General features: G+C 39.2%; 109 protein-coding genes, 4 tRNA genes, 2 other RNA genes and 1 pseudogene (2 of these 116 only partly in view). 37 read left to right on the top strand and 79 right to left on the bottom strand.

Translation table 11 applies throughout. From position 1 onward, the window contains the following. Together purL and EMK97_RS17920 are read left to right on the top strand one after the other, a co-directional pair. On the top strand, positions 1-1,526 hold the 3' end of the coding sequence (purL, locus tag EMK97_RS17925) for a phosphoribosylformylglycinamidine synthase (RefSeq protein WP_425462176.1). Its footprint begins 2,407 nt before the window's first position; the window shows 1,526 of its 3,933 coding nt (coding positions 2,408-3,933); its start codon lies off the left edge, out of view; the stop codon is at positions 1,524-1,526. Between the two features lie 140 nt (positions 1,527-1,666). Beyond that, positions 1,667-2,341, top strand: a complete 675-nt coding sequence (locus EMK97_RS17920) for a nitroreductase family protein (RefSeq protein WP_130604141.1) — start codon at positions 1,667-1,669, stop codon at positions 2,339-2,341. Between the two features lie 54 nt (positions 2,342-2,395). Here EMK97_RS17920 and EMK97_RS17915 read toward each other — a convergent pair whose 3' ends face one another. Beyond that, positions 2,396-2,611 carry a hypothetical protein gene (locus EMK97_RS17915; protein WP_130604140.1) on the bottom strand — a complete coding sequence of 72 codons (216 nt, stop codon included), beginning with the start codon at positions 2,609-2,611 and terminating at the stop codon, positions 2,396-2,398. Positions 2,612-2,622: 11 nt separating this feature from the next. After that, positions 2,623-2,961, bottom strand: a complete 339-nt coding sequence (locus EMK97_RS17910; protein ID WP_130604139.1) for a ribonuclease E inhibitor RraB — start codon at positions 2,959-2,961, stop codon at positions 2,623-2,625. Positions 2,962-3,062: 101 nt separating this feature from the next. Between EMK97_RS17910 and EMK97_RS17905 the strand changes: the two genes are divergently transcribed. Continuing rightward, entirely contained in the window at positions 3,063-3,959 is an 897-nt protein-coding gene (locus EMK97_RS17905; RefSeq protein ID WP_130604138.1) for an RluA family pseudouridine synthase, read from the top strand. 16 nt (positions 3,960-3,975) lie between these two features. On the opposite strand, the gene dapA is transcribed toward EMK97_RS17905, so the two are convergent. The 3 genes from dapA to EMK97_RS17890 form a co-directional block, all read right to left on the bottom strand. Beyond that, positions 3,976-4,884 carry a 4-hydroxy-tetrahydrodipicolinate synthase gene (dapA, locus tag EMK97_RS17900; protein ID WP_130604137.1) on the bottom strand — a complete coding sequence of 303 codons (909 nt, stop codon included), beginning with the start codon at positions 4,882-4,884 and terminating at the stop codon, positions 3,976-3,978. A gap of 85 nt (positions 4,885-4,969) precedes the next feature. Continuing rightward, a complete protein-coding gene (locus tag EMK97_RS17895) occupies positions 4,970-5,350 on the bottom strand; it encodes a hypothetical protein (protein WP_130604136.1) in 381 nt (126 codons plus the stop codon). Between the two features lie 146 nt (positions 5,351-5,496). Beyond that, positions 5,497-6,261 carry a DUF4097 family beta strand repeat-containing protein gene (locus EMK97_RS17890; RefSeq protein WP_130604135.1) on the bottom strand — a complete coding sequence of 255 codons (765 nt, stop codon included), beginning with the start codon at positions 6,259-6,261 and terminating at the stop codon, positions 5,497-5,499. A gap of 160 nt (positions 6,262-6,421) precedes the next feature. On the opposite strand from EMK97_RS17890, the gene EMK97_RS17885 reads away from it, so the two are divergent. The 4 genes from EMK97_RS17885 (at position 6,422) to EMK97_RS17870 (ending at position 10,820) form a co-directional block, all read left to right on the top strand. Continuing rightward, positions 6,422-7,729, top strand: a complete 1,308-nt coding sequence (locus tag EMK97_RS17885; RefSeq protein ID WP_130604134.1) for a CinA family nicotinamide mononucleotide deamidase-related protein — start codon at positions 6,422-6,424, stop codon at positions 7,727-7,729. Positions 7,730-7,881: 152 nt separating this feature from the next. Beyond that, the gene (locus EMK97_RS17880) at positions 7,882-8,208 is read left to right on the top strand and encodes a hypothetical protein (protein WP_130604133.1); all 327 of its coding nucleotides are present in this window, start codon (positions 7,882-7,884) and stop codon (positions 8,206-8,208) included. Between the two features lie 108 nt (positions 8,209-8,316). Further along, the gene (locus EMK97_RS17875) at positions 8,317-10,005 is read left to right on the top strand and encodes a flagellar assembly protein A (RefSeq protein ID WP_130604132.1); all 1,689 of its coding nucleotides are present in this window, start codon (positions 8,317-8,319) and stop codon (positions 10,003-10,005) included. Between the two features lie 8 nt (positions 10,006-10,013). Continuing rightward, a complete protein-coding gene (locus EMK97_RS17870) occupies positions 10,014-10,820 on the top strand; it encodes a YggN family protein (RefSeq protein WP_130604131.1) in 807 nt (268 codons plus the stop codon). Positions 10,821-10,913: 93 nt separating this feature from the next. Here EMK97_RS17870 and EMK97_RS17865 read toward each other — a convergent pair whose 3' ends face one another. Next, the gene (locus EMK97_RS17865; protein WP_130604130.1) at positions 10,914-12,575 is read right to left on the bottom strand and encodes an electron transfer flavoprotein-ubiquinone oxidoreductase; all 1,662 of its coding nucleotides are present in this window, start codon (positions 12,573-12,575) and stop codon (positions 10,914-10,916) included. A 270-nt stretch (positions 12,576-12,845) separates the two neighbouring features. On the opposite strand from EMK97_RS17865, the gene EMK97_RS17860 reads away from it, so the two are divergent. From EMK97_RS17860 to EMK97_RS17850, 3 genes are all read left to right on the top strand, one after another. Continuing rightward, entirely contained in the window at positions 12,846-13,598 is a 753-nt protein-coding gene (locus EMK97_RS17860) for an electron transfer flavoprotein subunit beta/FixA family protein (protein WP_130604129.1), read from the top strand. Continuing rightward, positions 13,595-14,521, top strand: a complete 927-nt coding sequence (locus EMK97_RS17855; RefSeq protein ID WP_130604128.1) for an electron transfer flavoprotein subunit alpha/FixB family protein — start codon at positions 13,595-13,597, stop codon at positions 14,519-14,521. The genes EMK97_RS17860 and EMK97_RS17855 overlap by 4 nt, the downstream gene beginning before the upstream one ends. Before the next feature lie 202 nt (positions 14,522-14,723). After that, the gene (locus EMK97_RS17850) at positions 14,724-15,041 is read left to right on the top strand and encodes a translation initiation factor (RefSeq protein WP_246028957.1); all 318 of its coding nucleotides are present in this window, start codon (positions 14,724-14,726) and stop codon (positions 15,039-15,041) included. A 32-nt stretch (positions 15,042-15,073) separates the two neighbouring features. Here EMK97_RS17850 and recR read toward each other — a convergent pair whose 3' ends face one another. From recR to EMK97_RS17820, 6 genes are all read right to left on the bottom strand, one after another. Beyond that, a complete protein-coding gene (gene recR, locus EMK97_RS17845; RefSeq protein ID WP_130604126.1) occupies positions 15,074-15,679 on the bottom strand; it encodes a recombination mediator RecR in 606 nt (201 codons plus the stop codon). 29 nt (positions 15,680-15,708) lie between these two features. Next, positions 15,709-16,038, bottom strand: a complete 330-nt coding sequence (locus EMK97_RS17840) for a YbaB/EbfC family nucleoid-associated protein (RefSeq protein WP_130604534.1) — start codon at positions 16,036-16,038, stop codon at positions 15,709-15,711. Positions 16,039-16,200: 162 nt separating this feature from the next. Continuing rightward, the gene (gene dnaX / locus EMK97_RS17835; protein WP_130604125.1) at positions 16,201-18,423 is read right to left on the bottom strand and encodes a DNA polymerase III subunit gamma/tau; all 2,223 of its coding nucleotides are present in this window, start codon (positions 18,421-18,423) and stop codon (positions 16,201-16,203) included. A gap of 137 nt (positions 18,424-18,560) precedes the next feature. After that, on the bottom strand, positions 18,561-18,956 hold the full coding sequence (locus EMK97_RS17830) for a response regulator (RefSeq protein ID WP_130604124.1): 396 nt from the start codon (positions 18,954-18,956) through the stop codon (positions 18,561-18,563). A 141-nt stretch (positions 18,957-19,097) separates the two neighbouring features. Beyond that, entirely contained in the window at positions 19,098-19,733 is a 636-nt protein-coding gene (locus tag EMK97_RS17825; RefSeq protein WP_130604123.1) for a YehS family protein, read from the bottom strand. Positions 19,734-19,807: 74 nt separating this feature from the next. Then, entirely contained in the window at positions 19,808-20,287 is a 480-nt protein-coding gene (locus EMK97_RS17820) for an aminoacyl-tRNA deacylase (protein WP_130604122.1), read from the bottom strand. A gap of 164 nt (positions 20,288-20,451) precedes the next feature. Between EMK97_RS17820 and EMK97_RS17815 the strand changes: the two genes are divergently transcribed. Continuing rightward, the gene (locus tag EMK97_RS17815; protein WP_130604121.1) at positions 20,452-20,970 is read left to right on the top strand and encodes a hypothetical protein; all 519 of its coding nucleotides are present in this window, start codon (positions 20,452-20,454) and stop codon (positions 20,968-20,970) included. 87 nt (positions 20,971-21,057) lie between these two features. On the opposite strand, the gene EMK97_RS17810 is transcribed toward EMK97_RS17815, so the two are convergent. The 9 genes from EMK97_RS17810 to EMK97_RS19395 all read right to left on the bottom strand — a co-directional run bounded on the left by EMK97_RS17810 (position 21,058) and on the right by EMK97_RS19395 (position 32,313). After that, positions 21,058-21,597, bottom strand: coding sequence for an HvfA family oxazolone/thioamide-modified RiPP metallophore (locus EMK97_RS17810; protein WP_130604120.1), 540 nt, complete (start codon positions 21,595-21,597; stop codon positions 21,058-21,060). 202 nt (positions 21,598-21,799) lie between these two features. Continuing rightward, a complete protein-coding gene (locus tag EMK97_RS17805) occupies positions 21,800-23,062 on the bottom strand; it encodes a tetratricopeptide repeat protein (protein ID WP_130604119.1) in 1,263 nt (420 codons plus the stop codon). Then, positions 23,062-23,676: an energy transducer TonB gene (locus tag EMK97_RS17800; RefSeq protein ID WP_130604118.1), complete on the bottom strand. Its 615-nt coding sequence runs from the start codon at positions 23,674-23,676 to the stop codon at positions 23,062-23,064. Before EMK97_RS17800 ends, EMK97_RS17805 begins: the two co-directional genes overlap by 1 nt. A gap of 4 nt (positions 23,677-23,680) precedes the next feature. Next, entirely contained in the window at positions 23,681-24,082 is a 402-nt protein-coding gene (locus EMK97_RS17795) for an ExbD/TolR family protein (protein ID WP_118960549.1), read from the bottom strand. A gap of 12 nt (positions 24,083-24,094) precedes the next feature. Then, complete coding sequence (locus EMK97_RS17790; protein WP_130604117.1) at positions 24,095-24,619, bottom strand: MotA/TolQ/ExbB proton channel family protein; 525 nt, start codon at positions 24,617-24,619, stop codon at positions 24,095-24,097. Continuing rightward, positions 24,619-25,968, bottom strand: coding sequence for a MotA/TolQ/ExbB proton channel family protein (locus EMK97_RS17785; protein ID WP_130604116.1), 1,350 nt, complete (start codon positions 25,966-25,968; stop codon positions 24,619-24,621). The genes EMK97_RS17790 and EMK97_RS17785 overlap by 1 nt, the downstream gene beginning before the upstream one ends. Continuing rightward, positions 25,968-26,747: a DUF3450 domain-containing protein gene (locus tag EMK97_RS17780; protein ID WP_130604115.1), complete on the bottom strand. Its 780-nt coding sequence runs from the start codon at positions 26,745-26,747 to the stop codon at positions 25,968-25,970. The genes EMK97_RS17785 and EMK97_RS17780 overlap by 1 nt, the downstream gene beginning before the upstream one ends. A gap of 488 nt (positions 26,748-27,235) precedes the next feature. Then, a complete protein-coding gene (locus EMK97_RS17775) occupies positions 27,236-29,617 on the bottom strand; it encodes a sulfotransferase (RefSeq protein ID WP_130604114.1) in 2,382 nt (793 codons plus the stop codon). 74 nt (positions 29,618-29,691) lie between these two features. After that, on the bottom strand, positions 29,692-32,313 hold the full coding sequence (locus EMK97_RS19395) for a TonB-dependent receptor plug domain-containing protein (protein ID WP_130604113.1): 2,622 nt from the start codon (positions 32,311-32,313) through the stop codon (positions 29,692-29,694). A 646-nt stretch (positions 32,314-32,959) separates the two neighbouring features. Here EMK97_RS19395 and priC point away from each other — a divergent pair. Continuing rightward, positions 32,960-33,631, top strand: coding sequence for a primosomal replication protein PriC (gene priC, locus EMK97_RS17765; protein ID WP_130604112.1), 672 nt, complete (start codon positions 32,960-32,962; stop codon positions 33,629-33,631). 88 nt (positions 33,632-33,719) lie between these two features. Next, on the top strand, positions 33,720-33,992 hold the full coding sequence (locus tag EMK97_RS17760; protein ID WP_130604111.1) for a late competence development ComFB family protein: 273 nt from the start codon (positions 33,720-33,722) through the stop codon (positions 33,990-33,992). Between the two features lie 172 nt (positions 33,993-34,164). Here the strand turns inward: EMK97_RS17760 and ffs are convergent. From ffs to pspA, 12 genes and pseudogenes are all read right to left on the bottom strand, one after another. Beyond that, an RNA gene (gene ffs, locus EMK97_RS17755) (signal recognition particle sRNA small type) lies at positions 34,165-34,261 on the bottom strand. A 127-nt stretch (positions 34,262-34,388) separates the two neighbouring features. Next, a complete protein-coding gene (locus tag EMK97_RS17750; RefSeq protein WP_130604110.1) occupies positions 34,389-35,327 on the bottom strand; it encodes a DUF3014 domain-containing protein in 939 nt (312 codons plus the stop codon). A gap of 202 nt (positions 35,328-35,529) precedes the next feature. Then, entirely contained in the window at positions 35,530-36,171 is a 642-nt protein-coding gene (maiA, locus tag EMK97_RS17745) for a maleylacetoacetate isomerase (RefSeq protein ID WP_130604109.1), read from the bottom strand. Between the two features lie 62 nt (positions 36,172-36,233). Beyond that, on the bottom strand, positions 36,234-37,217 hold the full coding sequence (locus tag EMK97_RS17740; RefSeq protein ID WP_130604108.1) for a fumarylacetoacetate hydrolase family protein: 984 nt from the start codon (positions 37,215-37,217) through the stop codon (positions 36,234-36,236). 179 nt (positions 37,218-37,396) lie between these two features. Beyond that, positions 37,397-38,947: a transcriptional regulator TyrR gene (tyrR, locus tag EMK97_RS17735; protein WP_130604107.1), complete on the bottom strand. Its 1,551-nt coding sequence runs from the start codon at positions 38,945-38,947 to the stop codon at positions 37,397-37,399. A gap of 127 nt (positions 38,948-39,074) precedes the next feature. Next, entirely contained in the window at positions 39,075-39,428 is a 354-nt protein-coding gene (locus EMK97_RS17730; RefSeq protein WP_170176806.1) for a 4a-hydroxytetrahydrobiopterin dehydratase, read from the bottom strand. Between the two features lie 57 nt (positions 39,429-39,485). Continuing rightward, positions 39,486-40,298: pseudogene (gene phhA / locus EMK97_RS17725) on the bottom strand (phenylalanine 4-monooxygenase); the annotation flags it as partial. A gap of 237 nt (positions 40,299-40,535) precedes the next feature. Beyond that, entirely contained in the window at positions 40,536-41,597 is a 1,062-nt protein-coding gene (locus EMK97_RS17720) for a YcjF family protein (protein WP_130604105.1), read from the bottom strand. Beyond that, the gene (locus tag EMK97_RS17715; protein WP_246028828.1) at positions 41,594-43,003 is read right to left on the bottom strand and encodes a YcjX family GTP-binding protein; all 1,410 of its coding nucleotides are present in this window, start codon (positions 43,001-43,003) and stop codon (positions 41,594-41,596) included. Before EMK97_RS17715 ends, EMK97_RS17720 begins: the two co-directional genes overlap by 4 nt. Positions 43,004-43,198: 195 nt before the next feature. Then, on the bottom strand, positions 43,199-43,648 hold the full coding sequence (pspC, locus tag EMK97_RS17710; RefSeq protein ID WP_130604103.1) for an envelope stress response membrane protein PspC: 450 nt from the start codon (positions 43,646-43,648) through the stop codon (positions 43,199-43,201). Then, complete coding sequence (gene pspB / locus EMK97_RS17705) at positions 43,645-43,857, bottom strand: envelope stress response membrane protein PspB (RefSeq protein ID WP_130604532.1); 213 nt, start codon at positions 43,855-43,857, stop codon at positions 43,645-43,647. The genes pspC and pspB overlap by 4 nt, the downstream gene beginning before the upstream one ends. Positions 43,858-43,940: 83 nt before the next feature. Further along, on the bottom strand, positions 43,941-44,603 hold the full coding sequence (pspA, locus tag EMK97_RS17700; RefSeq protein WP_130604102.1) for a phage shock protein PspA: 663 nt from the start codon (positions 44,601-44,603) through the stop codon (positions 43,941-43,943). Between the two features lie 238 nt (positions 44,604-44,841). Here pspA and pspF point away from each other — a divergent pair, with 238 nt between their 5' ends. Genes pspF through EMK97_RS17670 form a run of 6 tightly spaced genes read left to right on the top strand, consistent with a single transcriptional unit; the run spans position 44,842 to position 51,319 of the window. After that, positions 44,842-45,957, top strand: coding sequence for a phage shock protein operon transcriptional activator (gene pspF, locus EMK97_RS17695; protein WP_130604101.1), 1,116 nt, complete (start codon positions 44,842-44,844; stop codon positions 45,955-45,957). Beyond that, complete coding sequence (locus EMK97_RS17690) at positions 45,947-47,629, top strand: ABC transporter substrate-binding protein (RefSeq protein ID WP_130604100.1); 1,683 nt, start codon at positions 45,947-45,949, stop codon at positions 47,627-47,629. Before pspF ends, EMK97_RS17690 begins: the two co-directional genes overlap by 11 nt. Before the next feature lies 1 nt (position 47,630). Then, on the top strand, positions 47,631-48,659 hold the full coding sequence (locus EMK97_RS17685) for an ABC transporter permease (RefSeq protein ID WP_130604099.1): 1,029 nt from the start codon (positions 47,631-47,633) through the stop codon (positions 48,657-48,659). Then, positions 48,649-49,542 (top strand): ABC transporter permease subunit, encoded by an 894-nt coding sequence (locus EMK97_RS17680; protein WP_130604098.1) that lies wholly within the window; start codon positions 48,649-48,651, stop codon positions 49,540-49,542. Before EMK97_RS17685 ends, EMK97_RS17680 begins: the two co-directional genes overlap by 11 nt. Beyond that, entirely contained in the window at positions 49,542-50,534 is a 993-nt protein-coding gene (locus tag EMK97_RS17675) for a peptide ABC transporter ATP-binding protein (protein ID WP_130604097.1), read from the top strand. Before EMK97_RS17680 ends, EMK97_RS17675 begins: the two co-directional genes overlap by 1 nt. Next, positions 50,531-51,319, top strand: coding sequence for a peptide ABC transporter ATP-binding protein (locus EMK97_RS17670; RefSeq protein ID WP_130604096.1), 789 nt, complete (start codon positions 50,531-50,533; stop codon positions 51,317-51,319). Before EMK97_RS17675 ends, EMK97_RS17670 begins: the two co-directional genes overlap by 4 nt. A 99-nt stretch (positions 51,320-51,418) precedes the next feature. Here the strand turns inward: EMK97_RS17670 and EMK97_RS17665 are convergent, their stop codons facing one another. The 11 genes from EMK97_RS17665 to EMK97_RS17615 form a co-directional block, all read right to left on the bottom strand. Continuing rightward, positions 51,419-52,744, bottom strand: coding sequence for an IS4 family transposase (locus tag EMK97_RS17665; RefSeq protein ID WP_130600978.1), 1,326 nt, complete (start codon positions 52,742-52,744; stop codon positions 51,419-51,421). A 143-nt stretch (positions 52,745-52,887) separates the two neighbouring features. Further along, the gene (locus tag EMK97_RS17660) at positions 52,888-54,795 is read right to left on the bottom strand and encodes a SurA N-terminal domain-containing protein (RefSeq protein ID WP_130604095.1); all 1,908 of its coding nucleotides are present in this window, start codon (positions 54,793-54,795) and stop codon (positions 52,888-52,890) included. A gap of 205 nt (positions 54,796-55,000) precedes the next feature. Beyond that, positions 55,001-55,273 (bottom strand): nucleoid-associated protein HU-beta, encoded by a 273-nt coding sequence (gene hupB / locus EMK97_RS17655; RefSeq protein WP_130604094.1) that lies wholly within the window; start codon positions 55,271-55,273, stop codon positions 55,001-55,003. Between the two features lie 301 nt (positions 55,274-55,574). After that, positions 55,575-57,926, bottom strand: coding sequence for an endopeptidase La (lon, locus tag EMK97_RS17650; RefSeq protein ID WP_130604093.1), 2,352 nt, complete (start codon positions 57,924-57,926; stop codon positions 55,575-55,577). A gap of 210 nt (positions 57,927-58,136) precedes the next feature. After that, positions 58,137-59,411 carry an ATP-dependent protease ATP-binding subunit ClpX gene (gene clpX, locus EMK97_RS17645; RefSeq protein ID WP_130604092.1) on the bottom strand — a complete coding sequence of 425 codons (1,275 nt, stop codon included), beginning with the start codon at positions 59,409-59,411 and terminating at the stop codon, positions 58,137-58,139. A gap of 62 nt (positions 59,412-59,473) precedes the next feature. Beyond that, positions 59,474-60,046 carry an ATP-dependent Clp endopeptidase proteolytic subunit ClpP gene (clpP, locus tag EMK97_RS17640; RefSeq protein ID WP_246028955.1) on the bottom strand — a complete coding sequence of 191 codons (573 nt, stop codon included), beginning with the start codon at positions 60,044-60,046 and terminating at the stop codon, positions 59,474-59,476. A 239-nt stretch (positions 60,047-60,285) separates the two neighbouring features. Continuing rightward, positions 60,286-61,593 carry a trigger factor gene (tig, locus tag EMK97_RS17635; protein WP_130604090.1) on the bottom strand — a complete coding sequence of 436 codons (1,308 nt, stop codon included), beginning with the start codon at positions 61,591-61,593 and terminating at the stop codon, positions 60,286-60,288. A 280-nt stretch (positions 61,594-61,873) separates the two neighbouring features. Continuing rightward, positions 61,874-61,950, bottom strand: a tRNA-Pro gene (locus EMK97_RS17630). 49 nt (positions 61,951-61,999) lie between these two features. Continuing rightward, positions 62,000-62,075: transfer RNA gene (locus tag EMK97_RS17625), tRNA-His, on the bottom strand. A gap of 22 nt (positions 62,076-62,097) precedes the next feature. Further along, positions 62,098-62,174, bottom strand: a tRNA-Arg gene (locus tag EMK97_RS17620). 50 nt (positions 62,175-62,224) lie between these two features. Beyond that, a tRNA-Pro gene (locus tag EMK97_RS17615) sits at positions 62,225-62,301 on the bottom strand. A gap of 288 nt (positions 62,302-62,589) precedes the next feature. Here EMK97_RS17615 and folD point away from each other — a divergent pair. Beyond that, positions 62,590-63,447, top strand: coding sequence for a bifunctional methylenetetrahydrofolate dehydrogenase/methenyltetrahydrofolate cyclohydrolase FolD (gene folD / locus EMK97_RS17610; protein WP_130604089.1), 858 nt, complete (start codon positions 62,590-62,592; stop codon positions 63,445-63,447). A gap of 87 nt (positions 63,448-63,534) precedes the next feature. Here the strand turns inward: folD and cysS are convergent, their stop codons facing one another. Continuing rightward, complete coding sequence (gene cysS, locus EMK97_RS17605; protein WP_130604088.1) at positions 63,535-64,920, bottom strand: cysteine--tRNA ligase; 1,386 nt, start codon at positions 64,918-64,920, stop codon at positions 63,535-63,537. A 168-nt stretch (positions 64,921-65,088) separates the two neighbouring features. On the opposite strand from cysS, the gene EMK97_RS17600 reads away from it, so the two are divergent. Then, a complete protein-coding gene (locus EMK97_RS17600; protein WP_130604087.1) occupies positions 65,089-65,580 on the top strand; it encodes a peptidylprolyl isomerase in 492 nt (163 codons plus the stop codon). An 8-nt stretch (positions 65,581-65,588) separates the two neighbouring features. After that, a complete protein-coding gene (locus EMK97_RS17595) occupies positions 65,589-66,338 on the top strand; it encodes a UDP-2,3-diacylglucosamine diphosphatase (RefSeq protein ID WP_130604086.1) in 750 nt (249 codons plus the stop codon). An 84-nt stretch (positions 66,339-66,422) separates the two neighbouring features. Here the strand turns inward: EMK97_RS17595 and miaE are convergent, their stop codons facing one another. Then, positions 66,423-67,190, bottom strand: a complete 768-nt coding sequence (gene miaE, locus EMK97_RS17590; RefSeq protein WP_130604085.1) for a tRNA isopentenyl-2-thiomethyl-A-37 hydroxylase MiaE — start codon at positions 67,188-67,190, stop codon at positions 66,423-66,425. A 97-nt stretch (positions 67,191-67,287) separates the two neighbouring features. On the opposite strand from miaE, the gene EMK97_RS17585 reads away from it, so the two are divergent. Beyond that, positions 67,288-67,593, top strand: coding sequence for a hypothetical protein (locus EMK97_RS17585; RefSeq protein WP_130604084.1), 306 nt, complete (start codon positions 67,288-67,290; stop codon positions 67,591-67,593). A 197-nt stretch (positions 67,594-67,790) separates the two neighbouring features. Next, on the top strand, positions 67,791-68,390 hold the full coding sequence (locus EMK97_RS17580; protein WP_130604083.1) for a Yip1 family protein: 600 nt from the start codon (positions 67,791-67,793) through the stop codon (positions 68,388-68,390). 94 nt (positions 68,391-68,484) lie between these two features. On the opposite strand, the gene purF is transcribed toward EMK97_RS17580, so the two are convergent. The 11 genes from purF to fabB form a co-directional block, all read right to left on the bottom strand. Beyond that, positions 68,485-70,002, bottom strand: coding sequence for an amidophosphoribosyltransferase (gene purF, locus EMK97_RS17575; protein WP_130604082.1), 1,518 nt, complete (start codon positions 70,000-70,002; stop codon positions 68,485-68,487). A 138-nt stretch (positions 70,003-70,140) separates the two neighbouring features. After that, positions 70,141-70,626 (bottom strand): CvpA family protein, encoded by a 486-nt coding sequence (locus EMK97_RS17570; RefSeq protein WP_130604081.1) that lies wholly within the window; start codon positions 70,624-70,626, stop codon positions 70,141-70,143. A 79-nt stretch (positions 70,627-70,705) separates the two neighbouring features. Then, complete coding sequence (locus EMK97_RS17565) at positions 70,706-71,344, bottom strand: SPOR domain-containing protein (protein WP_130604080.1); 639 nt, start codon at positions 71,342-71,344, stop codon at positions 70,706-70,708. A gap of 33 nt (positions 71,345-71,377) precedes the next feature. After that, on the bottom strand, positions 71,378-72,754 hold the full coding sequence (folC, locus tag EMK97_RS17560; protein ID WP_246028827.1) for a bifunctional tetrahydrofolate synthase/dihydrofolate synthase: 1,377 nt from the start codon (positions 72,752-72,754) through the stop codon (positions 71,378-71,380). An 8-nt stretch (positions 72,755-72,762) separates the two neighbouring features. Beyond that, positions 72,763-73,620 carry an acetyl-CoA carboxylase, carboxyltransferase subunit beta gene (accD, locus tag EMK97_RS17555; protein WP_130604079.1) on the bottom strand — a complete coding sequence of 286 codons (858 nt, stop codon included), beginning with the start codon at positions 73,618-73,620 and terminating at the stop codon, positions 72,763-72,765. A gap of 217 nt (positions 73,621-73,837) precedes the next feature. Continuing rightward, positions 73,838-74,617 (bottom strand): tRNA pseudouridine(38-40) synthase TruA, encoded by a 780-nt coding sequence (gene truA, locus EMK97_RS17550; protein ID WP_130604078.1) that lies wholly within the window; start codon positions 74,615-74,617, stop codon positions 73,838-73,840. A 351-nt stretch (positions 74,618-74,968) separates the two neighbouring features. Then, positions 74,969-78,694, bottom strand: a complete 3,726-nt coding sequence (locus tag EMK97_RS17545; protein WP_130604077.1) for a FimV/HubP family polar landmark protein — start codon at positions 78,692-78,694, stop codon at positions 74,969-74,971. A 326-nt stretch (positions 78,695-79,020) separates the two neighbouring features. Next, positions 79,021-80,040 (bottom strand): aspartate-semialdehyde dehydrogenase, encoded by a 1,020-nt coding sequence (locus EMK97_RS17540; RefSeq protein ID WP_130604076.1) that lies wholly within the window; start codon positions 80,038-80,040, stop codon positions 79,021-79,023. A 13-nt stretch (positions 80,041-80,053) separates the two neighbouring features. Further along, on the bottom strand, positions 80,054-81,196 hold the full coding sequence (locus EMK97_RS17535) for a 4-phosphoerythronate dehydrogenase (protein WP_130604075.1): 1,143 nt from the start codon (positions 81,194-81,196) through the stop codon (positions 80,054-80,056). Positions 81,197-81,280: 84 nt separating this feature from the next. Next, complete coding sequence (locus EMK97_RS17530) at positions 81,281-82,612, bottom strand: IS4 family transposase (protein WP_130599454.1); 1,332 nt, start codon at positions 82,610-82,612, stop codon at positions 81,281-81,283. A gap of 139 nt (positions 82,613-82,751) precedes the next feature. Beyond that, positions 82,752-83,963, bottom strand: coding sequence for a beta-ketoacyl-ACP synthase I (gene fabB, locus EMK97_RS17525; RefSeq protein ID WP_130604074.1), 1,212 nt, complete (start codon positions 83,961-83,963; stop codon positions 82,752-82,754). A 239-nt stretch (positions 83,964-84,202) separates the two neighbouring features. Here fabB and mnmC point away from each other — a divergent pair, with 239 nt between their 5' ends. The 4 genes from mnmC (at position 84,203) to EMK97_RS17505 (ending at position 88,370) form a co-directional block, all read left to right on the top strand. Beyond that, complete coding sequence (gene mnmC / locus EMK97_RS17520) at positions 84,203-86,278, top strand: bifunctional tRNA (5-methylaminomethyl-2-thiouridine)(34)-methyltransferase MnmC2/FAD-dependent 5-carboxymethylaminomethyl-2-thiouridine(34) oxidoreductase MnmC1 (RefSeq protein WP_130604073.1); 2,076 nt, start codon at positions 84,203-84,205, stop codon at positions 86,276-86,278. Between the two features lie 65 nt (positions 86,279-86,343). Then, positions 86,344-86,832, top strand: a complete 489-nt coding sequence (locus EMK97_RS17515; RefSeq protein ID WP_130604072.1) for a type 1 periplasmic-binding domain-containing protein — start codon at positions 86,344-86,346, stop codon at positions 86,830-86,832. Between the two features lie 18 nt (positions 86,833-86,850). Continuing rightward, entirely contained in the window at positions 86,851-87,459 is a 609-nt protein-coding gene (locus EMK97_RS17510) for a substrate-binding domain-containing protein (RefSeq protein WP_130604071.1), read from the top strand. 98 nt (positions 87,460-87,557) lie between these two features. Then, positions 87,558-88,370: a type IV pili methyl-accepting chemotaxis transducer N-terminal domain-containing protein gene (locus tag EMK97_RS17505; RefSeq protein ID WP_130604070.1), complete on the top strand. Its 813-nt coding sequence runs from the start codon at positions 87,558-87,560 to the stop codon at positions 88,368-88,370. 84 nt (positions 88,371-88,454) lie between these two features. Here EMK97_RS17505 and EMK97_RS17500 read toward each other — a convergent pair whose 3' ends face one another. The 10 genes from EMK97_RS17500 to EMK97_RS17455 all read right to left on the bottom strand — a co-directional run bounded on the left by EMK97_RS17500 (position 88,455) and on the right by EMK97_RS17455 (position 96,576). After that, a complete protein-coding gene (locus tag EMK97_RS17500) occupies positions 88,455-88,733 on the bottom strand; it encodes a YfcL family protein (RefSeq protein ID WP_130604069.1) in 279 nt (92 codons plus the stop codon). 15 nt (positions 88,734-88,748) lie between these two features. After that, complete coding sequence (locus tag EMK97_RS17495; protein ID WP_130604068.1) at positions 88,749-89,921, bottom strand: ATP-NAD kinase family protein; 1,173 nt, start codon at positions 89,919-89,921, stop codon at positions 88,749-88,751. Next, positions 89,908-90,480, bottom strand: a complete 573-nt coding sequence (locus EMK97_RS17490; protein WP_130604067.1) for an elongation factor P hydroxylase — start codon at positions 90,478-90,480, stop codon at positions 89,908-89,910. The genes EMK97_RS17495 and EMK97_RS17490 overlap by 14 nt, the downstream gene beginning before the upstream one ends. A 185-nt stretch (positions 90,481-90,665) precedes the next feature. Continuing rightward, entirely contained in the window at positions 90,666-90,998 is a 333-nt protein-coding gene (locus tag EMK97_RS17485) for a Na+/H+ antiporter subunit G (RefSeq protein WP_130604066.1), read from the bottom strand. 10 nt (positions 90,999-91,008) lie between these two features. Then, a complete protein-coding gene (locus tag EMK97_RS17480) occupies positions 91,009-91,113 on the bottom strand; it encodes a monovalent cation/H+ antiporter complex subunit F (protein ID WP_246028826.1) in 105 nt (34 codons plus the stop codon). 10 nt (positions 91,114-91,123) lie between these two features. Continuing rightward, positions 91,124-91,393: a K+/H+ antiporter subunit F gene (locus EMK97_RS17475; protein ID WP_130604064.1), complete on the bottom strand. Its 270-nt coding sequence runs from the start codon at positions 91,391-91,393 to the stop codon at positions 91,124-91,126. Then, positions 91,387-91,923: a Na+/H+ antiporter subunit E gene (locus EMK97_RS17470; protein ID WP_130604063.1), complete on the bottom strand. Its 537-nt coding sequence runs from the start codon at positions 91,921-91,923 to the stop codon at positions 91,387-91,389. Before EMK97_RS17470 ends, EMK97_RS17475 begins: the two co-directional genes overlap by 7 nt. Beyond that, the gene (locus EMK97_RS17465) at positions 91,923-93,440 is read right to left on the bottom strand and encodes a monovalent cation/H+ antiporter subunit D (RefSeq protein WP_130604062.1); all 1,518 of its coding nucleotides are present in this window, start codon (positions 93,438-93,440) and stop codon (positions 91,923-91,925) included. Before EMK97_RS17465 ends, EMK97_RS17470 begins: the two co-directional genes overlap by 1 nt. After that, positions 93,437-93,784, bottom strand: a complete 348-nt coding sequence (locus EMK97_RS17460; protein WP_130604061.1) for a Na+/H+ antiporter subunit C — start codon at positions 93,782-93,784, stop codon at positions 93,437-93,439. The genes EMK97_RS17465 and EMK97_RS17460 overlap by 4 nt, the downstream gene beginning before the upstream one ends. Further along, positions 93,784-96,576, bottom strand: coding sequence for a monovalent cation/H+ antiporter subunit A (locus EMK97_RS17455; RefSeq protein ID WP_130604060.1), 2,793 nt, complete (start codon positions 96,574-96,576; stop codon positions 93,784-93,786). The genes EMK97_RS17460 and EMK97_RS17455 overlap by 1 nt, the downstream gene beginning before the upstream one ends. A gap of 322 nt (positions 96,577-96,898) precedes the next feature. On the opposite strand from EMK97_RS17455, the gene EMK97_RS17450 reads away from it, so the two are divergent. Next, complete coding sequence (locus EMK97_RS17450) at positions 96,899-97,369, top strand: Lrp/AsnC family transcriptional regulator (RefSeq protein WP_130604059.1); 471 nt, start codon at positions 96,899-96,901, stop codon at positions 97,367-97,369. A gap of 91 nt (positions 97,370-97,460) precedes the next feature. On the opposite strand, the gene dnaJ is transcribed toward EMK97_RS17450, so the two are convergent. From dnaJ to grpE, 4 genes are all read right to left on the bottom strand, one after another. Beyond that, entirely contained in the window at positions 97,461-98,606 is a 1,146-nt protein-coding gene (dnaJ, locus tag EMK97_RS17445) for a molecular chaperone DnaJ (RefSeq protein ID WP_130604058.1), read from the bottom strand. A gap of 297 nt (positions 98,607-98,903) precedes the next feature. Then, positions 98,904-100,832 carry a molecular chaperone DnaK gene (gene dnaK / locus EMK97_RS17440; protein ID WP_130604057.1) on the bottom strand — a complete coding sequence of 643 codons (1,929 nt, stop codon included), beginning with the start codon at positions 100,830-100,832 and terminating at the stop codon, positions 98,904-98,906. A 270-nt stretch (positions 100,833-101,102) separates the two neighbouring features. Continuing rightward, entirely contained in the window at positions 101,103-101,531 is a 429-nt protein-coding gene (locus tag EMK97_RS17435; RefSeq protein ID WP_246028825.1) for a TlpA disulfide reductase family protein, read from the bottom strand. Positions 101,532-101,744: 213 nt separating this feature from the next. Further along, on the bottom strand, positions 101,745-102,377 hold the full coding sequence (gene grpE / locus EMK97_RS17430; protein ID WP_130604055.1) for a nucleotide exchange factor GrpE: 633 nt from the start codon (positions 102,375-102,377) through the stop codon (positions 101,745-101,747). A 170-nt stretch (positions 102,378-102,547) separates the two neighbouring features. On the opposite strand from grpE, the gene nadK reads away from it, so the two are divergent. The 4 genes from nadK (at position 102,548) to EMK97_RS17410 (ending at position 107,269) form a co-directional block, all read left to right on the top strand. Next, positions 102,548-103,429, top strand: coding sequence for an NAD(+) kinase (nadK, locus tag EMK97_RS17425; protein WP_130604054.1), 882 nt, complete (start codon positions 102,548-102,550; stop codon positions 103,427-103,429). Between the two features lie 140 nt (positions 103,430-103,569). Beyond that, a complete protein-coding gene (gene recN, locus EMK97_RS17420; RefSeq protein ID WP_130604053.1) occupies positions 103,570-105,255 on the top strand; it encodes a DNA repair protein RecN in 1,686 nt (561 codons plus the stop codon). Positions 105,256-105,357: 102 nt separating this feature from the next. Continuing rightward, on the top strand, positions 105,358-105,744 hold the full coding sequence (locus tag EMK97_RS17415) for an outer membrane protein assembly factor BamE (RefSeq protein ID WP_130604052.1): 387 nt from the start codon (positions 105,358-105,360) through the stop codon (positions 105,742-105,744). Between the two features lie 161 nt (positions 105,745-105,905). Then, positions 105,906-107,269, top strand: a protein-coding gene (locus EMK97_RS17410) for an IS1182 family transposase (protein WP_130604051.1) whose coding sequence is annotated in 2 segments (ribosomal slippage) — positions 105,906-106,716 and positions 106,716-107,269 — 1,365 coding nt in all. Because the reading frame shifts where the segments join, the coding sequence is not laid out codon by codon here. A gap of 247 nt (positions 107,270-107,516) precedes the next feature. Here the strand turns inward: EMK97_RS17410 and EMK97_RS17405 are convergent. After that, entirely contained in the window at positions 107,517-107,870 is a 354-nt protein-coding gene (locus EMK97_RS17405; RefSeq protein ID WP_130604050.1) for an RnfH family protein, read from the bottom strand. A 12-nt stretch (positions 107,871-107,882) separates the two neighbouring features. Continuing rightward, positions 107,883-108,323, bottom strand: a complete 441-nt coding sequence (locus EMK97_RS17400; protein ID WP_130604049.1) for a type II toxin-antitoxin system RatA family toxin — start codon at positions 108,321-108,323, stop codon at positions 107,883-107,885. Between the two features lie 149 nt (positions 108,324-108,472). Between EMK97_RS17400 and smpB the strand changes: the two genes are divergently transcribed. The 3 genes from smpB (at position 108,473) to EMK97_RS17385 (ending at position 109,954) form a co-directional block, all read left to right on the top strand. Further along, entirely contained in the window at positions 108,473-108,955 is a 483-nt protein-coding gene (gene smpB / locus EMK97_RS17395; protein ID WP_130604048.1) for an SsrA-binding protein SmpB, read from the top strand. A gap of 109 nt (positions 108,956-109,064) precedes the next feature. Then, positions 109,065-109,415: a transfer-messenger RNA gene (gene ssrA / locus EMK97_RS17390) on the top strand. A gap of 182 nt (positions 109,416-109,597) precedes the next feature. Then, positions 109,598-109,954 carry a hypothetical protein gene (locus EMK97_RS17385; RefSeq protein WP_130604047.1) on the top strand — a complete coding sequence of 119 codons (357 nt, stop codon included), beginning with the start codon at positions 109,598-109,600 and terminating at the stop codon, positions 109,952-109,954. A gap of 71 nt (positions 109,955-110,025) precedes the next feature. On the opposite strand, the gene EMK97_RS19090 is transcribed toward EMK97_RS17385, so the two are convergent. From EMK97_RS19090 to EMK97_RS17370, 4 genes are all read right to left on the bottom strand, one after another. After that, entirely contained in the window at positions 110,026-110,187 is a 162-nt protein-coding gene (locus EMK97_RS19090) for a hypothetical protein (protein ID WP_170176805.1), read from the bottom strand. A gap of 123 nt (positions 110,188-110,310) precedes the next feature. After that, on the bottom strand, positions 110,311-111,444 hold the full coding sequence (locus tag EMK97_RS17380) for an SO_0444 family Cu/Zn efflux transporter (protein ID WP_211342253.1): 1,134 nt from the start codon (positions 111,442-111,444) through the stop codon (positions 110,311-110,313). Further along, complete coding sequence (gene zntR / locus EMK97_RS17375) at positions 111,428-111,844, bottom strand: Zn(2+)-responsive transcriptional regulator (protein ID WP_130604046.1); 417 nt, start codon at positions 111,842-111,844, stop codon at positions 111,428-111,430. Before zntR ends, EMK97_RS17380 begins: the two co-directional genes overlap by 17 nt. A 114-nt stretch (positions 111,845-111,958) precedes the next feature. Then, complete coding sequence (locus tag EMK97_RS17370; protein ID WP_130604045.1) at positions 111,959-112,636, bottom strand: hypothetical protein; 678 nt, start codon at positions 112,634-112,636, stop codon at positions 111,959-111,961. A 109-nt stretch (positions 112,637-112,745) separates the two neighbouring features. Between EMK97_RS17370 and EMK97_RS17365 the strand changes: the two genes are divergently transcribed. After that, positions 112,746-113,639: a LysR family transcriptional regulator gene (locus EMK97_RS17365; RefSeq protein ID WP_130604044.1), complete on the top strand. Its 894-nt coding sequence runs from the start codon at positions 112,746-112,748 to the stop codon at positions 113,637-113,639. A gap of 106 nt (positions 113,640-113,745) precedes the next feature. Here the strand turns inward: EMK97_RS17365 and EMK97_RS17360 are convergent, their stop codons facing one another. Then, positions 113,746-114,708, bottom strand: a complete 963-nt coding sequence (locus EMK97_RS17360; protein ID WP_130604043.1) for a hypothetical protein — start codon at positions 114,706-114,708, stop codon at positions 113,746-113,748. Positions 114,709-114,757: 49 nt separating this feature from the next. Further along, a protein-coding gene (locus tag EMK97_RS17355) for a hypothetical protein (RefSeq protein ID WP_211342252.1) crosses the window boundary here: on the bottom strand, positions 114,758-115,343 show its 3' portion. Its footprint extends 143 nt past the window's final position; 586 of the gene's 729 nt are visible here — the last part of the coding sequence; the start codon falls outside the window, past its right edge; the stop codon is at positions 114,758-114,760.

The raw sequence follows: 115,343 nt of genomic DNA, 5'->3' as shown, positions 1-115,343 counted from the left end.
CATTGTCATTAGTGATCACTGCCTTTGGCGCTGTTGATGATATTCGTAAAACAGTAACGCCACAATTAAGAACTGACAAAGGTGCTTCACGCCTTGTTGCCATTGACTTATCAGGCGGTAAAAATCGTTTAGGTGGCTCATGTTTAGCGCAAGTATACAAGCAACTAGGCAGTGAAACACCTGATGTTGATAACAGCGAAACATTAAAAGGCTTCTTTAATGCCATTCAAGAGCTTGTTGATAAGAAGAAGTTAGTTGCTTATCACGATATTTCAGATGGTGGTCTATTCACGACAATCACTGAAATGGCCTTTGCTGGTCACACAGGTGTTGATGTTGATCTTACTAAGCTTAACTCAACCTTAGGTAATGACTTAGATGTATTATTTAATGAAGAGCTAGGTGCTGTTATTCAAGTGCTTGAAGATGACGTAAAAGCAGTACATGAAGTATTTGCTGAGCACGGCGTACTTGATTTATGTACTGATATCGGTCGAATCAATAACGATGATATGATTCGCTTTAGTCGTGATGGTAAAGAAGTATTAGCAAATACTCGTACTTACTACCGTACGCTTTGGGCACAAACTACTTACCAAATGCAATCGCTACGTGATAACCCAGAATGTGCTCAACAAGAGCACGATGTTAAGTTTGACACAGAAGATCCTGGTCTAAATGCTGAGCTAACATTTGATATCAACGAAGATATCGTGGCTGACTTAATTGCCAAAGATGCTGATAACAATTCACACCCTAAAGTAGCAATTTTACGTGAACAAGGTGTTAACTCTCACGTAGAAATGGCGGCAGCTTTTGATAGAGCGGGTTTTGTTGCCATTGACGTACATATGTCTGACATTCTCGCAGGTCGTACTGACTTAGCTGACTTTAACGGTTTAGTCGCTTGTGGTGGTTTCTCATACGGTGACGTTTTAGGTGCTGGTGAAGGCTGGGCAAAATCAATTTTATTCAATGCCAATGCGCGTGAAATGTTTAAAACCTTCTTCGAACGTGAAGATACCTTCAGCTTAGGTGTTTGTAATGGTTGTCAGATGCTATCTAACTTAAAAGATATCATTCCTGGCTCAGAAGCATGGCCACGTTTTGTCCAAAATAAATCTGAACGTTTTGAAGCACGCTTCTCTTTAGTTGAGATTCAAGACAGTCCGTCTGTTTTATTTGATGGTATGGCTGGCTCTCGTATGCCAATTGCAGTATCTCACGGTGAAGGTCGTACCGAGTTTAGCTCTGAAGATGCCATTGCAGCAGCGAATGATTCAGGCACAGTATCAATGCGTTATGTTGATAACTATGGTCAAGTAACTGAAACTTACCCGGCTAACCCGAATGGCTCACCTGATGGTATCACAGCACTGACGACAACAGATGGTCGCGTTACTATTATGATGCCTCACCCAGAGCGTGTTTTTAGAACGGTTGCTAACTCATGGCACCCTGATAACTGGGGTGAAGATTCTCCTTGGGTTCGCATGTTCCGCAATGCGCGTAAATTTATCGGTTAATTAACGACCGTTAAACTTTACAGATTGAATAAAAAGCCGACATTTATGTCGGTTTTTTTATTGCTTAAAAATTGTTAAGCTCTCAGTGTCAACAACCTGAGTTCGGCTTAGTAAAACAATAACAAGGGAGCTTACTTGCTATGCAACCACATGATTCCAGCCCGTTAACTGATTTTATCGAATATCCCCCAGAAGAAATGCAACAACGTTCTGCTGACTTCTATCAAGACATTAAACGTCGTCATTCAATTCGAAAATTCAGCGATAGAGCGGTTGATAAAGCCATTATAGAAAACTGCATCAAAGCCGCAGGCACAGCTCCGAGTGGTGCAAATCACCAGCCTTGGCATTTTGTTGCTATCAGCAGCCAAGAAATTAAAAAGCAAATTAGAGAGCAAGCTGAATATCATGAACGTGGCTTTTATGATGGCCGCGCTGGTGAAGAATGGTTAAATGCACTTAAAGATTTAGGCACAGATGCTAATAAACCTTATCTAGAGCATGCGCCTTGGTTAATCGCCATTTTTAGCCAAAAGAAAGGCGGTATTAAAGAAGAAGATAAAAATACCAATTACTATGTTCATGAATCGGTAGGTATAGCAACCGGCTTTTTAATTACTGCCTTGCATAATGCAGGTTTAGCGACTTTGACGCACACCCCAAAGCCAATGTCTTTTTTAAACAAGATATGTGAAAGAGGTGATAATGATCGAGCTTACATGCTACTCATTGCCGGTTACCCTAGTGATGATGCGACTATACCTGCGCATGCTCAAGTGAAAAAATCGTTATCAGATATAGCAACCTTCTTGTAACGTTTTTTCCAATATCTAACTCATCGATTGTAGCTAAGCTAAGTTTAACTTAGCTTAGCTACAATCAAGCTGAATATCAGTACAGCCCTTTGGGCAAAATATACCTGAGTGTTCAGCTTGCTCTGATGATGAAAACTTAAGAGGTTGCTGACATTCTTGGCACAACACCTTCTGCCCTGCTAGCACCTGAGTCACAAGCTTTTTTTGTTGAAAAAAAGATTGTTTGCTGGATTTTTGTAATGCCGCAAACTTGGAAAGATCTAAACTCATAAATATATCAATTACTTTACAAAATAAACGCCATCAAACTTACCATGTAATGGCGCAGAGCTTGTTTCTAATAGCTCTTGATAACCACTAATACTAAAATAGCTTGCTGGCATGTTCGGGTAAGCCGTTATTTCCCATGGAAAATCAGGGTTTGCCTCAAAAGGACAAAATGATAATTTTTGGTTATTCTCCAGTAACAGTTGACCAAATTTAAGTGCTAATTCCTGTGAGGGAAAAATAACTGAAAATTCAATTTCTCTTTCAACTGACAAATCATCACCTGCTTGTTGCATCTCCCATAGCGTATTACCTATGTCATCTTTTGGAAAAAGCGTAAAGTCACGTGTCATTATGTTCACTTACTTTTTAAGGTTCTCTTTACATTTTAGCTTATGCTATTAGCATAAACCTAGTAAAATAGTGAAATTAGCATCAAGATGACTGACTTTATATGCCTAAGAGCTGCTCCGATAAAACTGATTTAGATAAAAACCAAATCATAGAATGTCATATCAATATCAACAGTAATAATGAAAAGTCAGTAGTAAGCTTATTAATGGCTGCTTGCAATGAACAAAAACAGCAGCTTTCAAATAGCGAGATAAAACAAGCAGTTAACAAAGGTGCTTTATGGTTAACTCGCGGTAAAGGTACACAAAGGTTAAGGCGTTTGAAAAGGCCGCTAAAAGCCAATGACACCTTGCACTTTTACTATAATCAGAAAGTGCTTAGTACAACCCCTTTAGCTGCCAAGTTAATTGCTGACTTTACTGATTATAGCGTTTGGTACAAACCTTATGGCATGTTAGCAAATGGCTCTAAATGGAGCGATCACTGCACCATCACTCGTTATGTAGAGCAATCATTACTACCTCAGCGACCTAGCTTTTTAGTACACAGGTTAGATAGAGCAGCCACAGGATTAATACTAATAGCACACAGTAAAAAAGCAGCGAGTGCGTTAGCGAAAATGTTTGAAAAACGTCAGCTAGATAAACAATATCAAATTATTGTTCATGGCGATCATAGCAGCTTGCCACAACCACAAATTATTACCGCTGATGTTGATGGCAAAAGCGCGCGCAGTACTTTTACTTGCTTAAACTACAACAACGAGCTGAAGCAATCACTTATTCAAGTTAACATTGACACAGGTAGAAAACATCAAATTAGGTTACATGCCGCAAGTATTGGTATGCCCGTGGTAGGCGATAGATTACATGGCAAGTCTGATGTTGATAATATCGATTTACAGCTATGTGCTGTCAGCCTTAAATTTACTTGTCCACTAACAGGACAAGCTAGAGAAGTTGCATTGCCAACTGAGCTTAGACCTCAGTTGGCTTAAGTCGCTATGATTATGATTAGGCGCAGTAATTAAAATCATCATCAGCGAGTAATGACAAAGCATCCCCCACTAAATCAGAGGTGTTAATCGCTTTTAATAGCGCTAAACCTTGCTGACGTTGTTCAAGCGTTAAAGCTTTATAAGGTAGTCTAAAGTTTGGCTTAATTGCTTCTGTCATCATCAAGGCGGTATTAATGGCGATTGGGTTTGGCTCGCAAAATAGCCAGTTCATTAATGCTTGTAAACTATCGTTTAACTCAGCATTTTGTGAGTCCATTAACGTTCTCATTAAACCTGGTACGATATTAGAGGTCACAGAAATAACACCATGTGAGCCAAATTGATGCCTACCTAAATAACTTTCATCATCGTTACCCGACCAACAGGCAATGCCTTGCTTTTCATAATGGGCTATACGCTCGTTTCCTGCACATTCTTTAACACCGACAAAATTAGGGTGTTTAGCTAATGGCTCTATCACTTCAGGGGTTAAGTCTTGACCTGTACGTCCAGGTACGTTGTAAATAAAGGCAGGACCAATATCAAGTACGCGCTTAAGGTGCTCACTTACGCCAGCTAATGATGAACGCCCATAGTAAGGGTTTATTTGCAAAGATGCATCCATACCAACAGCAAAACCATTTTGAGTTGCTTTAATAGCCTCACGGGTATTATTGCTACCAGTATTACCGATAATAATTAACTTATCAGAAAACTTATGAACACAATGAGCAATTAAAATTAGGTGTTCTTCCCACGTAAGTAACTGCCCTTCGCCAGTTGTACCACCAACAATAATACCATCAACGCCCGCGGCTATTTGTTGTTCAATTAAGGCATCATAAGTTTGTAAACAAATATCTCCCTTACTATCGTAAGGCGTTTTAATGGCGGTTATTAGACTGGCAGCTTGTAATCTTTTCATTGGATTCTCGAGTATATCTACTTTTGGAAATTAAATAGCACTAGCTAGCGCCCTGCTACTTATAAAATTATTCGGTCAGTACTCGTTAGCAATGACCTACCTCATCAACAACTTTGTACATAGTAAACTCTTCTTTGCTAACAACATGTTGGTATTTAAATACATCGTGTGTTAACTGCAAAACTTTATATGCTTGATAGTTATCTGCATTATTTAAGTCTGCGGCAAAGACTTCTTGCTCAACCACTTCATTCTTAGTGATGGTAAAATGAATATCGCCAACTAAGCCCCAATCACCAAGTTCTATTATTTGCTCTTGATGTTTACTTGCGCTATCAGAGCAAACAAAGGTAAATTCAAAACTACCATCTGCGAGTAATTCTGCATACTCTACCGTTCGAATGCCTTGCTCATTGGTATCATTACGATACCAACGACCAATAAGTAAGTCTCTTGCATAGTTCATACAGCAAAACGCCTTGCTAGCTGGGCTAATTGTTCATATTGAAAGCATAAAAAAATAATGCGACTTTGCCAAAACAAAGTCGCATTATTCTAATAACAATTCACACTATTGCCAATGCGAATATCGAAATTCTCTTGGTTAATTCGCTAGTTTTTTAACACTTTAATACTACCATTGACGCTTTCTAAGTTAATTTTAGTGCCACCACGACCAATATTGCCGTTTAAGCTACGACCTACATAGCTATTTTTCTTCGCCTTTAAGCCAAAATCTGTGTTGATGCTGCCATGCATAGTCTCAATATCTAATGCGGCATTAACCTCTTCAGGTAGATAAAGTTTAATGCTGCCATTAACTGTTTCTATTTCAATATCATCTAAATTTTGATCAAGCGATTGATAATAGGCTTTGATACTGCCATTAACGGAGCTAATGTCACTATTATGACTTAGCCCTTTTGCCACAATAGAACCATTAACCAGCTCTGCTTCTACTTCGCCTTGTACCCCCTCTATGGTTAGGCTGCCATTAACTAATTCAATATCTGATAAATTAGTCGATGCCGGCAGCCACACTTGATAGCTCACCTGCCCCGAATTGCTATTTTTGTAATTAAATGATTTCTCATACTGAGTGGCAACATTAACTTGGTCACCCTGCTGTTTCATTTTAACTTCAATACGATCTCTGCTTTCTTGATCATCGGCTTTAATTGTCGCGATAACTTTAATTTTTGCTTGCTGCCAACTAGTAATTTCAACTTCACCATTAATGTTTGATAAAGTGAATGTGCTGTCATCATTGACTGAAAATGATTTCTCGACGACATCTTCCACATCGGCATACACAGGTAATGCCATTGTCATTGCTAAGCTCATAGTGATTAATGATTGCTTTAAAGTCGTTTTCATATTGATTCCTTGTGTTCTTCTTAATGTAATAATATTTTGCTTTTTCTAGCTAATAAAAAATTAATTTACTGCTCAACTGCACTAAATTTAAATAATTAGATGTAACTGGATTTAAAAAGGTTTAAATTAAAAATAAATATTCTAGCTTCATGATTAACTTATGAAAAAACCAAGCATCCAAGTACTATTAACGGGCAACGAACTGATGGCAGGCGATATAGTTGACTCCAACTCAGCCATGATAGCTCAGCAGTTAAATGAATATGGCCTTAGCATTGCTCGCAAAGTTACACTAGGTGACGACTTAGCGGTCTTAGTCAATGAGCTTAAGCACATGGCCTCGCAAACCGATATTTTAATCGTAAATGGTGGCTTAGGACCAACCGTAGATGATTTAACCGCATTGGCGTTATCAAAAGCGATGGCGACAGAGTTAGCAGAGCACCCAGAGGCACTTTCACAATTAAGCACTTGGTGCCAACAACGAGGAAGCGAGCTAAATCAAGCTAATTTAAAGCAGGCATTATTACCCAAAGGTAGCACCGTAATAAAAAATCATAGTGGCAGTGCTCCGGGTTTCTTATGTCAGCTGCTTGGCTGTCAAGTTTACTGCACACCTGGAGTTCCTCATGAGCTAGAAACAATGCTAGCAAAAGAAATTTTGCCACAAATAAGTCAACAATATTCATTACAAGCTGATAAACAAACCATCAAGATGCAAGTCTTTGGTCTTGGCGAAGCTAAGCTACAGCAAATGATTGACGATAACTTAAGTCATTGGCCACAGGATATTGAATTAGGCTTTCGCGCAGGCACGCCACTGTTAGAAGTCAAGCTAACTAGTAAAACTAAAATAGCCCAAAGCAGTTTAGATCATTGGCAACAACGCCTTATATCACTACTTTCAGCTCATTATGTTGCAACAATTAATGACAAACCACTTGAATTAGCTGAGCATGTTTTATCTCTACTACAACAGCAAAATTTAACAATCACAACAGCTGAATCATGCACCGGTGGCCTTATAGCAAGTAAACTAACTGAAATTAGCGGCTCATCGCAAAGCTTTGAGGCCGGCTTTGTCACTTACAGCAATAACATGAAAACAGCGATGATTTCTGTTCCTGAAGAACTACTGATAGAACATGGTGCCGTTAGTGAGCCTGTTGCGCTTGCCATGGCAGAAGGTGCATTAACAAAAGCAAAAGCTGATATGGTCATTGCCGTTACGGGTATAGCTGGCCCAAGTGGCGGTAGCGCAGAAAAGCCCAACGGCACAGTGTGGTTGGCCTGGGGAACAGCAAACAATGTACAAACTCAATGCTTGTTACTGCCTTTTAAACGTAAATATTTTCAACATTACGTAGCAAACATAGCTTTAGACTTAATACGTCGACAATTAATTCAAAGTAAAGAGACACCAAACTATGTCAAAGAACGAGCATTTAAACCCATAAAGCGTAACTAAAACAATAAGCTAAAATTTGAGCTAGAATAAAGATAATCCCCTTTAACTGTCTAATATAATACTAGGATAGTTATTGCGCAGTGTGAAAAAAATTTATATATTGAATTCAATGTAGATGAGCCTAAATACACTCATCAAATCTGGAGCATATTTTGATTGAAAAAAACTACATCACCAGTGGCCGAAACACTGTTATACATAAAATAAAAAAATTCGATCTACTTATCATTAATGGCGACAAACCCGTGGTGATTGTCAGTCACCGAGGTATAGGTATATACAAAGGAGAAATTCCGGCGAAACGCTCTATTGCCAAAAAAGCCTATCAAGATATTGTCGATATCACCTCTGCCGAGTTATTTGGTGAAGAAAAAACCCTGCTGTTTGTCCAAGCACTTGATGGGGTTGAATATAAGATTGACTACAGTAAAGAAGGTACAAATAGCTTTATTAAAATTCATCAAACGCATTACATATAGAACAATTAGCTGTTAAATCAACAAACCAAGTAATCCCCTTAAAGAGAGCACGATTTCCTAACATTTGTAGGCTCAGCAGTAACTGATGTTAGGAGGAGTAAAGCATTAATGACTAAAGCCAGTTTAATAAACAACGATAAAAATAATGTTGACTTGCTATTAGAGCCAATTAAAGGTGGAGATGCTATTTCCGCCCTGTCTATTAAAGAATTGATAGCTAATTCAGAGTATAGCCACTTGTATGTCAATGAAAGTAATCTTAAGAATGCGGTAGCAGAGCTTAATGACGTGCTAAAGCCTCTACAAGACAATCAACAAGGCAGAGAAATTCGCTACCAAATTCTCGAAAGAATTGACGCAAAAATTTCCGTGACTATCGAGTCAGATGAAATGGGGGCATCTGCTGAAATCACTACTGCTCAAGGTGGTAAACACCTTACCGCCAAAGCAATCTTACACGCAGCACAAGAAGCGGGTGTTAAAAAAGGCTTTAGCAAAGAGCATTTAGTGAAATTAGCCCAGCTAGCAGCCAAAGAAAAACCTAACAGTCATGTCGTTATGCAAATTGCCAGTGGCAAAGTGGCCATTAATGGCAAAGATGCTGTAATTAAACCTCTGGTAGAAAGCGCGCAAACACGGATTTTAAAACCGAAAAAGCGGGAAGATGGCAGTGTAGATATGCGCGATTTAGGTGACATTATTTGCGTAAAAGTAGGTGATCCTCTTGCACAAAAAATCCCTCCTACACCTGGCACCCAAGGTTATACCGTCACAGCAACACCGCTTGCACCAGAGCCTGGCAACGATGTGCCGCTAATATCCGGTGAAGGTACTTGCATTAGCCCGAAAAATGAAAATGTACTGGTGTCTGAAAAAGTAGGCCTGCCCAAACTCATTGAAAACGGCATGGAAGTCGACGAAGTTTATAAAATTAAAGACGTTACTGTGGCAACCGGTAATATCAACTTTACGGGTAGCGTTATTATCGAAGGTGACGTTACTGAAGGTATGACAGTTATTGCCAGTGGTGATGTTACTGTTGGTGGCTTTGTTGAGTCTGCAACTATTGAAGCAGGTGGAGATATTACTATTTCTGGCGGCATCATAGGTAGAAAGCACGATGTTGAAAAAACAAAAGTTACCGATGTAGTGATGAGCGTTAATATCAATGCCAAAGGCAGTATTTACGCAAAATATGCTCAGTACGCACAAATTACTTGTGGTAAAGATGTACGTATTGAAAACCAACTATTACATAGCATTTTAAATATTAAAGGCCGTTTATGGGTTGGCAAAGAAGAAAAAGCGGATGGAAAACTTATAGGTGGCTATATAAAAGCAGGCACAACAGTACAGGCCGGCATTGTTGGTGCTACTGCAGGTAGTAACACTATCGTTAATTTCGAGCATAAAATATTAAAATTCAAAGAAGAGCTGCAAGAAATTGAAGTGCGCCTTAAAGATGCATCAGAGCAAACCAATGAGCTTAAGAATGCTGCCAATAAATTAAAAAAGTTACCGAAAGATAAAGCAAAACCTGAACTACTCAGTAAAATTGTCGCGAGTTACCAAGCTCAAGCAAAGGCAATGGGCGCCATTTTACTTGAAAAGGAAGCGCTTGATAAAAACCTTCAAGATTACATGACCAGCGTATATATTGAAGCCAATGAAAAACTATATCACGGTGTTGAGCTAATTGTCGGTGACTTTAATGATAGATCGCGCAGAGAATATGGGCCAAGTAAAATGATATACCAAGAACGTAAAGTTCATATAGAGCCTATCGTTCATAGCTAAGAGTAAGCATGAAAAAATTACCAACAACACTCGCCAGTACCTTGATTATTGGCAGTACACTGCTATCAAATAACGCTTATGCCCAACAATGCTCAATACATTTAAATTACGGCGTTATCATAGACCCTAGTCACATTCGAGTCATTGACCATGGCAGAACCTTAGTGCAAATCAACGGTGATGATCAACTATTTATTCGCGGTATAGAGCAAGAAGTTACTCCTGAGCAACAAGCATTAATTGCGCAATTTTCAACTGGTATCCGTGCTCATATTCCAGAAATAGTGTCTATCGCTATCGAGGGTGTCGATATTGGCCTAAAAGCGGTAAATGAAGTGGTTGGTGGCTTAACAGGTGAAAACAGTGCTTCTCAGCAAAAAATACAAGCAAAATTTGAAGAGCTAAAATGGCGTATTCGCGCACGCTTTAACCAAAGCGCTAATAACTACTATATTGCTCCGCAAGACTTTAATGACTTTGATGAAATGTTTGCCGGTGAATTTGAGCAAGAAATTGAGGAAATTGTACAAACCTCTGTAGGAACCATCTTAAAAGCCGTTGGCCAATCTATGCTATCAGAGAATAAACATTCTGAGCAGGTTGATGGTGAGCCACGTGTCGATAGCTTTGATGAGCGTATGGATGGTATGAGTAAAGGGCTTGAACTTGAAGTCAGTGACCGTGCTAAAGCACTTGATAAAAAAGCGGCACAATTTTGCCAAAGGCTGACTGAGTTAGACCAAATCGAAGCACAATTGCAGCAAGCAATTACACCACTTAAGAAATACAATCTGATCCAATCTAATCAAAATTAAAACAACCCCTTTTAAATATAAGAATTAACAATAAAAAAGCTGCATCTAGTGCAGCTTTTACTTTAGTTTAACCCGTCCTAAATAAGGTTGACATTACATATTCGGGTAGTTAGGGCCACCAGTACCTTCTGGCGTCACCCAAGTTATATTCTGACTCGGATCTTTAATGTCACAGGTTTTACAGTGAATACAATTCTGCGCATTAATAATCAGCTTAGCGCCCTCTTCTGCTTGCTCTATCTCATAAACTCCAGCAGGACAATAACGCTGTGCAGGCTCATCATACTTAGCTAAATTGACGCTAATTGGAATATCCTTGTCTTTGAGCTTTAAGTGACACGGCTGCTCTTCTTCATGGTTTGTATTTGATAAAAATACTGAAGATAATTTATCAAAGCTCAGTTCATTATCAGGCTTAGGATACGCTATCACCGGAGCCTCACTGGCAAGTTTTAACTGCTGATGATCTAAGCTATCATCCTTGAAGTTAAACGGCAATTTACCGCCAAAAATATTTTGGTCGATAGTGTTATAGGCACCACCTAAGAAGGTGCCAAACTTATGCATTGCAGGACCAAAATTACGCGTACTATATAACTCGTCATATAACCAAGAGTTCTGATATTTTTCAGTGAAGTTAGTTAAGTCCTGTTTGCCTTCTTCAGCAACAGCACCTTCTAAAAGCAAGGCTTCAGCAATGGCTTCAGCGGCCAGCATGCCCGACTTCATTGCGGTATGATTACCTTTAATTTTGGCAAAGTTAATCGTACCTGCATCACAGCCTACCAATAAAGCACCTGGCATAGTCATTTTCGGTAATGAATTAAAACCACCTTTAGCCATAGCACGAGCTCCGTAAGAAACACGCTTACCACCTTTAAGGTACTGACTAATTTTGGGGTGATGTTTATAACGCTGGAATTCATCAAATGGACTTAAATGCGGATTCGAGTAATTTAAATCGACAATTAAACCGACAAATACTTGATTATTTTCAGCATGATAAAGGTAACCACCACCATTGGTATCTTTATCTAAAGGCCAACCCGCCGTATGAACAACTAATCCTTCTTGGTGTTTTTCAGGATCTATATCCCAAATTTCTTTAAAACCAATGCCGTAATGCTGAGGCGAGGCATCTGCTGCTAAATCAAATTTTTCGATTAACTCTTTACCTAAGTGGCCACGACAACCTTCAGCAAACACTGTGTACTTGGCTCTTAATTCCATGCCTGGCATAAATGAGTCTTTTGGTTGCCCTTCAGCATCTAAGCCCATATCACCGGTAATAATGCCTCCGACGCTACCATCATCGTTATAAATAACTTCTTGCGCTGGAAAGCCAGGAAAGATTTCCACACCTAACTGTTCAGCTTGCTCTGCTAACCAGCGACAAACATTACCCATACTTACAATATAATTGCCTTCATTATGCATCGTCTTAGGCACAGTAAAGCCCGGTAACTTGATACCTGAGTCTTCACCATTTAATAAATAAATATCATCTCCTGTTACCTTAGTTGTCAAAGGCGCATTTTTCTCTTGCCAGTCAGGAAACAGCTCATTTAGTGATCTCGGTTCAAACACGGCTCCAGACAATATATGGGCGCCAACTTCAGAGCCTTTCTCGACAACACAAACCATTAATTCTTGTTGTTTTTCTTGTGCTAATTGCATTAACCGACACGCAGTAGACAGCCCAGAAGGGCCTGCACCGACGATTACCACATCAAATTCCATCGATTCGCGTTCCATAAATTCTCCCACTATTATTTTATTTATCTATTAAATGCATCAAAATTCAAACGGGCGTTTGATATTCAAACAGGTGTTTGATAGTATCCCATAACAGATAGCCAAGCAAGCTGATATTTAGACGCTATTTAAAGCTATAAACTAGATTGTATCTCAGTTTAAAAGTTTTCACCAAGATTACGTTGACGTTTACGTAAACCAAGGGTATCTTTTAGCTATTAAAACAAATTAAAACGTATTTACTTATTTACAACCTGATTAGAGGCGAAGATGAAAGTACTAGTTCCGATAAAGCGTGTTATTGACTATAACGTCAAAGTACGTGTAAAACCTGATAATTCTGATGTTGATCTAGCCAATGTAAAAATGGCAATAAACCCATTTTGTGAAATTGCTGTTGAAGAAGCAGTACGCTTAAAAGAAGCAGGTACTGCCTCTGAAGTCATTGCAGTGTCAATTGGCGATAAATCTTGCCAAGAGCAATTAAGAACGGCATTAGCACTTGGTGCAGATCGCGCCATTCAAATTGAAGCAGACACAGACCTTGATTCATTAAATATTGCTAAGTTACTACAAAAAGTTGTAGAGGAAGAGCAACCTCAACTGGTTATCTTAGGTAAGCAGTCTATTGATGGCGATAACAACCAAACGGGCCAAATGTTAGCGGCATTAACAGGTATGGGCCAAGGTACATTCGCTTCAGAAGTAAAAGTAGACGGCGATAAAGTTAATGTTACTCGTGAAGTAGACGGTGGTTTGCAAACGGTTGCACTTAACCTACCAGCCATTGTTACCACAGATCTTCGTCTAAATGAGCCTCGTTATGCTTCATTACCTAACATCATGAAAGCTAAGCGTAAGCCGTTAGATGTTAAATCAGCTGCCGATTTTGGTATCGATTTAAGCGCTCGCACTAAATTACTGAAAGTAACACCACCTGCTGAGCGTCAAGCCGGTATAGTGGTAGAAACTATTGATGAACTTGTAGAAAAATTAAAGAACGAAGCTAAGGTGATCTCATGAGTATTTTAGTAATTGCAGAACATGATAACAGCACATTAAAAGCTGAAACGCTAAAAACCGTTGCTGCAGCTCAAGCAATTGGTGGTGAAATTACCTTATTAGTTGCCGGCGCTAACTGTCAAGACGTAGCTCAAGCAGCAACTAAAATTAATGGTGTTAGCAAGGTACTTGTAAGCGATAATGCAGCTTATCAGCATCAACTTGCAGAAAATGTTAGCTTACTAGTCACTGAACTTGCTGGCGATTACGAGCATATCATCGCTACAGCGCTAACAACTGGCAAAAACTTTATGCCACGCGTTGCTGCTCTTTTAGATGTGGCACAAATTTCAGATATTATTGGCGTAGAAAGTAGCGATACTTTTGTTCGCCCTATCTATGCGGGTAATGCCATAGCCACAGTGCAAAGCCTGGACAGCAAAAAAGTGATTACCGTGCGCGCCACAGCATTTGATGCCGTAGCGACTGACGGTAATGCAGAGTTAATCACTTTAGATACCGTTTGTGATGCAGGTACTTCTAGCCATGTAAGTGATGAATTTACAGAATCAGAGCGTCCAGACTTAGGCGCAGCTGGTGTGGTAATTTCAGGTGGCCGTGGTATGCAAAATGGTGAGAACTTCAGCTTACTTGAAGGTATTGCAGATAAGCTAGGTGCAGCTATTGGCGCCTCTCGTGCTGCTGTTGATGCGGGTTTTGTCCCTAATGATATGCAAGTTGGCCAAACAGGTAAGATTGTTGCGCCAGACTTATACATTGCTGTAGGTATTAGCGGTGCAATTCAGCATTTAGCTGGTATGAAAGACTCGAAAGTTATTGTTGCTATTAACAAAGACCCAGAAGCGCCAATCTTCCAAGTAGCTGATTACGGAATCGTTGCCGACTTATTTGACGCCCTACCTGAGCTAGAAAGTAAGTTATAAGTTAGATTCTAACTACGACTGTATGCAGTATTAAGCAAGCGCTAATATTGTTATAATAAAACCACGCTTATGAAAGTAAGTCGTGGTTTTATTTTGTTTGAATTTCACCTATGAGTACAATATGAAAAAAAATTTATCCAGTTTAAGTGATTTAGCCGGAGCTTTTGGCAAAGCGCCTATAGAGCATGATAACACTAACAAAGTGGATGATGACTCTTTAGTCTACTCAACCGAATCTGGCCGTATTCAACACAAAAAAGCCGAGGTGATCACAGCAAGTGACGGCTTTGCTCATGTCAGACGTGAAACTAAAGGTAGAAAAGGTAAAGGCGTTGTAACTATTAGTGGTTTAGGCTTGCCATCATCTGAGTTAAAAACATTAGCTAAGAAGCTTAAAAAGACCTGTGGAACTGGCGGTACAGTAGTTGGTGAAACCATAGAGATTCAAGGTGATAAGCGAGAAGTAATCAAAGAAGTCTTAGAAAAAGAAGGCTTTAAAGTAAAATTTATTGGAGGCTAAAAGCTGCTACTTCCATGCAGCTTTTTCAATAACTACAACGAATAACGCTTTCGGCCAGAAAAAGCATGAGAGAGCGTATTACCATCAACATACTCGAGTTCACCACCAACCGGAACACCATGAGCAATTCGAGTAATACTAACCTCATGCTCTTGAGCTATTTCGGCAATATAGTGCGCTGTGGCCTCACCTTCAACGGTTGGATTAGTCGCTAAAATAACCTCAGTAAATTGTCCGCTAGCAAATTGCTGTGCTAACCGATCTAGCCCCAAATCTTCGGGGCCAATACCGTCTATGGGTGATAAATGCCCCATCAAGACAAAATATTTGCCAGTGAACTCACCTGTTTGCTCTATCGCAATAACATCGCCAGGGCTTTCAACAATACAAAGACTTGTCGCCAGTTTTCGTTTAGGGCTTTGACATATTTCACAAAGCTCTTGCTCAGTGAAGTTTCGACAATCTCGACAGTGACCAATATCTGTCATTGCCGTCGACAATGCATGCGCAAGTTTACTGCCGCCACGACGATTGCGCTCTAATAAATGAAATGCCATACGCTGGGCAGATTTTGCACCAATGCCAGGCAAACATTTAAAAGAATCGATAAGCTCTTGTAATAAGGGACTGAATTTCATTATTCGTTATACTTGATTGCCAAAGGCAATTAAAATGGCATCTTCATACCCGGCGGTAATTGCATGCCACCAGTTAACGCGCTCATTTTCTCTTTATTTTGCTCTTCAACACGACGTACCGCATCATTTACCGCCGCAGCTAATAAATCTTCAATCATATCCTTATCATCTTCCATCAAGCTATCATCTAGCTCTACACGGCGGACACTATGGCTACCTGTCATGGTCACTTTTACCATGCCAGCACCCGCTTCACCGACAACTTCCATATTAGCTAATTCTTCTTGTGCTTTAGCCATTTTTGCTTGCATCTGCTGGGCTTGCTTCATTAAATTGCCCATGCCACCTTTCATCATAATATTCTCCAAACTAAAAATTAATCTTGCCAAAGCTTTATTGGCGAAATTTATATTAAATACTTTATCGCCGAGACAAACAATCCAGCGATTTTTATCAATACTGCGCATTATACCTAGATGTAATGCTAACGGCAGCAAAATTATGCGCTTCTTGTTGCCAAGCTAATGCGCGACAATTGTATCTTCAGCTAAACTTGCTTGAAACTGCTCTTTAAGGGCGATAACAATGTTATCACTTGCTAAAAGCTGTTTTGCATAATCATAACGCTTATCATTGATATGTGATTGAATCTGATAAGGGTCAGCAACCGTTTGCTCAACCAAGTCAATCGTTACTTTCACTTTTCGCGATAAAAACTGACAGATATATTCTTCTAATTGCTTTTCTGCGACTTCAGTTTTTAAATGTTTTGTCGCTTGATCTAGCTTTAATATTAAATGATCATCATCAGATGCCTCACTAATAGTGGCATGAATGGCTAACTGCCTAATACGGGCTGTTAACTCCATGGCATCTATCATATGTGCCCATTTATCAACCTGATTGGCTTTTTTAATAACCGCGGGGTCGATTACATCTTCTTGAAATGAAATAGTCGGTTCAGGTAACCGCTGTTTTTCTTCATGATCTGAAGCGTTAGCAGCTACTCCATTATTCTCAGAGTTATGTTCTGTATTATCATTGGCTGTGTGATGACGCATTGCTGCGTCATCAGGCTTTTTTGCATTTTGCTCCAGTTGCTTTTTCCGACTCCGCAACATATTTCGTGTCGCAAGCACAGCACTTACAGGGCTATTAAGCTCAGTTTGAGTGGTATTTTCCTCTGCTCTAGGTGTTGGCTGCTCTTTATTTTGATGCCCTTTGTTTTGATGCTCTAAGCCTATATCTTGGCCTTGCTGCTGACTCTCTATAATGGGAGGATTAGCATCCGTTTCTTGCGTATAGGCGTCTTTATTCACTAGAGATTGCGACATTTGCTCAGCTTGTTGCTCTATTGCTTCAGCCTGAGATGATAATGCATGGTGAACTTCATCAAATTGACTTTCACCTGAGTGAGCTTCGCTTGTCGAGGCATCAATAAGTAAACTAGTATCCTGCAACTGTGTCTGTTCATCAACTTGAGGTGACTTATTCGAGACTAAATCAAGATTTTTTTCCTCTACCAATTCATCCTGAGTTTTATTGATAGTTGCTTGCTCTTCAGTGCTTTCTGCACTAAAGGTATTTTCTAACGGCTCAGAATCAAGGTGAATTGACTGTGAGTTGTTATTTGTGGCTATTTCTACAGCATGATCAATAGCGAGCGGCTTAAAGGCTAGCAACCTTAACAAGGTCATATCAAAAGCGGCTTGTTCATCAAAGGCATAAGGTAAATCTTTACGGCCATTTAAGACAATTTGATAATACAACTGGACATCATCAGCAGACATGGCTTGAGAGAATTTCTTTAATAGTGCTATGTGCTCAGCTGGCAAATCAAAATGCTGTTCAACAATCTGATATAAGGCAACTTGATGAAATAACTGAATCAACTCGGCATACAAACGTGTATAACTCGGAGCGTACGCAGCTATTGTTTGTGACAGAGCCATCATTTCTGCGCTATCTTGTTTTAATAAACAAATAACAATCTTATATACCCAGTTTTGATCTACCCCGCCTAACATTTGCTGTAAATTGGCTAATTGAATATTGCCTTGACCTTGCGCTATAGCTTGATCTGTTAAGCTCAATGAGTCTCGCATACTGCCACGAGCGGCTTTTGCTAAAAAAGTCAATGAGCCCGGTTGATGAGATACCTGTTCATGCATAAGTATCTCTGTTAACTTGGCTTCTATTTGTGCAACGCTCAAGGCCTTTAAGTGGAATTGTAAACAGCGGGATAATACGGTTACCGGTAACTTTTGCGGATCAGTTGTTGCTAGAATAAATTTCACATGTTCAGGCGGCTCTTCTAATGTTTTTAATAAGGCATTAAAACTGTGCCTAGATAGCATATGAACTTCATCGATAAGATAAACTTTAAAGCGACCTCGAGTTGGTGCGTACTGAACGTTATCTAAAATTTCTCTCGTATCATCTACTTTGGTTTTAGAGGCGGCATCTATCTCTAAAAGATCGATAAAACGCCCCTCATCAATATCAACACAAGTAGCACAGGTTCCACAAGGAGAAGAAGTAATGCCTACTTCACAATTTAAACTTTTGGCAAAGATTCTTGCTATAGTTGTTTTACCAACCCCGCGAGTGCCAGTAAACAAGTAGGCATGATGTAAACGTTTTTGCTCTAAAGCATTGACTAATACATCGACAACATGGCCCTGCCCCATTAACTGTTGAAAATTTTTAGGACGCCACTTTCTCGCTAAAACTTGATAGCTCATAAATTTTTACTCGATGTAAAGTACATAAAAAACCTAAACTAATTTAATAGACCAAGAGTGTAGAAATCAACAAGCAACATAGTAATCGACTGTAGATAAAAATCTAGTTACTTTTTAAATCAAGTAAGTCTAGAAATTTAACTAGCTATAATAGTGAACTCTGTGGGGCTGGGTACTGCTCCTAGTGAGTACAGTTTTTTTAACAACGCTTCATTATTTAATGGCTTAGTGATCACATCATTAAATAATGTGTATTCAGGTAAAGACTCCGCTTCTGATATGCCTTGCGTTGTCATAAATAATACAGGTGTAGTTGCACAATGCTCGGTTTGTTTTAAATTCTTAACTAACTGAACACCATTCATCAACGGCATTAAATGATCTATGATATAAAGCTGATAATCATTCTTTTGCGCTTTTTCAAAAGCATCAAGACCATTTGTTGACACATCGACTTGATGTCCGTGTTGACATAAGAGATTAGTCAAAGTCTCTTGTACAGACAATTTATCATCTACAACCAAAATTTTCATTTTATTAACTTTCTTCTCTAATAAAAAGCAATCAAATCATTGCTATTGACACTTTTAAAAAGGAGGGTGATTTTAACGCATAACCATGAATTACGACAGTGACAGATAAAATTAAACATCAACTTTATTACAATAACTGTATTATTTTAATTTCAATACTTTCCGCTTTGGTTTGTTTGGCAAATCATCGACATTACTTTTCAAATTAGGGTTCTGATAAATACTACTAATATTTGCTCTAGCCCCTTGTTGCTTAGGCTCTTTGACATGATGAGTTGGCTTTTTCTTACTTTTTGCTGTTGCTTTTGAGCCAGGCCTTGCAACGTGATATTGCTTATCAATTGCAGTCAAAAAATTTCTAAGCACTTGAGTTTTACACACCCTATAGTGCTTATGCTCTGGTCGCCTAAAAAGCGCGCTAAGCTCTGACTTTGAAAAGCTAAAATCTACCTTTTCCAATAAGGTAATAATATCATCCGCTTTTAAATTCAAGGCTATTTTAAGTTTAACCATGATCAGATTATTAGTTAACTTTGACTCTAGTACTGGCTCAGTCCCTTCTTTTTTACCGCGTTTTTCAATAATAAACCCGTTTAAAAAGCCTGCCAATTCAAAATCCTGACAAAGGAGAAAGCCCTCATCTGAATCTTTCTTTAACCAGTTTACAACCTGCTCCTTAGAAGTACTAACACCTCCATATTTAAACAGCTCAACCATTTTCTTATCATGGTAATTAAAGGTATATCGTAAACGTCTTAGTATATCGTTGTTAATCAAAGCGTGGTCCTGTATAAGAATGACCCGGTATTGTACCTACAAATTCACTTTACTGATATATCATTATTACGATACTAATGAAAAACAGTCTGGCTGAAATGAAAGTGCTTTCCTACTGACATAATATGCTTAAAAGCGCCCTTATCTAGTTGCAGTAACGTTTTATGATCGCCAGCTTCTAAATAAACAGTATCAAGTCTGTCTAACTCTTCTTCACAGATCATATTCATGTTATATGCCCCCGGAACGGGTGGAATAGCTCCCAAGTCACAATCAGAAAAAGCTTGATATACCTCTTGTTCTTTAAGTAACTGATATGAGCCATGCAAACATTCATTAAGGATAGATAAGTTAATTTTATTATTTGCAGGTAAAATCGCCATTAAGCGTCTATCTTCGTGATCTTTTAGAAGGACTGCCTTAGCTATTTCATTTAATGCTACATTGGCGGTAACAGCAGTGCCTATCGAACTATTACTGTGGAAATGTTCTATAGCCTGGTAAGGGACATTTTTCTCGTTCAAATAACGAGTCAGTTTGGTTGATATAGTCATAATAACCTCCAACACTATTTTTCTCTCATATTTAGTATAGATGCGCCTTAAGCAATCGCAAAAATTGTTCAACTTCACGATGAAAGCTACCAATAATCGATAGAATTTTGTACCATAGCTTTAATCTACTCTCAACAAGGTAACAGGACGTTAATCCTTTAATTATGAACAATATTTTCAAAGCATCAGTACTTGTTTCAAGTTTAATGTTAGCTTCTTGTGCCAATCAAAATAAGATTGCTCAGCAGCAACTAGAGCCAGTTAGCAACGCTTGTCAAAAGCTTGATTATCTTATTAAGGCTTATGATGACGGCTTTAACGACTTAAAGCAGACAAAAATTAAGGCTGGTATCAGCAACATTTGGCAAGCAAAATACCATCTGATTGGCAAAAACTGCCGAATATGGTCATGGGGAAAAGCACAAACAACCTACTCATGTAACACGATTAAAGTCGACGAAAGTGATGCCCGTAAGTACTACAGCAATGCTAAAGCAACCATTGCTCAATGCTTAGGCACTAGCTGGCATCTTAATGAAAGCTCTAGACGTAATGATGACGGTTTAAAAGCTGAATATACAAATACAGAAACACAAGTGACGCTTTCTACCCATTTAGTCCCAGATAGCGGCTTATTTAAATCTAAATGGTCTGTGTACTATTATGTTGGTAGAGTCGAGTAAAATGTTTTAGCTCAACTAGTTAAATAAAAAAAGCCAGCATTACGCTGGCTTTTTAGCTTAAAACGTTGCGAGGAGTATATTAGTTAACTAACCACCACATTTTTTGCTTTTACTTTTACCTTCGCCGCATTTACCTTCACCGCACTTGCCTTTGGCTTTCATTTTACCTTCGCCACATTTGCCTTCACCGCACTTGCCTTTGGCTTTCATTTTACCTTCGCCACATTTGCCTTCACCGCACTTGCCTTTGGCTTTCATTTTACCTTCGCCGCATTTGCCTTCACCGCACTTGCCCTTGGCTTTCATTTTACCTTCGCCGCATTTGCCTTCACCGCACTTGCCCTTGGCTTTCATTTTACCTTCGCCACATTTGCCTTCACCGCACTTGCCTTTGGCTTTCATTTTACCTTCGCCGCATTTGCCTTCACCGCACTTGCCTTTGGCTTTCATTCTACCTTCGCCGCATTTACCTTCACCGCACTTGCTATCTTTCTTTTGTTCAGCCAATGTAACTACATCATTGGCAGCAAATGGGTTAACCTCAGCTTTTGCAACATTTGCAGTAAGCAAGCCTAATGAAATAAGCCCAGCTAGAGCAACAATTGAAGTTTTATTTAATAAATTCATGCTTTTTCCCTTCTATCTTTTTGATGTGTCGGCAAAAGTTTACCAACTAAATTAACTATAGATACTGACCTGTAAGTATATATAAAAATTTCACTCTGTCAGAAATAAATGTTAATCATTTTCTTAAATAGCCTAATAAATCAAATTTCAGGCATAAAAAAACCAGCACATGTGCTGGTTTTTAAATCAAGCTAGCAAGTGACTAGATAGCCACTTTCTTACGCTTAGCTGTATCTTCAATAAAGCCTTTCCAAGTATTCGCTGTCTTACGAGTATTTGGATCTTTCATTGCTTTTTGAATAGCGGCATAAGCTTGCTTATAGTTTTCTAAATAGAAGTATGACTCAGCAATACTCATATAAATACGACCCTGGTTCTTTATTCCAAGTTCTAATGCCTTATTTAATGCTGGAATTGCTTTAGCAAACTGTTCATCCTGCTTTAATAACATACCTTGCTTACGGTAGTGCTTAGCTTCATTCGTCATTTTGGCAAGTTCACCATAATATTTGGCGGCCTTATCAATATGCTGAGCTGAGTGCCAAGCATTAGCTAATGTAGTGATGTTTTTATCATCACGCTTAACTAAACCTGAGCCAATATGCTTTTCAAGCAAACGTGCAGCTTTATATGGAGCATCACTTGATGAGTATAAGTTAGCCAGTGTCTTAATTTGGCTTTCCTTATCAAGATGCCCCAGCTTATAAGCTAAATCTAAAGTTTGTACTGCCTTGGCATAATCTTCAACCAACAAGTAAAACATTGGTAGCTGAGTCCACCATTGCTTATTGTCCGGAAAAATTTGCACAACAGTTTCTAACACTTCAATTGCTTCTTTATACATCTTACGCTCATAGTAAGAAGTAACTTTCAAAACATACGGGTTTTGATTTGGCTTATCACCAAATGCCGCAATTGCCTTATCAGCGGGTACAATAACTTTATCTAATTGCTTAAGAGAATAGTAAGCATTAGCTATCTTCACGTAAGTTGGAGCGTCTTCTTTACCAGTAAACTCCATCCATTGGTAATAATACTTAAGCGCTTCTTTATAGTTTTTAACTTGCATTTGCATGTCAGCTAATAACTTTAACGCTTCACCATGATCAACCTCATTCAAAATATCAGGCTCAACTGCCTTAATCAGATAATCAATAGTTTTTTGCTCATTATCACCCAGCGTAGCATACATTACCGCAATAAAACGAGATACATAAGCCTTGTCATAATCTTTTGATGGATCAATTGCCAACAAAATATCTAACGCGCCTTGAATATCATCAGCACTATAAGCTTCAAATGCTTTCTGAACTTTTTTACCAACACGTGGGCCAACAAGCTGTGTAGGACGCTTTTTCTTCTTCTCTTCTTTAGCTTCAGCAGCCATTGCAACATCGGCAAATGGCGCTTGAGTAACTAAAAGAGCAGCAGCGACTACCAAAGAAGTTGATAACTGTTTAAACATTATTCACCTCCCATTTTAAAGTCTAGTTGAACCGTCAAACCAGGACGTCGTTGTGCTTTACCATCAACAACTTTTGGCTTGTACTTCCACTTTCTAAGCGCTCTCATTGCTTCTTTGTTGAAAACACGCTTAGGCTGAGCTTCGATTACTTTAACATCTTCTACACCACCTACTTCATTAATAGTAAATGAAAGAATTACATAACCTTCTTTACCGTCACGAGCAGCTTGTATTGGGTATTTTGGCTCAATACGTACAATCGGTGTTGCATCACCATCTCGACCAATACCAGCACCTGGTGCAGAAAGACCTGTCGATGGACCAGACATTTGCACACCTGGCATATTAAACTTCAAACCACCAGTATCGTTACTAGCTTCTGGCTCAGGAGCTTGCTGCTTAGGCGGCGCTTTAGGCGGCGGAGGCGGCGGAGGCGGTACACGTCTACGCTGTTCAGCTGCTGACTCCGGCGGCGTCGTATTTACTTCTACGATAATATTCTCTTGTTGCTCTTCCTTGTTTCTGTCACCAGACGAAACAAGGAAGGCCATAAAAGCAAATAAGCCAAAGGTTATGCCAGCGCCTAGTAGTATTGATACTAAAAAGCGAACCATATTATTACCCCTTCGCAGCCGCGATAGAAATTCGGTCTATGCCAGCCTCTTTAATTGCATCCATTACTTTAACAACGATACCGTGTTTAGCATCTTTGTCAGCTTGAATGATTACAACATCAGTAGGTTGTTCTGCAAGTAACTTTTCAATCCTTGCACCAACACGTTCGATGTCAACACGACCTTTATCTAACCAAATTTCACCATTATCTTTGATAGCTACAAAGATGTTGGCATTTTTTTGCTTAGTTTGGTTTGCCGCTTTTGGCTTGTTTACTTCAATACCTGCTTCTTTAACAAATGAAGTGGTTACAATGAAGAAGATCAGCATGATAAATACGATATCCAGCATTGGCGTCATATCAATTGCTGCTTCTTCTTCCTCACGGATTTTTTTACGTGCCATGAAAATATCTCTCTAGTGATGAGGCAAACTGTCAATCAGTTTAGCCTTTGCTAGTTTAACTTTAGCGTCTAGTCTTGAACTAAAGAACACGCCAGATAATGCTGCAACCATTCCCGCCATTGTCGGGATAGTAGCTTGCGAAATACCTGCGGCCATTAGACGCGGATTACCTGTACCTTGTTGAGCCATGACTTCAAATACCCCAATCATACCTGTTACTGTTCCCAGTAGGCCGATTAAAGGACACATTGCCACTAAGGTTCTAATGGTAATCATGCGCGCTTCAAGTTTCTCGTCTGCTTCGGAGATCCAAGTCTCTCTAATACGATGTGCATACCAAGATGTAGTATCTTGTCGTGCATCCCAACGAGCGATGATGTCATCTCTCATTTTTGGATATACTGATGCTAAGAACCAATAACGTTCAATCATCAATATCCACATCAAGAAGAGTGCGAAGGCAACAACATAAAGTACATTACCACCCGTCGCAATAAAACCCCTGACAGATTCCCAAAGCTCTATCAGGAATAACATTATTTAGACCCCTTCTCAGCAATAGCAGCAATTAAGCCAGCGCTTTGCTCGTCTAGTTTTTGTAATACAGACTTACTCTTACCTGCAACAATAGAGTGGATAAGGATTAGTGGTAATGCACAAATCAGACCCAATGCCGTTGTTACTAGCGCAAGAGAGATGTTACCCGCCATAATTTTCGGGTCACCAGTACCGAATAAGGTAATAGTTTGGAAAGTCATAATCATACCGATTACCGTACCTAATAGACCCATTAATGGAGCAATAGCGGCAAACATTTTGATTAAGTTAACACCACGATCAACTTTTGGTGTTTCACGTAAAATCGCTTCGTCAAGTTTAAGTTCTAACGTTTCAGCATCTGCAGACTGGTTGTCGTAGAAAACTTTTAATAAACGACCAAGTGGGTTGTTTTCGTTAGGCTTGTCAAGGTTCTTCTCTTGAGCACGGATCTTAGCGCTCATGCCACCTAGAACGATTAAACGCTCAATAGCAATTAAACAACCTAAGATAAGTAATACAGTGATTGCATAACCAACTTCTTTACCTTCATGGAAGAATTCTTCAAGAGTTTTCTTACGAGTCTCTAGTGATAAGATACCACCACGTGAAGGGTCAACATAAACTGCAGAGTAACCAGCGCTGTTACCAAAGAAGCTAACCGCTGTTTCAGCAATAAAGCCAGCTGGTTGCTTAGGCAATGGCTGAACTTGACCAACTTCATCGTTGTAAGTTAAATAACCATTTGCAGAAACTAAGTTAAAAGCACCAATACGTGAAATAGTTTCAGTAGACTTAGTACCATCTAAGTTTGTTACATCAACGCTAAACTTAGAGATTTTACCTGATTCTGTCATTTCAGTTTGCAGAGCAAACCATAACTCTTCTAAATCTTCTAATGCAGGGATTTCTTTCGCGTTAGCAATGCGATTTAACGCTTCACCACGGTTTGGAAATTCAGCACTAACAATTGATGTAGTGATTTGACCGTATGCATTTGCCGCAGCTGCACGAGATACACCGAACATTTCACCTAAAGTACCAGTAGCGTTATCTAACTCTACTTCTTTTTGTGCTAAAGCAATTTCATTCTCAGCGTATTCTTTTGTTAAACGCTTATTACGCGCTTGTTGATTCGCTAGTTCTTGCTTAGCTTTATTTAAAAGCGCTTGCTTATCAGCACGTTCTGATAAGAACTCAGCTTCACGTTTTTTATCAAGCTTAGCTTCAGATATACGATCCGCTTTAACTTGCTTTAATAAATCATCTAAAGTGTTAGCTTGAGTTGTTGCCGCAAAACCTGCAGTCATAGATGCAGCTAGCACTACAAAATTAATAACTTTTTTCATTATTGTGCTCCTGCTGCAAATACTGGAAGTTTAGTTAAGTCCATAGGAAGTTGTTTACGCGCCATACGAATAGCGTCAGTTACAGGTTTTAAGTATTCATCACCTAATTCTTCCCATGAACGTGTTTCGTTGTTCCATAACCAAGAATGCTTTGCATCAAGTGATTGTGCAACAAAGGCAATACGACCCATGTGAACGAAGTCAGCAGTCAATGTACGACCACCTAAATCGATTTCACCTTGATATGCATCGAAGATAGTACCGTAACCTGCTTCAATTTCATAAGCTTCTAGCACTAAGCGGAACTGCTCAGATACAGTAACGTTAGAATCATCCATTACCGTGCGTAAGTTTGCTACACGCTCTTTACGACGTTCAATATTCATAGGTACGTCAAGCTCGATGAATTTCTCTAAAGAATCAATCATCTTGTACATTAATGGTACAACACCTTGCTTGATTTTATCGATACCGTCGATTTGCTTTTGTAATGAAGCAATGTTTGCTTTTTGATCATCAACCATACGTTGAACATGATCGTTATAACCACGTAAAACATCTGCTTCATCTACAGTATTACGATACTCAGCTAAAAGCTCTTGAGTTTGCTCGTAGATAGAGTTGATTTTAGCTTGTGATTTAGCTGATGCTTTGAAGATTTGTGCTTCAGCTTTTTGAAGGTCTGTTAATGCATCGGCTGCAGCGAAATTGCTGCCTGACAATGCTAATGCACCTACCATCGCGCTCGCGATAAGGCTTTTCTTACTTACTTTGGACATAGTTCCCAACCAATTGCTATTTAATTTTGATAACAAGAATTTGTTACCGCAAATATATAAGTCTGTCGTTTTTTAAAATGTAACTTTTTATGAATACAACTAAGCAATAATCCCAAATGACAGGCAAGCTGTCAAGATGGGAGTTTAAAACACGGTCCATTGCTTTAATGTTTTTTATCAAAACAATGCATCGTGATCTTTACAAAATTACTCAAACTATAAAAATAATTTAAGGGACATAAATTTTGTAGAATGTATGTTTTACTAACAACTTCGTAGTAAGTCAAATTTATTTACAAATTTAATCCATAAAGTTAATTAAAATTGTACCTATTTCATAACTCCCATTTTTGCATAAAAAAAGTGAGTCGCTAGTGCGCTGACTAATAGTACACATACACAACCCACTAAATATCATGCTAAAGCTGAGCTATAATAAAATAAACAAAAACATGATTAATTTTTAATTTTCTGCGCCTAACTCACTGCTAGGGCAAGGGTTTTATTCCGCTTAGAACAACGCCTATTTTGCCAAAACTCTCTTCAACTAAATCAGTAGATAAGATAGAAGTAAACCCTAAAGCTTGTGCAATATTCCTAAATGCGTGCAGCTTTTTATCTGTTAAAGCTGCACGCATTAAATCTTCTAGTCTCGCTATCGCTCTACTTTGCTCAATAAAGTAGCTTTTCATAATATCTCCACGTTCTTCCACAGAAACATCTGCTTGTAATACCATGCGCATTAATTCTGGTATCCTGGTTTCATGCAACGTGTCACCATATGCTTCTAATAATCTTGCTAATTCATTATTTAACTTATGCCGCTTTGATTCTGCGTTTTGCTCATTCATGTATCCGGTTAACTTTTTACTATTTAATTCAGATAGCATGTCAGATAAAGCACTAAACGCTCCACCAAATTTAAATAATTCCCTACTACAATCAACAATTTTACGATTGTTCATAACAATCTTTGAGTCTTCAGCATGACAAATAAATTGAAACCTTCCTCCGGGTTGTAAAACTCTATAAACTTCTGCCATTGACTGTGCAAGATCTGAATATTCAATACCAAACTGACTGGTAATTTCTGTGAAATGGTCATGTTCAAAGGGCAACTTTTCTACGTTAACTTCAGATAATAAAGTATAACCTTTGTTCGACGAGGCAACTTGAGCCGAATCAACCCCTACCATCTCGATATTTTCATTCAATATATATTTTAAGCCAAGCTCAAGTACAGCACCATTGCCAGTCGCTATATCTAAAACACGATGCTTATCAGGAATTACAGCAAAGAAATCTTTCCAGCATAAGGCTATTTCCCCCTGATAATTATCAGATAAGTCTGCTCCGAAAGAGGTAATATTCCCTTGTTGCCAATAAGAATCCCAAGCTGACTTATATGGTTCTTTTCCAAGAGAGAGCAATACTTCATTAATATGGTTCAACTTGGATTTATATGGAGTGAGCCCCTTTTCAAAGCGAAGCCAAGAATTTACTGAAGCGCTATTTATTGGTTTATTGACTTGATCTACACTCGGGGTGAGAACTGCGCGTTTTTGACGATGAAAAGTAAAACAGCTTTCTTGCTCTTCAAGTTGGCAAAAACTTAACAAAGATTTAATTTTTTCTCTAGGTGACTCAACTAATGCCTCATATTGAGAGTGAAATATCGCTCCTGGATACTCAAACTCCCAATGTCTCATAATTGCTGCATATCCTTCCATAAAAGTAACAATATTAGCTAATGAATATGAATAATCATGTCCTATATAAAAATAACGCTTAAATACACTGGCAGCATTATCTAATAAATTTCTATGAGTATGAATAATCTTAGCTTCTGGAAACAATTTTAAAATCAAGCCAATATGCAAAAAGTTGAGAGGATTTTTATCAATAAAATATGGCTTAGTTGAAGTTTGATATTCATTCGCATATGCTAAATATTCCTGCCTAAGAGTTAGAATGTCTTCTTCACTAAGGTTGGCAATGGCTTTTGCATAATTCCCTGTTCTTTCTAATGTTGCGGCAGTGTGCCCTATAAAATTTAATTCATCTGTCGCATTAACTAACTCATGAGATGCTAAAATTTGTTCAACTAACGTAGAGCCTGAGCGTGGCATACCAACTATAAATATAGGTGTTACATTCACTTCCCTAGCGACACTCTCTTGAGCTTTTTGTTTTAAAATATTATTTACAAACTGATGAAATGCATTTTGATTAAAAGGGGATGCCTTATTTTTGCTATTATTAGCTTTCTGATAATATTCAAATGCTTCATCATATTTTTTTTGCTTTTCTAGTACCGTCCCTAATGAAAACTGAATAAGCAATTTACTAAGATAATCTTGATTATCATCATTCTCATATTCTTGCCAAGTCACGATATCTTTGTCGGTTATTTTCCTATCCTTTAAATCGGCAATATTCCATAAGGCATAACCCACTCTTCTTGGCTCTAGTGCTACAAATTTAAAATAACACTTTTCTGCTCGCTTAAAGTCACCAAAGGCCTTATGCATATGACCTAAATTCAAAAAAGCGAAACCATTATTAGGATTATGATTGATATAACTTTCAAGTAAATCCTTGGCTTCAGTAAGTTTACCTATCTGAGTACAAATAATTGCTAATTCATATTGCATGTCTAAACTTGGCTCTAACGCTACAACTTGCTGCATAATTGAATAAGCATCAAAAAGAAGCTCTTGTTTTACATAGACCTGCCGCAGCATTTTTAGTGCATCAAGATTGTTAGCATCATCACTTAATACCAATTTAGCCTGCTCTTCTGCTGCTGAAAAGTTACCTTGTGTCAGAAATTGTTTGGCTTTTTGCAAGCTTTGCTCAAATGCTTCCAATGTTATCTCCTCATATTTATATTGCTAAAAAAAAAGGTGGCTCTCGCCACCTTTTTTATATAGTTAGGTTTGACTTAGAAAGTCCAAGTACCACCTATGCTATACATTCTACCCATGTGACCTGCGCTGTATAGGTAATCATAACCATCAGCATATTCACCTGTAGAGTTTAAGATAGGATCTTCATCAGTTAAGTTACGTACACCTAAACGGTAACGACCCCAAGCACCTGCATCATACGTATAAGTTAAGTTATGCGTCATGAAGCTGTCGTTTTTACCATTAGTAACTAAAATACCTGAAGCTGGATTTTCTGGATCCGGAGACTCAAAACCACTTGTACTTGGGATATAATCGATGTTCCAAGCAATTGAATGGTCACCAATTAAGTAAGTTGTAGTGAACTGAGTTCTGTACTCAGGTTGTAATTCCCAACCTGACTTATCTTGCATTGGGCCACCAGCGTAGTTATCTTGGTTCCATTCAATGAAGTACGTTGTTTCAGAGTTAAAGCGAATGCTACCCGCACCATTTGTTTCAAGGAAGTAATTAACATTAACATTTAAACCTGAAACATCAAGACCTGGACCATTGATAGTTGATGTTCTAAAGATTGGCGATTCGAAACCATTCGTTTCACGGTCAATGCTAAGTAGTGAAGGGTCTGGATTTTCCGCACCTGCATACTCACCATTTACTAAATCTTGAATTGGTACAAAGCGAATTGCATCTTCAATTTCAACATCAAAGTAGTCAGCTGTTAAGTTCAGGCCTTCCCAATCCCATACAACACCTAAGTTGATAAATGTTGAAGTTTCAGCATCTAGGTTAGGGTTAGCTTGACGAGTTGTATCGTATTGCTCTTCTGTACACTCAGATGCCGGAACACCTACAGATGCACAACCAACATAGTCAGTTGCATAATCTGCTGCATAGCTATCAGCTTGAGATAATTGCTGTAAAGATGGCGCACGGAAACCTTTACCCCATGATGCACGAATCATTAAGTCATCAACTGGACGGTAAGTCGCGGCTAGTTTTGGTGATACTTCTGAACCGAAGTCAGAGTAATCATCATAACGAATTGCAAACTCTAATTCTAAACCATCAACAACAGGGATGATTGTTTCATAGAAAACAGCCTTAATATCACGTGACTTACCAGCTGAGTTACCAGAAGAACCACCAATTAGACCAGCTTCAGATTGAGCGTCAACAATTGATGCGTACTTGATATCGAATGTTTCAAAACCAAAGTAATGACCGATTGCACCAGCACCTAAGTCACCAAGTTCAAAACCAACACCAGCATAAAACTGATCAAAACGGTTATAATCTTGTGTTAACGTAGTTGCTTTCATGTTGTCAACACCTTCATCAAGTGGAATACCTGCATAGATGTTATAGAAAAGACCTGAATAGCTTAAGTAGAACTCACCAACTGACTTGTTGTCAGTTGTATTATGATGATAATAAACTTCATAATCGAACATATCACCAAGAGTACCCGTTAAACCAGCAATGTAGTCTTGAGAGTAGTCAGACACATTACCATCACGGTTACCAATTTCGTACCAACGGAACTTACCGCTTGCAGGCTCATCATAAGGGTTATGAGTTGAGTTTGCAGGCACGCCACCTAACCATGGTGCAGCTGGTGGAGCATAACGACCAAATGACTCATTATGAGTGAAGATTGCTCTTGCAAAAAACTCAACATTTTCGCTAATTTCATAAGTACCGTTAACAAAAATTGAATCTCTGTTTGTTGAAGCTTGGTTAGCTGAAACACCAGCATAAGCGAAACCACAGTATCTGTTTTCTGATGCTGCAGATGATTCAATAACGCCGACAAAACCTGGAACATTTGCTGCTAGGTTGTCACACTCAGGAGAAGCTTCCCATAAACCTGTATTAGGGTTTTTGATACTTGCACCGTATTGACTCACACCAACTGTTTGGTCATAAGCACCATCACCATCAGTATCAACCCAAGAAGGTGCTGTATATGGACGGTCTCTATCAAAAATAGGATCTTGCTCTTGATGTTCATATGCAAAAGTAATGTTACCTTTGTCACTAGAAATACCAGTTACAAATGAGAAGTCACTGCTTTCGCCACCTTCATCATCAGCAAATGTTTGGTTGGCGTTAATTTCAAGGCCTTCATAATTCTTTTTCAAGATAATGTTTACAACACCAGAAATAGCATCAGAACCGTATACAGCTGAAGCACCGCCTTTAAGAATCTCGATTCTTTCAACAATAGCCATTGGAATTTGGTTAATGTTAACAGAAGAACCACCCATTGTAGGTGAACCTGGTAAACGTTTACCATCTAATAACACTAATGTTCTTGAAGCGCCTAAACCCAACAGATCAACTGTTGCTTGTGATTGCCAGCTACCACCTGAAGAAGGAACAACTGAACCAAAGCTGTTCGCAGTTGATGAACGTAAAGCATCAGCTACACTAATACGCCCTAAATTCACCATTTCTTCGCCAGTAATAACTTGAACAGGTGAAGATTGTTCCATGTCTGTTCTCTTAATACGAGAACCAGTTACTTGAATACGCTCAACATCTTCAGCACCTTCATCTGCTGAAAAAGCTGGTGCTGAGATAGTTGCTGCTGCACCCGCACCAAACATCATGGCTAGGCGAATAGCCTTAGCTACTTTACTATTGTTATACATGTTTACTCCCTGGATCACATTTGTGATTGGTTGTTTATTTGTTTGTTTGATTATTTTTATACTTTAAAGAGTCAAAGCTATCTTGCTTTTTATACTCTTAAACAAGTCATAAGACCTGATCTGTCGAGTAAGATAGTAAACGGGATCTGAGCGAATCGTCAACACCATTTATAACCAAATAGCAATTTTTTTAACAAACAGACATACTTAATTACATCATCCAAAACCCCCGCCCCACTCAAGAAAACCAATTAAAAGAAGATAAATCAATAAGTTATAGACAAAACACAGCAAAGGTAAGTTGACGTTAAAGTAAGGAGGCACAACTAAAATTTTTTTTAGAACGTGAGTATTTCACAAGAAAATTACAAATAGATGTCTAATTTTCAGTCACTTAACGATAAAAAGAAAGAAAATTTAGAGGCAAATATTCCTAAATAAACTTAGACAGGAAAAAAATAAAACAAGAAAAACAGATAGTTAACAATTAACTAGCACCATAAAATGTAAAGATAGGTGTACAATAAGGCATTTCTAATTGTAATAAAATTGTGAACTATTAAATTTTTTGTTGACACATCAACAAAGAAATAACCCTAAATACTATGCTAGACTTAGCAGTACTTTGTGATTCACGTTTTCTACTATGCCTGTAAATCATCTTCAAAAAGCAACAATATCTAGATTAAACACGCTATTAAATAGTCTAGCCGAACAAGCAAGTCTAATTGACCAATACAATACTCAGCAACAATCACACTGGCTGATTGAGAACAACAACCTTTTTTCACCACAATTGTTTAAAAGCGATAGTGATAAATACTCACACTATGTAATAGAAGTTAAGACTGGATTAACAGAGTTTCAGCGTTTAAGCTCAAAAATTACCTCAGAGCCACATCACGAAATATTGGCGAAAACAAAGCTACTCCATATAGAGCAGCAGATAATGGCAATAGTTAATGCATTAAAAGCCAATGATGCTATGCATCTAGCTGCCGAGCGCAGCTATAACGCCTACAAAGAATACAAAAATAAGAAAATGAGAAATAAGCAAAGCCAATATCAAGATATCGCCAATACCTTTATGGCTTCTAGTCATCAATTATATCAGAAACTTAGTGAGCATCATGAGTTTGAGCGCCGACTGCTAGACATGATTAATGAAAGAGAAATAAAGCGGCAAAAAAGTAAACAGTCAGAAACTGCATCACAACTATCAAACGAGGTGTTAGCTTTGCATCAACGACTCGGCCGATGCAGAAAAGCAATAACGGCGATTGAAAAAGAAATAGAGTTTGCTGAGCGAAAAACTTAATTCTCTCTTTATTTACCTAGTAACCTAGTCAGGGTTAAGGTAACCTTAAAAGATTAGGTATATATAACAGTACTTTTCGAGGTTTAATATGAAAATTTCAGACGATATACATAACTATTATGAAAAGCTGGTTATGCACCACTTTGCTACCGCTAAATTTGATGAAAAATATGATAGTGACTTTATAGCAGATTTAACATGTGTAGTGCTAAACCAGCTACCAACTCGCTATATTCGCCATGAAGTTGATATGGCATTCTACCTTCCTGCTTCTGAAAGGTTTGAAATGGAGTCAAACGTTAAAAAAGCAATAAGCAAAGCACTAGAGTTTATGCAAACACAAAGAGTTCAGTCAGAATAGATTCAACTTCATAGAGGAGTAAATAACTCCTCTGCCCTTACTAGACCTATAAATAATAACTACTAACAATCATTAAGTGATAGCTGATTTAACAAAGCGGGTATAGGCTCGAATTAATATATCGCGAATAAAATTAAAGTTTGAAATTAATCAGGGGAGTATTGGGTGGCGACCCAAGCAGCCACACCTCGGCACATGAGTCGTCTGCTGCGGTTGCTTCCTTCCGGACCTGGCCGAGTTCACAGAGTATCATTGCGAGGGGACCGAAAGGGTCACCATAAAAGCTCAATGCTATTCACTTTTGAGCGCGCGAATTATCGCTAATAGCATTTACATATGCAAGTAATAGTTTTGAAAAACAGACCCTTTGTCTGTTTTTTCATCTAATTAACTAACTTAACTAACACCGTTTCTTTGTTGCGCAAGCTTTTCATTAATTTCTAATAAGATAGATTTGATTATCAGTAGGTTTTCTTTACCCAGTCGTAAAAGCAACTTATCACTATCTGGTAGTTCTTCTAAAGACTGTTCCTTAAACTTGTACATCACACTTGGTCTGGTTAACTCCATTGAAGATTTAGGCAGTTCCATATCTAAAACACGTGTAATGGCATCTTGTAAGGTAAATGTGAAGTCATCTTCATAGCCTAACTCTGAATAAGCCTCATCAATTAAAGGCTTAATATCAAAATACCATTGCACTAATTCACTACTATCAAGGGAGCGCAATAAATCGATATATAAATTAAAACGTTTCGTTGAATTAACATCCCACTGCCAAACATTTTCTTTATCTTCAACGGTAACATTAGCTTCATCAGGTGAAAACTTTACTTTAGGCAAAATAAATGGACTATGTTCATAAGCAAGCGTTCCTTGAGCAAAGTTATCTGTAAAAACAACAAAGCGACGAATCATATCATCATCAATTACCAGCTTAAGTAGCTCTTTGCGCCAGGTAAGCTCTGCAAGAGTAGTTTGTAACCAAGCGTCACTTTCATCTAAGTTAGGCAGTACAGGCTCTATCACTTCAGGCTCTGGCGTTGCTGCTGTTTCTTCTGGGGCAATAGGCTCAGGCGCTTCTAAAATATCTTCTTTTGGCTCTGCTGGCGTAATTGGCTCAGGCTCAGGTTTCACCTCAGGTATCACTTGAGCAGGCTGCTTTGTTAGCTCACTTAATTCAATAGGCCTCTTTTCCGTCTTTCCTCCTGAGAACTGCCAAAAAGCGATAATAACTAAGATTAATGAAGAGATAAAAAGTAGCAAAGGCCCCTTGTTACTTTGTTCACCTTCATGCTCTGATTGATTATTAGGAGATAAATCTGAATTATCCATAGTCACCTTTATTTATTAAGAAATGGAGAAAAGCTCGATAGCCATATCTACATTGCACAATTTTTTTTAAACTCTTGCAACCTTGAAGGTTAGATTTTAATGACTTTTTTGCGCATTATTTGTTTTGAAATGTAAATAACATAAAAAAAGCCAAGAATTTCTTCTTAGCTCTTTACATTATCTTTAGTTAACTAAAGTAGATTTACACTACTGCATCAGCTTGATTTTCAGGTTTTGCCTTATCAAAAGCCGGCAATTCATTACAACGCTGAACTATCGCATTAATCAGCGTATATTCACTCATATCAACATTGAATCTTACAGCGTTATACACTTGAGCAACTAAACAAATGTCTGCAACAGTAACTTTATCGCCAAAACAATATAAACCACTGTTTTTTTGTAATTGCTGTTCTATTGCTGAAAAACCTTTTGTCATCCAATAATTAACCCAATCGTGCTTTTTCTCATCAGATAACCCTAAATCAGCTGTTAAATACTGCTGTACACGTAAGTTATTTAAAGGGTGAATTTCACAAGCAATATCTAAGGCCAAGGCTTTCACTTGTGCCTTTAACTGCTTATCCTCAGGGTAAAGAGCAACTTGCGGCGAGACATCCTCTAAATAGTCAATAATTGCTAACGATTGATTTAAAGTAAACTCACCATCAAGCAAACAAGGAACGAGTTGGTTAGGATTAAGCGTACTAAATTGTTTTAAATGCTGCTCGCCACCATTTTTAACTAGATGAACGGGAACAGATTCAAACTCAATACCTTTTAAGTGCAAGGCAATTCTTACACGATAGGCGGCCGTTGAGCGCCAATAACCATATAGCTTCATATCATTCCTTAATGCAGCTTGCGTCTATTGGCTCTGCCAACAGACGACCTGCCACCCTATACTTACTTATACTGAACAACTTGCTGATCAATCTTACCAAAAATACTTGCGCCATCTTCATTGAACATTTCAATACTTACGCTATCACCAAAACACATAAATGGTGTGCTTGGCTTACCATCAGCAATAATTTCTAACATACGCTTTTCAGCCAAACAGCTCGAGCCTGCTGAACGATCATAATTAGAAATAGTACCTGAGCCAACAATACAACCAGCCGATAAGGGCCTTGTTTTAGCTGCATGAGCTACTATAGTAGGAAAATCAAAGGTCATATCTACACCACAGTTTGGCTGACCAAACAATTCGCCATTAAGGTGAGTCGTCAATGGCAGATGCAGCTTTTTACCGTCCCAAGCCTCTCCTAGCTCATCAGGTGTAACCGCAACAGGAGAAAAGGCGCTTGATGGTTTAGAAGCAAAAAAGCCAAAACCTTTTGCTAACTCACCAGGAATCAAGTTTCTCAAGGAAACATCATTAACTAGCATAAGTAACTTAATGTGCTCAGCTGCTTCTTCAGGTGATGCTCCCATAGGTACATCATCAGTGATCACGGCAACTTCTGACTCAAAATCAATACCAAAGTCTTCTGATGCAACTTTGATTTCATCACGAGGGCCAATAAAGGCATCTGAACCACCTTGGTACATTAATGGATCTGTCCAGAAAGTTTCTGGCATTTCAGCATTTCTCGCTTTGCGCACTAGCTCAACGTGATTAACATAAGCGCTACCATCTGCCCACTGATATGCTCTTGGCAATGGAGATTCACAATCAGCCTGCTCAAAGGCAATGCTATTAGCAACCTTGCCATTATTTAGTGCTTGATATACTTCTGCCAGTTTCGGTGCAACTACCTGCCAATTATCTATTGCTGCTTGCAATGTTGGTGCTATATCAGCGACTACAACCGCAGTATCTAAAGCACGGCTTACTACGACTAATTGACCATCTCGGGTATCATTTTTTAATGTTGCTAATTTCATCGAATAACCTTCTACGTAAAATATAACGCTGGCCTTTATGAATACAAATATCACAAAAGCCAGCTCTATTAATGAAAAGCATAGTACGAATTTTTTTGATAACTACCAAGAAATTGTCCGCGCAAAAATAAATTAATGCGGAATAAATTCTTTACGGTAAAAATTACAGGTGCTAGAAGCTAGATTTTTACCGTTTTTTTATTGATATCATATTCACGAAGTTTATTAGCGATCGCAGTATGACTTAAACCTAACTTTTTCGCTAATTGACGAGTGCTAGGGTAAGCAGGATATAATTTTCTTAGCAGATCAGCTTCAAAATTTTTCACTGCGGCATCAAGCGTACCTTCAAATTCTTGCTCTAAATAGCCGTGCTCTCTTGTATAAGCAGGCAACTGCAAGTGGCTTGTTTCAATCTCATCTCCTTCCAATAAAGAAGCGGCACGCGTTAATACATTCTCAAGTTGCCTAACATTGCCAGGCCATGGGTAATGCTCAACAAAATCACGGCAATCATCAGACATAGTTAAGTGACCACGGCCAATTTTTTGCGCTGATTGGGCAATAAAGGTTTCAGCCAATGGCAAAATATCGCTACGCCTCTCTCTTAAGGCTGGTAAAGTTAAACCAAAGACATTTAATCTATAATAAAGATCTTCTCGAAACTCCCCTATAGAAACCAAATTGAGCAAGTCTTTGTTAGTTGAGCTAATAATACGCACATTTACCGTCATTTCTTGCTCTGAATCTACACGTCTAAAGCTACCATTTTGAATAACACGTAACAGCTTGCTTTGCAGCTTTGCCGACATTTCCCCTATTTCATCAAGAAATATAGTGCCGCCATCAGCCAATTCAAAAATTCCGCGTTTACTATCTTGTTGATCTTTTTCACCTTTACCAAATAGCTCAGACTCAGCGACATCATCTGGTAATGCCGCACAGTTTAAGGTCATAAAAGGGTGTTCAGCTCTTTCACTTGCGCCATGACAAGCTCGGGCTAACAACTCTTTACCTGTACCGGTTTCGCCCATAATCAAAATAGAAGAGTCAAGTTGCGACATGCGCTTAGCTTCTCTGATCACTTTACGCATCGCACTTGATGTCGCCTGAATACCTAAAAAAGTACTTTCATTCGGCTGCTTAAATGCATTCATTTGCTGACCAAGGCGCGCTTCTGACTTGAGTATTAGTACAGCGCCTGCCAGTACTTGGTTATTGCCTTCATCGGTGACATTAATTGGCATAATATCCGCAACATAATCTTCACCTTGAAACTTAAGGCGACGCGTTTGTGCCAAAGCATCATTACTGTCTAACCAACGATTAAAATTAAAGCCTTTAAGCCATAAACTAATATGCTGGCCTACTAAAGACTCTTGATCACTACCCATAAGGTGTGATGCTACCGTATTGGCAATTCTGATATTCCCCTTAGCATCAATAGAGATAAAAGGGTCAGGAAATGTTTTGATTAGGGTCGCGAGCTCATTTTTCTCTCGCTCAGATGGCATATAAGGGGCAGTTTTAACATCACCAACACCTTCAATAAGGCGAAGTTGAGGCATAAAACTTTGTAGCTCTGAAAATTCACGATCGGGAATATTAATAAAGATTCGGCCAGTTTCTTTAAGCTCAATTCCTCGAACATTAATACCGTGCTTAACGAAAACTTCTAAAACTTTCTGTCCGATTCCAACACGATCATGACAAGTGATTTCCAAACGCATTATAAGGCCCTTCTTTGCTAGTTGCCAAACTAATCACAAATAATCTGGCAATAGTGAATACAAAGGGCCATTGTAAACTATGTTTTACAACTTTCAAATAGTTTACTTTACCTTAACGTAAAGTTCGTTAATCTAATAACTGATCCGTTTTGGCTGCGCAGATAAAGTCATTCTTGTGTAAACCACCGATAGCGTGCGTCCACCAAGTAATGGTCACTTTACCCCATTCCAACAAAATTGACGGGTGGTGAAATTCTTCTTCAGCCAATTCAGCCACTTTATTAGAGAAGGCCCAAGCAAGTTTGAAGTTTTTAAATTTATACTCACGCTCAAGCATCATAACATTATCACGCACTTGCGGAATCCAATCTGGAATTTGTGCCAGTAACTCTTTTAATTCCTCATCACTTACTTTAGGAGCATCCGCTTGGCAAGCCTCACATACTTGCATTGATAATTTTTCAGAAGATGTTTGTGTCATTGTGCATTTCCTTTAATTTTAATTGTTCTTAATCATTCTATTAGGTTCATTGCGAACTTAACTTGCTTCTTTCGCTGGATATTTTGCCGGATATAACCCCAACATTTGTGCTTTGGCAACCAGTTCCATGATCTCTTCTACTTCAAACTGTCGTATCTCATCCAAATAGGCAAGCTCAGGAATCATATAATATATAGGTTGCATAATATCAATTCGATAAGGCGTTCTCAGCACATCTAAAATATTGAACGGTTGGCGCTCTACCTGCTCATTATTCAGAGCATAATCAGTTTCGCCCGGAGAAGATAAGATGCCACCACCGTAAAGCTTTATACCTTGTGGCGTATCGAGTAAACCAAACTCTATGGTAAACCAGTAAAGCCTTGCTAAAAACACGCGCTGCTCATGACTTGCTTGTAAGCCCATTTTTCCATAAGCCTGAGTGTAATTTGCAAATGAGGGGTTTGTTAATAGCGGGCAGTGACCAAATATTTCATGGAAAATATCCGGCTCTTGTAGGTAATCTAACTCTTCACGCGTTCTAATGAAGGTTGCAACAGGAAACTTCTTCTCTGAAAGCAACTTAAAAAATTCGCCAAAGCCAATCAATGCAGGAACAGGATAACATTGCCAACCTGTTTCAGCTTGTAGCACTTCATTTACCTCACCAAGTTGCGGCACTCGATCTTTAGGTAAATTTAACTTGTGCAAACCGTGCATATACTCATCACATGCTTTACCTTCAATGCAGGCAAGTTGTCGAGTAATTAGCTCACTCCAGATAGCATTTTCTTCATCTGTCCATATAATATTGCCTGTTTCATCAGGGAGTTTAGAAACATAAGCTGTTTTCTTTGTCATTGGCTTAACCTTGTTGTAATAATTTTTTTAAGTTTCGCTTTCCCTAATCTTAAGGCAGGCAAAGCTAGAATTAAAAGCACAAACAAACGGTCAAAAAACAGACAAACCCTATTCTTGTACACCTAAACTTACAGTGTGATTTACATTGTTGATAATGCTGAAACTAAATATAACTGTGACAGTCACTTAGCATTTCATACTAGCCAGATAATAACTGCGTTTATTCGTTAGCATTCACCATTAGTTTTATTTAGCTGGCTTGATTAGCCCTTTGATTTGCTCGACAACTTGTGAACGTACATGGCTCAGCTTAGGCTTATCGTCAAATGCTAATGGCCTACAAAGCTGCATTGTTTTTATGCCGAGTCTGGCCGTTAACATACCTGCCCCTAAACCTTGTGCCAGCTTGGTTGATAACTTGCCTAATAACTCAGCGCCAAGCACATCACTCCCTAAATCTGCAACAATTTCACTAGCGCCTGCATAAGCCATATTAACAAACACTTGCTTTATTAATTTAATACGGCTCCAGTAACCTAATTTTAATCCGTACAAGCCTGCTATTTTATTAATCATCCGTAAATTTCTAGATAAAATAATCAACATATCAATAATAGCAACAGGGCTTAAGGCAACTAATACAACAGCTTCCGATGAGAACTTCGCCACTTCAGCTATCGCTTTATCATCAACCTTCTCTAAAACTAAGCGGGAGTAGAGTTGCAGTAACTCTTGCTGTGAGTGCGCATCAGATAGCGCTTGCTGCCAGGCCTGCTCTTGACTAAAAACAATATCACAAGGCAAGGTACTACTTATGGCATTACATAAGTCCTCTACATTTCCTTCAGATTGCGCCTGAGATAAAGCCAGTGCTTGTTGCTTTTGCTGCTGTCTGGCTTTAAATTGCTTTAGACCCACCAGCTCTTTAAATAACGCAGTACCACTGACGACAACAAGAGCCGCCAAAATTGCGCCATACAAACTGGTTAGAAAGGGAGATGTAGTAAAGCCTTCAATAAAGAAGTCTACTGCTTCAATGGTAACAATAGACATAAGCAACACAAAAATAATACGCCAAATCCACGGCATACTTGATTGCTCAACATCTTCAATATCATGCTGCAATAATTCATTTTGCAACTCAGACGTTTCTATTTCCTCAATGCTATCAGGTAAATAGGCTTCGTTATCAAATAATTGCTGCTGACTTTGCTTAAGTGAAGGCTCATCTAGTTTTGACTCATCAATTAAACTCGGCTCAGAAAATAAAATTTGTTGCTGTTGCTCTGGTGAAGTCTCTTTTGTCATATCATTTTATCTGCCAATAAAAATTGCAATACTTGATCCATACGAACGTGGGGCAAACACTCGTGCTTGCTTAAACCTTGCGTAGGAGCAAAATTAATAAAATTGAACGCTTGCGCTTGCCAGTAGCTTTGCGTGGGTAGTTTTTCAGGTACAGCACCAGGAAACAAGGTTATTTGCTTATTCGTGCTGCTTTCAGCGTCATCATTCTGCTCAAATTTCTGTTGTGTAACACCTTGAATAACGGGAACTTTCTTTCCTTGATGTTGAATAAAACCTGAGCTAGTTGCTTTCACTGACGCGATAGCAAGGGTTTTGATCTCAATCGCTTCAAAGCTAATATGATGCTTACTTTGATGGATTAACTGATTTAACAAAGAAACCAATGGCGCGTGTTGTTCAGGCGTTACATGATCAGCTTTTGTTGCCGCAAATAATAACTTATCAATACGGGGCGAGAATACCCGGGAAAATATGCCCGACTGACCATAACGATAACTTTCTAAAATCATACTGATAGCCAACTCTAAATCAGCAAAACTCTCTTCCCCCTTATTCAGTGGGTTTAAGCAGTCAGCCAATACGATTTGCCGGTCAAAGCGAGAAAAATGCTTTTGATAAAACTTACGGACAACGCTTTCTTTGTACTCAATAAAGCGTGCTCTGAGCATACCAATAAAACTGGTATCATCCGCATTTTGATAACGATTAAGATCAATATCATCAAAACCCGCATAAGGGAAAAACTCAAGTATTGGCGCACCAGCAAGCTCCCCTGGAAGAATAAATCTACCCGGTTGAATCACCGAAAGCCCTAGTTCATGGCGAAACTGATGTAATAGTTGCGTATATTCTGCCGATAATTGCGCAATTTGCTCTTCATTGGCGGGGGCAAAAGGGTCTATATCTGCAATTTTATTCAAAAACTCTTGTGCGTAACTATTACGTGGCGCTTGTTTTAATAATGCCAGTGTTACATCCGACCATTGCTCAAACGTTTGTTTTAGCATAGGTAAATCAAGCAACCACTCACCTGGGTAATCGGTAATATCAACCGTTAGTGTCGCCATATCGGTAGCATACCTAAGCAATGACGATTTAGGTTGATACCTAATCGCTAAACGCAACTCACTAATACCATGTGTCGGCTCAGGCCAATGTGGTTGTTTAGCCGTAAGTGCCGTGATCCCGCCCTCATAATCAAACCTAGCAACTTGATAATTTTTTTGAGGAACACGTTTAGCGGCAATAAAATTTCCTTGATGAACCGGATCAAAAAAGCTTAATTTACTCTTATTGCCTTCATTGATTAATTGGTTGACCAATGACGTGATAAAAGCTGTTTTACCACTACGACTAAGACCTGTCACAGCCAAATTAATATGCTGATCAATGCTACGACTCAGCATTTCGCTGGCCTTATTCTTTAGTTTTTCGATACGTTGCTTTTTTATAATTGCCATAGGCTATTGAAATTTTTATTATTACTTTAACTAAAACTCTACTTGATGATATAAGCTTTAAAAGCGAATTCATAGTGCCTACCCTAGCTTTCTTACGATAAGACTGGCAATAAAAAGCAGGCTATTTGCCTGCTTCTATCACTATAACTTATTGATCTCTCGCGACACCGTAAACTCCGTCGAGGTCACGTATTTTTCAAGGTTTTGTAGCTTATGTTCTAAGGTTCGAAACTTTCGGCGAATATCGTGAAACGCTTGTTTAGGCGGCTCACCTGATTGCCAAACTCGGGCTTTTACTTTAATCGACTCACTGGCCAGTTCATCTTCAGAGGACTTTGTCCGGTCATAACCACTGACATTTTGTCCTCGCTTGCCTTTAACAAAAGCAGCAGAGCTAGGATCTTTATCTAAAATAAACCAAGCTGCCACATACACTAAAATCAAAAATGGCATGCCAAAAAGTACACCAGAAACAACCAATATTCTAACCAGCCATGTTTCCCAGCCAAAATAATCAGCAACCCCAGCACAAACCCCGGCTATTTTTCCACGACTGGGGTTACGAAATAACTCTCCACGTCGTTTACTCATACCTTGCTTCTCCAATCAGGGGTTTCAGCATCTAAAATAGCTTCTAAAGTTTGAATACGCTCACTCATTTTGTCAGCCATTTCAGACAATTCAGATAACTGAATATATTCTTCTTCGCTCAAACCTTGGCTTACTTGTCGTTTACTTCTGTAGTGTAAAACTAACCAAATTGGGGCTACGATGACCATGAAAATTATCACGGGTGCCATTATAATATCGTGCACTATGCTTCTCCTTACATGTTCCTGAGGGAACGATAACTGATAACTACAAATGAATCTTAGTGTTGGTATTATTTATTTTCTTTCATTTTAGCTTTTAATTGCGCTAATTCATCATCAATTTTCTCATCAGACTCAAGCTCAGCAATTTCATCAGATAATGATTTACTACCTAAGTCATAAGACTCGACCTGCGCTTCAATATCATCAATTTTACGCTCATAATGATCAAAGCGACTTAGTGCATCGTTAACGCGTTCACTGTTAATATTTTTCTTAACTTTCAAGCGAGAACTTGCTGTTTTTTCACGCATAATTATCGCTTTTTGTCTTGCTTTAGCATCAGCGAGCTTTTCTTGCAATTGCGTAATCTCATCTTGCAGTTTACTTAAATGCTCATCTGTATGTGCCAGCTCATCAACGAGTGCTTGTGCGCTTTCACTACACTTTTTCTTTTCCATTAATGCCGCACGCGCAAGATCTTCTCTATCTTTACTTAAGGCTAACTCAGCTTTTTCTTGCCACTGCGCTGCTTCATTTTCAAAACGTACTACTTGTCTAGAAAGCTCTTTTTTATCTGCTAATGTTTTAGCAGAGCTTGAACGAACTTCAACCAAGGTATCTTCCATTTCCTGAATGATCAAACGTACCATTTTGGCAGGATCTTCTGCTTTATCTAACAAACTATTAATGTTTGAATTAACAATATCTGTGAATCTTGAAAAAATACCCATAACTTCTTCCTCTATGGCGCAAATTTGCACCGACAATAGCTCAAAAAATGTATCTTAGCTATATTTAACTTGCAGCTAATGTACACTTACAAGCTATTCATTATCTACGCCAAGTTTAAAAAAAATGATACCACATTGTTTTTTAAGAACTTATTATATTTTTATAAAAAGTCTTTAATCCTCTCAGTTAATGAAATACACTATTTGTTAGTGAAAAAAACCAAATAATAGGTTGTATATGGCTCGTTTTAATCAGCAAGATAATTTACTTGGACAATCAAATAGTTTTCTTGAAGTTTTAGAACAAATTTCGCAAATTGCTCCCTTAAGTAAACCTGTACTTATCATTGGTGAGCGTGGTACTGGTAAAGAGCTGGTTGCCGCACGTTTGCATTACCTGTCAAAACGTTGGGAGCAAAGTTACCTTAAGCTTAATTGTGCAGCATTAAACGAGAACCTTTTAGAGACTGAACTATTTGGCTATGACAGTGGTGCATTTACCGGCGCCAGTAAACGCCATGAAGGCCGTTTTGAACGAGCAGATAAAGGCACATTATTCTTAGATGAAATTGCCAATACTTCAGGCTTAATTCAAGAAAAATTACTACGTGTTGTAGAGTATGGTGAATTTGAGCGTGTTGGTGGCTCACGAACCATTGCCACTGATGTTCGCCTTATCGCCGCGACCAATGAAGATTTACCTAGCTTAGCTTCTTCTGGACAATTTAGAGCTGACTTACTTGATAGGCTAGCTTTTGATGTAGTTACCTTGCCACCTTTACGAGAAAGGCTTGAAGATATTATCATGCTCGCCGAGCACTTTGCCATTAACATGGCGCGTGAATTAGATTTTGAGTTATTTAGTGGCTTCACTGAAAAAGCCAAGCGTAGCATGCTTGATTACCACTGGCCGGGTAATATTCGCGAGCTTAAAAATGTCGTTGAGCGTAGCGTTTACCGGTGCAACAATCCGCATTTACCAGTACATGAATTAGTGATAGACCCATTCGAGTCACCTTATAGGCCAAGCCAGCGAGTTAAGACCAATGATAGAGTAACTGCACCTGCTGAAACATCTAGCCAAGAGCAAGTACAAGAAACTCAAAAAACATCAACGAATGAAGATGTCAGCTTAATAAGTACCACAACACCGCAAGCGATCAACGGGCAATATCCGCAATCACTTAAGTCGTTATCGCAAGATTATGAAATTGAGCTAATCCAAAGTGCATTAGCGCACTGTCAATATAACCAAAAGAAAACCGCGGAAGCATTAGAGTTAACTTATCACCAATTAAGAGGCTACCTTAAAAAGTATAACTTATTAGATGGTAATAACGCTGATGAACTTTAATCTAAGTAAACATACAAAAGCTTGGCTGCAGCTATATTTTGCCTTCCTAGCAATTTTTATGCTCGCCGCCTGTAGTGATCAAAACACACAGTCGGTAAGCCAGCGCAGTATCATTTATTGCTCTGAAGGCTCACCAGAAACCTTTAACCCTCAGCTTGTTACATCAGGTACTACGATTGATGCGACCTCACACCAGCTCTATGACCGACTTATTACCTATCAAGGAGCAGACAATACCATTGTCCCTGCACTTGCCAAATCTTGGCATGTAACACGCGATGGTAAAAAGATTACCTTTTATTTAAGAAAAGATGTGAGTTTTCATGCAACTGACTATTTTACCCCTAGCCGTAAGCTAAACGCTGACGATGTTATTTTCAGCTTTAACCGTATTTTAGATGCCAATCACCCTTTTCATAACATCTCTGGCGGCATTTACCCTTTCTTTCAAAGTGTCGAATTTGAAAACCTTGTCGATAGCATAGAAAAAATAAATGATTACACCGTACGATTTCAGCTAAATCGCGCTGATAGCTCATTCTTAGCGAATTTAGCCACAGACTTTGCCATTATCCTCTCTGCTGAATATGCGCAAGAACTAATCGAACGCAATACCATGCATGATATAGATACCCACCCAATTGGCACAGGGCCGTTTAAGTTAAAAGAATATCGAGTAGGCTCACTGATTCGCTATTATCGTCATGAAAACTACTGGCAAGAAAATGCTCAAATTGAACAATTGGTTTACGATATATCACCAAGTAAAACGAGCCGGCTTACAAAACTTTTGGCAAAAGAGTGTGATGTTAGCAGCTACCCTATCGCCCATAAAAAAATTATTGAGCGACCTGATTTAACGCTTGATGCAGTTACCGCATTAAACATTGGTTACTATGGTTTTAATACTAAAAAGCCGCCATTTGACAGTAAACTAGTACGGTTAGCGGTCAGTTTAGCGATAAACAAACAAGCGCTTGTTGATACCGTTTATCAAGGTGAGGCTGACACTGCTCACTCTATATTACCGCAAACCTCTTGGGCCTATGACAAGAATATCCCGCATCATGAATATAACCCTAATCAGGCTAGAGCCTTGTTAGAGGTGGCTGGCTACGCTCAAGGTTTTACCATGGATTTATGGGCTATGCCTGTGCAACGAGCCTATAACCCTAACGCGGTAACTATGGCCAAGCTTATCCAAGCAGATTTAAAGAAAGTTGGCATTAAAGTGAATATTGTCAGTTATGAATGGAGCACCTTTTTACGCAGGCTAGCGCAAGGAGAACATCAAAGCTTTTTATTAGGCTGGTCAGCAGATCATCCTGATCCTGATAATTTCTTCACACCTATGCTGAGCTGCTCAGCCACAGAAACAGGTAATAATAGAACCTTCTGGTGTAATCAAGCATACGATGACTTGATTGAAAAAGCGCTGAAAACGGCAAACGTTGCTGATAGAAAAAGCTACTACGCTCAAGCGATGAAAATATTACACGATGAAAAACCTTTACTGCCTATTGCTCACTCTAAACGATACCAAGCACGCGGTGTTAATGTAAAAGGCAACATATTAGCTAATTTTGGCGGTATCAGCTTTTATCATGTATTTAAGCAAGCACCGTCAGAAGCAACCACTTCAGCTGCTACGCAATTAGAGGAGCAGCAATAACATGTTAATTTTTACACTTCGACGATTAAGCCTGTTTGTTTTCACCATGTTGGTGTTAACTTTACTTTCTTTTAGTTTGGGCTTTTTATTTCCGGGTGATGCGGTTATTAATCTCTCTGGACAAATTCATGCCACCCCGACCCAGCTAGCTGAGCTTAACAATGCCTACCAGGCCGATAAGAATTTTATTGTGCAATACTGGGCGTATTTAAGCCATATTGTCAATGGTGACTTAGGGCTTTCCATGTCAAGCCAAACCCCTATCAGCTCAGAGGTTTTAAAACTATTACCGGCAACCATAGAATTAAGCCTAGTCGCCCTGATGTTAGCTATGCTTATCGGTATTCCTTTAGGTTTCATTGCGGCAATTAGACACAACAAAACCAGCGATAATGTTATTTTGTCTGTGGCAATGCTAGGCTATTCCATTCCTGTATTTTGGCTTGGTTTACTTGCTATTTTACTCTTTTCTATCACGCTAGGCTGGTTACCATCAGCAGGTAGACTGAGTTTATTATTTGAAATTGACATGGTAACTGGCATACTATTTTTTGATATTCTGCTAAGCAACAGTCCAGAAAAGTGGCAAGCATTTCAAGATGCCACTATGCATATTATCTTACCGGCAAGTGTCGTAGCATTAGCTCCTGCTACCATTTTTATTCGCTTAGCGCGTGCCTCTATGGTTGAAGTTTTAGCCACAAGTTATATTCGTGCGGCAAGAGCCAAAGGCCTCAGCGCTCAGCAAATTATTTTTCGCCACGCCATCAGAAATGCTTTAATTAAAATTATCCGACATGTCGGTTTACAATTTGCGAACCTAGTAACGATTGCTATGGTCACTGAAGTCATATTCAGTTGGCCGGGTATTGGCCGCTGGCTCATTGAAAGCATTTATCAGCGAGATTACACCGCTATCCAAAGTGGTTTATTGGTACTATCTTGCTTTATATTTATTGTTCACATCCTAACGGATTTCTTCTATGCGGCTCTTAACCCACTAGCACGAGGTAAAAAGCATGGCGCGTGAAAAAATTTATCAAGAGGAGATATTTCCCTCTCCTTTTATGCAATTATGGCAAATATTTCGCAAAACCCCCGTTGCCATACTCGGCTTTGGCTGTTTTGTGTTTCTTATATTTTTAGCGGCCTTTGCTCCCATTTTAGCGCCATACTCTCCGGTAGAAGGTCAACTAGATATGGCGCTGTTACCGCCTGCTTGGCATGAAGATGGCAACGTTAGCCATTTACTAGGCACAGATGAACTAGGCCGTGATATGCTATCTCGACTCATGTACGGCACATCGCTTACCTTTGGCCTAAGTTTTATTGTCGTCATTATTTCACTGGTTATTGGCGTTGTTATTGGCTCTCTTTCTGCGTTAACTAAAGGCATCAAATCAAGTTTTTTGAACCACTTTCTTGATGTGGTTTTATCAATACCTTCATTACTATTAGCTATTATTATTGTTGCCATTCTCGGGCCCGGCATTGGTAATACCGTCTGGGCTATTGTTATTGTGTTAATACCGCAGTTTATTCATATTACTCGCTACGCGGTTAAAGAAGAATTTCGCAAAGACTATGTACTTGCCTCACGTTTAGACGGTGCCAGCCCCTTTCGCGTTTTATACTACTCGGTCTTCCCAAATATTGTCGAAAGATTAATGAGCCAAGCAACCCTTGCACAATCCGCTGCTATTCTCGATATTGCCACCTTAGGGTTTTTAGGCATTGGTGCACAAATCCCGTTACCAGAATGGGGGGCAATATTAGCTAATGGCCTAGAGAGGTTCTATATCGCGCCTTGGACAGTATATTTACCAGGTTTGGCGATATTATTTGCCGTTGTTGCAACTAACTTAGTAGGCGAAGGCATTAGACATGCGTTAAAACTTCGCAAGGAGTGCTAATGAACCTTCTTGATATTAGAAATCTATCCATTGAATTAGAAAGCAATAACCAGAAAATCTTAGCGGTTGATCGCGTTAGTTTATCAATGAAAGAAGGTGAAGTCAGAGGCTTAGTGGGTGAATCTGGCTCTGGTAAGTCATTACTGGCGCAAGCGATTATGGGCGTGCTGGATGATAAATGGCACGTTCATGCTGATCGCTTTCATTGGCGTGGCATTGATTTACTACGCTTAAGTATTGAAGAGCGCAAAGCGATCCTTTGTCAGGATATAGCCATGATTTTCCAAGAGCCCATGGCCTGTTTAGATCCAACAACAACGATAGGTGAACAATTAGCGGAAGCCATTGATGATAAACAACTTTCAGGCTTCTTTTGGCAAAAACAACAACAGCGCAAAGCTGCAGTCATTGCCCTACTTCATAAAGTCGGTATCAAAAAGCATAACCAGTGCATTAAAAGCTACCCACACCAGCTAACAGAAGCCATCTGCCAACGTGTTATGATTGCCATAGCGTTAGCAAGTAGACCTATGTTACTTATCGCTGATGAGCCAACAGCCGCCATGGAAAGTACCAATCAAGGGCAAATATTTAGGTTGCTAGCCAGTTTGAATCAATTAAAAAACATGTCGATATTACTTATCAGCCATGATTTAGAAAATATCACTCATTGGACTAATACCATTACCGTGATGTACAGCGGTCAATTTGTTGAAGCAGGCACAACCGAGCAAATTTTCAAAACCCCTTTACACCCATATACCAGAGCACTAGTTGATAGCAGTCCTAAAGCGAATCTGCAGCTACCAAGTAAATCAAGGCTAATGACATTGCCTGGCAGCATTCCAATTCTTCAGCATTTGCCTATTGGCTGTCGTTTAGGACCGAGGTGCCCTAGGGCGCAACAAGCCTGTGTTATCGCTCCTGGCGTTAGTAATTACCATGGCCACAAAGTAAGTTGCCACTTTTCATTAAAGGATACTTATCAATGACAGTCCTCCTTGATGTCCAAGACATTAGTAAGTGTTTTCGCTTAAAAGGGCTTTTGTTTAATCAAAATACCTTTGAAGCGCTAGCGCCGATTTCATTTTCAGTTGAAGCCAACAAAACACTCGCCATTGTTGGGGAAACAGGCTCAGGAAAGTCAACACTTGCCAAAATCCTGGTTGGCGCTGAATCACCCACGAGCGGCAAAATTTACCTCAACGGACAGCTACTACAAAGCCAAAAATTAAAGCAACGCTGTCAACATATACGAATGATCTTTCAAGACTCAGGAACAACATTAAACCCGAGCCTAACCATATTACAGCTGCTTGATGAGCCACTAAAGCTCAACACTAAACTTGATGAAGGGCAAAGAAGGCAACTTATTCGAACGACATTGCAGAAAGTCGGCTTATTAGGCGATCATATGAATTTCTACCCTCATATGTTCTCTGGTGGTCAAAAACAGCGTATTTCGCTTGCTAGAGCGATTATATTGCAACCGCAAGTCATTATCTTAGATGAAGCATTAGCAGCGCTTGACCCTTCCCTGCGTTCGCAAATGATTAATTTACTATTAGATTTACAACAGCAGATGGGCTTGGCCTATATCCTGATTTCCCATAACCTGGGTATCGTAAGACACTTTAGTGACACCATGATGGTAATGTCACATGGTAAGGTTGTTGAGCGAGGTAACACACTCGAGGTAATGAACAAACCTCAACACCAAGTAACCAAAAAGCTGATGATGAGTCAGAACTTCCAGTTAAAACACCACCATTGCTAAATGAATTGTTAATTGAGTTGCTAAGCCAACGCATTTTACACTAGTCCTAGCATAAATAACGCCCATAAAAAAAGCTGCTCTAAAGCTAACACATGTCAATTAAGCATGTTTTGATTTGACAGGGTAGCGGGTTTTAGAAATACGAACGGTCCGGGCTTTGGGCCGTTTTCGTTTCTCTGGCAATATAAATTGTTTTACGTTTTCCCGCATCGCCCTCAACTTTTTAGGAATACTACCTGGTGAGGCTATTGCACACCACATAAACTCATCTTGGATAAATCGCATTGCCATCACAAAGCTTATGCGTAACGGAGAGACTTGTGCTTCTGTCGCTATTTGGCTTATCTCGGCTCTAATTAGGTTATACGCAATTAATAATCCCCATATTTCTTGCTTTACGCCCTGAACTGTTTGGCTTCTAAGCAATATTGCATTATCAAGTTGAAATTGCTTTAACTCCCCATAGCCATTTTCTATCTCCCAACGCTCGAAGTACACTGCCAGAATATCTTCTGCTTTGTATTTATTAATGTCAGTTAAAGAGCTCAGGAGCCCTTTAATATGATTACTTTGTTTGTTTTCTGGGTAAGTAACGAGGCGAGCTTGCCAAACTTCAGGTAAACTCGGGTCTTGTTTTCTGGCATGATTTGATACTGACATTTCAATGAGAAAATCATGTTCACTGTACTGTTCAATGACACGGTATTTGGTATTACTTTTTATGGGGGTTAACCAGTGCTGCTCTTGGTTATGCCGTTGCCAATTCATCATAAGTTCTGCGCTTAGGTAGCACCTATCAAAAATAGTGAGTGAATTTGCTGATGCTGATGAAATTAACTGTTTCGCATAATTAACCTCGCCAACTCGGCTTGAGCCAAATGCGACATCTTTTATTAGGCGACTACGCAATGACATTAATGCACATAATCGTACTACTGGATATTCAAGGTGCTTATCTTGGCGGTGCTTGATATACCCAAACTCGCTTGCAGTTTCTGGCGTGTCTGCACAACGAAGCTGTGTGCCATCCACTGAAAAAAGTGATAGCCCACACCAAGTATCATCCCCATCTTGTTGTTGTGACCAATGTGTCGCCGTCAATTTAAATAGTTCAGCTAATGGAGTGTCACTTAAGCGCTTTCGTGCTTGCGGGATTGCACTGGGAGCAAGTGTTTCACCCAGTTTATCTGACAGTATTAGGTCAAGTTTATCAACAACCTCGGTAATAGGGCGATTACGATAAAGGCCTATTCCCACGATGAGCCAGACAACAAGCTCAGCTGGTAGTTTGCGCCTTCTCATACTGGCTTTATCCGTTTCAACGAGTACCTTCTCTATCCATTCCATTGGCAAATGTTTTTGGAAAACAGATAAATCTTCGGGAGCAGCAAAAGTGTCTGTATCGAGTAACCAATTTGAAAGCATAAAAAAAATCCAGTGACTTGTGATCACTGGATTTTGACAGATTGTAAAGATCGTTCAACCGATCATAATAATTTTCTTAACTGATCGGTGTTAGCTCTAAAGCAGCTTTTTAGTTTCTCATTCTAATTAGTATATCGTCTTAATTAGTATACCGTCGTTGGCTCAGAAACGACTTTGCGGGTAATTTTCGCCCCCACTTTTAATGAGTCCACATAACCACGATAAGCTGACTGTGCAAGTTGAGATACTTGCTGCTTGCCTAAATTCGGATCGGGTTTAATTTCTGCAACCTGTACCGAAGTCACCTCAACAATTGCTAAATCACCATTGCTTAATGAGGCACTTGAGGCCGATACCGTACCAGCGACTGGATGAGGTAATACAAATGCAGCGCGAGTAACACTTTGATCAATGTCTGCACCAAATCTAGCGACCTTTTCTTTTACTTCAAAGCTTGCATTTAAACTCGCTAAATCACTTGTAATATCAGTACCCGCTTTATGCTTAGCTAATAACTCATCCACTGTATTTTGTGCTTTCTCTGTTGCTTTTTGCGCGATTAAAATACTTTTAATTTGCTCAGCAACTTCAGATTTAGGCTTAACATTCGCAGGCTGATAAGTGTTTAAACGTAAAACTAAGGCAATATCATCATTCACTTCAATAACATCTGAGTTCATGTTGTCTTCTAAAACTAAATCAGAAAACGCTGCTTCAATTACTTGTGCGTTATTAAACGGTACTGCATTACCTGCACGCGATAACCAAGGTGATGTTTGAATAGCTACATCTACTCCACTTGCCGCATCATCTAAGCTATCAGGGTACTCAAAGCTAATACGTGCCATTTCTTGCTGAAGTGCAAAAAACTGATCTTGCGCTTTTTCATTGCTAACCGTTTCACGCAACGCAACTTTAACTTCATCAAGAGTTTGAATTTTCTCTTCTTCAAGCGCCGTTAACTTAATAACGTGATAACCAAAACTAGTTTTTACTAAACCGCTAAGATCACCAACATTAGCTAAAGCAAGTGCTGCATCATCAAAGCTAGATTCCATCACGCCTGGCTCTAACCACTCAAGATCACCACCATTCTCACCACTAAAAGTATCGTGTGATACTTCTTTAGCTAAGGTAGCAAAGTCTTCACCTTGTTCAAGACGAGCTAAAACATCGTTAGCTGCGCTTTCAGCTGCGGCTTCGTCTTCATTAAATTCTATCAAAATATGAGAAATACGACGTTTTTCTGCCTGAGTAAACTGGGTCATATTTTCTTTGTAGTACTGAGCAACGTCTTCGTCTGTTACAGTTATTTTTTTAGCAATGTCTGCAACATTTAAGCTAATATAATCAACTTTTACCTGCTCTTTATTTTCAAAACGTGCTTGGTTTTCTTGATAGTAAGTTTCGATTTCTTCATCCGTTACTTCAATAGCACTTTTAAATTGCTCACTGGCAATGGTAGCAAAACGAATATCACGTGTTTGGTTTTGCAATGTTTGCTGAAGATTTTCTTGATAAGGCAAATTAAACTCACTAGCAACAAGCGCTTGACTTAATTGACGACGAGTCATTTCAGTTCTTAAGTAATCTCTAAAATCAGAAGACTGAAAAAAGCCCGCTTGATTAATAATGGCTAAATAACGATTATTATCAAACGCACCATCTACCTGAAATTCTGGCATCTGACGAATAGTCTCTTTAATACGCTCATCAGAAACGCGAATTGCCATGTCATTGCTTGCTTGATCAATTAACTTTTCATTAATTAAGTTATCTAATACACCTTGACGGAAGTTGGCCATGTAATTCTGGTCATTAGACAAGGTTTCGAACATGTCACCAAACTGCTGTGCCATACGATTTCTTTGCGCCTGATAAGCTTTATTGAAATCTTGCTGGCTAATACTTTCGCCATTTACAGTAGCAACTGATGTGTCTACTGAGTTTGTATAACTACCAACCCCTGCAACAGCAAACGTCAAGATAATTAAACCAAGTATTATTTTGGCGGTTAATCCCTGTGATTTTTCTCGAATATCTTCTAACATCTTTATCTCTTATTTACGCCTAAATAGTCTAGACTCAATTTTTCTTGCTCGCGATTTTAGCAGAAGCAGCCCTTTGCTTGAAGCACAAGATTGACTAATTACAAATTATTTTTATTTTTTTATTTAAAATTTGCTTGCCGGTAGATAGCAAAAGACCACCAAACGGTGGTCTTTAAAATTACCTAAGGTAATAAAGAAGCAAGTATTAGTTACAAGCGTCTTTTAATGCTTTACCCGCTTTGAAAGATGGGATTTTAGCCGCAGCAATTTCAATTGTTGCGCCAGTTTGTGGGTTACGGCCTGTACGTGCTGCACGATCACGTACAGAGAAAGTACCAAAACCTACTAAAGCTACTTGCTCGCCATTTTTTAATTCATCAGTTACTGCGCCAATAAATGAATCTAACGCACGACCCGCAGCAGCTTTTGAAATATCTGCGCCAGCAGCAATTTTCTCGATTAGTTGAGATTTATTCACAGTGATTACCCCTTCAATTGTTATTATACAACGCTATCCTTGTTTAATTATGGTAACAACAAAAGTTCATTTTGAACTTTGTCATCCCTCAAGCGTTGAGTTTAAAAATAATACTTCGACTAGCCAACTTATCTATCAATTTATGCTTATTTGCATAAGTAGCAAGGGGTCTAGCGATATAAGCGTAGTTAACTTACCACAGTTTCAGCGTTTGAAAAGCTCTAATTGCAATTTTTTTTAAAAAATTTGTCTTTTTTGGCATTTTTTGATGCAAATCATCAAAAAATGCCTAGCAAAAGCACTATTTATCGGCCGCTTGCCACTTATCTACTGGGTGTTCAAGCGCAATCGCTAACACTTCTTCAATCCATTTCACCGGATGAATTGCTAGCTCAGCTTTAACATTATCAGGTATATCTTTTAAGTCTCTTTCATTCTCATGAGGAATGACAACCGTTTTAATACCACCACGATGTGCAGCTAATAACTTCTCTTTTAAGCCGCCAATCGCTAACACTTCACCGCGTAGTGTAATTTCACCTGTCATAGCGACATCAGCTTTCACTGGGTTACCTGTTAGGCTAGATACTAACGCAGTACACATACCTATACCTGCGCTTGGGCCATCTTTAGGTGTTGCCCCCTCTGGCACATGCACATGAATATCACGCTTTTCATAGAAATCATCATTAATACGCAATTTTTCTGTTCTACTACGAACAACCGTCATCGCCGCTTGAATAGACTCCTGCATAACATCGCCTAATGAGCCTGTATAAGTGAGCTTACCTTTACCTGGCACAGAAGCAGTTTCTATCGTTAATAACTCACCACCAACCTGTGTCCATGCTAAGCCAGTAACTAAACCAACCCGGTTTTCATCATCCGCTTTACCGTAATCAAAGCGTTGCACACCTAAATATTCATCTAGATTACCTTGATTGATGGTGACTTTCTTAAGCTTTTTATCAAGTAAAATTGCTTTAACCGCTTTACGGCACAGCTTAGAAATTTCACGCTCTAAACTACGTACGCCGGCTTCACGGGTGTAATAACGAATAATACCGATAATGGCACTGTCATCTATTTCTATTTCCTTTGCCTTTAAACCATTACGTTGAATTTGCTTTTCAAGTAAATGATTGCGGGCAATATTAAGCTTTTCATCTTCGGTATAGCCAGACAGACGAATAACTTCCATACGATCTAATAACGGCCCTGGAATATCCATGCTGTTTGATGTCGCGACGAACATAACATCAGATAAGTCATAATCAACTTCAAGGTAGTGATCGTTAAAGCTAGTATTTTGCTCAGGATCAAGTACCTCTAATAATGCTGAAGCTGGGTCGCCGCGCATATCCGAAGCCATCTTATCGATTTCATCAAGTAAAAATAATGGGTTTTTAACGCCAACCTTAGACATTTTCTGAATTAACTTACCCGGCAATGAGCCAATATAAGTTCGTCTATGACCTCTAATTTCAGCTTCATCTCTAACACCACCTAATGCCATACGAACATATTTACGGCCAGTAGACTTAGCAATAGATTGACCTAAAGATGTTTTACCAACACCTGGAGGCCCGACTAAACACAAAATAGGACCTTTTAACTGGCTGACACGTTGCTGAACCGCCAAATACTCTAGAATGCGTTCTTTCACCTTATCTAAGCCAAAGTGGTCTTTATCAAGTACCTCTTGCGCTAAGGCAAGGTTACGTTTTAATTTGCTGCGCTTTTTCCACGGTACATTAAGCATGCAATCGATGTAACTGCGCACAACAGTAGCTTCTGCTGACATAGGCGACATCATTTTAAGCTTTTGCAGCTCAGCTAACGTTTTATCTTTTGCTTCGGCTGGCATCTGCGCTTCATCAATGCGCTTTGCCATTTGTTCAAGTTCATCTGGCGCATCATCACCATCGTTAAGCTCTTTTTGAATGGCCTTCATTTGCTCATTCAAGTAGTACTCACGCTGACTCTTCTCCATTTGCTTTTTAACGCGGGTGCGAATTTTCTTTTCAACCTGTAATAAGTCGATCTCTCCTTCCATCAACGCCATCAGGTGCTCTAAGCGCGTGTTAACATCGTCAATTTCAAGTATTTTTTGCTTATCTACAAGCTTAAGCGGCATATGTGCAGCCATGGTATCGGCTAGCTGCTCAGCATCATCAATACCAGATACCGAGGTTAATACCTCAGGTGGGATCTTTTTATTTAATTTTACATAGCCTTCAAACTGTGAAATGGCCGAGCGCACTAACACATCAATATCAGCTTCATCATTTTTCGTTGAAGCAAGGTATTCAATGCTGGCACTAAAATATTGCTCAGTTTCTACAAACTCAGTAACTTTAGCTCTTTGTTCGCCTTCTACTAATACTTTTACCGTACCATCTGGTAATTTCAGCATTTGTAATATGGTAGCAACGGTACCTGTGCTATAAACATCATCAGCTTGCGGATCATCAATAGCAGCATCCTTTTGTGCTACTAAAAACACCTTTTTATCGTCTTCCATGGCGATATCTAAACAACGAATAGACTTTTCTCTACCAACAAATAATGGAATAACCATTTGTGGATAAACTACGACATCGCGCAATGCTAATACAGGGATTTCACTTACTGTAGATAATTCTTGACTCATTAGTTACTCTTTTGGGGATTTTGTTAGTTATCATGAAAATCAATTAACGAGTTTTCAGTTATAAGAAACTATATGGGGTTGGTCAATGCGCTTTCAACAACTTGCTAAAAAAAAGCTGAATTATTTAGTTTAAAAAATTATTGTCAGCGTAAAAACAAAAAAGAACCTTTCGGTTCTTTTTTCATTAATGATATTTATTCGTTAAAACGATTATTCAGATGCAGCTTGCTCTTGCTGTGTTTCGTAAATAACGATAGGTTTACTTTCACCCTTAATGGCATTTTCATCCACCACAACTTTACTGACATTTTCTAGAGATGGCAGTTCGTACATAGTTTCCAGTAATACCGCTTCAACAATAGAACGTAAACCACGCGCACCTGTTTTACGCTCCATTGCTTTACGAGCGATTGCAAGTAATGCATCTTTTCTAAACTCAAGCTCAACGTCTTCCATATCAAACAAAGCGGTAAACTGTTTAGTTAGTGCGTTTTTAGGCTCTTGCAAGATCTGAATCAGGGCATCTTCATCAAGCTCTCTTAATGTCGCTACAACAGGCAGACGACCAATAAACTCAGGAATTAAACCATACTTAACAAGATCTTCTGGTTCGACATTCTCAAAACGCTCAGTAAGGGATTTTTCTTGATCTTTACCGCGAACTTCTGCGCCAAAACCAATACCAACACCCGTATGACAACGTTGCTCAATCACCTTATCAAGCCCAGCAAATGCGCCACCACAAATAAACAAGATCTTAGAAGTATCTACCTGTAAGAATTCTTGCTGAGGGTGTTTACGACCACCTTGAGGTGGTACAGAAGCAACCGTACCTTCAATCAGCTTCAATAATGCTTGTTGAACACCTTCACCTGAAACATCTCTGGTAATAGATGGGTTATCAGATTTACGCGAAATCTTGTCAATTTCATCAATGTAAACGATACCACGCTGTGCCTTTTCAACATCGTAATCACATTTTTGCAATAGCTTCTGAATGATGTTTTCAACATCTTCACCCACGTAACCTGCTTCAGTAAGTGTTGTTGCATCAGCCATAGTAAATGGCACATCAAGTAAACGTGCTAAGGTTTGTGCAAGTAAGGTTTTACCACTACCCGTTGGGCCAATAAGTAAGATATTACTCTTACCTAATTCAACGCCATTATGGGTGTCACCGTTACGTAAACGCTTGTAGTGATTATACACTGCAACAGCAAGCACCTTCTTAGCGTGCTCTTGACCTATAACATAATCATCTAGACTTTCACGGATCTCTATCGGTGAAGGTAATGCCTCTTTCTCTTCTTTTGGTGAAATTTCAGTGATCTCTTCACGAATAATATCGTTACAAAGCTCTACACATTCATCACATATGAATACTGATGGACCGGCAATTAGTTTTCGTACTTCATGTTGGCTTTTACCACAAAATGAGCAATACAGTAATTTACCACTATCGCTGCCTTTTTTTATATCGGTCATGCCTTACCTCTAAACTTTAAGAAACTAGTACTCCGTTACTAGTAAGTATACACGGAAAATTATTAATCGTTACGTTGTTCTAATATGGAGTCAACTAAGCCATATTCAACCGCACTTTCTGCACTTAAGAAATTATCTCTGTCCGTATCTTGGGCAACTTTCTCAAGCGATTGGCCAGTATGTTCAGCCATTAATTTATTCAGTTTATCTTTAATAAATAAGATTTCTTTAGCGTGGATTTCAAAATCTGATGCTTGACCTTGGAAACCGCCTAAAGGCTGATGAATCATTACACGCGCATTTGGCAGACAAAAACGCTTGCCCTTCTCTCCACCCGACAATAAAAAAGCGCCCATACTTGCTGCTTGACCAATACAAACGGTACTAACATTAGGCTTGATAAACTTCATGGTATCATAAATTGCCATACCTGCAGTAACAGAGCCACCAGGAGAGTTAATATAAAGGAAAATATCTTTATCAGGGCTTTCAGACTCAAGAAATAATAACTGTGCGATGATAAGGTTGGCCATATGGTCTTCAACTTGACCACACAAGAAAATGATACGCTCTTTTAGTAAACGTGAATAAATATCATAAGAACGCTCACCTTTTGAAGTTTGCTCTACCACCATTGGCACTAAAGCACTTTCAATGTCATTAGCTTGGCTTGCTGCAGTTGTTTGTGAGTTAATCTGAGAATGAAGTTGAGAGTTAAACAAGTGTAATCCTTCCCTTATAAATAAATGCTTTAATTAACCAAAGATTATAATATCGTTATTAAAAAAATGGCTTGTATGAATACATACAAGCCATTTAATCGATTGCTTACGCTATTGTCAATGGAAAAGTGCCATTGACAGCAGTATTACTACTACTTAGCTTCAGGATTCATGATTTCGCTAAAGTTAGCTTTTTTATCTCTTACCTTCGCGCCTTCAACGAGTAACTCAACCGCTTGCTCTTCTAAAGCAACGTTTTGCATTTGCTGCATAAGTTCTTTGTTGTTTGCGTAGTAATCGATAACTTCTTGTGGATCTTCATATGCTGAAGCCGCAGTAGCGATTAACTCATTCACTTTTTCATCGTTAACTTTTAATTCGTTAACCTTGATAACTTCGCCTAATAATAAACCAATTTTAACACGCTTTTCAGCTTGCTCTTTGAACATTTCAGCTGGAAGTTCTGGTAAATTCTTAGGATCCATTTGACCTTGGAAACGTTGCATAGCTTGTTGACGTAATACATCAACTTCTTGCGCTACTAACGCTGAAGGTAACTCAACTTCGTGACCAGCTAATAAGCCTTCAATTACTTGCTCTTTAACTTTTGCTTTTACCGCAGAAGTTAATTCACGTGCCATGTTTTTGCTCACTTCTGCACGAAGGGCTTCTACGCCACCTTCTTCAATGCCGAATAATTTAGCAAACTCGTCGTCAATTTCTGGAAGGATTGGACCTTCAGTTTTGTGAACAACAATATCAAACTCTGCATCTTTACCTTTTAGGTTTTCTGCGTGGTAATCTTCAGGGAAAGTTACCTTGATAGTTTTCTCTTCACCAACTTTCATACCTGTGATTTCTTTTTCAAAACCTGGGATCATACGACCTGCGCCAAGTTCTAATTCAAAACCTTCCGCTTTACCACCTTCAAACTCTTCACCGTCAACACGGCCAGTAAAGTCGATAGTTAACTTATCGCCTTTCTTAGTTTTACGCTTGTTTTCTTTCCATGTTTGGTGTTGCTTTTGCAATGTAACAAACATTTCATCAACGTCTGACTCAGTTACTTCAACGTCAGGACGCTCAACAGCGATTTTATCTAAATCTTTTAATTCAACTTCTGGGTAAACTTCAAAAGTCGCTTCAAATTCTAACTCTTTACCTTCTTCATTGCTTTTTGCTACAAATGAAGGACGACCCGCTGGGTTGATTTTCTCAGCGATAATCGCGTCAACAAAGTTACGCTGCATTAATTCACCAGCCACTTCTTGACGTACAGACTTACCATAGCGCTTTTGAATTACTGATGGTGGTACTTTGCCCGGGCGGAAGCCGTTAATACGTTGTGTTTTACCAATTTGACGAAGACGATTCTTTACTTCAACATCTACTGTTTCGGCAGGAACAGAAATAGTCAAACGACGTTCCAAACCTTGTGTAGTCTCAACTGAAACTTGCATTTAAATACCTCAAAACTTAGCGTACTACGCTTTTATTTCACATCTAATAACGCCCAGCATTGATAATTTTTTATCAAATTTGCAACAAAAGATGCACAATTACAAAAATAATGACGCGGAATTATAGCTAGGGTTTTCACAAGAGTCGAGTACAAGAGCAAAAAAAGTTTGATCTATGTAGAGATATGCACACAAAGCGCAATTATTCTGGCATTAGAGAAGATAGCAATGGCAAATATAGTGTGTAAATTTAGAAAAATTGACGAAGAAATTGAAGAAGTGGTCGGTGATGCAAGATTCGAACTTGCGACCCCTTGGACCCAAACCAAGTGCGCTACCAAGCTGCGCTAATCACCGACATTATCTTCTGACACTTTATTAGCATGATTACTAACAAAGTAAAAGATGGGGTGGCTAATGGGACTTGAACCCACGACAACCGGAATCACAATCCGGGGCTCTACCAACTGAGCTATAGCCACCATAATTACCTATAAATAAGTATGGCACGCCCTGTAGGATTCGAACCTACGACCCACGCCTTAGAAGGGCGTTGCTCTATCCAGCTGAGCTAAGGGCGCACATTACCTACAGGTACTTTTCTTTTTACGATAAGTAAATGTAAGAAAAGTGGTCGGTGATGCAAGATTCGAACTTGCGACCCCTTGGACCCAAACCAAGTGCGCTACCAAGCTGCGCTAATCACCGACATATTGTTAAAAGCTGTGTCGCTTTCAACGGGTGCGGATATTACCGACTTGCTTTAGTGCAGTCAAACCTTTTTTATAAAAAAATATCTGTTCGCTCACTTTTAACGCAAGTTAGCTAAAAGTGTTTATATAATAGTAATAAATTGCTGACTTTTCATGCTGACATGCAGATTTGGAGTAGATCAAGCTTTTAACACTTTAATGAAATTATACCTACACCTAAGCACGGCTTTATGGCAAAATGTCGCCGTGTTCCACCATCCACATTCAGGATCCAACAAAGCTCATGACAGCAGCATTGATTGATGGCAAAGATATTGCCAAACAGCTTCGAAATTCCGTTAAAGAAAAAGTTCAACAACGTATTGAAAATGGCCAAAGAGCACCAGGTCTAGCCGTTATTTTAGTAGGCAGTGATCCTGCTTCGCAAGTATATGTTGGTAGTAAACGTAAAGCATGTGAAGAAGTAGGCTTTGTTTCTCGCTCATATGACTTACCCTGCACTACCACAGAGCAAGAATTACTTTCTTTAGTGAGTGAACTAAACCAAGACGATACAATAGATGGTATATTGGTACAGCTGCCGTTACCTGAAGGATTAAACTCAGACTTAATTATAGAGCATATAAACCCGCAAAAAGATGTCGATGGCTTCCATCCATCTAATGTCGGTAAATTACTATTACGTCAACCTGGCTTAAGACCATGCACGCCAAAAGGCATAGTAAGCTTAATTCAATCAACCGGCGTTGATACCAAAGGCTTAAATGCTGTTGTTATTGGTGTCTCTAATATTGTTGGTCGCCCAATGATATTAGAATTACTCTTAAAAGGTTGCACAGTAACGGCCTGTCACCGTTTCACTAAGGATTTAGAGCAACAAGTAAGAAAAGCTGATTTATTAGTTGTTGCTGTCGGTAAACCAGCATTTATTCCAGGTGAGTGGATAAAAGAAGGTGCTGTTGTTATTGATGTCGGCATTAACCGATTAGAATCAGGAAAGTTAATTGGTGATGTTGATTTTGACAATGCCAAAGAGAAAGCATCGCATATTACCCCTGTGCCAGGTGGTGTTGGCCCAATGACAGTTGCGAGCCTAATTGAAAATACGTTAATTGCCTGCGAAGAGTTTGGTAAACAATAATTCTTGCAAAAGACTGACCTAAAAAAAGAGCTATATAGCTCTTTTTTTATGTCTTGAGAAAAGTAAACCTAGATAAAGTAAACCAAGTTACGCTTTTCGCCATGTTGTTTTACCGGCGCTATCTTCTAGCACTATGTTCATGGCATTTAATTTATCTCGCGCTTCATCAGCAAGTGGCCAGTTTTTATCTGCACGCGCTTGATTACGTTGCGCGATTAACGCTTCAATCACGGCAACTTCATCCTCATCATTTTGACCTTGTAAAAACGCCGCAGGCTCTAACTGCAACAAGCCAATAATGCCACCAAGGGCAACAAGGGTTGAAGCCAACTGCTTAGCTTTATCTTCATCTTGCGTTTTTGCCAAGTTTAATTCTTTCGCTAATTCAAATAATACTGCGATTGCCTGCGGGGTATTAAAATCATCATCCATTGCTTGGCAAAACTGCTGAACATACGAGTTGCTTTTATCTAACTCAAAACCATTTAAGGTTGGTACGTCACGAAGCGCAGTATAAATACGCTCAAGTGATGCACGCGCTTGATTTAAATTATCTGCTGAGTAGTTTAATTGACTACGATAGTGTCCTGTGGTCAAAAAGAAACGTACCGTTTCAGCATCGTACTGTGCAAGTACATCACGAATTGTAAAGAAATTGCCTAACGATTTTGACATCTTTTCTTGATCAACTTGCACCATGCCGGTATGCATCCAGTAATTTACATACGGCGTGTCTAGTGCACAGCAACTTTGTGCCACTTCATTCTCATGATGTGGAAACTGTAAATCAGAGCCACCACCATGAATATCAAAATGAGCGCCAAGCTCTTTGGCATTCATTGCTGAACATTCAATATGCCAGCCCGGGCGACCATTCCCCCATGGAGACTGCCAGCTTGGCTCTTCAGGTTTGGCTGATTTCCATAAAACAAAATCTAATGGATTATGCTTTGATTCATCAACATCAACACGAGATCCTGCTTGCAGTTGCTCAAGATTTTGACCACTTAATTTGCCATAGTCAGCAAAGCTTGATACATCAAATAATACGTCACCTGAGCTAGCAACATAAGCATGTTCTTTAGCAACCAGGGTTTCAATCATAGCGATAATCTCACCCATATGCGTGGTAACACGAGGCTCTAAGTCTGGACGCGCCATGTTAAGTGCATCAAAATCTTGGTGCATATCAGCAATAGTACGCTCAGTTAACTCGTCAGCAGTTTCATTATTTTCAATAGCGCGATTAATAATCTTATCATCAACATCAGTAATGTTACGGATGTAATTAACGTCATAACCAGAAAAACGCAGATAACGCGCAATATTATCGAAACTAATATAGGTTCTTGCATGACCAATATGACACAAGTCATACACTGTACAACCACATACATACAAGCCTACTTTACCGGGATTAATTGGTGTAAAGGTCTCTTTTTGTCGAGTTAAGGTGTTGTATATCTGCAACATGAGGTCGATAGACTCCTATATGAAAGTTAATTCTTATCAAATGAAGGGCGATTGTACCTTAACAATCTAGCATGATCATTAACGCAAACACTTTTTTCACAAGAAATTGCCATAAAGTTGCGATACAATTTGTCAATTAACAAATTCATAGTAACTAAAGAGACCATTATGATCACATTACAAACAAACCTTGGCGATATTAAAATTGAGCTTAACTTCGATAAAGCGCCAATTACTGCAGAGAATTTCAAACAGTATGTAGAAGAAGGTTTCTACAATGGCACTATTTTTCATCGTGTAATCAAAGGTTTTATGGCGCAAGGTGGTGGCTTTGCTCCGGGTTTAGAAGAAAAAGCAACCCGCGAAAGCATCAAAAATGAAGCCAACAATGGTTTAAGCAACAAACGCGGTACCATTGCTATGGCACGAACTCAAGAGCCACATTCAGCTTCAGCGCAATTTTTCATTAACTTAACAGATAACAACTTCTTAGACTTTACCAGCGAATCACTCCAAGGTTGGGGTTACTGTGTATTTGGCGAAGTTGTTGAAGGTATGGAAGTTGTTGATAAAATGACCTTAATTGAAACGGGTAATATGTTTGGCCACGGCGATGTACCAAAAGAAGAAATCATTATTACTGCAGCAACAGTTGAGTAAGTCACTCAATGCCAAGTAGCAATAAACAAGCATTAACCTACTTTATTGCCGATTTACACTTAACTCAAAGCAGGCCGGACATCACCGCCTGCTTTATTCAGTTTTTAGCGCAAGAGGCAGTAAAAGCAGAAAAGCTCTACATATTAGGCGATTTATTTGAGTCTTGGATTGGCGATGACGATGATAGTGAATTTATTAGCACAATTGCTGAGGCATTAAAAACTCTAAGTCTAACCGGTACAGAAACTTATTTTATTCACGGTAACCGAGATTTCCTTCTTGGCAAAAAATACGCTGAAAAAGCTCATATCAAGTTACTCAATGAAATTGAGCAAATAGAGTTATACGGAGAAAAAGTCGTTATTATGCACGGTGATACCTTATGTACCCGCGATATTGATTACCAAAAGTTCCGTGTAAAATCTCGCTCATGGTGGTGGCAAACGATGATAAAAAGCTTACCGCTTTTTGTTCGCAAAAAAATTGCCGCTAACTATAGAAAAAAAAGTAGTGCAGCAACATCAATGAAATCGCAGGAGATTATGGATGTTACCGAGCATGAAGTGATTAAATGCTTAGAAAAATACCACTGCCAACTACTGATTCATGGCCACACCCATAGGCCGAATGTACATAAACTAACGGCTAATCAGCAAGAAGCACAGCGCATTGTCTTAGGTGATTGGTATAGCCAAGGTGCATGGCTTAAAGTCACGCCTGAAGATATGGTGTTATTAAATAGCCCATTTGATAATTAATTCAACCAAATTTCAACCCAATTTCAACTCAATCGTCATCAAAATAATTAGCCAGAAGTTTTCTGGCTTTACTCTCTATCGACATTAATTTGCTACTGGCGCACCACTGTGAAACTTAAAGTCACTATCAGGGCTTGAGATCAATTCAGCTTCTACTTTAGCAAAATGCGCCACTCTGTCTTTAATACAAGTACCAGCAACTTGCTCAGCTAGGGTAATATAATCTTGATAATGCCTAGCTTCTGAACGCAATAAAGAAATATAAAACTTATTTAGTTCATCATCTAAGTGAGGCGCAAGTTTAGCAAAGCGTTCGCAAGATCTTGCTTCAATAAAGGCACCAATAATCAGCTTATCAATTAAGGCATCCGGCTCATACGTTTTTACATGCGACATCATGCCCTTAGCGTAACGCCCAGCAGTAATACCATCATACGGTATCTCGCGAGCTATCATGATCTCTAATACTTGAAAAAAGTGGTGTAGCTCTTCTTTAATTAGCATCACCATCTTGTCGATTAAATCTTGGCTATAAGGTGAATCCGTTTTAGGTAACAATGCTTTAGATGGCGAGCTAATCTTTGCCAATGAATCAAGCGAGCCTTTTTTTCGGTAAAGATAGTCTTCATACGGCTTAAACCAATCAAATAAAAGCTGACCACTTTCTTTATCGACAGCATATTTACGTATAAGAAACATGGCTGTTTGCCCCGCCTTTAGCTCACAAGCTAAATGATCTTTCAGGATAATAGGCAAATTTTCAGGCTTTTTCGCTTCTTCTATCCATGAATCAGGCGTTTCACATTGAAGGAATTGATTGATAGGTGCTAATAACTGCTCAGCTTCAGACATAATAAATAAGGCGTAATATTTTCAATACCACTATTTTAAAAGCGAATTTATTGAGATACTAGAAAAATATTGCAATTAACCAGGCAAGATCAAACTTATGGCCGGCAACTTTAAAGCACCGCTTAATAATTCATCTGCAGGTAAAAAACTTGCCTACAAGCATCAATCGTTAACACATACTGAAGGTATTAAAGTTATCTCTCATGTACAACGAGAACAAGACGATTGGTATATCAACACCTTAATGCTGGAAAATATCAATGTACCGTTTAAATATAAACGCAAACAGCTGTATAAATCGTTAAATGGTCAACGGGTCAATATTACTTACTATCCAAGCAAAGAAGAAGTAGCTGGTTTTGAGATTGAAGTAATGAACATAGTGCGCATTAAAGTTAGCTAACTCACCTGCACCTATTAGCACTTAAAGTTATTAAAAGTGTAAAAAACAGATAATTATTGATTGTTTTTAAGTCAATTCTTGACGAAAGCACGTCTTTATTCCATAACTTAAGTATCGACAATAAAAAAATACTACAGTCGATATACTTATTAGTGGCTTGAGTTGTTCCGCTATTTGGATTGCAAGAGGACATAATAATGATACTAAATCACATTTGGGGTTTATACGCTCACCCGAAAGATGAATGGCATACTATAGAAAAGCGTCATGAAAGCTTAATGTACAGCTTGATGCATATTCTAACCATTTCATTAATTCCATCGATATGTGGCTATTATGCCGCAGCACATATTGGTTGGACTATAGGTGTAGGCGACCCAATCACCATCAGTAAATCCAGCGCTACTTTAATGGCAATATCTATGTATTTTGCCTTAGTTTTTGGGGTATTTTCGTTAGCTTATTTAATTCAATGGATGGCTAAAACCTTTGATTCCTCACCTAACTTTGTTCAAAGTTTAGAGCTAGCAGCCTATACCGCAACGCCGGTATTAATGATTGGCGTTGCTGCGCTATACCCGGTACTTTGGTTTGTCGCCTTAGCCGGCATGTGCGCCGTCGCATATTCGGTTTACCTACTCTACTCTGGCGTACCTATTATGATGAATATTCCAGAAGAAAAAGGCTTTATCTACTCTAGCTCAGTAGTTACTTGTGGACTGGTATTGTTAGTAGCTATTCTAGCATTTACCGTTATCATGTGGAGTATGGGCTTTGGCCCTGAATTCGTTGCTTAGCAATTTAGATAGGTAATAAATAACACGCAATAAAAAAGCACTAACCTTTTCAAAGTTAGTGCTTTTTTGTATATCAACTCAAAAGCTTAATTGATTATTCTGCACCTTCGTTGTGCATATCAATGATAGAGTCTGCGTTTTTATCTGATTTTTCTTTGCTTGTATTATTACGCAATGCATCAAGGCGCTCTAAGTAGGTCTGATCAATATCATTAGTGACATAATTGCCATCGAATACAGAAGTGTCAAATGATTTAATCTCAGGGTTTCCTAAACTCACAGCAGTAACCAAGTCATCAATTGATTGATAAATTAATTTATCAGCACCAATTAATGAACAAATATCATCTAGCTCTCTGCCATGAGCAACCAGCTCATTCGCACTCGGCATATCGATACCATATACATTCGGGAAGCGAACTTCAGGTGCCGCAGAAGCAAAATAAACTTTTTTCGCGCCAGAAGCACGAGCCATCTCTATAATTTGCTCAGATGTTGTGCCACGCACAATCGAGTCATCAACTAAAAGTACATTCTTGCCTTTAAATTCAGCGCTAATTGCATTTAGCTTTTGACGAACAGACTTCTTACGCTGAGCTTGGCCTGGCATAATGAAAGTACGGCCAATATAGCGGTTCTTAACAAAGCCTTGACGATATGGAATATCAAGTTCATGTGCAATTTGTAAAGCAATATCACACGATGTTTCAGGAATAGGAATCACGACATCAATATCAACATCTTCCCATTCTGAGGCAATCTTCTTACCAAGCTTAGTACCCATCTCAACTCTTGATGCATAAACAGACATCTTATCAATTGTCGAGTCAGGGCGAGCAAAGTATACAAACTCAAAAATACACGGATTATAAACTGGGTTTTCTGCACATTGATGACTATGAATTTGACCATTTTCAGAGAAGAAAATAGCTTCGCCTGGTGCAATATCACGAACAAACTCAAATGAACAAGCATCAAGAGCAACCGACTCTGAGGCAACCATGTACTCAACACCGTGTTCAGTTTCACGCTTACCAAATACTAGTGGGCGAATACCGTTAGGATCACGAAATGCCACCATACCGTGACCGATAATCAGAGCCACTGTAGCATAAGCACCACGCACACGCTTGTGCACATTACCTATGGCAGTAAAGATATCATCTGGTGTTAATGCTAAGTTTTCAGTTTGCTGAAGTTCATGGCCTAAAATATTTAATAATAATTCAGAATCAGAGGTGGTATTTACATGACGGCGGGCTTCAGTTTGTAACCATTGCTTTAATTCATCAGCATTGGTTAAGTTACCATTATGAGCGAGTGAAATACCAAAAGGAGAGTTAGCATAAAACGGCTGAGCTTCCGATGAGCTAGACGTTCCAGCGGTTGGATAGCGAATATGGCCGATACCGATATTACCTTGTAAGCGCAACATATGACGAGTATGAAAGACATCTTTCACTAAGCCGTTTGCTTTACGTAACCTAAACGTATTGTCATGAATAGTGACAATACCCGCTGCATCTTGGCCGCGGTGTTGAAGTACCGTTAAACCATCATATAAATATTGACTAACAGGGGTTTTACCGACAATGCCAACAATACCACACATGAAATTTTCTCCACAAAATAAATAGTACGGCACTTAGTAACATGCTACAGCATGCAACTAAGTGAGTATTTTAACGCTATCAACAAAAGCTATTGAGAGCATATAACGGAACAATCCGTATCAAAGCAACTAGCTGTACTAGTTAGTTAAAAAACTTGAGGTTTCTTTGATATATTCAAAAAACCATTCAATCACCAAGGTAAACTCAGGAATTAATTGAGAGCTCTTCCACCAAGCTGCGCTAGCCGCACTGGTGAATGCATCCATAAAAAATAAAACGGCACTGACAACAAGCACACCTCGCATTGCGCCAAAGACGAGACCTAATACACGATCTGTGCCTGACAGCCCGGTTTTATTTACTAATTGACCTATTACATAATTAACCAACGCACCAAGAATTAAGGTGGTTATAAAAAGAATGGCGACAGCAGCCGCATTACGTAAAAACTCATCAGAAATATTGGTGAGAAGATTGGCTAGGTTTGCGTAAAAACTACTGGCGATAAAGAAGGCACTAATCCACACAGCTAATGAAACAGCTTCCTTGACAAAGCCTCGTACCAAGCTAATCAGTGTTGACACACCTATAACTGCCAAAATGGCGTAATCTATCCAAACCATAATTTGAGTTTCTCAATGATTAGAGGCGCGCATTCTAACAGAAGCGACAAAAGAACCCTACTATTTTATCGAATTTTATCTATTTAAGTGGCTCAAACGGAGCGACTTTACCTTGCGTATTTGTCAACTTCTTCAGCGCTGGCAGCTTCTTAGTTAATGAGGATTTTATTAACTCAGGACCGATAAAAACCTTGGTTAATGTACCTTGCTTGGTTTTAATTGGCCTAGTAAAAGCGGTGTAACCATTATCCTTTAATTTCGCTAATAACTGGGCAACATTTTGCTTATGTTTAAAACTACCTAAATGTATTACCCACGCCTGTTTAACTTCTGCTTTCTCTGGTAGTGCGCTTGTAGCAACCTTCTCAACAATCTCTTCATCTTGCTTAGCTGGCGATATTTTAGCGGTTGAAGTTTCTTGCTCTATCGAAATGTTAATGGCTTCTTTAGCTGAATCCTCTAACGAAGTATCATTCTCAGCAACCACCTCATCAAGCGCTGTTTCATTACTCAAGCTAGGCTCAGCTCTAGACTCTAGCTTATCTGTAGGAAACTTTCGATCAGTTAGCTTGCCCTGAAAAACTGGCGTTTGTGGAATAGACTCAAACTCTGCCTTATTGCTATTTTTCTTACCATCTAAAATATCAGGTAAAAATATAACAATAATGGCAGCTACTATGATGGTACCAACCAGACGATTTTGAAAAGGTGTAGACAAGGTATACTCCAAATAGACAACCAATAATAAACACTAGCTTTGTAGCAATAACTCTCTGATCTCTGCGACAGTAAAGAAAGAGCCACACACTAAAATTAGATCATTGGAATTAGCATTTTCATTGGCTATTTTAAATGCCTCAGTGACATTGTCAAAGCAATTGACTGCATCACCACTTGCACGCAAACTGCTTGCCGCCTGTTCAGCTGTTGAAGCCCTAGGCACAGAAAGCTGACCAATATACCAATGCTCAACCTCACTTTTAAGGGCATTTAAGCTACTTTCAATATCTTTATCAACTAGCATAGCAATCACAGCATGCACATTAACATACCTACCTTGCTCTTTTAGCTTAGCTAGCTGCTGCGCTAAATAGCGTGCTGCTTGCGGGTTATGACCAACATCTAGCATAACATCACACTGCAGTTGATAATGCTTAATATCACCTGGAGATATCAACTCCGTTCTGCCGGCAACTTTAGTTGCTTCAATAATAGCATTTACAGATGTTGTGCTAAGCTCAACACCTAGCTTTGTTAGCACCATTAGTGCAGTAGCAACATTATCACGAGGAATATGTGGTCTTACTAAATCGGTTAACACCCTACTCTGGTAATGCCAAGACCAAAACCCGCCAGCTTGCTCTGTTATGTAAAAATCTTTATTGCGCACACTCAACAACGCATTGTCCACACCATCATGACTTGCTAAAGAATTAGCATGAGCTATCACTGATTTCGGTGCATCTATATCGCCAACAACAATGATTTGTTCAGCGCGCATAATACCTGCTTTTTCAAAGCCAATTTTTTCACGAGTGTCACCTAAAAAGGCTTGGTGATCTAAATCTATGGTCGTGAGCACCGAAACATCAGCATCAATTATGTTAGTAGCATCAAGTCGTCCACCTAAGCCCACTTCTAAGATAATAACGCGAGGCTTAAGCTGCATTAATATCAAAAACGCTGCTAACGTTGTGTACTCATAATAGCTTAATGATATCTCTTGCCGAGCTTGTTCTACTTGTTTAAAGGCTTGGATAAAAAGCTCATCAGAGACATCTTCTTGATTAACTCTAAGTCTTTCATTAAAGCGCTTGATATGCGGTGATGAATAAACAGCGACGCCTGAAGATTTAAGGTTTTTTTCGCTATCAGTTAATTGATTTATATTGGCTTTATCCAGTAATGCATTTTCTAAAAATGCGCAGCTTGTTCCTTTACCATTGGTCCCTGCTACGGTAATTACAGTGGCAAAGTCAAAACAAATATTTAGCCTTTTAGCTACTTGGCTAATACGCGTTAAGCCCAAATCAATTTCGGTAAAGTGGATGGTTTCTAAATAAGAAAGCCACTCATCAAGACTTGATAAGTCTTTTGAGTGGCTTGAATTGTTTTCAAACATAGTCATGAATAGGTTTAAGCTACTGGGCTTGGGTGTCCCATAAACTTAGCTAACATACGCGCTAAGGTTGGTCTCATTTCGCGGCGATCAACAATCATATCAATAGCCCCTTTTTCCAATAAGAATTCACTACGTTGGAACCCTTCTGGTAATTTTTCGCGTACTGTTTGTTCAATTACACGAGGGCCAGCAAAACCAATTAAGGCTTTTGGCTCAGCAACATTAATATCACCTAACATAGCCAAACTTGCTGAAACACCACCCATAGTTGGATCTGTTAATACAGAAACATAAGGTAAGCCTTTTTCACTCATTTTAGCTAACGCTGCACTGGTTTTTGCCATTTGCATTAATGAGAACAATGCTTCTTGCATACGAGCACCACCACTTGCTGAGAAGCAAATAAATGGCAAGTTGTGCTCTAAACAGTACTCGACACCTTTAACAAAGCGTGCGCCAACTACCGACGCCATTGAGCCACCTAAAAATGAGAACTCAAACGCAGCCGCGACAACCGGCATACCATGTAATTCACCTTTCATTACAACCAGAGCATCCTTTTCACCGGTATTTTTACGTGCTGAACTTAAACGATCTTTATATCGCTTTGAATCTTTAAATTTAAGCACGTCTTGCGCTTCAAGCTCTTCACCAAGCTCTAAACGATTGTCTTGATCCAAAAAGCTATCAATACGCTTACGAGCACTGATGCGCATATGGTGATCACATTTTGGACATACTGAAATTTGTCGATCTAATTCAGTTTTATAAAGTACGGCATTACATGATGTACACTTACTCCATACCCCTTCAGGGATATTGCGCTTTTGTGTTGACTTTGCCTTAGGGAGAATCTTTTCTATCCAGCTCATAATTTTATTTTTGCCTGTTGCAACGAATATAAATCGATTAACTGATGAAAACTTGTTCATCAATCATCATTTTAAAATAATGCTAATTTAAACCGCGTATTAGAGCACAGTTTAGCCCATATTTTATATAAAAAACTGGTCTGCTGTGTAACTTTTTGTATCACATACTTTCATAATGCCAATTTAGGTGAAAAATCAGCCTAAGCGACCAGAAAGACTAGAGAAATAATGGCCCTAAATTGCGCTTGGGGATTTCAAACTCTTCAGGGTAGTCAACATCAACAAAATAGAGACCTTCAGGTAGTGCTGTTACACCTGCCATACAACGATTTTTTAATGCTAGGACGTCTTTTATCCAAGTCGTTTTTTCTAGTGATTGACCAACACGCATTAAACTACCAACAATGTTTCTAACCATGTGATGTAAAAATGCATTTGCTTTAATATCAACAACAATATACTGACCATGACGGGTCACTTGACAGTGCTCTATAGTGCGTACTGGTGAATGCGATTGACAGTGAACTGTTCTAAAGGAAGTAAAGTCATGTCGACCAATAAGGTGCTGCGCTCCTTCCTGCATAAGCTGCTCATCCAGAGGATAATGACAGTGGCTAATGCCATGACTTAAAATGGCGCTTCTTAAATTATTATTATAAATAATATAACGATAGCGCCTTGCGGTAGCGCTAAACCTAGCGTGAAACTCTGTTGAAACTTGTTTTACCCAAGTTACCGATATATCTTTAGGTAGATGGGTATTAACGCCTAAGGTCCAAGCAACATCTTTTCTTATTTTATCAGTATCAAAATGCACAACCTGATTAGTTGCATTAACCCCAGTATCAGTGCGACCAGCACAAACAACTTCAATGGGTTCATCTGCAATTTTTGACAAGGCTTTTTCTAGTGTTTCCTGAACACTTTTAACCGATTTTTGCCGTTGCCAACCACAGTAATTTTTACCGTCATACTCAACACCTAACGCATAACGCATAAGAAGTTGCCACCTTAAAACACATCACATTCAAAATTTCAGCGCATTATCCTTTATTTTAATGCGCTATGCTATGCTTTATACCAAGTGAAATAATTATTTGAACAGTTCAGAGCTGTGTCAGGGTGGTGAGAATAAAGAAAATTTATGCTGCTGTAGTCATTCTCCAGCAAAGAAATTTGTGAAATTATCATCTTCCTGACAAGCTCCCAAGGGCGAGTTTAAAAGGCTTATATGCGGTGTTATTGATTTTGACAAGGGAAAAGCCATTCTCTGCAATCAATGCCTTGCCTATAAGCCTTTTAATTCTCGCTGAATGAGCAAATAGTTAATTCAATTGGTATTAAATTTCTATTTGATACTATCCAGAAGTTCCTGAGCATATGCTTGCTGTTCACTATCACCTTGATTAATTACCTCTTGCAGAGCTGCTTGAGCATTATCATTATCACCTATTTCTAAATACATTTTAGCTAAGTCTAACTTACCAGTAATATCACTCTGCTCATCAACATCGACTGCATTGGCATCTTCAGCAAACTCTGAATACTCATTTAAACCGACATCAATATTAGCTTTATCGTAAGGCTCGCTTTCTTCAACTTCAAGCATGGACTCAGTTAATAAGTCATCGACAGAAACATAGTCTTGCGAAGCAGATTTTTCAGGTGCTTTTTCTGCTTCATTTGGCTGTTCTTCTGCTTCAACCGTATCTGTAATCGAGTCACCGATATCATCTAATATCGGCGCATTTTCAATATCAGCAGCTTGGTTATCTTCTTCAATGTTAGCTAGCAACTCATCAAAGTCGACATTATCCAGCTCTTCAATATCTTCTATTTCTGTCGCTTGGCTGTGACTATCGGCATCTTCGACAACATCGTCAACAACTTCATCAGAAGACATTTCTGCTTCATTTTCTGACAAGAGATCTGCCAAAACATTTTCATCAGAAAAATCTGGCACAGCCGCGTTACTGTCATCAAGTAAGCTATCACCAACATCCAATAGTTCATCACTTACTGATGGCTCGTCGCTTGCTGCACCACTGTTTGCTGCGTCATTTACTTCTGAGATTAAGGCATCTATATCAATTTCATCATCAATTGCCGCATCAACGTCTGGCTCTTGCACCTGCTCTTCTGAAGAAAGCTCTTGCGTATCTTCAATCTTGCCTGTTAAGACATCGCTAAAATCAGCAGTTAAGAACGGCTCAACATATTCAGCAGTCATTTGTGCTATCTTATCTGCATTTTCTGAATCGACTGGCTCAGCTTGCTCATTCTCATCAACTAAGGCATCAGTTGCCATTGCTTGCGAAGCCCCTGACGGAACTTGCTCTTCTACAGGTTTATCTTCAACCTCGTGAACATCTGCCCCCATAGAATCAAGTAAAGCGTCTATATCATCAGGATCAGTAACTTCATCTGGCAAGTCATCGGCAACTGAAGCTTCTGGCGCAGGTTCTTCAGCTGGAGCTGTTGTTTCTTCTTCTGCTTTATCATCACTAGACTCAGCGCCCATAGAATCAAGTAAAGCGTCTATATCATCAGGATCGGTTACTTCATCTGGCAAGTCATCGGCTACTGAAGCTTCTGCCACTGAATCTGTTGGTGATTCTTCTTCTGCTTTATCGTCACTAGACTCAGCGCCCATAGAATCAAGTAAAGCGTCTATATCATCAGGATCGGTTACTTCATCTGGCAAGTCATCGGCTACAGAAGATTCTGGCACTGCTTCTTCAGCTGGAGTTGCTGTTTCTTCTTCCGCTTTATCGTCACTAGACTCAGCGCCCATAGAATCAAGTAAAGCGTCTATATCATCAGGATCGGTTACTTCATCCGGCAAGTCATCGGCTACAGAAGATTCTGGCACTGCTTCTTCAGCTGGAGTTGCTGTTTCTTCTTCCGCTTTATCGTCACTAGACTCAGTGCCCATAGAGTCAAGTAAAGCGTCTATATCATCAGGGTCTGTGACTTCGTCTGGCAATTCATCAGCTACTGAAGCTTCTATCGCAGGCTCTTCAGCTGGAGCTGTTGTTTCTTCTTCCGCTTTATCGTCACTAGACTCAGCGCCCATAGAGTCAAGTAAAGCGTCTATATCATCAGGATCGGTGACTTCATCTGGCAAATCATCCGCGACTGAAGATGCTTGCGCAGGCTCTTCAGCTGGAGCTGTTGTTTCTTCTTCTACTTTATCGTCACTAGAATCAGTGCCCATTGAATCAAGTAAAGCATCAATATCATCTGGATCGGTGACTTCATCTGGCAAGTCATCGGCAACTGAAGCTTCTGGCACTGGTTCTTCAGCTGGAGCTGTTGTTTCTTCTTGTGCTTTATCGTCACTAGACTCAGCGCCCATAGAATCAAGTAAAGCATCAATATCATCAGGATCGGTGACTTCATCTGGCAAGTCATCGGCAACTGAAGCTTCTGGCGCAGGTTCTTCTTCCGCTTTATCTTCACTAGACTCAGTGCCCATAGAATCAAGTAAAGCATCAATATCATCAGGGTCTGTAGCTTCAGCACTATCGTCTAATTCAGCTGAGGGCTGTTTTGCTTTAGTCGCTTGTTCTAAGGCTTCATCAATATCTATTTCTTCAATGCCTACTTCATCTTCGATAACATCATCTGTTTCAATAATAGAGTCGGCATCCACTTCATCATCGGCTTGCTCTTCATCTAGGCTCCCCAATAAATCATTCAAATCATTTTGATTGAGTTCTCCACCTGGCAATGCTTCACCGACACTCTCAGCCGGTTCATCTTCAGCTTCTTCATCAAGACCTGACAACAAAGAATCTAAATCTCCTTGACCAAGCTCACCGCCTTCTAATGTTTCAACGTCACTATCATCATCTAATAAGATGTCTTCCAAATCGTCTAAATCATCTAAGGCGTCATCATCATCAAGATGAATGGCATCATCTTCACTTTCTTTGTCATCACCTTCAAGCAGATCAATTGACAAATCATCATCTAAGTTAAGTTCATCATCTAAATCCAATTCATCGTCTAACGATAAATCGTCATCTAGGCCTAACTCATCATCAATTGATAAATCATCAGTTAACCCTAAGTCATCATCTAAAGATAAATCGTCATCTAAGCCAAGTTCATCATCTAAGCTCTTGCTTTCATCGCTAACTTTGGCTGCTTTGGCTTTTGGCTCAAATAAGTCTTCAGCAAATTGCTCGTTATCTTTATTGCCGCGTCTTAGGATGAAAAAAGCAATAGAAAGTATCAGCAAAGCAGGCACAGTAGACATTAACACGGTAAACCAGAAGCTCGAGGTAAAGTCATTTTTTTCTAATTCAGCTTGTTGTTTTTCTAATAACAGCTGTTGTTCTCGCGCTTCAGCTTTAGCAAGCAACTCTTGTTGCAGCTTAATCATGTCATCCATTTGCGACTTGATTTCTTTGCCTTTAGCCACTTCTGCTTGCATCACTCCTAGCTTATCGCTAAATGAGGTCAAACGTTGTCTTAACGATTCATTCTCTTTTAAAATCGCTTGCAAGCCATCAATGGAGTCTAAAACATCATTTTGTATGGTTTCTAATCTTTGCTGCTGGGCACTATCAAGGGTTTTGATTTGCTCATTGATCTCAACCTTTACGGTATCAAGATCTTTTTTATTAACGCTCGGCTCTGCTGCTTTTTTCTTAGGCTTAACAATTTTAGGTTGTTTATCTTGCCAAGCTTGCTCATCCATCTCAGTGTTTTTGCGAGCAATTTGGCTGTCAATTGACATCATGCGTTCAAACGAAGGAATCTTGATGTATTGACCTTCTACTAAATGATTACGATTATTTTCAACAAAGGCTTGCGGGTTTTCTTGAAATAACGCCTGCATTACTTGATAAACCGTTAAACGGCTATCAGGTCGAACGGTTAAAGCAATATTCCAAAGGGTGTCTCTTGAGGTGATTGGCCCATAACGATCATAAGGAAATACATCGGTACTTTTAGGGCCTCGCATGCGAATGCCACGCTCTTCCTCAGCCATAATGGGCATTTGCACGAACAATATGCTAATAATAACAAGCGGCCATAGGCACAGACGTACTATATTTTGCATTGAGACTTCCTAGTATTGAGATCGCTAGCCATTAGTACCGTTACCAATAGCGTTTATTATTATAAGGCCACTTTAAGCAAAAAATAATGGTGTGCCAAGTAATTGACGGCAAAAGGCTTAAAGAGACGATATTTATTTCTATTTGTAAAATAAGCAAAGCTTATACCAAAGTGCTTTGATTTGTCTTGCTTTATTCGAGTAAAAAAGAATTTAATAGGCTAAAAAATAAAAAACCCGTCATTAACTACTCTCGTTAACGACGGGTTTTTGAAAAGCTTAAGTGTTCTTTATAAGAACAGCTTAAAATTGTTCTTTATTATACTAGCTTAGTTAAGATGCTCTTTAATCAACAATTCGGCGATTTGAACACTGTTAGTTGCCGCACCTTTGCGAACATTATCAGCAACAATCCACATATTTATGCCGCTATTGTGGCTGATATCTTCACGAATACGACCCACGTAAGTCTCATCCTTACCACTGGCATCGCCAATTTGCGTTGGGAAGTCTTCATCATTTGGACAAACTACCAGGCCTGGCGCTTGTGCTAATAACTCTTTCACTTCTTCCGCAGAAATAGGTGCGTTAGTTTCTATGTGTAGCGCTTCACCATGACCATAGAATACTGGCACACGTACCGCTGTCGGGTTAACTAAGACATTGTCATCACCAAGGATTTTCTTGGTTTCCCAAACCATTTTCATTTCTTCTTTGGTATAACCATTATCAAGAAATACATCAATTTGTGGAATCACATTAAATGCAATTTGACGTGAAAAGTTTTTGCTTTCTACAGGCTTGCCGCTTAACAGATCCGCTGTTTGCTTAGCAAGCTCATCCATACACTCTTTGCCGCCACCAGAAACTGATTGATAAGTGCTCACATTTACTCGACTAACACCAACAGCATCATGAATAGGCTTAAGTGCAACTAACATCTGAATGGTTGAACAATTAGGGTTAGCAATAATATTACGATTACGATACTCAGCTAATGCATGAGGATTCACTTCTGGCACTACCAACGGAATATCCGCTTCATAGCGAAACTCTGACGTATTATCAATAACAATACAGCCGGCATCACCTGCTAAAGGTGCATATTTAGCAGAAGTAGCACCGCCTGCTGAGAAGAAGCCAATTTGTGCTTGGCTCCAATCAAAATGATCTGCATCTAGCACTTCAATGCTTTCACCATTAAATTCAATAAACTCACCAGCAGAGCGAGCACTTGCTAATGGGTATAATTTATTGACTGGAAAGTCTCTTTCTTCAAGGATTTCCATAATGGTTTTGCCAACTAGCCCTGTTGCGCCAAGTATGCATACATCAAATTTTTGTGCCATGATCCTCTCTCTTTTAATTGGACGTTTTACTAAAACCTAAGCGATGTGGCACATCACTATAGGCATCTGTTGAAATCGCTACGGACAATGCAGAAAACTCTCGTCTTACCGGATAATTTTTTCTGATACTGTCAAAACCTTGTACTGCTAATTGCTGACGAAAAATTGCGTCATCTCTTCTGACATCGTAAACCATTTTCACTATCTGGTTTAGTACTATTTGATCAAATTTTTGCTTTATTTTAACCAAAGAGATACTTGGGTCAGGCAAAAAGTCAGATAAGCGATATTTTTCAGTACAATTGATATGCTGACATAATGCCTGATAGAGCATTTCGCTGCCACGAGCTTTTCCTTCTAAGCTATAACCAGCAATATGGGCGGTTGCTATTTCAGTGTAAGCAATTAACTCTTGTAGTACATTTGGCTCTCCCTGCCATACGTCTAATACCAGCTTAACGCCATGTCCCGCCTGCTTTAACGCTAATAAAGCATCATTATCTATTACTTCCCCACGACAAGCACTGATTAAAATTTGCTTATCGGTTAACTGAGACAAATTAGCTTTGTTAAGCAATTGATAAGTAGCATGTTCACCAGACATAGTTTTCGGAACATGAAGCGAGATAACATCACAAGTTAAAGCTTCTTCAAGTGCGACATATTGGCGGGTGTCATTTGAATCAGGGTGTTTTTGTTTTTCTGCTAAAAGAGGGTCACACAGCTTGTAATTAATGCCTAAAGCATCAAGTTTTTCACTTAATCTCGTCCCTGTGTTACCTGCGCCAACAATACCAACAGTTAACTTAGATAAATCAATTAAGTAACGCTCAGCTAATACCACTAAAGCACTTACCACATATTCAGCAACAGAAATGGCATTACAACCAGGGGCAGAATGAAAACGGATACCTCGTTTACTTAAATACTCTTTGTCGACATGATCTGTACCTATGGTTGCGCTACCAACAAAACTGATAGTGCTGTTTTGTGCTAATAACGCTTCATTAACTTGGGTTATCGATCTTACCAATAAAGCATCGGCATCTTTTACTTGTTCAGCCGTCAATGATCGACCAGAAAATGGCACTAACTCACCAAAATCACGAAAAAACTCCTCGGCAAATGGCATATTTTCATCGTAAAAAATTTTCACTAACTTTTAATTTCCCGACATTATCTTTTTTTGACAATTATTTTCTTTTCCCAATAAAAAAGCCACTAAAAAGTGTAATGCCAGTCAGTTAAGCTGATTGGCATTTTTTGTATTCCTTGGATACCTTTGGGGTTTTGCCTTAACCCACCTTGGGTATTGCCTCTCTTCACGCCGCTCTGGTAATTTAAAATAAGTCATTTGTGTCAGTAAAGCTTCATAGTGTTTGGGAATATTGCCAGGGCTAGACAGAGGCAATGTGGCAAAGAACTGAGTAATTGCCATTGAGCAACTCGTGAAGCTAAGCTGATTAGGCCAAGTGCTATTAAGCTTTCTTGCTGCCGCTGTCATCCCTTGCCTTATCAAGTTGTAGCACAGAAGGAGTCCCCATAACTCCTGTTCAATCATATCTGGTCGCTTGCTTCTTAAAGTATAAGCGCTGTTAAGTAGCGATTGTTTCATCTCTCGATAGCCTAATTCTATTTCCCAGCGATACCGGTATAACTCAACCATTTCTTCGCTTGGAAAGCGTATTGGGTCGACCATTGAGGTCAGAATACGGTACTCTTTACCTTTAATTTTTTTACTCACTAATCTGGCTTCAATATGTTCTGGTAGGTCATTAAATTTTTTACGAGCTTGAGGCGTTGTTGTTAACCGAATACGTTTATCATTCTTGCCCAAACTCTGGATGACATCGTAATTTAAGTCTTTACGAGCTGGTATCATCCAGTGTCTTTGTTCTCCTGCTTGATGCCATCGATTGAGCAAACCAAGCGAGTAATAGCCTTTATCGAAGATAGTTAATGTATTATCTGGTGTCGTTTCTATTAGCCCTTCTGCTAATTTCATTTCATTAGTTCGGTAACCTGAAAATACGCTGTTGATTAGCTGGTGGCTCGTAATTTCCATGTGACAAACCATACGGATTTGAGGATAAATATTTTCTCTATGCTGGTTACTTTGCGTTTCAAATACTTTGTGGTTTTCAGCAGTATCGGCGACTCGCCATACGACACCATCAACGGCTAGCAGGTTCAAGCCCGCCCATGTTTCAAACTGGTTCGATTCATAACCATGCTGTGCCATCACTTTAAACACTTCTTTAACGGCATCTGCGCCTAACCTTTGTCTTGCTTGAACCAGTGCGCTTGGTGCCACTAATGGCTTTTTATCAGGCAACATGATATCCATCTGAGTGGCTATATCCCAAACCGACTTCTGACGATATAGTGCCATACCGATAATTGACCAAAGCACGGTTTCAAGTGGTAGGCGCCTTTTTCTAATTGTGGCGACGCCAGCTTGTTTAAAGCCTTGTTTAATCAACTCAGGGGAGAGCAACTCTGCGTATTTCTCAAAGGTGTGGAAGGTATTACAAGAACTAAAGGCTGTAGCAAGTTCACTTTCAAAGCGCATAAAAAAATCCGATAAACTTTATTTATCGGATTCTTACATATTGTAGGGATCGTTCAATTGATCCCCAAACTTTTTTGCCTTAACTGATCGGCATTACACTAAAAAGTGGCTTTTCTCAATAACATTAAGCAATTAATAATTATTTATACTTTTTCATCACTAAGGTTGCGTTTGTGCCACCAAAACCGAAACTGTTAGACATAATCAAGTTTAATTCGGTATCGCGTTTTTCAGTAACAATATCTAAACCTTGTGCTTGCTCATCTAAATTATCAACATTAATTGATGGTGCAACAAAGTTATTCTCCATCATCAAAATAGAGTAAATGGCTTCATGAACACCAGCAGCACCTAGAGCGTGACCAGTCATCGCTTTTGTTGCGCTAATCGCAGGTGAGTCTTCGCCAAATAGCTCTTGAATAGCACCTAGCTCTTTCACGTCACCTACAGGCGTTGAAGTACCATGAGTATTTAAGTAATCAATTTTACCTTCCACACCCTGCATAGCTTGCTGCATACAACGTACCGCACCTTCACCGCTTGGCGCTACCATATCATAGCCATCAGATGTAGCACCATAACCGACGATTTCTGCATAGATGTGTGCACCTCGCGCTAAGGCATGCTCTAGCTCTTCCACAACAACCATACCGCCACCGCCAGAGATAACAAAACCATCTCGGTCTGCATCGTATGTACGAGATGCAAGCTCAGGGTTATCATTATACTTAGTTGATAATGCGCCCATACCATCAAACATCATGGCTAATGACCAATCAACCTCTTCACCACCACCGGCAAAAACAACATCTTGCTTGCCTAATTGGATTAACTCCATTGCATGACCAATACAGTGAGCACTGGTAGCACAAGCTGAGCTAATTGAATAGTTAACACCTTTAATTTCAAACGGTGTTGCTAAACACGCTGAACAGGTACTGCCCATAGTTTTTGGTACTGCATAAGGACCTACACGACGAATACCACGATTACGTAATGTGTCTGTTGAAGCAACAATATTTGCTGATGAAGCGCCACCAGAGCCGGCAACAATACCAGTACGATAATCTGATACTTGCTCTTTGGTTAGCTTTGAATCTGCAATTGCTTGTTCCATAGCTATGTATGCGTAACCTGCAGCATCACCCATAAAACGCAGTGCTTTACGATCAATATGATCTTTAGTTTCAAGTGCTGGCTTGCCCCAAACTTGGCTACGTAACCCTTGCTCTTCGAAGCTTTCTGAACGAGAAATCCCTGACTTACCTGCTTTTAATGAAGCTAATACTTCGTCTGCATTGTTACCAATACTTGATACAATACCAATACCTGTGATCACTACACGTTTCATTTAACTAACCATCTTTTATTTTAAAATCTGCGGTATTATACAAGTATTATCCAGCCAACTGGTAGTACTTGTACAACATCCAGCGTACACTTGTACACAATGTTAAATTATTCGTTCAATTATTTCTACGCTCTTTTGATGAATATCAAGCATCAAAGTGCAATTAACCCTGATCACGATCAAAATATAGCGTAAAATTGTCACGGTAAATAACCTAACAGCCACACTAGGAATCTGTTTTGTCTGAAAATAATCAACCAAAAAACAGCAATAATAATCATGTATCTAGCCAATTAAGCTTTCAATCAGACGGCGCTCCTTATTGTTTACGCTTTAATGATATCTACTTTGATAGCAACTCAGGTTACCAGCAAAGTAGTGACATTTTTATTACAGCCAATAATATTTTTCAGCGTTTTTTAACCGCTAAAAAAACTATTACCATTGCAGAAACCGGCTTTGGCACAGGGCTAAATTTCCTATTGACCTTACAAGCGTACCAAAATGCAACTGAGCAGGCAGAACATGCCTTAGGCGAAGTACATTTTATTAGTGTCGAGAAATACCCGCTTACTAAAGCACAATTAAGTCAATCATTAAGTATCTTGCCTCAACTAAGTGCACTTACTGAATTACTCGTGTCTCAATACCCTAGTGGCGATGCCAGCCAATTTGGCGAGTCGTTTCATGCCGAGTTTTTTAATGGCAAAGTAAAACTGACCATTCTCTTTGACGATGCCAGCACGGCGTTAGAAAACCTCTATCAAGCTAAGGTAAAAAATAGCAAGTCCTTCGCTGGCCTTATTGATATTTGGTATCTTGATGGCTTCTCCCCTGCCAAAAATCCAGACATGTGGAGTGATGAGCTATTCCAAGCAATAGCAAACTTAAGTAAGGAACAAGCAACATTAACCACGTTTACCGTAGCTGGCTTTGTTAAAAGAAAATTACAATCTGTTGGTTTTAGGCTGGAAAAAGTTGCTAGCCAAGGTAAAAAGAAAGAAATATTACGCGCAGTTTTTCAACCAACGCCTAAGTCAAAAGGCTATCAACAAAGACCAATAATTACGAAACCACAACATGTTAGCATTATTGGTGGTGGTATTGCCTCAGCGTGCTTAGCCTTGGCACTAACAAAACAAGGCGTTAAGGTTACTGTGTACTGTAAAGATGACGCCATTGCCCAGGGCGGCTCAAGTAATGCTATCGGCGCTTTATATCCGCTATTACACCAAAGTGCCGACGATATTAGCTTATTTTACCAACAAGCGTTTTGGCACGCCAAAGATCTATACAATAGTGTTTATCAGCAAGGCTATGAGTTTGACCATAATTGGTGCGGCTTACTTGAAGTGTCATATAAGCAAGCATTAATAAGCAGACAGCAAGCGTTTGAACAATTAAATGCTTGGCCATCTGAGCTTATTCATAGTGTCAATGTAGCGCAAGCATCTAAAGTTGCCAACGTATCACTTGAACACGGCGGATTATTTATGCCAAACGCTGGTTGGGCTGCACCTCAGCAATTAGTACAGCAAATATTTTTAGCGGCAACACAAAGCGGCCGATTAAAAGTAAAAACCAATACACATATTACTAAAATTACCAAAGTTAGCGATAAACAAAAAACAAGTTGGCTGCTTGATAGCAATAAAGGAGAGCTAAAAGCAAGTGTACTTGTAATTTGTGGTGGCGCAGAGGCTTTAACACTCGAGCATAGCAAAGCTCTGCCGCTGAGTGCGACTCGTGGTCAAGTAACTAGCATGCAGACCAATAGCAAGATTGACTCTCTCTCTACTGTAATTTGCCATAAAGGTTACCTAACCCCTGAAAATAAAGGCATTCATTGTATCGGAGCCACTTTCGATAAAAATAACACCAGTACACTCGCCAGCCCAGAAGATGATAAATACAATTTGGCCATGTTAAGCAAATGCCTACCAAATTTAGCGAATAACATTGCTTGGCAAGAAAGTGATATTCATGGCAGCAAAGCCAGATTACGCTGCATGTCTCAAGATCATCTGCCGGTTGTTGGTCCTATGCCTGATATTCAAGCACATATTGAAACCTACCCACATTTGGCGAAAGATAAAAACTGGCGTTATCAAGAAGCGGCCCCAACAATTGACAACCTCTATGTTATGTTAGGGCTTGGGGCGCGAGGCCTGTGCTCAGCTCCATTAGCGGCTGATATCCTTAGCGCAGATATTTGCAACAATCCATACCCAGTTGATAGCAAAATGCTATTTAATTTAAGTCCGAATCGCTTTGTAATTAGAGATATTATTAAAAGAAAAATAGCCATAACATAATGCTAGCTTGTAACATTTATGCTGTAATTGATAAATAGACTTTAAATCACTAGTCAGGTGTTACCTTGCTAATTAGAGCTTTGTTGCTATCAATTACCTTACTGTATGTACCGCCACATATGGCGGCATCCCTTATTGAAAAAACAAAGCCATCTATATTATTTGTTAACCCGAGTATAAAAAACGATGTTTTTTGGCAAAAAACACAACGGTTTGCATTAGAAGCCGCACAACAATTGCAATTTGATATTTCTGTTATCTATGGTGACGGCACCCGCTTTTTTCAGTATGAAGAGTTAAAACGTTATTTAGAAAATAATAAAGCACCTGATTATGTGATTATGATTAATTACCCAGGTAATGCTAAAGCGACCATGGACTTGTTGCGTAATTACCCAAGTAAAATTATCACCATAGAGCAAACTATATCTGATCAAGAGAAACTCGCCATAAGTATACCGGGTGACATTTACCCCAATTGGCTTGCGGAAGTTATTTTTAGCAATAAACAAGCTGGAAGCCTACTTGCAAAAGCATTAATCAGCCAAGCTTAGCGAGACAAGAAACCACTTGTGGTCGCTGGAATAAATGGTCACTTTGGCTCTGAGTCGAAATTAAGAAGCAATGGTTTAGTTGAAATGGTTGAGCAAGAGCAAGCACAACTGACTCAAATCGTTCACGCCAATTGGTCAAGAGACAATGCCTTTGATAAAGCGGTAAAACTACTCAAGCGTTACCCTGATCTTTCAGTGATATGGTGTGCCTCTGACACCATGGCGCTGGGCGTTATTGATGCCGTAAAATCACTCGGCATGCTGCCTTCAAAGGATGTTTTCGTAGGTGGCTTTGATTGGATAAACAGCGCCCTTATCAGCATTGAGCAAGGTGAACTCACAGCCAGCGTAGGTGGTCACTATATTATGGGCGCTATTGCCGTAATTGCTGCTTACCATGATCACCAACAAATAAAGCATTCCACTATCTTAAACAAGGTAAGCTATAGCTTTGCACTCGATTTATTAAGCCAAGCCAATATTCAAGCTAAGCTAGCTTTGGTGCAAAACTTATCCTATGACAAGATATACTTCACGCAATTAGCTGAGCTGTTTATCAATACAAATAAAGCAAGTCATTTACCTCTATTAGAAAAACTAGAACTATCACTAAAGTCTCAGCACTAGCTGGCCAATATAATCAAATAAAGTTGTGCTAAATCAACACTTAATAGCAAATAATTCATTAAGGTATCGTCAGGATAATCAATTAGGTAATTTTCATTATGAAAACCAAAGTAACACTGCTCTTTTTAGTGCTATTACTTACCATTACAGGGAATGTTAACGCACAACAATTAAACCTTTCAGAATCAATTAACCAAGCAGGCTTACAGCGTATGCTGTCACAGCGCATGGCAAAAAATTATATATTAATCAGCCAAGATATTGGTACGCAAGCAGCAACCAATGAGCTAGATGAGAGCGCTGCTCTTTTTGAAGAGAATCTATTTAATTTAACGGCATCCGTTAATGATGAAAAATCAAAGCAAGCATTAAAAGCGCTGAAGAAAAGATGGTACGCCTTTAGAATGTTTGCCTTATCAAAGGCCAGTAAAGAGAATACTGAGCAGGTAGTTAAGCGCAGTACAGAATTACTTAAATCAGCCAATGATTTAGTGCTAAGCATTGAATATACTTCGCGCGCCAATAGTGATCATTTAGTTAACCTGTCTGGCAGGCAACGTATGCTATCGCAACGCTTAGCTATGCTCTACTATGCGAGCAATTCAGGCTATAACCAAAAAATATTTAAGCAAGAAATGCACAAAACCGCTAGACAGTTTGGTCAAGCTTTAGAAAAGCTAATGAAAGCGAGAGAGAACACCCCTGAAATAAATGAATCTCTTGAAGAAGTCGCAAGCCAGTGGAGCTTCTACAAAACTAAATTTGATGGCTCTAATGAAGGTAACTTCTCACCTAAAACAATCAAAGTAGTCACTGAGTCACTGCTAAAAGATATGAACAATATTACTAAGCTTTATGAAGTAGAAAGCACTAAACAAAATAAATATGCCTCTTGGATAAAGCCTAACTAAGTTCAGTTTTGCATAAAAAACAATGCCAAACTGAATATCATCTACTTTTTTATAGTAGTAAATCAAAACAACAGCCTAGCTCTGCTAGGCTGTAAATTTATGCTGAAGCTGCAACCAAAAGTTATTTACAATAACACTGTCTTGTGGTGATAACTCTGACTTTGCCTTACTCACGCCCTGTGAAATTGCTTCAATAAAATCAGTTGTTATTTTCATATTTTCATCGCCAAACTCACTGGCAACTAAGGAAATAAAACCGCGTAAATAACCGCTAGCAAATAAGGTATCGGCATCGCAATCTTGATCAAATAAGCTATCTAAAAACTCGTATAACTCGACTAATGTGCTAATTGTATTATTCATTTCTACTTATCTTTATTACTCTGGACTTGCTACTGGGTATAACACTTGATCTTTATAACCTGTTGTTACTGCCATATAACCTGATAACGCCTGTTCTAACTCACCATCACCTGTATCACTAATTAACGGCCTATTATTTAACGCCGCAAGCTTAGTTTTAGTGGCAATAATGGTAATATTATCTTTACCACCAGGCTGCGAAATAATATGACGAATAATTCTAGGGCTAAGTTGCTGATTACCTCGACCAAAAATATGCCCTTGGCCGCCAATCAAGGTGATGACTAATCTACATTCACCTTGATGCTGCTGAATATGCTGCCAAAGCTCTGCTTCTGTTAAATCATTAGCGACTAAGCTTTGCTCATGAACTAAGTCTACGCCCAACAAGGTATTATCTAAACCAAGTTCGGCCATCAAAAAAGCCGTTGTTGAGCCTGAGCCAATAATAAATAAAGACTCATCTTCATCGGCCATCTCTTCAATCACATTAGCGGCAATATCCTGAAGTACTAGCTCGTCACACTCTTTACCGCCTGATTTGACCGCTTGAACATAGCGTAGCTCGCTCGGTATCTGCATCTCGCCATAGCGTTTAGCTTTCACCACACCTTGACGAAATAAACTTTCATCAATATCCATAACATCGCCTTCGGCTAAAGTGACTAGCTCCTTGTTCACCATCATTTCAACAACACGACCAGCCGCTTTAGGGGTTATAGCATAAACACCAGAATGAATTTTACAACCTGCGGGTATACCAAGTACTGGCACTTGCGCGCCACCATGTACTTCGGAGTGCTCTGACACGACCTTGGCAATATTTCGTGCAGTCCCATCGCCACCAGCAAACAAAATGATATCGACTTGATTTTCAAGCAATGCCCTAACAGCATTTTCAGTATCATCTGCGCTAGTTTGTGCCGCTTGGCTTTGATAAACCACTTGAGTATTAAAACCTAGCTGTGATGCGCAGCGCTCACCCATATCATTATTACAGGTAAACACCTGAATTTGAGCTTTATAAGGAGCTAATATCTCTAATGCCAGCGCAGCTCGCTCATTTGCCTTAGGTTTTGCGCCAAGCTCTAAAGCCTGCTCAGCCACACCATCACTGCCTTTTAAAGCAACGCTACCACCTATGCCTGCAATGGGGTTGATAATAAAACCGAGTTTAAACTGACTCACAATATGACTCCTTATATGCTTCAGGCTTAGCCTGATACGCAAACATATCTTTTGTTAACGGCAAGCTTGTTCCATAAAACTCTGCTAACACTTCAATAAATTGTTGGGCACGTGGCGGAAAACCATGCGCTAAAAACACCAGCACTTGTTGGTAAACTTTTTCTTTAAAACCTTCAGTGTCTGCTTGAAAGCCATTTAAGTTATCTGACGAAACAGTAAACTTTCGCTTGGCAGCAACGTTAAAGCCCCATTCAATCGCTTGCGGATAAACTTCTACTTGCTCAAATTTTTTCTGTTGCGACTCATCACGACCATCCGGCACATACCAGTAACCAAAATCTTCAAGCTTTCGTCTTTCCTTGCCCGCCTGACACCAATGGGCTATTTCATGAAAAGCGCTGGCATAAAAACCATGAGCAAAAATAACTTGGTTAAATGGGCAATCTTTATTGGCAGGTAAATAGATAGGCTCATCGCCACCTTTTACTAAAACGGTATTATACGTTTCTTTAAAGGTTTGATTAAAAAGCTGGATTAAATCCTGATAGTTATGCTGCATTGTAGTTTAAAAATAACCAAGTTAATAACAGGTAAGCGCAGGCAAGACTGCTTCATGAATATTTGCACTATTTTAACGAAAATTGGCGATAGTTACATCGCCAATTTTCAGTTAAACACAATTAAATTTTGCTAACTTGGTATATTTTTGAATTTAGTAAAACAAAGTAAGTTTGCCAAAAGAATTTACACATCATCCTCAATATTATCTTTACCTGTGGTTCTATCAATACTCTCTAACTTATGGTGAATGGCCGATTTAATCATCATATAGCCACTAATTGGTGCTGTTAGTAATAAAAACAAGGATATCAATATTTCTTTGATGCTCAAGCCTGCTTGCGTTGTACTAAAGAAGATCATTGAAGCCGTTAATAACGAGGCCATACCTAAAGTGGTCGCCTTAGTAGGCCCATGCAGTCGCATAAAAAAATCAGGCATTTTCACTAAACCAATAGAGCCAACTAAAACAAAACAGCCACCAATTAACAATAAAATAGAAATTATCCATTCAGTCATATCTAATCCCCTACTCGATAATATCGCCGCGCAGTAAATATTTACACACAGCTACTGTACTAACAAAACCAAGCATGGCAATTAACAATAAAATAGAAATTATCCATTCAGTCATATCTAATCCCCTACTCGATAATATCGCCGCGCAGTAAATATTTACACACAGCTACTGTACTAACAAAACCAAGCATGGCAATTAACAATGCCGCTTCAAAATAAAGTGTTGTGCCTAAACTCATCCCGTATAAAATAATCAGTGCAATACTATTAATATACATGGTATCAAGCGCTAAAATTCTATCAGGAATAGAAGGACCAACTAAAAGCCGCCAAAGGTTTAGCAACAAAGACACACCTATCATGGCAAATACCACTAAAATAACCGTCTCTAACATTGAAATATCTCCTTAAGCGGTGCTTCATATCGTTGCTTGATGGTATCAATCAACGCTTGCTCATCTTCTAGATTAAGTACATGTATTAATAAGTAACGCAGCTCTTGTTCAACATCATTGTTCATACACTCCACCCAAGGGTAAACTTCGGCACTGACAGTACCAGGCGTTAACGATACCGTACTAGCTAAAATAGTTATTGGCAGGCTATCGGTTAAATCTAAAGGCACTTTCACAAATCCTGGGGTGAGTTTTTTTGTCGGCCCCAGTATTAATATTGCCACCTGAACATTCGCGGTAATGATATCGTAAAGTACCAAGAGTAAATGACGAAAAGCTAAGCCTGGTTTTACAAGCAAAGGCTGCTTACTACGAAATGGCGCAGTAGCAAGAGGAATTGAAATGGCTAAAACTGCCGCCAATAAAATATGCCCAGGTGATACACTATTATTCAAAAATAACCAAACCAGAAACAATAACAAGCTTAGAATAGGTGCTGGTAACCATTTAAATCGCGCTTCTGTTCGCATTACAAACCTCCTGAAAGCACTGAATTAATATTGCTTGTTACATCATGCAACTGCGTTGCCGCACCAATAGCATAATCACTTAAAGGGCCAGCAAAAATACTCATTAATGGCGCAGCCATAATCAGTGTTATTAGTGCAACTAGCTGTATTGACTTGACGCGATGCGCCTTTTTAATGATCACAGCATCCTCTTGATGATGCCAAAACACCGTACTACCGGCTTTACTTACCGACAGCAATACCGCAAGACTTGCCAGCAAATAAAGCGGCCAGAATAACCAAACATATTCAGCTGAAACAGTCTCTCTTAACAACCAAACTTTAGCGATAAAGCCAGATAATGGTGGCATACCAATAACCGTTAGCGCGGCAACAAAAAAGCACACACCAAGTAGCTTAGGTTGTAATAATGGCGGGCCGGCAACAATACGATCTTTTACCTGACCACGCTGGCGAGCTATCAAATCTGCCAAAATAAATAAGGCTGCAGTCACTAAGGTAGAATGAACTAGGTAATAAATTGCCGCAGCACTTGCAGCAACGGTTTGCATCGCAACAAGCGCAACTAAAGTACCTACTGAAATAATGACTAAGTTAGCGGTTAACTTAAGTAAGTTCTTACTCGCTAACACGCCTAAAGTGCCCATAGCTATGGTTGCCATAGCCAACCACCACAACCATGGCTGTGCAATATGACTTAACTCCCCCGCTTGCTCACCAAAAATTAAGGTGTAAATACGCAACATAGAGTAAATGCCAACTTTCGTCATAATCGCAAATAATGCAGCGACTACAGGCATAGCGCTAGCATAGGTATTAGGTAGCCATAAATGCAGGGGTAACAATGCACCCTTTAATGCAAAAACCACTAATAACAATAGGCCACCAACTTTAGCAAGGTAAACATCATCTCCTTGTAAAAGCGCAATCTTCTGCGCCATATCAGCCATATTCAGTGTACCTAGCACACCATAAAGCACACCTAAGGCAATTAAGAATACCGCTGAGCCCACTAAATTCATAATGACATATTGCAGTGCGGCTCGGGTATTCGCTTTATTGCCACCATGCATAAGCAAGGCATATGAGGCAATAAGTAGCACCTCAAAAAACACAAATAAATTAAAGGCATCCCCAGTTAAAAACGCACCATTTACGCCTAAAATTAAAAAGTGCGCTAACGGGTGAAAGAAGCTGCCTTTTTTATCGTCTCCGGCACTGGCATACAACACACAGACAACACCTAGTAATGTTGTTAAACAAACCAGTAAGGTCGATAAAGGATCTGCGACAAGAACAATGCCAAATGGCGCAGACCAATCACCAATAGCATATATTTGCACACCAGTGTTTTGCACCTTAATAAGTAACAATAATGAGGCAATAAAGGTAAGAATACTGGCAATTATCGAGGTGAGTCTGCGATTGCTGCTGTATTTACCAAATGGCGACATCAACAAAAAGACACCTGCCAACATTGGCAGTAAAATAGGTAAAAAAGTTAAGTGCATACTCATGATGACACCTTACCTTTTTTAGCTGACTCTTTACCATCAACATGATCTGTACCTAAATCGGCACGCGCACGAATCGCTAAAATTACCACAAAAGCTGTCATAGCAAAGCCAATAACAATGGCAGTTAATACCAGAGCTTGTGGCAAAGGGTCGGCATATTCAGTGCTATATCCAAGCACAGCAGCTTTATTTAAACTTAATCGCCCTGCTGAAAAGAGAAATAAATTTACCGCATAAGAAAGCATAGTAAGCCCTAAAACCACGGGAAAAGTTCTTGCGCGTAAAATAAGAAAAACGCCACAAAATACTAATACTCCAATACAAGATGCGTAGAGTAATTCCATTAAACATTCACCTCTTTCTTCGCCTCATTCGCGGTTAACTGACCAAGGCTTGCTAGTATCATAAGCGTTGAGCCAACCACTGTAATATAGACACCTAAGTCAAATACTAAAGCACTGGCTAACTCAATTTCCCCAATCAATGGTATATCAAAATAATCAAACCACGTTTTCATAAACGGCTTAGCAAACAGCCAACTACCAACACCAGTAAATGCCGCAATTGCCACACCAGCTGAGATAATTTTGCGATAATTAATCGTTAACCTAGCGGCAATCCAATTCGAGCCATGAGCAATATATTGCAATATAAAGGCAACCGCAGTAACTAAGCCGGCAATAAAGCCACCGCCAGGTAAATTATGACCACGTAAGAAAATATAAAAAGACACTAACAAGGCCAATGGTAATAGCGATTGTGAAATACTAGCCAATAACATGGGATAACGTTCTTTTGCCCATGGGCGACCTTGGCTATCAGTCTTAGGCATAATTAATGGCAAATTAATTAACAATTTATATATACCTAAAGCGGCTATGGCGAGTACACAAATTTCACCTAAGGTATCAAAGCCTCGAAAATCCACTAAGATAACGTTAACAACATTCGTACCACCGCCGCCAGTTTTAGCATTAACAAGGAAGTACTCTGAAATAGACTCTAACGGGCGCGTTACCATAGCGTAACAAATACTGGCAACAATAATCCCTAAAGCGCCAGAGATGGCTAAATCCCTAACAATGCGAGAAGAGCCAGACTCTCTAGGTGAGCGCTGTGGTAAGAAAAATAAAGCCAGCATGAGCAATATAATAGTAACCACTTCTACGGTTAACTGAGTCAAGGCTAAATCTGGCGCAGAAAAACGCGTAAATGCAATAGACACCATTAAACCAACAACCGATAGCATTAATAGTGAGATCACACGAGAGCTATACCAAATCACGGTACTAATAGCACCAATAATAAGTAATGAAGCGCCCATGGCATTATGCATATCAATCGGCGTAGGGGCTTTATCTCCACCGAGTTGACTCATTTCAAACAATGGCCAACCGGCAAAAACCAGCACCATGGCAAACATAAAAAATAGATAACGCTGTAATGAGCCATTCTCAATATCATTAATTTTCTCTCGACACCAAGTAATCACGGTTTTTAAGGTATTATCGAAAGTTTGCTTGGCACTAACATAGGACAGTGACGCTTGAAATTTAAATAAATGACGGCGCTGCGTATACAGCAACAAACCACCACAAACAGCTATAGCACTCATTAATAACGGCAAATTAAAACCGTGCCATAATGCCACCTTAAACTCAGGTAATTGACCACCTAATACCGCAAGTGATGCTGCACTTAAAATATCTTTTACAGCAAAGTTAGGCGTGATCCCCACTAATAAACATAAGGCTACCAATATTTCAATTGGTACCCGCATATAACGCGGCGCTTCACTTGGCTGCTTAGGTAAATCAACGGGTTCACCATTAAAGAATACATCGTGAATAAATCGCGCTGAATAGGCTACAGCAAAAGCGCCAGCAACCGTTGCTAACACCGGAATTAACCATGACATTGAGCCTAATAATTGCTGATGTAAGGTTTCAGCAAAGAACATTTCTTTAGATAAAAAGCCATTTAATAGCGGAACGCCTGCCATAGCGGCGGCGGCTACCATGGCTAAAGTTGCCGTATAAGGCATAAAGCGCCACATACCGTTTAACTTACGCATATCGCGCGTGCCGGTTTCATGGTCGATAATACCTGTTGCCATAAACAGTGACGCTTTAAACGTGGCATGGTTAATAATATGAAAAATAGCAGCAACAGCAGCAAGCTCAGTACCTAAACCAAATAGCAAGGTTATCAAGCCTAAATGACTAATGGTTGAATAGGCTAGTAATCCTTTTAGGTCATGCTTAAATAGCGCAATATAAGCGGCAAAAATCAGTGTAGCGAGACCGGTAAAGCTTACTATCAAGAACCAAATATCAGTCCCGGCCAGCGCTGGGTAAAAGCGAGCTAATAAAAACACCCCAGCCTTTACCATAGTCGCTGAGTGTAAATAGGCACTTACTGGCGTAGGTGCAGCCATGGCATGTGGTAACCAGAAGTGAAATGGGAACTGAGCAGATTTGGTAAAAGCACCTAAGAGCACTAAAATTAATGCGACCTCATACCAATCATGCGCTTGAATAAGTTCTTTACTCGCTAAAATAACATCAAGGTTATAGCTGCCAACAATATTACCTAGTAGCAGTAAACCCGCTAATAATGCTAAACCACCCGCCCCTGTGATAGTTAACGCCATAACAGCGCCTTCACGCGCTTTTGATTGCTGCCACCAATAACTAATCAATAAAAATGAACTAATACTGGTTAGTTCCCAAAAAAACCATAGCTGAATAACATTGTTTGACATAACCACACCAAGCATGGCGGTCATAAACAACATTAAATAGGCATATAGTTTAGGTAAGGAGTCTTTACTACTAAGATAATACCGGGCATAGAAAATAACGAGTATTCCGATCACTAAGATCATAAAAACAAACAATAAGGAAAGACCATCTAGCCTAAAAGATAAATCGATTCCCAGTGTTGGCACCCAAGAAAATGACTCTCTAATGACCTTGCCAGAAAAGACCACAGGCGCAAGACTAATAGTCATCAATAGCGCAATAACCGGCATGATCAAAGCTAATGTGGTTGATTGGTTGCGTGTCAATTTCCCTGTTCTTGCAGAAATGATACTACCGAGTAAGGATAACAAGGGTATCCAAATCAAAGTCATAAAATAAGCCTTTTTAATTCTTCCTGTCTGCGCGCTAAACTCATTTAAAAACAAGCTTAGCAAGCACTTATGTAATGATAGCAATAAACATGGTCATAATATGTCAAACCACCTAGCGCAAGCAAACATTATCACTGTGAAAGTTTGTAACGACTTTATCACGGTAATTGGCAAAATCTATCAACCAATACTAAAAATAATTCGGATAATGCCACTTTAAACGTTAAATATTCAAACGACATAACTTTTTCACTAGTTTATTGAACTACTTTAAGTGTAGAATTTGCCAAAATAAAGTCGTAATTAAACATAAAGGTGACTTATGAAAAAACTCGACAGTATCGACTTGCGCGTTTTAACCATTCTATATAACGATGCTGACATCACCAATAAGGAATTAGCCGCCAAAATTGGCATTGCCCCTTCAACATGTTTAGAGCGTGTTAAGCGACTCAAACAAAGTGGTGTCATTAAAGGTGCCTTTATCGATGTTAACCTCAACACCATAGGTGGTAATATTGAAGCAATTGCCGCAATTAGATTACAGCCCTACTCTGAGCAAATTGTAAATCAGTTTCGTGATGACTTACTTAAGTTCCCAGAAATCCTCAACCTTTATCATATGGGTGGTAGCTACGACTATTATATTCATATGTCAGTAAAAGACAGTGAGCATTTACGCCAATTTGTCTTTAAAAATATTACCTCGCGTGATGAAGTGACCACAGTAGAAACCTCGCTGGTATTTGAACACAGCCGCAGCGGTACCCTGCCCAACTTTAGTGAAGAGTAATCCTAACGCTATAGTCTCCTAAACACGCAGAATAAAAAAGGCGATAAGTGTCAGCACTTATCGCCTTTGCAAGCTTAACTATTCAGCTAAATTAGCTTTTTAGGTCATCAAAAAACTTTTTCACGCCATCAAAGAAGCCAGTTTCTTTCGGGCTGTGCTTTTTACTGCTCTTGCCCATTTTCTCTTCTAAGTTACGTAATAATTCAGCTTGATCGCCAGATAAATTCACCGGCGTTTCAATGACTACTTTACACATTAAATCACCAGTAGAAGAACTACGTACTGATTTCACACCCTTACCACGTAAACGGAACATTTTTCCTGTTTGCGTTTCTTTTGGTACTTTCAGCTTCACTTTACCCGCTAAGGTAGGTACTTCAATTTCACCACCAAGTGCAGCCGTTGTGAAACTAATCGGTACTTCACAATATAAGTGGTTTTCATCACGCACAAAAATTGGATGATCTTTCACATTAACCTGTACGTATAAATCACCCGCTGGTGCGCCGCTTTCACCTGCTTCACCTTCACCTGATAAACGAATTCTATCGCCAGTATCAACACCAGCAGGAATTTTAACGGATAAAGTTTTTGTTTTCTCAACGCGACCTTGACCACGACATGAAGTACAAGGATCGGTAATCACTTTACCTTTACCACTACAGGTTGGACAGGTTTGCTGAACAGCAAACAAGCCTTGGCGCATTTGTACTTGACCATGACCATGACAAGTCGAACAAGTTTTCGCGCTAGTACCTTTTTTCGCACCTGAACCATCACATGGTTCACAAGTAACATAAGTAGGTACTTTAATTTCTAAGCTCTTACCCTTAACCGCATCTTCAAGGTTTAATTCAACATTGTAGCGTAAGTCGGAGCCACGACGTGCTCGCTGTTGACCACCACGACCGCGGCCACCACCGAAAATATCACCAAAGATATCACCGAAGGCATCACCAAAGTCACCATGACCACCGCCAAAGCCGCCGCCAAAACCACCATGACCACCTTGTTCAAAGGCTGCATGACCGTATTGATCGTAAGCAGCACGTTTTTGATCATCATTTAGTACTTCATAAGCTTCTTTTACTTCTTTAAAAGTCTCTTCCATGCCTTTATCGCCCTTAGTTCTATCAGGGTGATATTTCATAGCTAACTTTTTATAAGCTTTTTTAATTTCGCGTTCTGTGGCGTCTTTTGAAACACCTAACACTTCATAATAATCACGTTTTGCCATAAATCTATTTCTTTACTTCATCTTGATGGGTACTAATTTGCTTAATTTCTTTTAAACCAAATAAACAAAAAACCAAGAAAATCAGCACCAACTTAATAACTAACTAATGCTTTCCAGCATACAAAAAGCGCCGAAAATATCGACGCTTTCTAAAGAGGACGTAGTCTAACTCTTTTACTCGCTAAGATTAAGTTATATCGCTTTAGTTCAAGGAGAAGGCACGGAGCGTATAATTATACGTGAGTACCTTCGACGCCGAAATTAAGCAATATAACGACAGCTTAGCTACGTAAAAAATTACTTATCGTCTTTCACTTCTTCAAACTCAGCGTCTACCACATCATCTGCTGGCGCTTGACCGGCATCTTGTGCTTGACCTGCATCACCTGCTGGTGCACCTTGTGCTTGCGCTTTAGCTTGTGCAATTTCCATTAACTTAGCTGATGCTTCCATTAAGGCTTGTTGCTTAGCTTCAATCACTTCTTTGTCGTCGCCCTTGATTGCTTCTTCAAGTTCAGTGATAGCTGCTTCGATTTTCTCTTTATCTTCAGAAGGTAACTCATCACCCGCTTCTTCAACTTGCTTACGCGTTGCGTGAACAATGCCGTCAGCTTGGTTACGTGCTTGAATTAATTCTTCAAACTTAGCATCAGCATCAGCATTCGCTTCAGCGTCACGTACCATTTGCTCTACTTCATCATCTGATAAACCTGAAGAGGCTTTAATAGTAATCTTCTGCTCTTTACCTGTGTTCTTATCTTTTGCCGTTACATGAAGGATACCATCAGCATCGATATCGAAGGTTACTTCGATTTGTGGCGTACCACGTGGTGCTGGGTCAATACCTTCTAAGTTAAACTGACCTAAAGACTTGTTCGCTGCCGCTTGCTTACGCTCACCTTGTACAACATGAACAGTTACTGCCGCTTGGTTATCTTCAGCCGTTGAGAAAGTTTGTGATTGCTTAGTAGGAATTGTCGTGTTCTTGTCAATTACCTTAGTCATCACACCACCCATAGTCTCAATACCTAGAGATAATGGTGTTACGTCTAATAACAATACGTCAGTTACATCACCCGCTAATACACCTGCTTGTACTGCAGCACCAGAAGCTACAGCTTCATCAGGGTTAACATCTTTACGTGGCTCTTTGCCAAAGAAGTCCGTTACCGTTTTTTGTACTAATGGCATACGTGTTTGACCACCCACTAAGATAACGTCATCTACGTCACTTACTGATAAGTCAGCATCTTTAAGGGCCATTTTTAACGGCTCTAATGTTGCCTTAACCATCTCTTCAACTAATGACTCTAACTTAGCGCGAGTCACTTTGATGTTCATGTGCTTAGGACCTGAAGCATCCGCTGTGATGTATGGTAAGTTAACGTCTGTTTGCTGTGCTGAAGAAAGCTCACATTTTGCTTTTTCTGCTGCTTCTTTTAAGCGTTGCATCGCAAGCGGATCAGCTGTTAAATCCATACCTTGCTCTTTCTTAAACTCACTAACTAGATAGTTAATTAGTTTATTATCGAAATCTTCACCACCTAAGTGCGTATCACCGTTAGTCGCTAATACTTCAAAAGTGTGCTCGCCTTCAACTTCATCAATTTCAATGATTGAAATATCGAAAGTACCACCACCAAGGTCATATACAGCTACAACTTTATCGCCTTGTGCTTTATCCATGCCATAGGCAAGTGCAGCAGCTGTTGGCTCGTTGATAATACGCTTAACATCAAGACCTGCGATACGACCAGCATCTTTAGTAGCTTGACGTTGTGAATCGTTAAAGTAAGCAGGTACCGTAATTACCGCTTCAGATACTGTTTCACCTAAGAAGTCTTCCGCAGTTTTCTTCATTTTCTTCAGTACTTCAGCAGACACTTGTGGTGGCGCTACTTTTTCGCCTTTTGCTTCAACCCAAGCATCGCCATTATCAGCTTTAACGATGCCAAATGGCATAATTTCGATATCACGTTGAACTTCTTTGTCTTCAAAACGACGACCAATTAAACGCTTAATCGCGAATAAAGTATTTTTTGGGTTTGTAACTGCTTGACGCTTAGCTGGTTGACCAACTAAAGTTTCGCCTTCTGCTGTATAACCTATGATAGATGGCGTAGTACGATCGCCTTCTGCATTTTCAATAACACGTACACTGTCACCGTCTAAAACCGCAACACATGAGTTAGTTGTTCCTAGGTCAATACCAATAATTTTGCCCATCTTTGGAGCTCCTATTCATTAGAAATAAGTTAAATCTGTTGTTGAAATACTAAGTGGGGTCAGCAAAATGCTTTTCAATAGAAAAAATTAAAAAATTTTCTTTTTTATTGATATATGGTGCAAAAAACATGCTCAATATTTAAAGGTAGCTGTGCAAAGGCAGGATATATAGGCAAGAAAAAAGGTGCTTTCGCCAGCTAAGCAAAGAAAAATGGGCTGTTTTGCAAAACCAACATTGGAAAAAGCACCAAAAGGTGTAAGAGCTTACAGCTACTTGATCATTTCTTTAAGCGCCAGAGCTAATCTAGGGTCATCAGTTTTTGAACTAGTGGTTTTAAAAATCACTTCATGATGGCGATTTAAAAAGTAAGTTGTTGGCGTACCGCGTACCTCATAATCTTTAGCAACCTGCTCGCCATTAACTGCAGTGATAAAATCGAAACCACGATTGTTAATTTCATCTTGAGGTTTTGCGCCTTCATCTTCACGAAAACTAATAGCAAGTAAGGTTACTCCTTGTGCTTGATACTGTTTTTGCAATGCAACTAAGCTAGGTTGTAGCTTTTTACAATACGGACACCAAGTAGCCCAAAAGTGCAAAATAACAGGCTTACCTTGATATTGAGATAAGCTAATATCTTCACCAGATTGTGTTTTTAATTGCCAAGGCATGGCTTTATCTGCGCTGTAGGCTGACATGCTAAAGAAAAAGCTAACGATAAAGAGAGTGTATCGAGTAAATGTCTGAGTCATAATTAAAACAATATTAAAAAACATGTTTTGAAAAAGACCCGCTAAGACAAATTAACTTTCAAAGTAAATGAATTTTACTTTCTGGGTTCAGTTCAGCAGGCACAAAAAAAGCAAAGACAATCGCCTTTGCTTTTTACTATGTTGAGCTAATAAAGTGACTTAGGCGCTAGCATCAACACTTGGTGCTTTTGATACCATAACCATAGCAGGACGAATTAAGCGGCCATTTAACTCATAGCCTTTTTGCATTACGGCAATAACCGTATTTGGCGCAACACCTGGTACTTCTTGCATTGACATAGCTTGATGCTGATCAGGGTTGAATGGTTGATCTTGTGGGTCAATAGCCTTAATTGCAAACTTCTCTAACGATGAAATTAAGCCTTGTAAAGTTAATTCAATACCTTCAACAACGGCTTTGTTACTCTCATCTTCTTTATCGATGCTTTGTAAAGCACGCTCTAAGTTATCAACCGTAGTTAACATTTCACCAGCGAACTTTTCTAAAGCGAACTTTTGTGCTTTTTCTACATCTTGGGCAGAACGACGACGAATATTATCCACTTCTGCTTTTGCACGGATCACAGAATCCTTTTGATCAGCTACCGTTGCTTTTGCTGCTGCTAAAGCAAGTTCAAGTTCATTGATTCTCTCTTGCTCTTCGCTAATAATTTCATGAGCATGCTCATGCTGCTCCTCAACTTGCTCTTCTGCTTGTTGAACAATTTCTTCTGCTAACTGCTCTGGCGTTAACTCTTCAGCACTTTTATGCTCATTTGACTCTGTTGTCATGAAAAACTCCAAATTAAAACTTTTATTGCTGTCATTATGGGGATTCAGTTACATGATTCAAGCGTGATTTCAAAACAATTTGTAAAAAGTGAACTTTACATCAGAAGAAATTCCAGCGAAACTTCCCATATAGCGAGCATATTGCTCATTAAAAAAGTTGAAATAACGTTATGACTCAACAATATAAAACCATAGGTTTAATTGGCAAGCCACATCATGATGGCGCCAGCAATACCATTGAAATTTTACACGATTATTTATTAAAAAATAACTACCAAGTTATCGTTGAGCACGCAGTTGCACAATCACTTAACATTGACAATATGACCACAGGTCTATTGACTGATATTGGTGAACAAGCTGATTTAGCTATTGTTGTTGGTGGTGATGGTTATATGCTAGGCGCAGCCAGAGTTTTAGCCTGTTATGATATTGGTGTCATCGGCGTTAACCGTGGCAACTTAGGCTTTTTAACCGACTTAAGCCCACAAGATATTATCACGCCACTAGAACAAATACTGGCGGGAAAATCACGACAAGAGCAGCGCTTTATCATTGAAGCTGAAGTTTATCGACATGGAAAACTTAAAAGCTCAAATAGCGCAGTAAACGAAGCGGTACTGCATGCTGGTAAAGTAGCCAGCATGATTGAGTTTGAAGTCTACATAGACGGTTCATTTATGTTTAGTCAGCGCTCTGATGGCCTTATTGTTTCCACGCCAACTGGCTCAACCGCTTATTCAATGTCAGCGGGCGGACCAATTTTAACGCCTAACCTAAATGCCTTATCACTTGTGCCTATGTTCCCACATACACTGACAAGTAGGCCTATAGTAGTTGATGGCGACAGTGAAATAAAACTGATTTTAGCCAATGATAACCACGAAAACTTACAAGTAAGTTGCGATGGTCACGTTATTCTTGCGGTTATGCCAGGTGATGAAGTTATCATCAAAAAAAGTGAGTACACCATTAGGCTTATTCATCCGCTTGATCATGATTACTTTAATGTGCTGCGAAGTAAGTTAAGTTGGGGCAACAAGCTTTACTAAGCTGCCTATTAAATTTCTAACTTAAACAAACAGCTAGCAAATAGACTGATAAATTTTAAGCAAATAGCTTGCATAAAAACCAGTTACTGTATAAATTAACAGTAACTGGTTTTTTGTTCATATATTTATAAGGCTAGCACATGTTGTTGCAACTCAATATTCAAAACTTTGCTATCGTTCGCTCATTAGATATCGATTGGCAATCAGGCATGACCACCATCACAGGTGAAACTGGTGCAGGTAAATCTATTGCGATTGATGCGTTAGGCTTATGCCTAGGCGAACGTGCGACCACCAATGTTGTTAGACCTAACTGTAAAAAAGCCGAACTTGCCGCAACCTTCGATACCGAAAAAAACCCAGCCGCGCAAAAGTGGCTAAAATCACATGAGCTCAATCAAGAAGACAGCCATGCAAATTTTGAATGTATATTACGTCGCGTCATCTCCAGCGAAGGCCGTTCAAAAGCGTATATCAACGGCAGCCAAGTACCTCTAGCGCAACTTAAAGAAATTGGTCAATTATTAATTAACATCCATGGACAGCATGATCATCAACTGATTGTTAAATCTAGTCAGCAATGTCGCTTACTTGACGATTATGCAAATCACCAAACATTACTCGATGAAGTAAAGCACTATTACAAGCAATGGCAAGGCTTAAACAAAGAATTAGTACTACTTCAACAAAATAAACAAGAAAGTGAAGCGAAAAAACAGCTCATTCAATATCAAGTTGAAGAGCTTGATGAATTTGGCTTACAAGAAGGCGAGTTCTCAACCTTAGAAGCTGATTTTAAACGCTTTAGTAATGCTCAAGAGCTGCTAGATACCACGCTATCTTCTATTCAGCTATTATCTGAAAACCCAAGCGTTAATATTATTGATTCGTTACGTCAATGCAGTGACAACATCAACACTTTAGCGCGTATGGATTCGCAGCTTAATAATGTGGCGATATTACTGTCAGACGCACTTATTCAATTAAATGAAGCGAGTAGTGATTTAACGCATTACTATCAACAGCTAGAGCTTGATCCCGAAAGCTACAGCATAATAGAAGAGCGCTACTCAAAAGCACTACAGCTAGCTAAAAAGCATCAAGTTTCGCCGGAAAACTTAGTTAGCTTTCATCAAGAGTTAAGCCAGCAATTACAAGCTATCTCACATGATGAATCTCGAATTGATATCATTATTCATGAACTTGAAAGCACACAAAACTATTATCGTGATGCTGCCAATAATTTAACACGTTCAAGGCAAGCTGCCGGTAAAAAGCTCAGCAAACTTATCACTAAAAGTATGCAAGAACTTAATATGCCACACGGACAATTTGCCGTAGATATTAGCGAAGGTAATATCACTGATGGTATGGGCACTAGCAAAGGGACTGATGTAATTAATTTCCTCGTGAGTATTAACCCGGGTCAAGCGCTTGAAGCAATGAACAAGGTTGCTTCAGGAGGAGAGCTGTCTCGTATTAGTTTGGCTATGCAAGTTATCTTAGCGGAAAAAGTCGTCACGCCTAGCTTAATCTTTGACGAAGTCGATGTAGGTATTAGTGGACCAACCGCCTCTATGGTTGGCAGCAAGTTGCAGCAACTAGCTAAAAATACCCAAGTTATTTGTGTGACTCACCTGCCTCAAGTGGCCTGTAAAGGACACCAACAACTCTTTGTTAGCAAATTAACAGATGGCGAGCATACAGAAACAAAAGTAACGGAACTAAGCGAGCAAAGTCGTATCAAAGAAATTGCCCGTTTATTAGCAGGCGATAAAATTTCTGAGCACAGCTTAGCCAATGCACAAGAACTACTGGCAAGTTAGGTCAGTTGTAACTAAATAATTACTCAGAAATTAAAAATAACTTTGTAACTCGTGTCATGCTTAGTTATTATGCCTGCTCACAGTTTTTAGGATAAAAGATTAATGTTGTTTCGTGTTGCCGCTATTACTATTGCCTTGTCTCTTTCAGCTTGTTCTAGCTGGGTTTATCGTATCGATATCCCACAAGGTAATTATCTTGAGCAAAAAAGTATAGAGAAATTACAAGTAGGTATGACTAAAGAGCAGGTTAAGTTTATTTTAGGCAGCCCAGTAGTTGTCGATGCCTTTAATCAAGATGCTTGGCATTATGTGTATAAATTTAAATCGGGTAGAAGTGAAAAATTCAACACAAAAAAATCTTTTGTCTTACAGTTTGAAGAAGATAAATTAGTAGATGCCAGCGGTGATTTTGAATTATCGGAAAATTTTTACACGCCATTTAATGCCCCTGCCGAAGCAGAAGAGGAAACAAGCTCATTTAAGCAGTAGCTCTGTAACTCATTTAAGCAGTAGCTCTGTAACTCATTTAAGCAGTATGTTTCTGAAGCAAAAGAGCAGTCTAATGACTGCTCTCAGACTGATGACAAAGTCCTAGACAGTAGTCTAGGACTTTGATCTAATAAAAACATGGAAAATTACAAAAATTAACCATGTTAAGAGAACCTTCCCCGCAACAACATGAACTCGAAATGGTCACGCTAGACCAGTTAGTTCCAGCCAACCATCTAGTTCGTAAACTCGATAAGTATATTGACTTTGAGTTTATTCGAGATGAAGTCAAAGACTTATATTGCACTGATAATGGTCGTCCTCCGGTGGAGCCAGTCCAGCTATTTAAAATTATGCTACTTGGGTACTTATTTGGTATTAAAAGTGAGCGCCAAATCATCAAAGACATCGAAGTAAATGTCGCGTATCGATGGTTTCTCCGCATGGGGCTTACCGAGAAAGTTATCGATGCCTCAACACTTAGTCAAAATCGTATTCGTCGTTTCAATGGCACAGATGTATTTGAACGTATATTTAATCACATCGTCCAACAAGCCATTAAACATGGTCTAGTTGGGGGCAAAGCCTTATTCACCGACAGCACACACTTAAAAGCAAACGCCAATAAACGAAAGTTCACCAACAAGCTCAAACCCGTCTCAACCAGTGCCTATATTAAGCAAATCAACAAAGCTGTGGAGGCAGACCGTAAAGCGGCTGGAAAAAAGCCACTCAAGGATAAAGGCTATTGTGAGATAAAGCGGAATAAGGTAAGTAAAACCGATAGTGATAGCGGTTATATGCACCGAGATGAAAAGCCAAAAGGTTTTTTCTACCTAGACCACAGAACCGTAGATAACGACTATAACATTATTGTAGATACGCATATTACGCCAGGTAATGTCCACGATTCTCAACCATACATTGCTCGCCTTGATGCCATTGAAAATCGCTTTGCACTATCCCTGAATTTGTTGGTATTGATGCAGGCTACTTCACAGCGCCCGTCTGTTTTAATCTGGAACAACGTAACATCCAAGGGGTGTTTGGTTACCGTCGTCCTTCACGAACGAAGAATGCCATTAAGAAAAAGCACTTCAAATACGACGAGAAAGCAGATACGTATACCTGCCCGCAAGAGCAAACGTTAATCTACTCGACCACCAGTCGAGAGGGTTACCGAGAATATCATTCTGACCCCAAGGTATGCGTTAATTGCCCTCAATTAAAAGATTGCACTAAGAGTAAAAGTCATAAGAAAGTGATAACACGCCACGTAATGGCTGCGAGTCAAGATCGGGCTAATGAATTTCGCTTAACAAGCCTTGGTAAATACCTTTACAAACGACGATGCGAAACCGTTGAAAGAAGTTTTGCTGATGCAAAGCAACACCATGGTCACAGGTATGCAAGATACCGAGGTAAGCATAATGTTCAAATGCAAGCATATATGGCTGCGGCAGCACAAAATATGAAGAAGATAGCAATGACGCTATCAAATATTCCCCAAATAATGGCAATCTAAAAAGGATAGCCCTTTAAAAGCTCAATTCGAGACATTAACACGCCAAATAGGGAAGATAAGCCCCAAACAAGTCCAGAAAAACCAAATAAAATAGAAAAGACGTGGCTAGAAAAATATCGAGATCGCAGCCTACGGCTGCTCATAAAAGACAAACCCCGAACAGAATGACGGGGTTTGTCAGTAATCTGAGAGCAGTCTAATGACTGCTCTTTTGCTTTCTTGTGACTCGAAAAATAGCAAAGTAACTCTATTTCTTAGCTTCTGCTCTTAAAGGATTTACCCTACCGCCAGTAGTCTTGTCTGCTCGCCCTTCTTGAACCGCTTTTTCTGCTCTACGCTTTCTCACCTCTTTAGGGTCAGCAATTAACGGTCGATAAATTTCTATTCTATCTAAATCTGCTAGCTCTTGATTTAGCTTAACCGCGCGATTCCATATACCAACTTTATTAGACTTTAAATCAATCTCTGGAAATATGCTCAATATGCCAGATTCAACAATAGCTTGCTCAACCGTGGTTCCTTCGGCTACAGGCAAGGTCAAAAGTTTTTGCTTGTGTGCTAACCCATACACCACTTCAATTTGGATTTGATTCTCAGACATTTTCACTCCTTACTAGCCGTTATGCCCATAAACTTGCTTAGCTCTTTGGGTAAAAGCTTGCACTAAGGTTTGGCTAAAGTGGCTAAACACCTTACCAAAAGCAAAAGCAATTATTTTACTCGAGAACTCATACTCAAGCTGCAAACTTACTTTACAAGAGTCTTCAGACAATGGCGTAAACTGCCAATAGCCTTCTAGCTTTTTAAATGGTCCATCAACCAAAGACAAATGAATTTTTTCATTTGAAATAAGCGTGTTTCGTGTAGTAAACCACTTATTTAAACCGCCTTTAGATACCAATAATGCCGCAGTCACGGTTTGACCGTCTTGGGAGATTATCTTGCTGTTACTACAATCAGGCAAAAACTTGGGGTATTGCGGAATATCATTAACTAATTGATACATTTGATCAACACTGTGCATAACTAAAGCACTACGACTTATGGTTGGCATTAAACCCCCTCTACTTTGAACCGCGCTATGATAACAAACTCCATTGAAAATCGCATTAATCTAGATATTTTAATGGCGAATAATAAATTTCATGTAAATAGTGAAAATTGCTTGTATAATCATCGCCGATTAACACGGCATAGAAGAACATGGCTAAAAAGAAATCTAAAAACAAATCCAACAGCAATACCATTGCTTTAAATAAAAAAGCTCGCCACAACTACAACTTAACAGATAAGTTCGAAGCAGGCATGAGCTTACAAGGTTGGGAAATCAAAAGTATTCGTAGCGGCAAAGTTAATATTTCTGACTGCTATGTCCATATCAAAGACAGAGAAGCCTATTTAGTGGGTGCTGAAATACAGCCACTTACGGCTGCGTCAAGTCATGTGGTATGTGAACCAACTAGACCTCGTAAGCTACTTTTAAACAGACGCGAACTGGATAAACTAATTGGTGCTGTTGAGCGTAATGGTTTTTCACTCATTGCCACGGCAATGTATTGGAAGCAATGCTGGGTCAAACTTGAGTTTTACTTAGGTAAAGGTAAGAAAGATCACGATAAACGCGCTGATATTAAAGACCGAGAGTGGAAAGTAGAGCAAGGTAGAATGATGAAGCACAAAGTTTAATGACGCTTTATCATCAACTTATTTATTTAACACTTGGTTTTAACCAGCAAAGCACGGTATAATCGGCCTATAGAGTGCATAATTTGTACTTTGTAGCAAAATAAACTTTGGGGCGGATTCAGGATTCGACAAGATTCACGAAACCCAAGGTGCATGCCCAGGGGCGGTTGGCCTGGTAAAAAGCCGCAAAACTATAATTGCAAACGACGAAACGTTCGCACTAGCAGCTTAATGCTAGCCATCACCTCATAGTCTCGCCTATTGTCTTGAGGATCGATGGTCACCCTAAGTAGGCTAGCGAGGGAAGCACGCTTGAGGCTGAACCGCGAAATAGTATCAAGCTCACCATGACGAAGCCTGTCGATTGGCGTCTAATTGGCTAAATAAATAATCGACTAAGCATGTAGGACCGAGGATGTAGGTTTTTTGGACGGGGGTTCAACTCCCCCCCGCTCCACCAAATTCATCAGATGCTCACCATCTGATTACCTTAATTAGAAAGACGCTTGATTGCGTCTTTTTTTCATCTTGATTTCATTAAAACAATCTTTGATTAGGGTCAACTAAACAACATTCTTTAATAAATCAAAAGGCTATATAGAGATACAATAGCGCATAAGAAATCGCATTACAGGTACGTTTATGAAGCTAATCACATTAAGTGTTCTACTAATACTGTTATTATCAGCATGCAGCACCACGAGTAATTCAAGCATTCCTAGCATTGAAGATCCAAGCCTTGAATTAATCAGCATTAAAGATCATTATAAAAAGCAGTTATCCTCAATTAAGGTAGGAGACTACATCAATGAGATTAAAGAAAAGTTTCCAGCGCTTACTTTAGCTTCAGATAATATGAAAAACACTATCTATGAAGTTAACTTTGAGCAAGCCTATCAGCTTAAGCACAGCGATACTGCCGAAAAAATACAAACATATCAGCAAAAAATTGCCTTCTATTTCATCAACAAAAAGCTGGTACATTGGCAGGTAAAATAAAAAAAGCTTTTCAGTTATACTGAAAAGCTTTTTTAAATTTATGTACGACAGGTTAGCCTGAGTCTTTAACTTTAGTAGCTATCTAAAACCTTCTTGTTATCACGGATATGCTTCATATCCATTAGCAATAACTCACTTAGTTCTAGATATTCACAGTACTCGGCCTCGCTTATGCAGCGATCAACTAAATAAGTAGTTAACTGCTCGAGGCGCTTATTTTGCTCTTCTGTCATAGCTTACATCCTTGTAAAAATAATAATAACGTGCAAAGTCTAGTACATTTCGCTCAAAAAACAAGCAGTGCAATATAAAAAAAATCCTACTAAATGGGAAATAGTCAATATTTCCTATAATAATCAGCTTTTATATTTAAGTACTAATAACCTTAATAGCAATAAAACCAATACCACAGAGCATAGAAGTGATAACCAATGTGGTAGTACTTCATGGTGTTCTCCTAACATAGGCGCAACAGAAATCTGATAGTTTGCAACTAAGTAGTCAGTTAGAAAACCAAATAATATCGCTACACCAATCACCCCAGTTAAGTAAGAAAATACCGCTCGTTTACCTAATTCACTGGCGACCACACCTAAGGTTGCAATATTGGTTGCCGGCCCTGCTAACATAAAGACCAAAACAGCCCCTGGCGACACGCCCGATAATAATAACCCTGCGGCAATGGGGGTTGATGCAGTAGCGCACACATACATGGGAATGGAGATTAAGATCACCACCGTCATAGCGAGAATGCCACTACCCCACTGACTAAAAAAGCTCACCGGAACATAAGTTTGTACTAATGCTGCAAAAACTAACCCGATTAATAACCACTTAGCCGTGTCACTAAGTAATTTTGTGCAGCTAAAATGTACAGCTTTTTGCAACTTTTGCCACATAGTTTCCTGAGCTTTTTCTTGTTTGCTACAGCAAGTCTGCTCTGGCTCAGGGGCTTTTTTACTCGTAGCACAACAAGTCGTTTCTACCTCTGGCTTACTATCGCAGCAACTACTGACCTCTACCTTTTCAACGTCTTTACTACAACATGACGTTGCCTTAACCGCTGAGCTTGCTTTTTCACTGGTTTTTTCTTGTCTATCACTACCAACCATAACACCGGCAACAATAGCGCTAGAAACCGCAGCAATTGGTCGAATAATCGCCATAAATGGTCCTAGCAAAACATAAGAGACGGAAATTGAATCTACGCCTGTTTCTGGTGTTGAGACTAAAAAAGCCGTTGTGGCACTTTTTGAAGCACCAGAGCGACGTAAGCCAAGCGCGGCAGGTATTACACCACATGAGCAAAGCGGCATAGGTGCGCCAATAAGTGCCGCTTTAATGGTTGTGAATAAGCCATTCTTCCCTAAATGCTTATTGAGAAAGTCCTTTGGTAAATAGACATTAATAATACCGGCAATAAGTAAACCAAGCATTAACCAAGGTGCAGATAATACAAACAATTGCCAAAAGTTAGTTAACAGTTGCATCAACATTCTCCAGTGCTTGTAAAATAGAACAGTGAGTGGCTTGCTCTTCTCCACCACAACAGGCATCAACCAGTAATTTTAAAGAGCTTTTAAAGCGCTCAAGCTCTGCTATTTTTACTTCAACCTGCGCTAGTTTTTGTTGCGTAAACGATTTAACCTCAGCACAACTATGACTTGCTTTATCCACCTTAATAGAGAGCAGTTCATTGATTTCATTTAAACTAAAGCCGACATCTTTAGCGCGAATAATAAATTGCATTACCCGCAGCGATTCTTCATTGTATAAACGGTAACCATTATCAGCTCTACTCGTTGCCATAAGAAGTTTATGCTTTTCATAGTACCTTAATGTATCAGTCGATACTGAAAGCTTGTTTGCTAGCTCACCTATTTTGTACATGACATTGTTCCACACCATTGTGATAGTTAATCAATATACACTAGCATAAAGCTTGGAGTACACTCTAAGGTCAATAAAAATATTCTGCTCTAAGCATTTTTTTATTGACTAAAACTAATGAGCGAAGTCATCACGTTCAAAGTACTTAATGCTCTTGATAGGACAATGACTAAGCCAATCATCAGTTATGTCTAGCTTAAGCTTAAACGGCTCAGGCTTTAAACAACTCAAATTTGCTAACTGATTTTTTTTCATAGGTTTGGCTATTGCCAGTAAATCAAAAGAAGGTGGCTGTTGAATTTTATGTACCAGTAACCAATTGCCATCAGCTAGTTGCTCAGCATAAAACATCAGTTCATTGGCACGAAATGATTTATCCACTCTTTCAATTAGAATAGCGTTAGAAAAGACAATCTTCTGGCTATTAAGTTCTTGTCCTCCACGTTCAAAATGTCCTGTATAAAACTGAGCATCGAGCGCTAAACGTTCCCCCTGGATTAAGTGATTAAGGTCGAATTGCTCTGGTAATATTGTCACTAGCCCCTGTTGAAGGTGCTCAGTTAACACCTCTTTATTTTTAAGCTCTAGCTGATAAATAATTTGATAGTCATGAGGGCTTGCATACAAGGGCATGTGACTAGCGTATAAGTTATTATGACTATCTGAAAACAATACCATGCCGTGATAACCAATGCGTTTATGATTATGCCTTTCTTTACTACTGGTTATTGGCGCTAAAAAAAGCCCCACCATTAACAGAGTAAGTAAAAAATAACACTTAAATATATACATCTTGTAACCTTTGCTGCGGAAATCCTAAAAATTAAACTGGATATTAGCCAATATTTTGATGAATAATTAGCGAAAAAGCAGCAACAATCATTTCCATAAAGGAAACGAAATGCAAATAAATGATATACGAATAATCTTGCACCTATTGCAAAGCGAAGATCTAAAGACTACTGCGAATACCTTTCACATTACCTCTGGAGCGCTTTCTAAAAAGTTAAAGCGAATTGAAAACGTAATAAATACCCAGTTATTTGATCGCATTGGTAGAAATATCAAAGCCAATAGTAATGGCCAAAAGTTTTTTCAGCATGGCAAAAGCCTACTTAACTCCTACGACACCATGCTGACTGAATTTTCTAATCCCAAAACAAAAACATGGCTTAATATTGCAGGCCCTGCGATATTGGTAGATTATTGCTTGACCAGCATAATACCAGCGCTAAATACTCAAGATATAGAACTAAATCTAGTAACGGTTTATGAAGGGGAAGCCATTAAGCGCCTAGAAAGCAACCGTGCCGACATAGCAATAACCACCCTAGAAGCCATTAGTGGCAGACAAAACGACAATTTAAAGAGCCTAGTATTAACACAAAGCGAGTTTAAACTGGTCGCAGCCAAGTCACACCCTCTAGCTCAAAAGCAACCGCTCACCATGTCACAGGTGTGTCGCGCCGCATTTGCCATTCCGAGCAGTTCACCCTTTTGTGGTATAACACGTGGTATTGGCTCTGACGGTTGGCCTGATCATCAGCACCCAAGAAATATCGCTTATCGATGTGATAGCCTATCCTCACTAAAAGCCATAGTCAGTGATGCAAAAGCCATCGCCTATATTCCTGATATAGCGCAAAATGCTGATCTCATAACCTTAGAATTAGATGAAAAGTTGCAAAAGAATATTGAACAGATATGTTTAGTGTATAACCCCAGTCATGCCAGCAAGCGCCTAAAGCAGCTTATTTACCAACTTGAACAAAACACTAAACCGGCAAAACATTAAACTGGCAAAACATTAAAAAAAACCTTAATAACGCTTGGCTATTAAGGTTTAACATAGATACAGCAGTTGCAAAATTAAAATTGCTGAATATTAAAACTGCTTATTATTAAAACTGATAATGCGATGCTTTGGCTAACAGCTTTTTCATAGAAATTTTATCGCTAGCGCAGTCGTTAATATCACTTTTACTAAACACATAAACAACATCTTTATAGTTGCGACCTTCTCTTTCTCCTGCAGACTTAATAATAAAGCTAACATGCTCATTTTTCGGTACTGCTCTTAAGCCATTTCCGTATAAACATAGGGTTTCTATTAAACCATTGGATAAACTTTTAAAGTAAGCTTCGCGCTCTTTCGCTTGTGCCAATTTTTGCTTTTTCTGTTGCTCATTAAGCTGTTTAACTTGCTTTTCTAAACTAACTTTTGTTTCCTTAAGTGCTTTTTGTTTTTTTTCTATTTCTTGTACCTTGACGGCCAGTTTAGCCTTGGTTTCTTTATCTGCTCGGCGTTGTTGATAAGCGATATCTTTACTTTCTCGTGATAATTCTCGCATTTCATAAGCAATTTCTCTTTGTTCATCCCGTAAACTTCTGGCATGCTCTTGCTGCTTTTCAAACACTTTAACGGCTTGTTCAAACTCTCTTGCTTGTGATTCCATGTCAGCATAGATATCTTCATCAAACTCGATGACCTCAACATGTATATCATCATCTAAAAATGCCCCTGGTGCAGTAGGCGCAACTGGCGCGGTTGGCATAACAAAATTAAAGTCATGACGACTACGGTTAAAGCCATGTGCACTGATAGTGAAAATTGCCCCTTGCCCTTGCAAATAAACACTATCAATTGCGCTTATCTTACCGCCACCTGTTCCGCGCTGAGCTTTTACTGATGATTTAATGATATTATTCATCACCAACATTTGCTTCTGTATACTCGTTAAGTCCACAGGTTTTGCATATACGCTGCTGGTAATCATCAAGCCTGAGACAAACAGGGCGCCAGCTATAACTTGTTTCATTTTATTCACCGCCTTAATTCTGGTGTAATCGTTCTGCATTTTCATTTTAACTCCTTACAATACTACTTCCAGCGGTAGTAGCTTTCTCACACTGTTAACTTTTATCTAACGGTTGCTTTATTAAGCCTTGAGCTGGCATTTGCTTATCTAGTCCTGCTGGCTGCTCCGTCGCAGGTAAACCGTTATAGGTGGCATAATTTAGCTTCTGTAAACTGATTTCCTGTTGTAACTGTTGAAACTTAATTTTCTGCATCAGCTGCTCATCTTTACGTTGCGCATTGATAAAGCTAATAAAGTCAGCCATATCTTCTTTTCGCTCTTGCCTTGACGCCGTTAATATATAACTTGCCAACTCTAAGTTACTGCTTTGCTGTTGAGTTAACATATCTGCACGATAATTCGCTAATATAACTTGCTGCTCAGCGGCAAACTCTCTAAGTTTAATTGCAACCATATCATCGACTTTGCTTGCAATTTGTTGCTGCACACCTTGCTCAACTAGCGCCGCTATTGTTTGCTCATCCATCTTGCTGCTGGGTGCTAAAAAAGGCATCAGCGCAACAACTGCAACAAGCGAACAAGCCATGGAAACCACCGGCATTACCCACAAGCTTTTAATGCCTGTTTGAACTTTTTCTATCACGGTTTGCTCGCTCATGCATTGCTCAAATGCAGCGGCT

The sequence above is a fragment of the Litorilituus sediminis genome (assembly GCF_004295665.1).
GTDB lineage: Bacteria > Pseudomonadota > Gammaproteobacteria > Enterobacterales > Alteromonadaceae > Colwellia > Colwellia sediminis.
This window is presented reverse-complemented; position numbering and strand designations above follow the sequence as displayed.

Excerpts from the sequence above, each read along its gene's own strand:
- EMK97_RS17920 (WP_130604141.1), top strand. The coding sequence starts at position 1,667 with ATGCAACCACATGATTCCAGCCCGTTAACTGATTTTATCGAATATCCC.
- EMK97_RS17915 (WP_130604140.1), bottom strand. The coding sequence starts at position 2,611 with ATGAGTTTAGATCTTTCCAAGTTTGCGGCATTACAAAAATCCAGCAAA.
- EMK97_RS17910 (WP_130604139.1), bottom strand. The coding sequence starts at position 2,961 with ATGACACGTGACTTTACGCTTTTTCCAAAAGATGACATAGGTAATACG.
- EMK97_RS17905 (WP_130604138.1), top strand. The coding sequence starts at position 3,063 with ATGCCTAAGAGCTGCTCCGATAAAACTGATTTAGATAAAAACCAAATC.
- dapA (WP_130604137.1), bottom strand. The coding sequence starts at position 4,884 with ATGAAAAGATTACAAGCTGCCAGTCTAATAACCGCCATTAAAACGCCT.
- EMK97_RS17895 (WP_130604136.1), bottom strand. The coding sequence starts at position 5,350 with ATGAACTATGCAAGAGACTTACTTATTGGTCGTTGGTATCGTAATGAT.
- EMK97_RS17890 (WP_130604135.1), bottom strand. The coding sequence starts at position 6,261 with ATGAAAACGACTTTAAAGCAATCATTAATCACTATGAGCTTAGCAATG.
- EMK97_RS17885 (WP_130604134.1), top strand. The coding sequence starts at position 6,422 with ATGAAAAAACCAAGCATCCAAGTACTATTAACGGGCAACGAACTGATG.
- EMK97_RS17875 (WP_130604132.1), top strand. The coding sequence starts at position 8,317 with ATGACTAAAGCCAGTTTAATAAACAACGATAAAAATAATGTTGACTTG.
- EMK97_RS17870 (WP_130604131.1), top strand. The coding sequence starts at position 10,014 with ATGAAAAAATTACCAACAACACTCGCCAGTACCTTGATTATTGGCAGT.
- EMK97_RS17865 (WP_130604130.1), bottom strand. The coding sequence starts at position 12,575 with ATGGAACGCGAATCGATGGAATTTGATGTGGTAATCGTCGGTGCAGGC.
- EMK97_RS17860 (WP_130604129.1), top strand. The coding sequence starts at position 12,846 with ATGAAAGTACTAGTTCCGATAAAGCGTGTTATTGACTATAACGTCAAA.
- EMK97_RS17855 (WP_130604128.1), top strand. The coding sequence starts at position 13,595 with ATGAGTATTTTAGTAATTGCAGAACATGATAACAGCACATTAAAAGCT.
- recR (WP_130604126.1), bottom strand. The coding sequence starts at position 15,679 with ATGAAATTCAGTCCCTTATTACAAGAGCTTATCGATTCTTTTAAATGT.
- dnaX (WP_130604125.1), bottom strand. The coding sequence starts at position 18,423 with ATGAGCTATCAAGTTTTAGCGAGAAAGTGGCGTCCTAAAAATTTTCAA.
- EMK97_RS17830 (WP_130604124.1), bottom strand. The coding sequence starts at position 18,956 with ATGAAAATTTTGGTTGTAGATGATAAATTGTCTGTACAAGAGACTTTG.
- EMK97_RS17820 (WP_130604122.1), bottom strand. The coding sequence starts at position 20,287 with ATGACTATATCAACCAAACTGACTCGTTATTTGAACGAGAAAAATGTC.
- EMK97_RS17815 (WP_130604121.1), top strand. The coding sequence starts at position 20,452 with ATGAACAATATTTTCAAAGCATCAGTACTTGTTTCAAGTTTAATGTTA.
- EMK97_RS17810 (WP_130604120.1), bottom strand. The coding sequence starts at position 21,597 with ATGAATTTATTAAATAAAACTTCAATTGTTGCTCTAGCTGGGCTTATT.
- EMK97_RS17805 (WP_130604119.1), bottom strand. The coding sequence starts at position 23,062 with ATGTTTAAACAGTTATCAACTTCTTTGGTAGTCGCTGCTGCTCTTTTA.
- EMK97_RS17800 (WP_130604118.1), bottom strand. The coding sequence starts at position 23,676 with ATGGTTCGCTTTTTAGTATCAATACTACTAGGCGCTGGCATAACCTTT.
- EMK97_RS17795 (WP_118960549.1), bottom strand. The coding sequence starts at position 24,082 with ATGGCACGTAAAAAAATCCGTGAGGAAGAAGAAGCAGCAATTGATATG.
- EMK97_RS17790 (WP_130604117.1), bottom strand. The coding sequence starts at position 24,619 with ATGTTATTCCTGATAGAGCTTTGGGAATCTGTCAGGGGTTTTATTGCG.
- EMK97_RS17785 (WP_130604116.1), bottom strand. The coding sequence starts at position 25,968 with ATGAAAAAAGTTATTAATTTTGTAGTGCTAGCTGCATCTATGACTGCA.
- EMK97_RS17780 (WP_130604115.1), bottom strand. The coding sequence starts at position 26,747 with ATGTCCAAAGTAAGTAAGAAAAGCCTTATCGCGAGCGCGATGGTAGGT.
- EMK97_RS19395 (WP_130604113.1), bottom strand. The coding sequence starts at position 32,313 with ATGTATAACAATAGTAAAGTAGCTAAGGCTATTCGCCTAGCCATGATG.
- priC (WP_130604112.1), top strand. The coding sequence starts at position 32,960 with ATGCCTGTAAATCATCTTCAAAAAGCAACAATATCTAGATTAAACACG.
- EMK97_RS17760 (WP_130604111.1), top strand. The coding sequence starts at position 33,720 with ATGAAAATTTCAGACGATATACATAACTATTATGAAAAGCTGGTTATG.
- EMK97_RS17750 (WP_130604110.1), bottom strand. The coding sequence starts at position 35,327 with ATGGATAATTCAGATTTATCTCCTAATAATCAATCAGAGCATGAAGGT.
- maiA (WP_130604109.1), bottom strand. The coding sequence starts at position 36,171 with ATGAAGCTATATGGTTATTGGCGCTCAACGGCCGCCTATCGTGTAAGA.
- EMK97_RS17740 (WP_130604108.1), bottom strand. The coding sequence starts at position 37,217 with ATGAAATTAGCAACATTAAAAAATGATACCCGAGATGGTCAATTAGTC.
- tyrR (WP_130604107.1), bottom strand. The coding sequence starts at position 38,947 with ATGCGTTTGGAAATCACTTGTCATGATCGTGTTGGAATCGGACAGAAA.
- EMK97_RS17730 (WP_170176806.1), bottom strand. The coding sequence starts at position 39,428 with ATGACACAAACATCTTCTGAAAAATTATCAATGCAAGTATGTGAGGCT.
- EMK97_RS17720 (WP_130604105.1), bottom strand. The coding sequence starts at position 41,597 with ATGACAAAAGAGACTTCACCAGAGCAACAGCAACAAATTTTATTTTCT.
- EMK97_RS17715 (WP_246028828.1), bottom strand. The coding sequence starts at position 43,003 with ATGCTGAGTCGTAGCATTGATCAGCATATTAATTTGGCTGTGACAGGT.
- pspC (WP_130604103.1), bottom strand. The coding sequence starts at position 43,648 with ATGAGTAAACGACGTGGAGAGTTATTTCGTAACCCCAGTCGTGGAAAA.
- pspB (WP_130604532.1), bottom strand. The coding sequence starts at position 43,857 with ATGGCACCCGTGATAATTTTCATGGTCATCGTAGCCCCAATTTGGTTA.
- pspA (WP_130604102.1), bottom strand. The coding sequence starts at position 44,603 with ATGGGTATTTTTTCAAGATTCACAGATATTGTTAATTCAAACATTAAT.
- pspF (WP_130604101.1), top strand. The coding sequence starts at position 44,842 with ATGGCTCGTTTTAATCAGCAAGATAATTTACTTGGACAATCAAATAGT.
- EMK97_RS17690 (WP_130604100.1), top strand. The coding sequence starts at position 45,947 with ATGAACTTTAATCTAAGTAAACATACAAAAGCTTGGCTGCAGCTATAT.
- EMK97_RS17685 (WP_130604099.1), top strand. The coding sequence starts at position 47,631 with ATGTTAATTTTTACACTTCGACGATTAAGCCTGTTTGTTTTCACCATG.
- EMK97_RS17680 (WP_130604098.1), top strand. The coding sequence starts at position 48,649 with ATGGCGCGTGAAAAAATTTATCAAGAGGAGATATTTCCCTCTCCTTTT.
- EMK97_RS17675 (WP_130604097.1), top strand. The coding sequence starts at position 49,542 with ATGAACCTTCTTGATATTAGAAATCTATCCATTGAATTAGAAAGCAAT.
- EMK97_RS17670 (WP_130604096.1), top strand. The coding sequence starts at position 50,531 with ATGACAGTCCTCCTTGATGTCCAAGACATTAGTAAGTGTTTTCGCTTA.
- EMK97_RS17665 (WP_130600978.1), bottom strand. The coding sequence starts at position 52,744 with ATGCTTTCAAATTGGTTACTCGATACAGACACTTTTGCTGCTCCCGAA.
- EMK97_RS17660 (WP_130604095.1), bottom strand. The coding sequence starts at position 54,795 with ATGTTAGAAGATATTCGAGAAAAATCACAGGGATTAACCGCCAAAATA.
- lon (WP_130604093.1), bottom strand. The coding sequence starts at position 57,926 with ATGAGTCAAGAATTATCTACAGTAAGTGAAATCCCTGTATTAGCATTG.
- clpX (WP_130604092.1), bottom strand. The coding sequence starts at position 59,411 with ATGACCGATATAAAAAAAGGCAGCGATAGTGGTAAATTACTGTATTGC.
- clpP (WP_246028955.1), bottom strand. The coding sequence starts at position 60,046 with ATGGTGGTAGAGCAAACTTCAAAAGGTGAGCGTTCTTATGATATTTAT.
- tig (WP_130604090.1), bottom strand. The coding sequence starts at position 61,593 with ATGCAAGTTTCAGTTGAGACTACACAAGGTTTGGAACGTCGTTTGACT.
- folD (WP_130604089.1), top strand. The coding sequence starts at position 62,590 with ATGACAGCAGCATTGATTGATGGCAAAGATATTGCCAAACAGCTTCGA.
- cysS (WP_130604088.1), bottom strand. The coding sequence starts at position 64,920 with ATGTTGCAGATATACAACACCTTAACTCGACAAAAAGAGACCTTTACA.
- EMK97_RS17600 (WP_130604087.1), top strand. The coding sequence starts at position 65,089 with ATGATCACATTACAAACAAACCTTGGCGATATTAAAATTGAGCTTAAC.
- EMK97_RS17595 (WP_130604086.1), top strand. The coding sequence starts at position 65,589 with ATGCCAAGTAGCAATAAACAAGCATTAACCTACTTTATTGCCGATTTA.
- miaE (WP_130604085.1), bottom strand. The coding sequence starts at position 67,190 with ATGTCTGAAGCTGAGCAGTTATTAGCACCTATCAATCAATTCCTTCAA.
- EMK97_RS17585 (WP_130604084.1), top strand. The coding sequence starts at position 67,288 with ATGGCCGGCAACTTTAAAGCACCGCTTAATAATTCATCTGCAGGTAAA.
- EMK97_RS17580 (WP_130604083.1), top strand. The coding sequence starts at position 67,791 with ATGATACTAAATCACATTTGGGGTTTATACGCTCACCCGAAAGATGAA.
- purF (WP_130604082.1), bottom strand. The coding sequence starts at position 70,002 with ATGTGTGGTATTGTTGGCATTGTCGGTAAAACCCCTGTTAGTCAATAT.
- EMK97_RS17570 (WP_130604081.1), bottom strand. The coding sequence starts at position 70,626 with ATGGTTTGGATAGATTACGCCATTTTGGCAGTTATAGGTGTGTCAACA.
- folC (WP_246028827.1), bottom strand. The coding sequence starts at position 72,754 with ATGACTATGTTTGAAAACAATTCAAGCCACTCAAAAGACTTATCAAGT.
- accD (WP_130604079.1), bottom strand. The coding sequence starts at position 73,620 with ATGAGCTGGATAGAAAAGATTCTCCCTAAGGCAAAGTCAACACAAAAG.
- truA (WP_130604078.1), bottom strand. The coding sequence starts at position 74,617 with ATGCGTTATGCGTTAGGTGTTGAGTATGACGGTAAAAATTACTGTGGT.
- EMK97_RS17545 (WP_130604077.1), bottom strand. The coding sequence starts at position 78,694 with ATGCAAAATATAGTACGTCTGTGCCTATGGCCGCTTGTTATTATTAGC.
- EMK97_RS17540 (WP_130604076.1), bottom strand. The coding sequence starts at position 80,040 with ATGGCACAAAAATTTGATGTATGCATACTTGGCGCAACAGGGCTAGTT.
- EMK97_RS17530 (WP_130599454.1), bottom strand. The coding sequence starts at position 82,612 with ATGCGCTTTGAAAGTGAACTTGCTACAGCCTTTAGTTCTTGTAATACC.
- fabB (WP_130604074.1), bottom strand. The coding sequence starts at position 83,963 with ATGAAACGTGTAGTGATCACAGGTATTGGTATTGTATCAAGTATTGGT.
- EMK97_RS17505 (WP_130604070.1), top strand. The coding sequence starts at position 87,558 with ATGAAAACCAAAGTAACACTGCTCTTTTTAGTGCTATTACTTACCATT.
- EMK97_RS17500 (WP_130604069.1), bottom strand. The coding sequence starts at position 88,733 with ATGAATAATACAATTAGCACATTAGTCGAGTTATACGAGTTTTTAGAT.
- EMK97_RS17490 (WP_130604067.1), bottom strand. The coding sequence starts at position 90,480 with ATGCAGCATAACTATCAGGATTTAATCCAGCTTTTTAATCAAACCTTT.
- EMK97_RS17485 (WP_130604066.1), bottom strand. The coding sequence starts at position 90,998 with ATGACTGAATGGATAATTTCTATTTTATTGTTAATTGGTGGCTGTTTT.
- EMK97_RS17480 (WP_246028826.1), bottom strand. The coding sequence starts at position 91,113 with ATGACTGAATGGATAATTTCTATTTTATTGTTAATTGCCATGCTTGGT.
- EMK97_RS17475 (WP_130604064.1), bottom strand. The coding sequence starts at position 91,393 with ATGTTAGAGACGGTTATTTTAGTGGTATTTGCCATGATAGGTGTGTCT.
- EMK97_RS17470 (WP_130604063.1), bottom strand. The coding sequence starts at position 91,923 with ATGCGAACAGAAGCGCGATTTAAATGGTTACCAGCACCTATTCTAAGC.
- EMK97_RS17465 (WP_130604062.1), bottom strand. The coding sequence starts at position 93,440 with ATGAGTATGCACTTAACTTTTTTACCTATTTTACTGCCAATGTTGGCA.
- EMK97_RS17460 (WP_130604061.1), bottom strand. The coding sequence starts at position 93,784 with ATGGAATTACTCTACGCATCTTGTATTGGAGTATTAGTATTTTGTGGC.
- EMK97_RS17455 (WP_130604060.1), bottom strand. The coding sequence starts at position 96,576 with ATGACTTTGATTTGGATACCCTTGTTATCCTTACTCGGTAGTATCATT.
- EMK97_RS17450 (WP_130604059.1), top strand. The coding sequence starts at position 96,899 with ATGAAAAAACTCGACAGTATCGACTTGCGCGTTTTAACCATTCTATAT.
- dnaJ (WP_130604058.1), bottom strand. The coding sequence starts at position 98,606 with ATGGCAAAACGTGATTATTATGAAGTGTTAGGTGTTTCAAAAGACGCC.
- dnaK (WP_130604057.1), bottom strand. The coding sequence starts at position 100,832 with ATGGGCAAAATTATTGGTATTGACCTAGGAACAACTAACTCATGTGTT.
- EMK97_RS17435 (WP_246028825.1), bottom strand. The coding sequence starts at position 101,531 with ATGTCAGCCTACAGCGCAGATAAAGCCATGCCTTGGCAATTAAAAACA.
- grpE (WP_130604055.1), bottom strand. The coding sequence starts at position 102,377 with ATGACAACAGAGTCAAATGAGCATAAAAGTGCTGAAGAGTTAACGCCA.
- nadK (WP_130604054.1), top strand. The coding sequence starts at position 102,548 with ATGACTCAACAATATAAAACCATAGGTTTAATTGGCAAGCCACATCAT.
- recN (WP_130604053.1), top strand. The coding sequence starts at position 103,570 with ATGTTGTTGCAACTCAATATTCAAAACTTTGCTATCGTTCGCTCATTA.
- EMK97_RS17415 (WP_130604052.1), top strand. The coding sequence starts at position 105,358 with ATGTTGTTTCGTGTTGCCGCTATTACTATTGCCTTGTCTCTTTCAGCT.
- EMK97_RS17405 (WP_130604050.1), bottom strand. The coding sequence starts at position 107,870 with ATGTCTGAGAATCAAATCCAAATTGAAGTGGTGTATGGGTTAGCACAC.
- EMK97_RS17400 (WP_130604049.1), bottom strand. The coding sequence starts at position 108,323 with ATGCCAACCATAAGTCGTAGTGCTTTAGTTATGCACAGTGTTGATCAA.
- smpB (WP_130604048.1), top strand. The coding sequence starts at position 108,473 with ATGGCTAAAAAGAAATCTAAAAACAAATCCAACAGCAATACCATTGCT.
- EMK97_RS17385 (WP_130604047.1), top strand. The coding sequence starts at position 109,598 with ATGAAGCTAATCACATTAAGTGTTCTACTAATACTGTTATTATCAGCA.
- EMK97_RS19090 (WP_170176805.1), bottom strand. The coding sequence starts at position 110,187 with ATGACAGAAGAGCAAAATAAGCGCCTCGAGCAGTTAACTACTTATTTA.
- EMK97_RS17380 (WP_211342253.1), bottom strand. The coding sequence starts at position 111,444 with ATGCAACTGTTAACTAACTTTTGGCAATTGTTTGTATTATCTGCACCT.
- zntR (WP_130604046.1), bottom strand. The coding sequence starts at position 111,844 with ATGTACAAAATAGGTGAGCTAGCAAACAAGCTTTCAGTATCGACTGAT.
- EMK97_RS17370 (WP_130604045.1), bottom strand. The coding sequence starts at position 112,636 with ATGTATATATTTAAGTGTTATTTTTTACTTACTCTGTTAATGGTGGGG.
- EMK97_RS17365 (WP_130604044.1), top strand. The coding sequence starts at position 112,746 with ATGCAAATAAATGATATACGAATAATCTTGCACCTATTGCAAAGCGAA.
- EMK97_RS17360 (WP_130604043.1), bottom strand. The coding sequence starts at position 114,708 with ATGAAAATGCAGAACGATTACACCAGAATTAAGGCGGTGAATAAAATG.